We start from the raw sequence: 115,343 nt of genomic DNA on the forward strand, positions 1-115,343 counted from the left end.
TCCACAAGTAAACACATTGAATTTACGATATATATTTATGTAACGAAAACAGTATTGAACCCGTATATGTAAGTGGCCCCAAACGATAGGGGGCAACGCAACTGGATTTCATACCTCTAAAGGAGAAATTATGACCGACACCAGCATCGTACAGACCCAAGTGATTAATGCTTCACTTCCCGGTGCCGGCCAAACCTCGTCGTATCAACTTACGGCGAACTCATTGGTACGGTTCGACTTCGACCTCGCGGAAGCCGAGTTCATCGGAAACGGCAACAACCTGGAAATCACCGTTGAAGGCGGCGGCAGGGTGGTCCTCATGGATTATCTGCCGTTGGCCGTGGCAGGCGCGCTACCCATGATGGAAATGCTCGACGGCCAGCAAGTGGAAAGCGGAATGTATCTTTTCGCTTTCGAAAGCGATCGGCCCTTGACGGAAGCCGACATGGAAACCGCCGCAGGCGATGCCGCTTCAAGTTCGGGCGCGGGCGAATACAACGACGATCCCGGCAGCCTGTTCGCCGGACTGGACGCCCTCGGCCCCCAAGGCGACGCATATGGCTCGCACCTCTTCCCGTCCATCGATCCGCCGAACATGGACCTGCCGGAAGCGGGCCTGATTTCCCCGGTCGCCGTTTCCGACGTCAACGAGGTTGTGGAAAGCGGCACGAACCGTGACAGAAACAACGAAGAGCCGGGACGGCCCGAAACGGCTTCCGGAAATCTGCTCCTCAACGACTACGACGATGACGACATAGATTACCCGGAGACCAATGGCGCCCAGACCGATCTGTCGGTCGGCACCATCGATTTCCCCGGCACGGACTTCACCGGCAACAATCCCGGCCCGGCCGAGGTTACCGACGCCGGAACCCAGGTTCACGGCCTGTACGGCACGTTGACCGTCTTCAGCGACGGCTCTTATGATTATGTATTGGACGAGACCCTGGCCGATCCTCTGCGACAGGGGCAGGAAGTCCAGGAGCAATTCAGCTACACCGCCGTTGATCCCGACGGCAACCAGAGCAACACCGCCACCCTGACCATCACCATCACCGGGACCAACGACGCCCCGGACGCCTTTGACGACACCTCCGACAACGTCGTCGAACAGGGCGGCGCGGTCGCGGGCATCGCCTCGGTTTCCGGAAATGTCCTGCACAACGACTCCGATGTGGACAACGTGGGCTACGAGGATCTCGATCCGTCCTACGCGGACCTTATCCCGACCGACCCGGACGGTCTCATCGAGCTGAGCGTGACCAGCATCTACAGCTACGGCACCCATCAGTATGAGGACACTCCGAGCGGCGGCGGCAACTTCACGGTCGAGGGAGCCTACGGCACCCTGACCATCAACGCCGACGGCTCCTACGAGTACACCCTGGACCAGACCAAGGCCGATCCGCTTAACATCGGCGACAACCCGGTGGAATACTTCGGCTACTCCATGTGGGACGGTGAAAAGTACGGATATGCCTACCTGCACATCCCGGTGATCGGCTCAAACGACAGCCCGGTGGCGACAGCAGACTCCGGCGCCTTTACCGAGGCCGTTGACGATGCGCTTCCGGCCGATTTGACCGGCAACGTGCTGGACAACGACACGGACGTGGACAACGCTGACCACGGCGACGCGGGCGCGCCCGAGCTGACCGTGGCCTCGGTCGCCTATTCCGGCGAAGGCACCCCGCCCGATCGGGCCAGCGACCTGTACGAGGCGGACCACGTCATCGAGGGCGAGTACGGAACCCTGTACCTGAACAATGACGGCTCCTACCACTACGTGGAGGACAAGAGCGCGACCGACCCGATGAACAGCGGCGATCCGGACGTGACCGACGTGTTCACCTACGTGGTCTCCGACAACCAGCCCGGCGGCGCGCTGACCGGCTCGGCAACCCTGACCATCACCATCTCAGGGGCCAACGACTCGCCCGTGGCCATCGTGGACCACAACGCCTTTACCGAGGCCGTTGACGATGCGGCCCCGGCAGACGTGACCGGCAACGTGCTGGCCAACGACACGGACGTGGACAACGCGGACCACGGCGACGCGGGCGCGCCCGAGCTGACCGTGGCCTCGATCGCCTATTCCGGCGAAGGCACCCCGCCCGATCGGACCAGCGACCTGTACGAGGCGGACCACGTCATCGAGGGCGAGTACGGAACCCTGTACCTGAACAACGACGGCTCCTACCACTACGTGGAGGACAAGAGCGCGACCGACCCGATGAACAGCGGCGACCCGGACGTGACCGACGTGTTCACCTACGTGGTCTCCGACAACCAGCCCGGCGGCGCGCTGACCGGCTCGGCAACCCTGACCATCACCATCTCAGGGGCCAACGACTCGCCCGTGGCCACCGTGGACCACAACACGTTCACCGAGGCCGTTGACGATGCGCTTCCGGCCGATTTGACCGGCAACGTGCTGGACAACGACACGGACGTGGACAACGCTGACCACGGCGACGCGGGCGCGCCCGAGCTGACCGTGGCCTCGGTCGCCTATTCCGGCGAAGGCACCCCGCCCGATCGGGCCAGCGACCTGTACGAGGCGGACCACGTCATCGAGGGCGAGTACGGAACCCTGTACCTGAACAATGACGGCTCCTACCACTACGTGGAGGACAAGAGCGCGACCGACCCGATGAACAGCGGCGATCCGGACGTGACCGACGTGTTCACCTACGTGGTCTCCGACAACCAGCCCGGCGGCGCGCTGACCGGCTCGGCAACCCTGACCATCACCATCTCAGGGGCCAACGACTCGCCCGTGGCCATCGTGGACCACAACGCCTTTACCGAGGCCGTTGACGATGCGGCCCCGGCAGACGTGACCGGCAACGTGCTGGCCAACGACACGGACGTGGACAACGCGGACCACGGCGACGCGGGCGCGCCCGAGCTGACCGTGGCCTCGGTCGCCTATTCCGGCGAAGGCACCCCGCCCGATCGGGCCAGCGACCTGTACGAGGCGGACCACGTCATCGAGGGCGAGTACGGCACCCTGTACCTGAACGATGACGGCTCCTACCACTACGTGGAGGACAAGAGCGCGACCGACCCGATGAACAGCGGCGACCCGGACGTGACCGACGTGTTCACCTACGTGGTCTCCGACAACCAGCCCGGCGGCGCGCTGACCGACTCGGCAACCCTGACCATCACCATCTCAGGGGCCAACGACTCGCCCGTGGCCATCCATGACGGCTCGCACGAAATATTCATCACGAATACCGTGGAAACCGTCATCGACGACTGGAGCGGCGTATCCGGATCGGTCTATTACGGCCCCGGCTACATCATGACCGCGGAGGCATTCGATACCGAGGGCAACCCGATCGACGACGTCCAGTTCAACACCTGGGGCAACAACCAGCACCTGGGCATCTACACCAACGGCACGAGCGACGACCGCAGGGTCGACGATCAGGACGGCACCGAGCAGATCACCTTCGAGTTCGACGAGCCCAAGGAGTCGTTCAGCATCGAGTTCATCGCCCAGGGCAACAACCAGGTCAACGCCTGGGTCTACCCCTTGGGCGGCGGCGAGCCGGTACTGTTCACCAACGTGGGCAACGCGGTGTACATCACCCCCGGCTTCGATTTCGACACCATTGTCTTTATCCCGAACGGTTCGTTCGGCATGGAGAGCCTGACCACCGTGACCGGCGGCGAGAACACCATCACCGGCACCGCGGAAGGCAACGTGCTCGCCAACGACCACGACGTGGACAATGTGGACTTCGACGACGCGGCGGCAGGCGGCGATATGCACCTCATGGAGCTCTCCGTATCCGCCATCGACTCCAGCAACATGCCGGACAACTCGTCGAGCACGGGCTCAGATCTGAACGGCAACTACCACCTCATCGACGGCGAGTTCGGCTCGCTGAAGATCTACGAGACCGGCCAATGGTCGTACGCCCCGCACGAAGAAGTGGATGGCGATGGCGGCTGGCAGAACCTTGACCACAGCGCGATCGACATCTTCCAGTACACCGTGTCCGACGTCCATGGCGGCACCAATACCGCCTACATCGAGGTCTCCCTGAACGTGAACACCACCGTAGTCATGGGCGGGGGCGGCATCCTGCCCGGCTTTCTAGGCGGGACGCACGGCAACGACGTGCTCTTCCCGGCGGACGGCGACACCGTTACCTCCGGGTCCGGCAACGACGCCATCGTCATCGACCCGCTCTATCTGGGCGACGACCACGCCGTGGTGAACATCACGGACTTCAGCGACAACGACCGCCTGATGCTCGGCAACATGGAAGGCACGACCGTCGATATCCTCTCGAACACCGAAGATGTCAGCCTGATATTCTCTGACGTCGACGGAAACGAGTACATCACGGTCAACCTGGTCGGGGTCTCCCCGGTGCATGACGCGGTGAACGAAGTGGTGGACATCACGACGAGCGACGACCTGAACGCGCTCATCCAGACCATCATCGACTCCGGCAACGACAGCATGATCTAGCCGTACCGGGCCGGATGGTCCGACGGAAAACGCAAAAAAGAGAGGCTTGGAGGGAACCCCTTCCAAGCCTCTCCCCTTTTCGAGGGTGTCGAAACCGCTCCAGCTACGCGGATAAATCCGCGCTCAGGAAATTGGACTTGTGATTGCTGGCGATATCCGAAAGCAGGGACTTGTTGCGCGGGGTATCCTTGGCCGCCACCAGGGTGCGGATGGAAAAGCTGTTCAAGGCGTCATCCACGGACAGGGTGCCCTCGGCCGAGTCCTTGCGCCCGGAGAAGGGAAATATGTCCGGTCCGCGCTGGCACAGGCTATTGACGTTCACCCGGCAGACCTGGTTGACCATGGGGTCCACCAACGAGGCAACCTCGGCCGCATCGTCGCTGAAAATGGACATCTGTTGGCCGTAGCTGGACTCGACGATGTAGCGGACCGGGGTTTCCACGTCGCGAAACGGCACGATGGGCACAACCGGGCCGAACTGCTCCTCGTGATAGACGCGCATATCGCTGTTCACGGGATACAGCACGGTCGGGTGGAACAGGGAGCGGTCCGCCTCTCCGCCGCCGGGGTTGACGACCTTTGCGCCGTGAGCCACGGCGTCCCCGACCAGTTCGGACAGATACTCGATCTTGCCCGGTTCGGGCAGCGGCGTGATGCGAACGCCCTCCTCCCACGGCATCCCCACAGGCATCTTCGCGACCCCTTTGTTGAACCGCCGGATGAACTCGTCGACCACGTTCTCGTGAACAAAGAGAATCTTGAGAGCCGTGCACCGCTGGCCGCTGAAGGCGAGACTTCCGGACACGGCCTCGGACACGGCCAGATCCATGTCCGCCGACTCCATGACCACGGCGGCGTTCTTGGCTCCCAGGCCGAGAATGCAGCGCAGCCGGTTGGGACTGGGATGGATCATGCGCAAGGCTTTGGCCGCCTTGCTCGAACCGATGAATGCCAGAACGTTTATCGCCCCGGATTCAAGAATCGGCCTGACGAGATGGCGGCCGCCGAAGACCAGATTGATTACGCCTGCGGGAAAACAATCGCGAAATGCCTTCAAGAGCGGAATGAAAAAGAGCCTGCCGCGGCGCGGAGCCTTGATGATCGCCGGATTACCCATGAGCAGGGCCGGAATAAGCGTGGCGAAGGTCTCGTTCAGGGGATAGTTGTACGGCCCCATGCACAGGGTCGGCCCGAGCGGCGCGCGGCGAATCTGAGCGTAAATACCGGACTCCTCGACGAATCGCGACGAGGCCCGGTCCAGCTCTCTGAGCGCGTCGATGGTGTCGTGGATGTACTCCACGGTCCGGTCGAACTCCACGAGGCATTCCCTGTACGGCTTGCCGATCTCCCAGAGCATGAGGCGGGCGATCTCGTCGCGCGCCTCGATCATGCGGCGGGTAAGCTCCTCCACGTGCCCTATGCGATCGGCCACGCCCATGGTCGGCCACAGCCCCATGCCGTTGTCCCATGCAGCCAGGGTCGAGGCCACGGCGGCGGCTCCGGCCGCCTCGTCCATCACGGGGCAGGAACCCAGATGTTTGGGGGTGTACACTCCGTCGACGGCGGTTTCGATGACGGAATCGACGCGCTCCATCTCGCCGTCCCATTGCATGATCCGACCGTCGAGAAGGTATGGGGCCGTCTCCAGTGGGACGTCGAAGCGAAACGGTTCGGGGATGTCCGATTCTTCGGGAAATAACGTGCTGGATGTGCTCATGGCGTCTCTGGTTCCAGGTTTGCCGGAACACCATATCATGTCCGGGCGGACACAATAGAAAAGGAGGCCCGGGAAGACAACCGCTTTTTGCCCGGAGAACCGGGCCGGCCCGACATGGGCCTAGCGGGCGATGGGAGCGAAGGCCCCGCCGGTAAGACCGGCCAGGTCTGCGGGGGAAAGCTCGATGTCGAGGCCCCTTCTACCGCCGCTGACGAAGATGGTTTCACACGCCTCGGCCGAGGCGTCGATGACCGTGGCCAGGCGCTTCTTCTGGCCGAGCGGACTGACGCCGCCGACCACATAGCCCGTGGTCCGCTCCACCACCTTGACCTCGGCCATGGCCGCCTTCTTGGCGTGCAGGGCCTTGGCGGCGGCCTTGAGATCAAGCTTAAGCAGAACCGGGACCACGGCCACGGCGAGCCGCCCGCCGGCGTCCACCACCAGGGTCTTGAAAACCCGCTCGGAGGCCACGCCCAATTTTTCCGCGGCCTCCTCGCCGAAAGACGGCGCGGCCGGGTCGTGTTCGTATTCGTGGACCGTGTACTGTATCTTGGCCTTCTTGGCCGCGTTGATTGCCGGTGTCATGAGGGGTTACCTATCGAAAGCGCCCGGCTCATGCAAGGGCTGAGACGCGCGAAAAGCCGTCTACCGTCCGCCGCCCGTGAGCGTCCGAATGGCCGTCCGGCCGGGCAGGAAAAAGACCATGGGCACCAGCACGAAGAATAGGCAGCCGAAGACGAACGAGATGTCGTTGTAGGCCAGCATGGTGGCCTGGCGCAGGACCTGCTTTTCAAGCAATGCGAGGGCCAGTTGCGTGGCCTGGACCGCCCCGACGCCCTTGGCAACCAGGGCATGGACCGACTGGGCCAGATAATCCTGGGTGGTGCGGCTCAACTCGCTAATGTGATCGGCCAGATGAACGCGGTGGACGGCCACGCCCCGGTCCAGGAGCACGGCGGCCAGGCTGTAGCCGATATTGCCGCCCACCCGGCGGGTCAAAGTGTAGATGCTCGACGCATCCGTCATCATGCTCCGGTCAACGGAAATCAGGGACACGGTGGAAAGCGGCACGAACATGAACGGCATACCAATGCCCATGACGACCAAAGGCGGAATGATATCCAGAAACCCGGCCGTGGTGCTGAGCTGCATCAACTCGTAATAGGAAAATACGATCACGGCGAGCCCTCCCATCACCAGAGGCTTGGCCCCGACCCGCTGGAAGGCCCACCCGGCCAAAGGCATGCACAAAAGCAGACACACGGCGCGCGGGGCCAGGACCAAGCCGGACTCGAAGGCCGGATAGCCGAGGATATTCTGGGTGAATTGGGGGAGCACGAAGGTGGTGCCGAACAACGAGATGCCGAAGACCAGCCCCATGACCGAGCCCAACACCAGATTGCGGTCCTTGAGCACCCGGAAGTTGACCACAGGCTCCGGGCTGCGCAGTTCCCAGACGACCAGCAAGGCCAGAGTGACCAGCGTGGCGGCGGTCCACCAGACAATCAGCGGGGACTGGAACCATTGCTCGTCATTGCCCCGCTCCAGAACCACCTGCATTCCGGTCAGACAGACCGTCAGCAACCCGATGCCGAGCCAGTCGACCGACTGGATGCCGCGCCGCAGGTACGGCGGATCGTGAATGAAACGCGCTGTCAGGAACATGCCCAGAACGCAGACCGGCACGTTGATGTAGAATATCCACGGCCAGCCCCAGGCATCGGTCAGCCAACCGCCGAAGATCGGCCCCAACGCCGGGGCCAGAACCACGCCCATGCCGTACAGGGCCATGGCCATGCCCTGCTGGGACGGCGGGAAGGTCTCGCGCAGGATAGCCTGTGACACCGGGATAAGCGCCCCGCCGCCAATGCCCTGAATGATTCGGTAGACGATCATCTGGGAGAAGGTCGTGGCCGTGCCGCACAGGATGGAGCCCGCTGTAAACAGGGCGAAGGAGGCCAGATAGTAGGTTTTGCGGCCGATGAGCGCGCTCCACCAGCCGGACATGGTGACCATGATGATCTCGGCGATGGAATAGCTGGTCGCCACCCAGGTGATAGCCGAAATATCCGAGCCGAAGCTGCCCATCATGTGCGGCATGGACACGTTGACCACGCTGGTGTCCATAACCGCCATAAACGCGCCGAACACGGCCGTGAACGCGATGGTCCACCGCTCGGCCGGAGACATTTCCTCCGGATTCTTGAACATGCTCATGGCTACTGCATCGCGGTTTCGCGGGCCCGTTCAGCACCGTCAGACCCGTGAACGCCGTCCCAATGGGCCACGTTCACGCTGGGAACCACGGACATGCCCGGGACGAGCAGCCGTCCGGCCTCCCCGTTGGGCCTGTCCAGGACGATCTTCACCGGCACCCGCTGGACCACCTTGATGAAGTTGCCGCTGGCGTTCTCGGGCGGCAGCAGGGTGAAACGCGACCCCGTACCCCGCTGGATGGATTCCACATGTCCCTCGAAGGCCACACCGGGATAGGCGTCCACCTCGATGTCCACGGCCTGGCCGGGACGCATCGACGCAATCTGGGTTTCCTTGAAATTGGCCACCACCCAGACGTCCCGCCCGACCAGCGACAAAAGCTTTTGGCCCACCTGCACGTAAGCTCCCGGCTCCACCGCCTTCTTGGTGACGTGACCGGCGCACGGGGCGGTGATCCGGGTATAGGAGAGATTCAGCCGGGCCTGACAGACCTCGGCCTCGGCTTCCCGGGCGTCGGCCGTGTGTTTCTCGACCACAGCCAACGCCTGGCGAAGCCCGTCCTCGGCGGCCTGGGCCGCAGCCTCGGCCTGACGAATCCGGGCCGACCGGGTATCGATATTCTTTTCGGCGGACAGAAGCTTGGCCCGTGACACGGCGGCCTGGGCGCGGGCGTGGTCGTATTCCTGGCGGCTGATCGCGCCCGCCTCGACCATTTCGCCCATGCGCTTGAAATCGCTCTCGTCGCGGGTGTTGCCCGCGGCGTATTCCTCCACACCGGCCCGAGCCTGGGCCAGAGACGCCCTGTCCGAGGACAGGGCCGCGTTGCGCTGGTCCATCAGGGAGCGGGCGGCCGCGACCTCGGCCTCGGCCTCCTCCTTGGCCGCGTCTGCGGCTTGCTTCCGCGCCAGGGCGATGTCCAGGGCAACCCTGAAGGTGCGCGGATCCACCTCGACCAACAGGTCCCCCTTCTCCACCCACTGATTGTCGTGCACCGGCACCCGCGCCACATGCCCGGCCACGCGCGGACTCATGGAAACGACATGGGCCTCCACAAAAGCGTCATCCGTGGACTCGTGCGACATGATCCGCAAATACATGGGATAGCCCAAGACCATCCCCAACGCCACAACCGCAGGGACCAGAATAAACAGAACCTTTCGGGAAGCAGCTCCCCGAAACCGACAGATCAATTTCCTCGGCCCGGCAGGGGCCTTGCCGTTACTATTTTCGTGACTCATGGATTTCCCTCAAAATTCATGGCGTATTGCATTCTTGCGGTATCCCGGGCGACCGGGCGACATCCGCCGCTTATTCATTCCTTCACGCCGAGGCCGCGCAGGACGAACTGCTCGGCGTGAAGACACACTTCCTCCGGGTCCGCGCCCGTAGGAGCGAACAGGCAGACCGCCCGGACCAGTCCGGAAACATACCGGGCCGTCATGGCGGGGCCCTCGTCGCGAAACTGCCCACTCTCGACGCCGCACCGGACGACATCCTCCAGCAGCGTCCACAGCTCGGCCCGTTTGCGCTTCCACTGCTCGGTCACCGGGCAGGTAATCACGGGCCCCATGAGTTCCAAGTGCAGGGAACGGGCGAAACAGTGCTCGGCCAGGATGCGGATCACCCCGGCGAGCGCTCTGTCGGGCGGGAGGTCGCTCCCGTCCAGAAACCGCTTCATGGTCTCGACCAACGTGGAGAACTCTTTGAAAAGGACCGCGAAATATAGGTCGTCCTTGCTCTTGAAATACAGATACAGAGTCCCCTTGCCCACCGCAGCCACGCGCGCGACGTCGCTCAGGAGCACCTTGTGAAAGGGCTGCCTGGAAAACAGCTCGGCCGCCGTATCCAGAATGCGCTGTTCCTTATCGCTGTCTTTTTTCATGGGAAGACCTTCCGTTGTCTTGCGGGGTGCCGGGAAAAGTCCGGTCCCTGCGGCACCGCCGGGAAACCGCAGCAGAACTGACCGGTCAGTACCGCAACTTAGGGACTACGCGCCAATTAGTTGCACTGTCAACTACTGACCCTGAGTACTGCCTTTCCACATCGCCCGCCGTGCGCCTGTCCGTCCGGGGCCGCGCCCCGCTTGCCTTTTCGCGGCACGAAGCATATTCCTTATCCCATGCACACCATGCGGATGAAGGGACCTGGCATGGTCAGACCCAACCTCAGACAAACCATCATACTCGGCATCGCCATCTTCACTCTGGCATTCGGGACCATCGCCCTGCTTTCCCTGTCCACCTTGGACAGGCTCCAAGAGGCGGTCCTTCTGGTGGAGCGGGCCGACGACCTGCGCAATCTCATCCTGGAAATCCGGCGCGAGGAGAAAAACTTCTTTCTCTACCGGGACAACGACCTCTTTTCTGTGGGCCGCAAGAATCTCAACCTCGCCGGGACCATCCTCGACAAGCTGTCAGGCGGCATCGCCGCGCTCCACGGCGAACATCACGACGCCGAGCTGGAGCTGAATCTGGCGCGATACGGCGAGCTGCTCGTCGAACTCGACACAGCCCCGCCGGGAATCGGCGAAAACAGCCCGGAGGCACAGGCCCTGCGCGAAACCGGACAAAACCTGGTGAAGCATTCCAAGGCCATAGCCGAGCTGGAACGCGGCAACATCCTGGACATCAACCAGCGGCTGCGCATGACCCTGTTCATCTCCATGGCCGCCGTGGCCGTTGTGGTCCTGACCCTGGTTCTCTTCGTGTCCAAGGCCATCCTCGGGCCGCTTCGCCAGGTGCAGGAAGCCACGCGGCGCATCGCCAGGGGCAACTTCTCCCCTTTGGAGGTCCATGGGCATGGCGACGAGATTCAACAGGTCTTCGTGGCCCTCAACTCCATGGTGGAGGAACTCAAGAAACGCCAGACCCAACTGGTGCAGGCCCAGAAGCTCTCCTCCATCGGCACCCTCGCCTCGGGCATTGCCCACCAGCTCAACAATCCCCTGAATAACATCTCCACCTCGGTTCAGATTCTGGCCGAGGAGACCGGGGGCAAGGACCCCTTCGCGGACAAGATGATGCGCAACATCAGCCAGGAGACCCTGCGCGCCCGCGACATCGTCAAGGGGATGCTCGAATTTTCCCGGCACAAGGATTTCCACCCCGGCCCGTGCAATCTCAGCGACCTGCTCTGGAGCGCCGTGCGCCTGGTTTCAAGCCAGATCGGGGCGCACATCTCCGTGGACATCGACGTGCCGGACGACATGACGCTTTTCCTTGACCGACAGCGTTTCCAGGAAGCCCTGCTCAACCTCATCATCAACTCCGTACAGGCCATCGGCGACGCGGAAGGAACCATCCGCATCCGGGCCGCGCGAGAGCCGGGCCACAAGATCCTGACCATTTCCGATAACGGTCCGGGCATGGACCCGACGACCCTGCAACGTATCTTCGACCCGTTCTTCTCCACCAAGGAAGTGGGCCAGGGCACGGGCCTCGGCCTCTACATCGTCTACGGCATCATTGAAGAGCACCGAGGTTCCATCCGCGTGGACTCCGCACCGGGCAAGGGCACTTCGTTCATCATCACCCTGCCCCTTGAACCCGAGGAGACTGCATGACCGACGCGTCCATACTGGTGGTCGAGGACGAACGCATCGCGCGGGAAAACCTTACCCACGTCCTGACCGGAAGCGGCTATGACGTCACGGCCCTGGCTTCGGCCGAGGAAGCACTCCGAGAGATGGACAAAAAGGATTTCGACCTGGTCGTCACCGACCTGATGCTGCCGGGAATGGACGGCATCCGGCTGCTGGAGCTCATCCGCGCGCACCACTCCCCGACCACAGTCATCGTTGTCACGGGCCACGCCACCGTGGCCAACGCGGTCAAGGCCATGCAGAAGGGCGCCCACTCCTACATCGCCAAGCCCCTCAAGCTCGACGAGCTGCGATTGCAGGTGGAACGCGCTCTGAAACAGCATGCCCTGTCCCAGGAAGTCCTGCGGCTCAGGGAGATCGTCGCCGAGGGCAAACGCGACCTGCCCCTGGTGGGGCAAAGCGACATTTTCGTCCAGCTCAAGAAGGATGTCCGGCAGTTGGCCCAGATGAACTGCAACGTGCTCATCCAAGGCGAGACCGGCACCGGCAAGGAGCTGGTGGCGAGGGGCATCCACATGCTCTCCCCCCGCTCCCACGAACGGTTCATGGCCATCAACTGCGGCACCTTCACCGCCGAGCTTATGGACAAGGAACTATTCGGTCACGAGAAGGGAGCGTTCACAGGGGCCAACCGAAGCCAGAAGGGCATCCTCGAAGCAGCGGACGGCGGAACGGTATTTTTTGACGAGATAGGCGAGCTGCCCCTGAACATGCAGGTCAAGCTGCTCAGGGTGCTCCAGGAGCGCAACTTCCTGCGCGTGGGCGGCACCAGGGAAATTCCCGTGGACATCCGGGTCATCGCGGCCACCAACTGCGACCTGCACGAACTGGTGGAAAAGGGGGAGTTCCGGCAGGACCTCTACTACCGGCTGAACGTGGTCACCCTGTATGCCCCGCCGCTCAGGGAGCATCGCGAGGACATCCCGCTCCTGGTCGGCCATTTCCTGGAAAAGCACCGTCAACCGGGGCAGACCGTCAAGGCCATCGCCCAGGAAACCCTGGACATCCTCACGTCCTACCCATTCCCCGGCAACGTGCGCGAGCTGGAAAACGTCGTCCAGCGGGCACTGGCTCTCGGCCAGGGCGCGGTCTTCACCCCGGAGCTTTTGCCCGACGAAATCGCCGAAACCGAGGTCAAGGCGCCGCTTCCCACCCTGGAGGACATGGAAAAGGCCTGCATCAAAAAAGCGTTGGCCGCGTCGGCCGGAAACAAGACGCAGGCCGCGCGCGTCCTGGGCATCGACCGCGTTTCGCTGTGGCGCAAGATCAAGCGTTTCCGGCTGGAATAGCCGCTTCGCACAGGGCGATGGCCGCGGCCTCCTCCATGGTCGTCACGAACCGGATATCCAGCCCCTCGACCACCTCTTCCTCGACCGATCCCACCCTGGCCTCGCACCCCTGCGGCAGGATGACCACGGACATGCCCGCGCCGCGCGCGGCCATGAGCTTTTCGCGGATGCCGCCCACGGGCAGGACCTCGCCCAGCAGCGACAGCTCGCCGGTCGAGGCCACGTCCCGGCGCACGGCCCGCCCGGTGAGCAGGGAAATGAGCGCGAGGGTGATGGCCACGCCCGCCGACGGGCCTTCCTTGGAAATCGCGCCCGCCGGGATGTGCACGTGAATGTCCGAGGCCGCATAAAACTCCGGGTCGATGCCGAAGGTCTCGGCACGGCTGCGGCAAAAACTCAACGCGGTCCTGGCCGACTCGCGCAGGACCTCGCCCAGTGAGCCGGTCAGAATGAGCTGCTTGCTGCCCCGCATACGGGCCGCCTCCACGAAGATTATCTCGCCGCCGTCCTCGGTCCAGGCCAGGCTGGCGGCCAGTCCCACGCGGGGCGTGGTTCTGGCCGACGCGAAGGAGTGAGTCGGCGCGCCAAGAAGATCCTGAAGCATGGCTTCATCCACCGTGACCGCGTCCTCGCCCTCGATCAGAACGCGCTTGGCCAGCTTACGGCAGAGGGAGGCGATCTGCTGGCGCAAACCGCGCAGGCCGGATTCGCGGGCGTAGCCGGAAATCAGCCGGGCCGCTGTCGCGGCGGGAACGGTCACCAGCCTGTCATCCAGGCCGTGCTGATTCAGGAGTTCGGGAATGAGATGACGGGTTGCGATCTGCAACTTCTCGCCCGGCGTGTAGCTGGGGAACTCGATGATCTCCAGCCGGTCGCGCAACGGAGCCGGAAGCCGGTCCACACCGTTGGCCGTGCAAATGAAAAGGACATTGGAAAGATCGAAAGGCAGACCAAGGTAATGGTCCACAAAGGCCGTGTTCTGCTCTGCGTCGAGCATTTCGAGCAGGACGGAAACGGCATCGCCCTGAAAATCCCGAACCGCCTTGTCCACCTCATCGAGCAGGATCACCGGATTGCGGGTGCCCGCCTTGCGCAGCCCCTGAATGATCCGGCCCGGCATGGCTCCCACATAGGTCCGCCGGTGTCCGCGCAACTCGGCCTCGTCGCGCAGTCCGGCCAGGGAAAGATGAATGAACTTGCGGCCCAGGGCCTCGGCCACGGCCTTGCCGATGGAGGTCTTGCCCATGCCCGGAGGCCCCGTAAAGCAGAGCACGAAGCCGCGCAGATGCCTGGCCCGAAGGCTCTGCTCCCACAGTTCGGCCACGTACCGGCGCAGCGTGGTCAGATTGACCGGCTTGCCGAGATACTGGTCCGCGCCCTGGCGCATGGCGTCCACCGCGGTCTTCACCGTGGCGTAGCCCGTAATCATGACGACCTTGGTGTCCGGCCACCGCTTGCGCAGGACCTGGAGCAGTTCCATGCCGTCCATGCCGTCCATCTTGAGGTCCGAGACCACGATGTTGGCCGGTTCGCGCTCCATGGCGGCCACGGCCTCAAGCCCGTTGCCCACGGCCTCGACCTCGTAGCCGTCCGCCTTGAACACTATGGTCAGGTTTTCGCGGGCGATGACCTCGTCGTCCACGAGCAGAATGCGCGGATTGCGTCGGGCGCACAGGCTCTTGACCGCGAGGAATTCCAGGACGCGGTCCTTGACGCGATGCAATCCGTAATGGCGGGCATTGAGGATTTCTTCCGCCCGGACGATGTCCAGGTTGTCGCTGGTCGCCGTGTTCCACGGGAGCGACAGAATGACTTCAAGAAAATTCAGGCTGATGGAGTATTCGGGCGAAGCCGGGTCCAGACCGTCCATACGGTCGCACTCGGCCGTGGCGGCATCCAGAATCTCGGGTGGAAGCCCTGCGCCCTCCACCTGCTCGCGCAGGGGCTTATGCTCCGCTGGCGACGCGGAACGCGCCTCAAGGGGTTCCACCCTAACGGGCGTCTCCTCTGCGGGAGTGGAAGACCTTCGTTTGCCGAACCAGCCCATGACCGTTGCCTCCTGCTGAGGAGTTGAAAGGAAAGACGGTGCCCGCTCAGGCGTCGACGCCTTATGGTCTTATAATATTTACCTAACATGGTGAATCCGACTTGTTAAGGTTGCAATTTGCAACGCACCCTCAAATCTCGAAGACAAGCCCGGAAAGAATCTCTGCCCCCATCCGGCCAGGCCCTCCATGCGGCTGTCCGCCACGTCCGCCCCGTAATACACCCGCATAAAAAGGCGGAACAACGGGCTCGTCGCCCAGCATTTCCCCCTGACTTCGCCCCAAACCGGCGACCTGGGCACAGATACCGTTGCAAACTGCATCACCACCATGAAAACGGCTGTACCGCGCCATTTTGCTCCATCCGAAAGCCAATTCAAGAGACAACTGTTGCTTTTTGCATCACCAGAAAAAGGCGAGCAAGCGGCATCATATTTTTAATCCTTATTTTTCAGCGTATTAACCGACAAAAATCCCTTGGCATATCTTTTGATATTGCCTGTCCAGGTAGGTACGCACAAACAATTCTCAACCCAAAAATCAGCAAGGAACGATAAATGTCTCTCTTCAGTGCGGTCAAACAGATGGTGGACAAGCATTATGCGGCCCAGGCGGCGGCAAACTGCAACACGTGCAGCGTGGGTACGTGGGTCGTCTGCCATGAGCTTCATCTTCAGGAGGAATCGGCGGGCTCTCCGCTGGTGACGTTCCTGAAAGGCCTCAGAAAAAGCCGCCGCGCTCACGAAGCAACCAGGACCGTCACGACCACGGCCACCGCCCCAACCGCCCCAACCGCCTGCGGGGAAAAAACGCAATACAAGATTCTCGTGGTCTGCAAGGATCGGAAATTCTCGCACAGCATCGCCGACTATGCCGTGAACATGGCGCGCAAGACCCACAGCTCCCTGGTCGCCGTGAACATCGACGAGTCCGGCTGGGACTTCGAGGGATTCCGCAGTCAGGCCGAACGCGACATCGAGTATTTCAGCCATAAGGCTTCCGACGCGGGCCTCTGCTTCCGCCATGAAGTCCGCCAGGGAGACGAGAGCGCCGTCGTCGCCCACATGCATGAACAGGACCCCGGCTTCCGTTACGTGATGGACGACTCCGCAGCCGTCTGCAAGAACAGAAGCCGCATCCCAGTCTACACCAGGGCCGTGCTGCGGACGAAATAGGCCCGTCCGGGACGGCAACCGTCCAGCTACTACCCCCAAGGACGCACATGACCCCAGAGATCATTACGGTTTTGGCCGTACTGCTGCTTGCCATACTGCTTTTCATATTCGAATGGGTCCGAGTCGACGTGGTCGGCATCATCATGATGGTGCTGTTGCCGCTGCTCGGACTGGTCACCCCGCAACAGGCCATCAGCGGCCTGAGCAGCAACGCCGTGGTGTCCATCATCGCGGTCATCATCATCGGCGCCGGGCTCGACAAGACCGGCGTGATGAACACCATGGCCCGGGTCATCCTGCGCTTCGCGGGCAAAAGCGAATCGCGCATCATGACCCTGATCGCCGGAACCGTGGCCGTCATCTCCGGCTTCATGCAGAACATCGGGGCGGCGGCCCTCTTCCTGCCCGCCGCCAAGCGCATCGGCAACCAAACCGGCGTCCCGGTGGGACGGCTGCTCATGCCCATGGGGTTCTGCGCCATCATCGGCGGCTGCCTGACCCTGGTTGGCTCCAGCCCGCTCATCCTGCTCAACGACCTGATGATCGTGGGCGGTCACAAATACGAAGCGTTCCACCTGTTCGGCGTCACCCCGCTCGGATTGCTCCTGGTGGCCGCGGCCCTGCTCTACTTCATCCTGTTCGGCCGCTTCATCCTGCCAGCCCGCTCGTCCGAAGAAAGCTCCGGTCCCATGTCCTCCGTCCTCACGGGCACCTATAACAACATCGGCTCCCTGTACGAACTGGCCGTGCCCGCCGACTGGACAAACGACGCCCCGCTCAAGTCCCTCGACATCCGGCCCATCTACTTTTGCACGCTGGTGGCCATCTGCCGGGGAAACGGCAAACAGCACATCTTCGCGCCTTCGCCCGACGAGACCATCCGGCCCGGCGACGAAATCGTGGTCGTGGGGCCAAGCGAATTCGTGGAGATCATGGCCCGAGACCTCGGCTGGGAACTGCGCCCGGAACTGACCACCTTCGCCGAGGAACTCTCCCCCAACAATGCGGGCATCATGGAGGGCATCGTCACACCCCGCTCCGAGTTCATGGGCAACACCCTCGCCGAGCTGCGCATCCGCGAACGGTTCCAGGTCTCGCCCCTGGCCATCTTCCGGGGCGACAAGATCTTCGTCAGCGGCCTGTCCGAAATCATCATCGAATCTGGTGACGCCCTACTCCTGCACGGCCGATGGGAGATGTTCCACCTGCTCAAGGGGCTGCCCGACCTGGTCTTTACCGAAACCGTGAAGGGAGAACTGCTGCGCACGGACAAGGCGTGGCTGGCCGTGCTCTGGCTGGCCGTGGCCCTGGCCATGATCCTCGGCTTCCACGTCCAACTCTCCATCGCGCTCCTGACCGGCGCGCTGGGCATGGTCCTGACCAAGGTCCTGACCATCGACGAGGCGTATCAATCCGTGGACTGGATGACCGTCTTCCTGCTCGGCGGACTCATTCCGCTGGGCATGGCCTTCGAAAACACGGGCGCGGCCAAATTCATCGCGGACACCATCATGGCGGCCCTCGGCACGCCGACCGCTCTGGTCCTGCTCACGGTCATCGGCGTCCTGACATCCTTCTTCACCCTGGTGGCCTCCAATGTGGGCGCGACCGTGCTCCTCGTCCCGCTGTCCATGAACATGGCCCTCAACGCGGGCGTGGACCCGAGGGTGGCGGCATTGACCGTGGCCGTGGCCGCGTCCAACACCTTCATCCTGCCGACCCACCAGGTCAACGCGCTCATCATGCGCCCGGGCGGATACCGCACCATCGACTACGTCAAGAGCGGGGCCGGAATGACCTTGCTCTACATGGTTGTCATGGTATCCGGCTTAATGCTATTCTATTAATCGCCGACGGGGCGCCGGTAATCGTTACCGGCGCCTTTTTCCGGTCAAATGAGGAATTACTCACACAACCCCCTAGCCACAAAAGATTTTTTTCATCGACGCTACGCCTCGGCCCAAACGGATTTCCATCCGTAAAAATGGCCATCAGGGGCGTTTTCGCCGTATTGAAGGAGAGAATCGCATGAAGACACCGTTGTCAAAAACCTTTGTCGAAACCTTCCTCGGAAACGCCCCTGGATGGTACAAACTTACCATCATCGGATTCCTCGTACTCAACCCCGTGCTCATGCTGACAGTCGGCCCGTTCGTCGCAGGCTGGGCACTCATCGCCGAATTCATCTTCACCCTGGCCATGGCCCTGAAATGCTACCCGCTCCCGGCAGGCGGCCTGCTCGCCCTGGAAGCAGTGATAATGGGCCTGACCACGCCTGAAACGGTATACCACGAAGCCCTGAAGAACTTCGAAGTCATCCTTCTGCTGATCTTCATGGTCGCCGGCATCTACTTCATGAAGGACTTCTTGCAGTTCACCTTCACCCGCATTCTGGTGCGGGTGCGCTCCAAGAAGGCCATCGCACTCCTGTTCTGCCTGGCGGGCGCATTCCTGTCCGCCTTCCTGGACGCCCTGACCGTCACCGCCGTCATCATGGCCGTGGCCTACGGGTTCTACAACGTCTATCACAGGTTCGTGTCCGGCCAGGACAACGCTCCCTCCCATGACCTGATCTCCGACGACAGCATCAAGGACACCAACCGCGAGGAGCTGCTCCAGTTCAGGGGCTTCCTGCGCAACCTGATGATGCACGGCGCGGTGGGCACCGCCCTTGGCGGCGTGTGCACCCTGGTCGGCGAGCCGCAGAACCTGCTGGTCGGCGCGGAAATGGGCTGGCACTTCATCCCGTTCTTCCTGCACGCCATGCCCGTGACCATCCCGGTCCTGTTTGTGGGCCTGCTGACCTGCCTCGCCGTTGAGCAGTTCCACCTCTTCGGCTACGGGTACCAACTGCCCGGCAACATCCGCTCCTTCCTGCTGGAGACCGCCATCCAAATGGAGCAGAAACAGGGCGACAAGGGCAAGGTCAAGCTGGTCCTCCAGGCCCTCACCGGCCTGTGGCTCATCTGCGCCCTGGCCTTCCACCTCGCTGCGGTCGGCCTCATCGGCCTGTCGGTCATCATCCTCCTGACCGCCTTCACCGGCATCACCGAGGAGCATCAGCTCGGCCACGCCTTCGAGGAGGCCCTGCCGTTCACCGCTCTGCTGGTGGTCTTCTTCTCCGTGGTCGCGGTCATCCACAGCCAGGGACTCTTCGCGCCGATCATCGGATACGTGCTGAGCATGAAGGGACAAAACCAGTTGGTGGCCTACTTCATCGCCAACGGCCTGCTCTCCTCCATCTCGGACAACGTCTTCGTCGCCACGGTGTACATCTCCGAAACCAAGCTGCACTTCATCCACGTCCTGGACGCCATCCCGAACATCGGCATGACCGGCCAAGCCCTCATGGCCAAGCTGACGGATCCCCACGTGGCGCGGGCCGACGTCATCGCCACGCTGCCGCAGGGCACCGCGGAACTCGTCCGCTCGACCATGGAGCACTTCGACAAGCTGGCCGTCGCCATCAACACCGGAACCAACATCCCGTCCGTGGCCACCCCGAACGGCCAGGCCGCGTTCCTGTTCCTGCTGACCAGCGCACTGGCCCCGGTTATCCGCCTCTCTTACGGACGGATGGTCCTGCTGGCCCTGCCCTACACCATCACCATGTCCATTGCCGGACTGACGGCGGTGTATCTCTTCCTCTAATCGCTCCGCGCACCCAAGAAACGAAAGGGCTCCCGAGATTATCTCGGGAGCCCTTTTTTTGGAGACCTATATCATTAAACTCCCCGCTTTCGCGACAGAACGCCACGAAGCGAAAAAAACCGCGCCGAAAGCGCTTACAGGGGATGTAAGGGTGCGAGCCCTTGCCCGCCGGAGGCGAAATCACCCGACGATTGCCGCAAAGCGGCTTTCAACGCCTGATTTTACACTTCAGAAAGTTAAATGGGTAGTTTCCTTTTTTGCATGAAGCGGTCCGGCCGTTCAGGCCTATTTCAAATGCCTGTCGGCATACTCGAAGAAACGGCCCGGTTTGATGCTGAACTCATGATCGAAAAAGGCCGACGAAATCAGGAATTCGGCCGAGGAGCGGTTGCTGGCGGTGGGAATGTTGTAGAGCACGGCGAGGCGAAGCAGCGCCTTGACGTCCACGTCGTGGGGCTGCGGCTCCATGGGGTCCCAAAAGAAAATGAGGATGTCCACCTTGCCGTCGCTTATCATGGCTCCGAGCTGCTGGTCGCCGCCCAACGGGCCGGACTTGAGCCGCTGGACGCGCTTGTGCTCTCCCGCGCCGGCTCCGCCCTCGGACAGCAGCGACTCCACCAGCCGTCCCGTGGTCCCCGTGGCGATCAGGTTGTGCCTGACGATGGCCTCGCGGTTGCAGTCTATGAAATCGAGCAATTCGTCCTTGCAGTTGTCGTGAGCGACCACCGCGATATTCTTGATCCTGTCCATATCATCTCCGGACTGTTTGCGGGTCCGGCCGCGCCTGTCGGCGGCCACATAGCAATTTCTAGCACCAGCCAATACCGGCGACAAGCGGCGGCCTCGGCATGAGGGTGCAGGGAATCGCCCGCGCCGCCTTGACTGAAACCGTGCCGGTAGTTATTTTTTCGCCTATGAGTGTATGCCGTCCGTGACAACATTTGCAACAATGTGACAACGCGGGCAACCGGCCGTCAGGCCCGTCCGAATCGCGCTTGAAAAACCAAAGGAGAAAAAGACATGTCCACCAAGGAAGAACGGCGTCAAAAAGTCATCGAAGTCCTGAACAAAGCACGTTCAATGGAGTTGCAGGCCATTCACCAATACATGAACCAGCACTACAACCTGGACGACATGGATTACGGCGAGCTGGCCGCCAAGATGAAGCTCATCGCCATCGACGAGATGCGCCACGCCGAAGCCTTCGCCGAACGGGTCAAGGAGCTGGGCGGCGAGCCCACGGACCACCTCTCCAAACCCGTGGCCAAGGGACAGAAAATCGACGTCATCTACCGCTACGACGCGGGCGAGGAAGACGACACCATCGACGTCTACAACCAGTTCCTCCTGGTCTGCCGCGAAAACGGCGACTCCATCAGCGTGAAGCTGCTCGAAACGATCATCGACGAGGAGCAGGCCCATTTCAACTACTTCGACGCCGTCAAGGACCACATCGGCAACCTGGGCGACACCTACCTCTCCCGCATCGCGGGCACTTCCTCCTCCACCGGGTTGGCCCCGCAGGGATTCGTCATCACCGGACAGGATTAGCCTCACCCGAATCAAACACAAAGGCCCGGCCAGTCATCACTGGCCGGGTCTTTTCATTTCGTTTCCGCGCCAAACTAATCGCGGATGATCGACTTGATGTTCACGAATTCACGGATGCCGAAGGAGGAAAGCTCGCGGCCGAAGCCGGACCGCCTGATGCCGCCGAACGGCATGAGCGGGTCGCTGCGCACCAGCCCGTTGACCACCACGGCCCCGGCCTCGATGCGACGGGCCAGCTCCAGCCCCCGCGCCTCGTCCCGGGTCCACACAGAGCCGCCCAGTCCGAACGGGGTGTCGTTGGCCATGGCTATGGCGCTCTCCTCGTCCGTTGCCCGGAAAACCAGGGCCACAGGACCGAACAACTCCTCGCGGCAGACCGGCGCGTCAAAAGGCGCATCCACAATGATAGTCGGGGGGTAGAAGGCCCCGCCGTCCTCGGACGGATTCCCGCCCTTCACGACTCTTCCGCCCGCAGCCGCGCACCGCTCCACCTGGCTTTGCAGGTCGGCACGCAGGCCGAACGAGGACATGGGGCCGATCACGGTGTCCTCCGCCATGGGATCGCCCATCTTGAGCGCGTCCATCTCCGCGCCAAGGGCCTCGACGAACTCGTCGTACACCGCGTCGTGCACGATGAACCGCTTCGCCGCGATGCAGGTCTGGCCCGCGTTGGCGCAACGGGACAACGCGCCTACACCGGCGGCCTTTCGGACGTCCGCATCGGCCAAAACCACGAAGGGGTCGCTGCCGCCCAGCTCCATGACGCATTTCTTGAGACGCGCGCCCGCAGCGGCCGCGACCTTGCTCCCGGCCCCTTCGCTGCCGGTGAGGCTCACGCCGACGATGGAATCGAAGTCCAGAACGGACTCCACCTGGCCCGCGCCGATGAGCAGGGTGCCGAACACGTTGTCGGGAAAGGCCGATTCACGGAAAGCGGACTCAATGGCCAGTGCGCACCGGGGCACGTTGGAGGCGTGCTTCAACACCAGGGTGTTGCCTGCCATGAGCGTGGGCGCGGCCACGCGCAGGACCTGCCAGAAGGGAAAATTCCAAGGCATGACCGCGAGGACGGTGCCCATGGGCGCGAAGTCCACGAAAGCTTCCCGGCCGCAGCCGGAAACAGGCTCGGGCGCGAGCATGGCCCCGCCGCGCTCCGCGTAATGCTCGCACACGGCCGCGCACTTGAGGACCTCGGCCCGACCGAAACTCACGGGCTTGCCCATCTCCTCAGCCATGACCGAGGCGAACTCGTCGGCCCTGCTCCGCAGCACGCCCGCCAGGCTGACCAGGCATTCTGCGCGCCGGGCAAAATCGGTGTTCTTCCAGGTCTCGTAGCCCACGGCCACGGACCGCACAACGGCGGCCGTCCGTTCGGGCGTCCATTCCTCAAAAGTCTCGATGACCTCGCCGGTCATTGGGTTCGTGCTCTGCAAAGGCATATTTCTTCTCCGGACAGATGGTTGGACAACGGGCCGCCGGTGACGGGCCGCAATCGACAATTGCAGGACATGCAGGGTCCTTGGCACGCGGCCTGCCCCCGGCACTGACTTCGGGGTAAGACGGATCGCCGAGGTTGTCCAGCCGGGGCCGCCCGCTCCCGCCAGCGGTGTCCAAAGCGTGACGAAACAGCCCAAACGCCCTTTTGACTGGACAAAAGCCGCCTATTCGCTGAATGTATACCCGCTGGAATTTTAGGCCCAGGCGGGCCGGAAAGACAAATGCATCCGGCCGCAGGACCGGATAAGGAACGCGAGGATTCCCCATGAAGATTAAGAAGGTTCTGGTCTCGGGAGGCGCAGGGTACATCGGCACCCATACTTGCATCGAACTGCTGGCCGCCGGATATGAAGTGATCTGCGCGGATAATTTCAGCAACAGTTCGCCGATGGCCATGGAGCGGGTGGAGGCCATCACGGGCCGGTCCATTCCGGTGCACCGCATGGACTTCTGCCGCCTGGACGAGGTGGAGGCCCTGTTCCGGGAGGAATCCATCGAAGCGGCCATCCACTTCGCCGGGCACAAGGCCGTGGGCGAATCCGTGGAAAAGCCGCTCATGTACTACGAAAACAACCTGCTCAGCCTCATCAACCTGTGCAAGGTCATGGGCGCGGCAGGCAGGGCGAAGAATATCGTCTTCAGCTCCTCGGCCACGGTTTACGGCCTTTCCGACAAGCTTCCCCTGACCGAAGAGACCCCGACCTGCGCCTACAACCCCTACGGCCGCACCAAGCTGTACATCGAGGAAATCCTCAAGGACCTCCACGCGGCCGAGCCGGACTGGAACGTGTCCATCCTGCGCTATTTCAACCCGGTGGGGGCGCACCCCTCGGGACTCATCGGCGAAGACCCGTCGGACACCCCCAACAACCTCATGCCGTACATCTCCCAGGTGGCCGTTGGACGGCTCGAAAAGCTCCACGTCTTCGGCGACGACTACGACACCCCGGACGGCACCGGCGTGCGCGACTTCATCCACGTTGTGGACCTGGCGCGCGGTCACGTGGCCGCCCTGCGCAAACTCGAAGAGGACCCCGGCTACATGGTCCACAACCTGGGCACGGGCAAGGGATGCAGCGTGCTGGAGCTGGTCAGCGCCTTCGAACGGGTCAACAACGTGCCCATCCCCTACGAGATCGTGGCCCGGCGTCCGGGCGACGTGGCCGCCAACTACGCCTCCACGGACAAGGCCAGACGCGAACTCGGCTGGAAAGCGACGCACGGCATAAAGGACATGGTCCGCGACACCTGGAACTGGCAGTCGAAAAACCCCAGGGGATACGCTGACGAGTAAACAAAACGGAAAACATGAACGAAGCCGAATACCGGGTTCGATCTCGGCCATGAAACGCGAGAACGGCCCGCAAGGCGACGAAGACGGAAAGAACATTGTCATGCCGATTTGCTCAAGCCACAGGTTGCCGGGAATGACCTCCGGCATCCGTTCCTTTTGACAATCCACCCACAGGACGGGATACGCGATGAAAACCATGCCTGCGAATCTGCTCAACACCGGCGGCTGGGACTCGACCTTCAGACTGCTCCAATTGCTGCTTATCGAAAAGCGTCCGGTTCAGCCCATATACATTCTCGATCCGGAAAGATGGTCCCTGCCTCAGGAACTCCAGGCCATGGCCAAGATAAAGAACGCGGTCCTGGCCAGATTTCCCGAAGCCGAGGAATACCTGTTGCCGACCATCATGTACGACCGCACCGACGTCAAACCCGACCCCGAACTCGCAGACCATGCGGAAAAGCTGGTGAAAAAAATTCATTTCGGCGGCCAATACGAATGGCTCGCAAGGGCCACCAAGCAGTTCGGCATCGAGAATGCCGAGATATGCATTGAAAACGACTTCGGGCAGCCGGTCGGATGCTACGCGACCGTCCACACGTTGCTTGAGGAGGGGCAGGACGGAATGCGGCGCGTGGCCGAACGCGAAGGCCATGAGCACGAATTCGCGGTATTCGGCATGTTCACCTTCCCCATCGTCACCCTGACCAAGGTGGACATGAAGGAAATAGCGCAACAACACGACTTCCTGGATATCCTGGAGATGTCCTGGTTCTGCCACAGGCCGAATTTCCTGGGGGAAGCCTGCGGCACCTGCAACCCGTGCCGGATAGCCATGTCCCACGGGATGGCCCACCGCGTACCGCCGCTGGGACGTTTCTGCTACAGGGTGGCGACCATCCTGGACATACGCCCCCTGGTGCGCAAATGGCCCGCCCTCTTCAACCTGTTGAAAAGGATCAAGGGCGGACGGGCCTCGTAAGGGACGTCACGCCGCGAAATGCGGCATCCGCTTTTCAACCAGATCAAGCGCCAGGGACGCGGTAAGCAGCTTGCCGGTCCAGTGCATGGTCATGGGATCGTTCATGTCCCCTTCGAGGATGAGTTCGGCCTTTTCCGGATTGATGTAACGGGCCAGAGGTGAATCGGCCATGGTCCCGCGAAGGTTCGGCAGAAAAGCCTTCCGCACCCAGGCACCCCAATCCTCCAAGGGCACGCGGCCGCCGGTTTTCGGGAACAGTTTGCGGGCGAGCTTCTCCGGCCCCTGGTGAATGGCCTTGCCGACGTAATACCCCAGCTTCGTTCCGGCCGCCCAGTATTTCGGCGGCATACCATCCACGTTCAGATGCTTCAGCCTGCCATGGGCAAGGATGTAACCCAGCATGGCCTTGGACTCCCAGGGGGTCGAGCCCCGGCCCAGGAAGAGGGAGTTGTAGAGCGTGCTGAGCGGTATCTCGTGGGAAAGCTCGCGGATGCGGGCATCCCAGAAAGGAGAGCGCATATGGCCGAAACTCTCGGCAAAAACCAATTCGCCCCCGAAATACTTGGGGGCCTGCTCGTAGTGCATGAAGCTCATGTGCCGCTCTTCCACGGGCATATGTGCCCAGCCGAGTCCCTCCAGCAGATGGCGACGCTTCGCTTCGAAGGAATCAAGCAGAGCGTCCCCGTCGCGGAAAAGCTCGGCATAGAACGGGGTCGGCGTGTACCCCGGGTCCCGGATGAGCTGGACGGTGGCGTCCGAAAGCACCTGTGGCGTGGAAAATACGCCGCGAAAAAAATGCCCGCTGGACACGCCGGTCAGGATAATGCCGAGCCCGGCCCCGGTCAGGTGGCGGTAGACCTTGGCCAGGGTGGCCCGCAAGGCGTTGAGGGTCCCGCCAGAATAGTAGACGGTGTCGGCCGCCAGATCCCGCAATTCCTGTTCGCCCATGGAGCCGAACGCGAAGGCGTGGTGCCTGAGCCCGAGCCTCCCCGCCACTTTCTTTCCGTTCACCATGTCCGAGCATCCCTCGATGCCGTAGGTGTAGAGATGAGCGGAAACGTCCTCGGGCATGTAGGACGCCACGATGCGCGCGTCGAAGCCTCCCGTCACGCCCACGCCGCACCCGCCGGGCAGGATGTTGTCGTAGTAATGCGGAAACCGCTCGCTGAAGGTCTCGAACGCGCGGGCCTGGGCCTCGCGCATGGTCATGGCCGACCGTTTCCGCTCAAGCTGCGGGGCGTATCGCCGTCCCTCGCGCCTGCCGGTCGCAAGATCGATGCGCACCACGCGGCCGGGCCCCACGCGCTCCACGCCCTTAAGCTGGGCCGTGGTCCCCAGCGGATAGTTGAAAAAAAAGAAATCGTGCAGCCAGGCCGGATCGAGCTCCGGCGCGTCCAGCACATGCAGGAAAGTGAGGATGGACGTGGACGCGATGAAACGGCCTTCGAGGACGCCCATGAACAGGGAATGCTGGCCGAACTTGTCCGACACGAGGTACACGGCGTGCTCTTCCTTGCTGTACACCATCACGGCATGGTTGGCCTGGAGCGTTTCGAACACCCCGTCGCGGCCCGTTTCGAGGCCGTCCAGAATTTCGCGCCACGGGATGACGGTCCGATCGATCAACGCCCCGGCGTAACAGGCGGCATACCGATCGTCTTCGTATATCCGGGTTTCGCCGAGCGCGCATTTATCGCTGCACCCGGAGTGAACCGCCCAATGGGGACCAGAGGCCGAGGACACCGTCAGCCGCCCCGAAGGATCGGCCCCTTTGGACGCCCTGCCATCGAGACCGGTTTGAAGCCGACCTTTATCCAACCCAACAATAAGCGATGCGGGCATGTGTCTACTCTCCAAAGCCCATCAAGGGCGGTGACTGCCTGTTGCGTTGTTCTCGCGCCGCCTTTCCGGTCCGACGCGTGCCCTTCCGATTCCGTCCTGCCTATTCCATGCCGTTGGGACCGCCGATGCGGCCGGTCGCGGCTGCCGTAAATTTTTTATTATTTTTTTCCCCAAGTGGTTGTGCTAGCCTCACGCCAGTAAAGGCTGACCGCGAAAAAGGAGACGGAGTGTCCGACAAAACATTGTCCGAAAGAGATGCCGGTATTGACCTGCTGCGCTGTGTCTGCATGGGCGGCGTCGTCCTCCTTCACAGTATTCAGACCGTTGTTTTCGCCTGCGGCAATGCCCCGGCGGCCTATTGGAATACCCACCTCGCGGTCTTTTCCGCCCTTCGCTGGCCCGTGCTCATATTCTTTCTGCTGAGCGGGGTCCTGATCCCGAAGACGTTCACCGTCAGGGACCTCCCGGCCTATTACCGTCACCGCGCCTGGAAAATCCTGCCGCCGTTTCTGGCGTGGTCCGCCATATTCTGTTTCATCCGGGGCACGTCGAACGTGTCCTGGGAAACGAATTGGGCCACGGTTGCCGCTACCTTCTCCCAGATTCCGTACAAAATGTCCTACTACCACCTGTGGTTCATGTACGACTTCATACTGATAATCCTTGCGGCTCCTCTCGTCGTACTCCTGAAAAACCGCTTCCGCATCTTCGACAGCCGCACCTTCCTGCTGCTGTCCGGCATCCTGCTGTTTGCGAGCCAGATGTTCATGAATCTCGGCCATATCGGCAGGATACCCGTATATGTCTTCTATTTTTATCTCGGCACCTTCATGTATTCCTTCGGAGGGAGATACAAATATCCTCTCCTGGCGCTCGGGGTTTGCGGTTTCGCCTACAACTTCATCTCCGCCCGGGACATCGTCGCCGCCACGGGGAGTTGCGGCATGGTGACGTCCACCATGCGGTACAGCTTCATCCAGCAGCTTCCGATGGTTCTCGCCGCTTACTTCATCGCCGGGAAAATCCGCATCACGAACACCGCGCTTCATAATGCGGTGACGAAAATCGCCCTGTGCGGTTTCGGCATCTACCTCTCACACCCCCTGTTCATCTGGCTCTTCCGATTCGACAAGCTGGAAAGCTACCTGCGGCTTCCCCCGCTTGTTTTCGGCCTCTTCGTGTTCATCGTCTGCTCTCTCGCCTCGCTGGCGCTCGCATGGCTGCTCCGGACGAACAGGTACACGCGCTGGCTGTCGCCCTAGCCCGTCAGGAACCGAACTTCTTCTTCATGTTCTCCCACTTGCGGCGCAGGTCGTAGAGGCGAGGTATCAACTTGAATTCCATAAGGGAAAAGCAGCGATACAGCAGACGGTTGAGCGGCAGGTCGTAATAGGGCGGGAACGCCACCACATCGGGGCGATACGCCATCTTGTAACCGTCCAGAGCCGAATCGGGATTGAAGGCGCGCCCCTGGGTGGCCCCCATGTCGAAGAAGACGCACCCCTTTTCCTTGGCGTACTTGATGCCCTCCCAGAGTACGAACTTGTTCGGCATCAGCTTGCGGTAGTCGTAATCATTGGCCTGGTACACGGCCCAGCAACGGTCGCCCACCAGGTTGAGGATCAGCACGCCGATAACCTTGCCGTCGTACACGGCCTTCAGGATTTCCCCGCTGCCGTCGGCCAGCAATTCGGCGATCGTGCCTGAGTAATACTCGAAGCTGTGGTAAAGCGCGTGCTTGTTGGATTCCAACTGCTGCATCAGATCGAAGAATATGCGGTCATCGCCGTCCTTGTAGCCGATCTCCAGCGTCACGCCCTTTTTGCCCGCCGACGCGATATTCTGGCGGTGGGTCCTCCGGAATGAACGGAACAGATCGTCAATGGTCTCCTCCGGCTTCAGGGCCAGGCGAATCTCGTACCGCGTCCGGTTCCAGCCGGTATACGGCACGTCCAGCTCAATGAAGCCTACGTCGGCCAGTCGACGGGCCATCAGGGCTTCGTCCCCCGGTTCCGGGTCTATCCTGAGCATGACGGCCTTGTGGCTCCCGGCGTTTCGCCGCACCCATTCGAAAAGCGCCTGCACGGCCTCGACGTCGTCCCAGGCCAGCACGGGCCCCCGGCAGGCGTACAACAGCGAGAATCCCAGAGGCAGCCGCTTTTTCAGGATAAGCATCGCCGCCCGGACCTCTCCGCCCGCCTTCGCCATCAGGGGAATGGGCTCCCAACCGGCCTTGGCCTTGATCCGGCCCCAGGCAAATGTCTGCCGCAAATTGCCGTTGGGGCAGCGGGCGAGAAAGTCGTTCCAGTCGGCCCTGTCCTTCTCGGTAGCGATCACTATATCCATAACCCGTCCCTGTCTCCTTGCTCTATCAACGCGCTCTTGCCGGAATCACTTCATCACTGTCCGCCCCGAACGACCGCGATCAGTCGACGGCCTCTTCCCTTTTCTTGATGACGCGCGCCGGATTACCCACGGCCACGACAAGGTCGCCGATCTCCTTGGCGACCACGCTGCCCGCTCCGACAATGGTTTGCCTGCCGATGTCGGCCATGACCACGCTCCGATCTCCCACAAAACTCTTTTCCCCGATCCGCACCCGCTTGTAGATGCCCCCCGAGGACTCCAGGGCACCCTTGTTAGGATCGGAAAAATTGTGCATCCGCCCGCCGGAAAGGATGGAGCACCCGCCTGCGACGACGGCCTTGTCTTCCAGCTCGGCCAGCCCGATGGTCGTAAACGGGCCGATCCCGCACCAGTCGCCCACGCGCGTTTCCATCTTGGTGATGACGGCTCCCATGCAAACCTCGGAGTTCTTGCCGAACCGGGGAAGCGTCAGCCTGTAGTACGCGCTGCGAATATATCCGCCCACCGCTCCGGGCAACAAACTCAAGAACTGCGCACAGCCGAGGTACATACCCGACGACCCCGCCCGTTTGCCGACATGCGCCAGGAGCGCAAACGGCGAGGCCACCGCGAGCGCCGCTCCCCTGCAGGATTTTTTAATCAATGCCTTCATGTATTCCTCCGCCCATTCAACGGGCCATTTTCTTCTTCAGCAACAGCGCGGCCTTGTAGACCTGCCGGATGAAACGGGCCACGCCGTCGCCCTGATATTCCCTGAGAAACAGGCAGGTGTACCAACCGCCCGGATAAATGATGGAGCCGTCCTCGAAAAAAAGCGACTGCGCGCCGATGCGGGCGATCTTGAAGCTGCCGTGTTCATCCCAACCGCCCTGGTCACGCTTGGCGGACCCGACGGTGACGCCCTTGTACAGCGAAGCGGCGATGGCCTCGGCCTCGTCGGAATATCCGCCGCCCGGCCAGCAGAATACGTCCACGCTCTTGCCAAGCTCCCGCTCCAGGACCCGTTTGGACTCCGTAAGCTCCCACCGGACCCTTTCGAGGTACTCCGCATCGGTCTCCAGGCGGCCTTCTCCGGCCGTGGCCTGAAGCTCATCGGCCTTGCCCCCTAGCGCTTCACGCCAGTCGGCGCGGTCGAAAAAGCCCTCGCCCTGTTCCGCGGCAAAGGCGATCAGCCCCTCGCGGACGGACGGGTCCGGGGTGTACACCGGGCCGCTCAGGGACTTGCGGTGTGCATAGACAGGCGCTCCCCAATTGCCCCTGTAGGCGTCCGCGCCAAGATACCCATACTTCTTCTCCGGCCTGTCGTTCCAATCCATCCAGACGTAGTCGTCCCCCGGATGATGGAAATCCACGATCTCCGGGGAGGAGAAATACCAGGTGTGGGTCATGGCGTGCGACTGGATTTCCATGCACCCACGCCGCTCCATCTCCCGCATCTCGTCCCAGTTGAGGAAGCCGTAAAGCTCCAGTTCGTCCACGGGCCGTTCGTCGTAGCGCGGCCGCAGGCCCATGGAGGGATCGACGAAATCCGGGTTGACGAAGATCGTGCCGCAAAAGCCGTATTTCTCCAGGATGGGCGCGGCAAAGACCCAGTTGTCGAGGTACCCGTCGTCAAAGGTCAGGTAGACGGCCTTGTCCGGAAACTCGCCGGTCCTGTGGCATTCCAGGAACTCGGCGCTGGACAGGGTCCGGTAGCCGCACTTCTTGAGAACGCGCATTTCGTGGTCGAACGTCTCGAAGGGCATGGTCAGGAAACTCCACACCCAATCCGGCTTGGGGATGCCCACGGTGTGATACATGATGCACGGCACTTCTCTCGACATCAGCTTTCGACCTCGCAGACGATATAGCGGTGTTTGCCGCCCACGGTTTTCGGTATGTCGTCGACATACCGGACATCGAGGGAAAAGGCGGGGGACACGTCGCGCCTGATCCGTTCCTCCAGGCCGTTGACGGTTGCCGCGCTCTCCTCGGAAAATCCTTGCCCCCGAACAATATGCAGATCAATCCGGCTCCGCTCGGTCTGTCGGTACTGAAAGGCGGACACGCCCTTTACCACGGCCAGGAGCCGGACGAAATAGGTTCCGTGTATGGCGTTGCCTTCCGGGGTGATGAACCTGTCGTAGACGCGCCCGATGTCCATCTTCATCAACGGGAATCCCCGTCCGCAGGGGCAGACGCCTTCCATGGGCGCGCCGTAATCCCCTATGTCGTAACGCAGAAACGGCATCCCCGCGTTCGCCAGCGAAGTGGCTATGATTCTGAAGGTTCCCGTTTCCGGGTCCGGCAGGAACTCGGTGTACGCCGCATGAGTCAGCAGGTGCATGTTGCCGTGTTCGCATTCGGAGGCGATGCCGGGAATCTCGCGGCTGCCGTACTGGTCGAAAATCCGGCAGGAAAACGCCTTGGCGAAAAGCTCCCGCTGCCAGTCGTGCATTTTTTCGGCCGAGGTCATGACGCCCTTGACCCCGGGCAGACTGATATTCTCCTCGATCAGGTAGTTGGCCAGGTCCGTCAGCACCGAAGGGTAGCCGTAAATGAAGACCCGGGAGAAGCCGCCGATAATCCCGGCCCATTCGCCCAGCGTCGCCCGGTTGTACTCGTATGCGTTCAGGTTGATCGTGCCTGAAATCCGGGACTTCAGCTTGCTCAACCCGCTCGGCTTCCGGCGGAATTCCTGGGGATTGCCCCAGATGCGGACGGCCATGTCGCCGGGTTTCCAGCCCATGAAGGTCTGGGCCAGCATCATGGTCCCGTTCATTTTGTCCCACAACTCCGCGTTCTGATAAAAGGACACCGGCTCGCCGGTGGAGCCACCGCTGCTGTTGCGCCTGAGCGACGCCTTGTCGAAGGCGTAGGAGATGAGATCGTCCCCTCTCGTGCGGACGATGTCCTTGGTCAGAATCGGCAACCGGGCGTAGTCGTCGAACCCCCTGATATCCGCGGGGGTCAGGCCGACGCCTTCCATGATCTCCCGGTAATATCTCGTGGTCCTGTAGGCATGTCCGAACAGTTCCTTCAGACTCTCCCACTGGAGTGCGCGCAGCTCGCCGGTGCCTTTCCACTGCAATTCACTCGCCGCGTCGAAATACTCGTAGCGCCTGTCCTTGCGCAGCGTTTGCAAGAACTTGCAGATCACTCCTCTCATGACATCACCTTCTCATAAAGGTTCAAGTAACTGGAACACATTGCGTGATTGCTGTACCGCCCGGCGACGCTTTTCGGCCCCGCTTCGGCGAATCGCTCCCGGGCCTCGGGATTGTCCATCATCCAAAGCATGGCCCCGGCCAACGCCTCGTGGTCCTCCGGCTGCACCACCCGGCCGTTCTCGCCGTCCACGAGGATCTCCGAAACTCCGCCCACGTCCGTGGCCACCACGGGAACGCCGCAGGCCATGGCTTCAAGAACGGACACGGGCGCGCCCTCTCTCCGGGAGGGCAGCACAAACACGTCCATGGCGCGCAGCCAGGCGGGGATGTCATCGCGGCGGCCCAACATCAGCACGGAATCGCGCAGATCGAGTTCGTCGATCATCCTCTCGACCTCCTCCCGCGTCTCGCCGTCGCCGACCAGGGCCAGCAGGACGCCATCGCGCCCGTCCCTGACCCGGCGAAACGCCCGAAGCAGATTGCCGTGGTCCTTGGCCTCCGTCATCCGGGCCACGGAGCCGAATACCAGCCGTCCGTCATCCGGAATCCCGCTGCCGCGCACGGATCGCCCGGCCGCTGTGAACAACGCGGTGTCCACCCCGTTGGGAATGACTTCCAGCCGATGTTCGGGCTGGCCCAGGGAGTCCATGAAAAAGGCTTTCAGGTTGTTCGAAACAGTGGTGATGCGGCTCAGGAAGGGAGCGGCCAGCCTGATGACCCGCCGCACCCCCGGCTTGGTCTGAATGGAGTGCTTCGCGTGCTCCGTGTACACGACCTTGGCTCCGGCCAGACGGGCCGGGATGAAGGCGTAGAGCAGCAGATAACCGGCTTGAACGTGGACGATGTCGACCCGCTCCTGACGAAAGAGCCGGTACAGCTCCCGCCAGGTTCCGAGCTTGCCCCTGCGTAAGGCGTCGAGGCTGACATGGCGCAATCCCATCTCATCGAGCGCGGGCTCCAAGGGGCCGCCGTCGCCGAACACGCCGCAGACCATCCCCTCGACGCGGTCCCGCGTACCGTCAAGAATGGTCATGGCGAGCCGTTCGGCGCCGCCGTGGCTCAACGTGAATATGACTTCCATGACGCGAAGCATAGCTCCCCTCTCCATGTCCGATGCCGGATTCCCGGCCTAGATTTCCAGGTCCTCGTGGGCCTTGAGATAGCCCTGATACCGCTCTTCACCGACAATTTCGCTGATTTCCTCGGGGATGGGCAGCTTGCCGAGAATGCGCATGGGATTGCCGCCCACCAGGGTGAAGGGCGGAATGTTCCCCTTGAGATGCGTCCCGATCTGGGCCACGACCCCGTCCCCGATCACGGTTCCGGGATAAATAATCGTCTGGGTGCCAAGCAGGCAGAAGTCGCCGACCTTCACCGGCTTGATGCTCCCGGGCGACGGCAGGCCGCCTCCCGAGACCATGCGGCCCATGACATCGGAGATGGGGTGGCCGGAATTGTCCGCGATGAACTTGGCCGCCACGAGGCACCTGCACCCGATCTCCACCCGTTCGGCCACGATGATGCGGGTCATGGGCGAAAGGTAGCTGTCGTCCCCCACTTTCAGCACGGACCGCCCGCCGATCGGCACGCCCTGAATCCAGGTGTTGTCGAACATGCGGATGTTTTTCCCGAAATAGATGTCGACCTGGCCGCCCACGGTGGTCGACCCGTTTCCGGCATATTCCATGCGGAACCCCGGGCCGACTTCGACGCATTGGGATTTGAACATCGGCTCGTAGTACACCACGCGCCAGAAATTGTGCCACAGCCCCCTCCTGAACAACCATTCGTGATAGAGGAAATTGTGAAAGGGCTTGATGACCGGCACGGAAATCCGGCGCACCCTGACGGCTATCTTGTAAAGCAGCTTGTAAAACGGATTTTTCTGTTCCTTGACTGCTCGGCGAAACGTTGCATAACCCATAAAAAAGACTCCTCTTTACACAAGAGTTTTATATACCGACACTATTCGCTTTACGCGTTCATAAGGCGAAAAGGACTCGCGCACCCTGCGCGCGCCCGCCTCGCCGAAAGCTTTCATTCTGTCACGGTTCCCGCACATGCGCACAAGGCCGTCGGCCAACGCCCCGGCATCCCCGGACCGGACCAGGATGCCGGTTTTTCCGTCGAGAACGACTTCCGGCGTGCCGCCCACCCGGGTCGCCAGCACCGGCTTGCCGAACAACATGGCCTCAAGCGCCACGTTGGGCATCCCCTCGCTCAAGGACGGGAGGACAAGGCAGTCGATGGCACTGTACACGGAGGCGACGTCACGGGTGTACCCGGTGAACGTCACCGCATCCTCAAGGGACAGCTCCGCGACGAGACGCTCCAGATCGGCCCTGTCCTGGCCGTCGCCGACCAGAAGCGCCTTGACCTTGCCCAGGCTGTTCCGAGCCTGTTTCAGCCCTTTCAGAAAATACGTCTGCCCCTTTTCCGGGCTCATCCGCCCGATAACCCCGAGCAGTACCTCGTCCTCGGCCACGCCGTATTCCTTCCGCAGATCGCGGGCGATGTTGTCCAGGTCATAATCGTCGGGATCGACGGCATTGGGGATGACCGTGACCTTGCGGTGCGAACGCATCCCGAGCCGCTCCGCCAGTGACTCCGATACGGGAATGACGGAATCGGCGAAACGAACGATGATTTTTTCCAGGATGTTGTAGCATCGCATCCGCCAGTCCTCGGAGGTCCAACCGTGCACGAAGGCGACCCAGGGCCGTCCAGTCAACCATTTCAGGATCAGGCACAGCACGTGGGGCTTGTAGCCATGCGATTGCAGGATATCCGACTGCGTGTTCTCCACGATCTGCCGCGCCTGTCCGACCAGGCCCCAATCGAACCGCCGGGTCTGCCGGAGCAGCTCGAAGCGGACATCGGACTCGCGCATCCGGTCGTCGAACTCGCAACCGCCCGTCTTTCCCTCAATGTCGAATCCGACGACCGTGGGGCGGGAAAGCTCACTCCCGCCGCATCGAAAGAACTGGATCAACCCCTTTCCGGGACCGCCGAGAATGGAGGAAGCCATGAACATGGAAACGGCGGGACGCCTCTCTTGCTTCGTCACTTCCAAATTCCCTCCATCGCGTCGCCATGCCCCTTGCGCCGGAGCTTGTCCCATCCCCATCGGAAGAACGGGACCGGATCGTCGAACGAGAAGTCGTCGCAGTATGCGGACCGGGTAAACAGGAAATCCTTGACGAAGGCGAGCTTGTTCTCGGCCAGACGGTAACTGCCCGCAAAGGACATGATATCCCCGCCGAGCCAGCGCGACCGGGCGTCCACATCGAACCCGGCCACTGGCTCGCACGGCAATCCCAGGGCCAGGCGGTAATGCATGACGGGGATGTTGACCCCGGCGGCGATGCTGTGCCCGACGGACCCCCAATACCGGGGGTTGACGTCGATGAGATACGGAGTCCCATCTTCCCTGGAAATCAGGAAATCCGCCTGGCAGACGCCGTCCCACTCTAGGTGGTCGAGCAGCGTCCTGAGATGACGCTCGCTCTCGGGATGGTGGACGCTGGCCCGATAGGTCGGCTGGCCGAACGGCACCGGGTACGTGCGGACCTGGCGATAGCCTATGGAGGCCATGCAGGTCCCCTTGCCGTAGAGCATGGCCAGCCCGATTCCCGACCCCTTGATCTTTTCCTGCACGAAAAAGCGTTCCAGGGGCAGATCGAGATACTGCCGCCTTTCGAGGATTTCGAACACGGACGCCGGGGTCGCGAACTCGTTGACCGCCCACCCGCCGCCGCCCTGCCGGGGCTTGACCAGGACCGGGAACCGAAAAGCGTCCAGCAGGGAACGATCCGCCGCAATCTGCTCGAAGGACGCCAGCCTCGGCGTGGGCACGCCTATCTCTTCGGCCAGCAGGCCGAGCCGATACTTGTCGTGCACGTTCAACAGCGTTTCATAGCTGGGCATGGCGATGGCGAACCGCTCGCGCAGCCTCCCGGCCGCCTTGGCCACCAGAAAGGTCTCCTCCAGCATGGGCATCAGCACTTTCGCGGAGTACTTGTCGGCAGTTTCCAGAAGGCACTGCACGAAGCCGTCCTCGTCCTTGAACGGCGAGGGATGGACAAACGAGCCGCACACATGCCGGGACTGCATGGCCATGACGTTTTCCGAACCGGACCCGACGATCACGGGGATTCCGGCCTTGGCCAATTGCCGCGCCACGGTATATCCCACCCGGCTCTGGGCGGAGGTTACCAAAGCCGGCGGCAACCCATGTTCCTTACCCGAACAACGACTCATATTCACCCCGTTCAATCTTCCGAACCAACTCTCGGGAATCCGACTGACCGCCGCTTTCGCCGCGCGACGCTCCGCCCGCGATTCCCTTACGATAAACCATTGCCAAAACCTTGCCCGCCTAGCCCTGCTCCGCAGGGGCTTCGGGCTCGCGCAACTCCTTCCGCACGACGGCATAGAAAGTCACGCTGAACAGGACGATGCTGAGCGCGAACACGAACCCGAGTTCCGGTGAAAACACGTCGAAACGCGGGTAGACAAAATAGTGTACCAAAAACTGGGGCAGCATAAAAACCACCAGCGGTTTGGCGTAGACGTTATAAAAATACTTCCCGACCGGGATGCGCATTTTCCTGAACAGGAAATACATGAACACGCCCACCCGGAAGAACAGCATGGTGCTGCCCATGGCCCACAGGACACCCGCCATGCCGAACGGCTTCACCAGGAAGAACAGCAGAGCGAGATTGACGGCGAACGAAAGGACGTTCAACGGCACCATGAAGTTATGATTGGACGTCCCGTAGAGAAGCTCCCGGCTCGGGATGTGCGCCGTCCTGAGGACAAAGGGAATCACCAGTGCGCTGATAACCGCCGTCGAGGGAAGCAGCTCCGGCCCGATCCAATAATAGAGGAACGGCTTCGCATACGCCCACACCATGTATCCGCCGAATGCGGCCACGGAAAAGCAATGGGCGGAGATGGTCAGGTAATCCGAGATCATCCGCTGCGAATCCTGCTCATGGCGGCTGAAATAGGGAGCCAGGACATCAAAGGTGCTGCACATCAGCTCCTCGTAATACTTGAGCATCTGCAAGCCGATCGTATAGATCGTGACCGCCGGGAGGCTGATGTACAGGGCGATGAAGAACGCCTGCATCCGCCTGCCGAACATGTTGGAGACCTGAATCAGGAAAAAAGAGATGCTGTAGGAGGAAAGCGACTTCAACACGCGAAGGTCGAACCCCTTGGGACTCAACGAGAACTTGTAGGACCGCTTGGCGAAATAAAAATACGCCAGGTATTCGAGAATGACGAAGGCCGCGTTGGGGAAGATGACGGAATAGAGCCCGTAGTCGTTGAGCACCATGATAACGATGATGATATTCATGCACACCGACTTGGTCATGACGATCAGCGAAATGGTGTTCCACTTCAACTGCGAGCGCAAAACGCCATGGAATACGCGCAAGGGAATTATGGTCGAATAGCAGAGGAGCAGAAAGAGGACCGACACGATAAGCTCGGGCGGCATACCGGAAAAAAACCGCTCCTCCAGGAAAGTATAGCCCACGGCTATGAGCAGAAGCGAGACGCACAGAGCGCCGCACAAAGCGTAAAATGCCGTGGTGATGCACCGCTGCGCGCTCCCTTCCCCCCACTCCTCGTATTTGCGTGAAACGTAGCGGGCAACGCTGGAGGAGTAGCCGAAATCGAACGCCATGAAGTAAATGAGCAGCGTGTTTATCAGCACCCATTTGGCGTAGTCCTCGCTCCCCAACGAGCGCACCAGGATGGGCGTCACGATAAGGCCCGTGGCGATCGTCAGGAAATAGGAAGCGTTTCGCAAAAGGGAGCTTCCGAAAATATACTTGAGGACAGTCATTTATTCTCCATCCCGCTTGCCGGGTTCCGACACGGGCTTGCATACGGTTTCATCAGACATGACAGCCGACTTCTCCTCCAGACGTTGGGCCATCCAACCGGACAGGAGTTCCGCCTTATCCGCCCAGGACTCCCCGACGAGGGCCGCCGAAACGTCCCGCCCGCCGTCGGTCAACGCCGACGCCACGGCCTCGGTGAACGAAGCCGAGGTCGAAGCCGTACGGATAAAGCCGTCGAATTTGACGACCTCGGGCAGTGGCGTGGAAACGATCGGCACGCCGGAGGCCATATACTCCTTGAGCTTGAGCGGGTTGATATTATTTGACAATTCATTGACGAGATACGGAATGATCGCCACATCGAACCCCGCGATGTACCGGGGCAGGACCTCATAGGGCACCGGCGGAACGTGGTGAAAATTGTCGAATTGCTCCAAACGTCCCAACGAGACCTTGGTGTTGCCGATGAGCACCAGGGACGACTCCGGGAACCGCTCCATGAGCGCGACCAGCAGGTCCTGGTCGGTGCGTTCGTCGATCAGGCCGAAATAGCCGATCACCGGCCCGGGCAGGTCCCTGAACATCTCCGCGGGCTCTGCACTGGAGGCCTGCCCAAAATGTCCGATGTCCACGCCATGGGTCAGCAGGTGGGTCGGCCCGTTGGCGGCCTTCTTGTTCGCGGCCAGCCGGTCGGACACGGCGGCAACCATGTCCACCCCGGACAACATCGTCCTTTCGAGGTCTTTCACCAACTCGCCGTTGACCCCGGGCCATTCGCTGAACTCGTCCACGCAATAGTAGACGAACAGCCGCTCGCCGAGCCGGCCTATGTAGTCCGCCGCATTGGGCACGGTGGCCACCACGAGGGGCGAGTCGAACTCCAGCTCCTCCATGGCGCTCCGCACCGAGGACACAACCTGGCGTCTGTTGAAGGCTCTGAGAATGCCGAACTGATTCCAGGGAACCATGAAGGGCGAAATCACGGTCAGGTTTTCAGGCAGGACAAGATCGTCCCCACCATCGCCCCGGCCCAGCCAACCCATGGCCTTTTCCGCGATGCGTCTGGCGTCATAGATGGAAATGGTCGGGTTGCGCAGGCCTATGGTATTTACCCAAAGCATCCTGTTTCCCTTGAGGAAAACATTCATGAGATGCTGACAACTGAAGGGATGTCTCCCCCAGTCGTCTGAAAATACCACGAAATCCCGTCCGCTTATCATCATGTTCTCCCAAAGCCCTTAAGGACGGCTCGGGCCTTCCCATATCCCGCCGCCGAAGGTCGTGACGATCATCCTGTCGTGATCGTCCGGGTCCACGGTAACGGACTGGATGGTATTGAAGGGAAACGACTCGAAACTCTTCCAACTGCTCCCGCCGTCCCGGCTGTAAAGAAGGCCGTGGTGGGTGGTGCCCACGTAGAGCAGGTCGGGATCGTCGGGATGGACGGCGAAGCTCATGGTGTGGTCCCAGGAGTCTCCTCCGGCGGCCTTGCCGATCTGCTTGTCCGTGAGGATGTGCTCCCAGGACGAACCGCCGTTCCGCGTCCGGTAGAGCCCGCCCGTCATCCAGCGGCCCGCCGGGGATGTGGCCGTCACGTAAATCTCGTCCTCGTTCTCCGGATTCAGGTACAGGGACGTGGCGTGCCAGTTGAGATCGGATTCGGCGGAGATATACTGCCAGTTCTCGCCCTTGTCCGTGGACTTCCAGACTCCGCCGGGAATCTTGTACACGGCCCCTTTCTTCCTGAGGCCGGTGATGAGGCAGTATATGTTGCCGCTCTCGGGATGAATGGCCAGCCGCAACACGTGCATGTTGGGGACCACGCCCAATCCCCGGCTCTTTTTGGCCCAGGTCTTGCCGCCGTCGTCCGAACGGAACACGCCCGCCAACTCGTTTTCGCCGAACAAACCGGCGTACAGCGTCCGGCTGTCCTTGGGCGACTTGGGATCAAGGGCGATGGCGGTGCAGGCGAGCTTGGGCAGGCCGCCGCTCTTGCCCGGAGCGTAGGGAACGGTCCAGTTGCGGCCCCTGTCGTCACTGACGACCACTCCGCCCTGATGTGTGGATGCGCTCGGCCGGGTTATGGCCAGGGCCATGTCATGCGGGATGTCGTGACGTTTACTCGTGGCGGCGAAGATGCGGCCGGGAACGTCCGGGTCGAGGGCGATCTGGTAATAGGTGTTGCGCCAGGGGCACCCCTTCGCGGCCCAACTCCACGTCTTGCCCGCGTCGTCGGAACGCAGGAACCCGATATCCGAATAGGCTCCGTAATGGACGTTCTTGTCGAACGGATCGAAATAATACTGCCAGCAACTGGTGACTTCCAGGCCCGTGGAGGCATATCGCGGAGCGGTCTCGCCCTCTTCGGGAGGCAGAACCGTATTGATGATGGGTTGCCAGGTGTCGCCGCCGTCACGGGTCTCATACATGTCGCCCTGGGTCGTCAAAATGAGATGCCGGGAATCGAACGGGTCCATGCCCAGCCCGAAGTTGGTGATGTAGTAACCCCACATCAACTCTGTCTGCGCCCAGGACGGCTCCACGTTGTAATCCTTGAAACGATCCTTTTCCCAGACGACCTTCAGCCTGAATGTATTCTCCCATGTGTCGCCGCCGTCGACGGAGCGCAACACTTCCTTGTTCACGTTGGACCCGGTCTGAACCGCGTAGACCACACTGGCCTGCTTCGGGTCCATGAGAAGGAGCTTTTCTCCCTTGTACCTGCGCACATGCTCCCATGAAGCGCCCTCGTCTTTCGAACGAAAGACGCCCCGTTTCCGGATGGCGGCGAACAGAACCGGACCATCCGGCGACTGTCCTCCCGCCAGGCTGAACACGTCCTGCTTCTCCCCGTCTCCGATATTCATGGGCCGCGACGTCCAGGTCTTGCCCCGGTCCTTGCTCATCATGAGTTCCTTGTTCCCGGCCAAGGCGTAAACGACATCCCCAAGGGCAACGAACTCCGAAACCGGGACATCCAACACCTTGTCGAAGCTCTTTCCCATGTCGGTGGAACGCCAGACGGTTTTCTTCGTACCGACCAGCAGGACATTCGGATTCCCCGGCAATGCGCCGAGATGAAGCACTCTTTCCTTTTTCCAGGGCGCATTCTTCACGGTCTGCCAGTTGACGCCCTGGTCCCGGCTCACCCGTAGCCGCCTGAACTTGAATATCCAAAAGGTGGCGTCCTTGAAAAATGCGGCAGGAGGAGAGAACTGCATAAAATTCGGACCGAATTTCCGATGAATCATCTCCCAGGAAGCGCCGCCGTCGGTGGAGCGAAAAGCCGTTCCCATGTCGGAGCCGAGCAAAACCAGGCCCTTTTGATACGACGAAAAAGAGGGGCCATATACGCCGCCCGCCCCGCCAGGCCCGCGCGGGCTGAATCCCTGGCTCGCGGCATCGGCGGAAACCGAAGACACCGCCCATGCCACGATCAGGACGAAACAGCGGATCGTCCAGGCAAGGCGTGCACTCGCATGATTGTTAGCAGCGTCCATAACTTCCTCCTAATGCTTCTTGTCCACCAACGTGTATGTACGTTTTTTCTTGATTTTGTACTTCCGTTTCTTCCCCTCATCGGACTCATCGGATACCGCATCGGCAACGGGCTCAACCGTTTCCGCGACACTCTCCGCGTCATACGCCGCATCGATCAGGGCAAGGACGATATATACCGCCAACAGATAATAGAGGCTCTTGAAATATCCGGCGGAAATGAACTGGCTTCCGCAGAACTGGCCGACAAAGGAAATGTACAGCCCCTTGTAGAGCGAGTAGTGAGGCCGCGCCTTCATGGCCGGGTCCTTGATCCGCCTTTTCAAGGTCCGCAACGGATACAGGACCATGACGAGGTAGCAGACGAGGCCGATGAGCCCCAGCTCCGCCGCAATCTGGATGACGGAGTTGTGCGCCGTCATGAATACGGCTCCGCTCATGCCGCTGCCCGCCGAGAACTGACCTACGCCCACTCCGGTGAGGAGATTCGTGTAGAACATTTCGAGGCCGTGTTCCCATATGGCTATCCTTCCGAATTCACTTTGCATATTGTAATCGGAAGAAAGGTCCGTCAGCGTCGCCATCCGCTCCCAGAACGCCCCGGGCAGGAAGTAGAGAGCGATCAGCCCGATGAACGCCCCGGACAGAATCAGCTTGAAGCTCACTTTTTCAAAACGCAGAAACACGATGAAGACCGCCACGAAGGCGACGACGCCGCCTCGTGATTCGGTCAGCCCCAGCCCCAATACCCCCGCCAGGATAACGAGATAGCCGGCCCATTTGACGACCGGAATCCGCAAGGAATGCAGATAATAGAACAACAGCGGCATGAGCGAGAGCAACACGTAGGCCACGTCATTGGAATCATAGAGGGAGCCCTGGATCATGGCCCGTCCCTGACCGTGATTCAGCACCAGGCCGAACGCGAGCAGGGTGAAGACCAGCAGGCCGCTGTTGAGCAAAATGCGCAATCCGTTTTCACCCTTGGCGAGGATGACCAGCGGAAAGAAAAACGCGATGGTATAGAGATAGGTCTTGGCCATGCTGAGCGCCCCGCCCACCCAGACGCTCAACGGCACCGAAAGATAGACCATCGCCATCAGGCCCAGAATGAACTTGAACACGGGCACTTCCCTGAACATGTCGGCGAAGGATTGCCGCTGCGGGGATACGGCCACGGCGAGGAGACCCACGGCCGCGGCGATGAACCCTAGCCCTCGGAAGGCGAAAATCGAGCTGAAGGCGGGAAGATTCCCGACAAAGACGAGCATCAGCAGGTAAATGGCTATATTCGGCATGAGGCCGATGCGGGGGCTGTGGACGGCACTGAGCATCAGGACGCCCTCGGCTTCCAGGAAATGTATTTTTCGCCCTTGAAATACTGGATCAGGCCGATGACCGCGCTCAGATGGAGCAGGAGGAAGGAATACGGCAACTGCCTGATGCCGCCGTCAGTCCGGCGGTAGGCATAGGCCGCGGCGTAGAAGAGCATCTGCCCGGCAAGGGACAGGACATAGAAGGCCCCCCCGCCCAGAATGCACAGGTTCGCCGCCAGAAGCAGCGCCATGAGCGGCAGGGTCAGCCAGCGCAAAATCTTGTGGGAAAAGAGCTGCCACAGGAAACCGATGCAGCCCGCCTTCACGAGCTTGGGCAGTTGCGAAAAGACGATGATCCATGACTGGGTCATGATGCGGGTCTGCCGCTTCAGTTCTCCCGGACCGACCTCGTCCACGGGCTCGCGGCAGATGGCGCCCTGCTCCTGCACGGCCGCGTACCCATCCATGACGACCTGGATGGGATGGAGAAAATCGTTGATGTGTTCCGGACGCATCGGCCGGTACAGGGAACGGCGCATGGCGTATATGGCTCCATCCGCGCCCACCACGCCCCAAAGGGAGCCTTCCAGTTCCTTCAGGCGGTCCTCGTAGCGGCGGTACGCACCGCTGCCGGACTCGCCGTTCTTCCCGATGTACTCGGAATGTCCGCTGACCAGCCCGACCTCGGGGTCGGCAAATCGTCCGGCCAGTTTCATGACCGCGTCCCTGTCGAACATGGAGTTGGCGTCCGTGAAGACGAGGATATCGCTGCCGGTCTCGCCGACGGCCCGGTTGAGCGCGGCCGTCTTGCCCTGATTCGTTTCCTGGACCAGCAGACGCACCCGCTCGCCAACGAACCCGCCGACGATTTCCGCGGTCCTGTCCGAACTGCCGTCCGAAACGATGATGAAATCCATCTTCTCGGGAGGATACTCAAGGTCGAGGAAATTCCTGATCTTCTCGGCGACGACCCCCTCCTCATTGAAAGCGGACAGAATCATGGTCACGCTCGGCAGGCCGTCCCCGCCGACGACGGCGCGCCGGGAGCGCAGCCGGGCAAGTAGAAGCAACGCGAGGGGATACCCCGCGAAGGCATAGACCAGAGCCGCCAGGCACCACCAGAAAACGGATTCCATCACGCAGTCCCCCCGCCCAACACGCGGGCGACATGTTCGATGTCCTGTTCCGTGACGTATCCCTGGGTCGGCAGGGTTACCAACGACCGCGCAAGACGCTCCGCGCCGGGATACGATCCGCTTCCGGCCAGATGCGGCCGCAACGCCTCTATCTCGTGCAGCCCGCTTGGATAGGAAGGAACCACGCCGTACTCCTTCATGACCTCGCCCGCCCCGCTGTCCAGCAGCGGAAGCCGGAGCCATACTGAATCGCCGCCTTCCGGCAGGCTGGGGAATTTCCTCCCCTTCAGAGCGTTCATCCATTGGACGGCGACACGCCTGCGCCCGGCGTTAATGCGGTCCAGGCGGCGCAGCATCCGTATTCCCAACCCGGCCTGGAAAGGCGTCAATGCGGCCACCCCGAAATCGGGATCGAAATGGGACTCGCCCAGCTTCAGGAACGGCAGGCTGTTGGGAATCCAGTACAGGCGGGGATGCAGGAGAAAGCACAGGGCCAGGGCCGTCAGCCAAAGCTTGACCTTTTCCTTTGCGGACGGCGGCTCGGGGGCCAGGGCGTCCAACGCCTCGGCGAGCCAATCCTCGTTCGTGACCAGAATGCCCCCGTCCACGGCGGAAATATTCTTGCCCCGGCTCAGGCTGAACAAACCGATGTCGCCGAACGTTCCGGCCAGTCTGCCCTTCCAGGCCGCGCCCATGGCCTGGGCCGCATCGTCGAACAGCGGCACGCCATGTTCCCCGGCCATCGTCCGGGCCGTGTCCATGTCGGCGGGGCAGCCGAAAAGGTGGCAAACCATGAGGCACAACGACCTGTCGCTCAGGGCACGCTTCAAGCTCTGTGCATCAGGACCAAGCGTTTCCGGGTCCACGTCGTAGAGGCGGACCTTGAACCCGGCGTGGACCACGGCGGAAGCCACCGAAAAACTGGTGTAGGCCGGAATCACGACCTCGTCGCGAGCCGGAAACCGCGTGTGCAGCGCGTTGAGCGCCGCGCTGACCGCTCCCCGGCCCGAAGAAAAGAACCGGACGTGCCGCTTGCCGAAGCGGTCGGCCACCTGATCCCGGAAACGGGCCATGCTCCGCTCGCCGCCCATGGCCGCCAGCAGGCCATGAACGATATCGCTCAGGGAAAAGGGGACGCCGGAAGGAGCCAGGGCGCGCAACGTCATGGGATGTTCCTCACGATGGGCGGCCCGATGAGTTTGGTCAAAGGCACAGGCAGCTTTTGCCAGACGCGGATGGCAAGCTGGAATTTGGAGTTCTCCGGGTTCATCTCGGGCAGTTCGCCGCCGTTCGGCATGAGATATTGCCAGTTGAGCTGCACCGGCTGGGCGCCCCATTGCTTCTTGAACCGGAAGGTGCCCTTTTCCGGCGTGGAACGGCCGAAGTCGAAAGTCTCGCACCCTTCCCCGCAGGCGTGTTCGATAAGAGTCCAGTAAAGGAGATTATTGGGGCAAAGGGAATTGTAGTCCCGAATGGACGACGCCCACGGAATTTCGAAGACGGACCGATACCAGGTGCCGAGACCGGCGGCCACGCAGCCGTCCGCATGGTTGACCGTGAACAGCCGGGTGGATTCCGGGAACGCGTCCAGCACGTTCTCGAACAATTTTTTCGAGTACACCGGCGTTCCCAGATCGCGCATGTTGCGGGCGAAGACGGCATAAAAATCGTCCAGCAGCTCGTGCCGCCCGGTTGCGACGGTCAGCCCGGACTTCCTGGCCTTCCGGACCTGGTTGCGCACCTTGGCCTTGAAGCCCTCCCAAAGCGCTTCCGTCCCGGGGGAGAGATCCAGGCGCATGGTCACCTTGTGCGTCTTGGAAGGCAGCCCCTCCGCCACCGCGCCGATGTGGCGCAATTCGAGGAACTGCGCACCGCACTCGCGAACAAGTTCCCCGGCCCGCTCGATCAGCGCGCTCGACGCGGCCGGGTCATCCGCAAGAACACCTCCGAAATTAAAGAAGGGAAGCGAGGTGAGGAAGGTCCCGAAAAGACGGCTCCGCATGAGCACGATGGGCAGGATGCCGAGCACCGCACCGGCGTCGTCCCGCGCCCACAACGGCTGCGGGGCATGGCCGAAGGTCTTCTCGACAACGCCGAGCCAGCCTGACCGATGGTAGTTGGCGGCCCCGTCCGTCGCGTCGACAAACGCGTTCCAGGCAACCGCATCCGCCGGAGCGGAAAGATCGGCGAAGGAAACCCGTATGCCGTTAGACGCCATGGCCGCCTCCGTCCACGCCCAATACCGTGGCCATGGGGGCAAAACGGAACGAGCCGAGCAGAGTGCGCAGCTTGGACTCCGTCTTGTCCAGATTCACGTAATGCCGGAAGCGGGATTTCCATCCCGTATTCGCGATGCGGGGTTGGCCCGGATCGATCTCCCATGGGTGGAAATAGAGAACAACCGGGTTGCCGTCCGAGTTGATGGACTTGAAGGCCCGTCTGATGAGGCTCACCGGAAACAGGCGAAGGTAGCCTCCCCCGGCCACCGGGAAATTCATCTCCTTGCCGAAGGCGGAAAAGAATTTTGTGGTCAGCGGAAACTCCCGGATCGCGCCGTTCTCCCGCTCGATGTCATGCGGAAAGCGCGGGGCGTCGGGAATGCCGTAGCGGTCGTGGAAGATGGGGAAGATGGAGGAATCGTAGGCGAACCCCTCCTCAATGAGAATATCCAACGCCCACAGGGACCGATCGACGATGGAGTAGCTCGGCGCGCGGTAGCCCGTCACGGATTTGCCGGACTGGTCTTCCAGAATCGCCTTGGCGCGGCGGATATCCTCGCGAAACCGATCCGGCCCGATATCGTAGACAAGCTGGTGCCCGTAGCCGTGGCAGGCGATGTCATGCCCACGGTCGGCGATGCGCCGGACCAGACCGGGCGCGCGCTCCGCGATCCACCCCAGGGTAAAGAACGTCCCCTTGGCCCCGAATTCATCAAAGAGGTCCAGAATTCGGGCCACGTTGTTTTCCACGCGCAATTCCATGGAATCCCACGACGCACGGTCGATGCAGTGCTCAAAGGCACTGACCTGGAAATAGTCTTCCACGTCCACGGTAAGTGCGTTGGCGATCCGATTCTTCATGACCGTATCTCCCTGCCGAGGCCGCAAAGGCTCGGGCGCTTTCCGGCTCCCTGTCTCGATAAGACCACGCGATATCCCGCCTGAACAAACGACGCGAACGCGCCCTCCGCTGGGCGGCCGTCCGATCGATGTATGCTGTTGGTGCCGTGCAAGCCATTCATGGGTCTACCCCTGCGGCCTGGAGATGCCGACGGTGACGGTTTTTGCCTGGTGGCGGATGGTGTCGATGGGGCGGGTCATTTCCTCGATGGCCTTGTTGAGGACCGTAAGGATGTCGGCCAGGCGCGCTTCGGTGGCGCAGATGGCCTCGGACTGGTTGACCAGCCAGAGCATATAGTTTGCCAGGGACGAGGCCACGCGGGCGGGCAGGGCCGAATCCGTCGCCCCGGAGGCGATCCGCTCGTTGCATTTGTTCAGCGACACCAGGAGCTTGCCCCGGTCGAACCGGGCCGTGTCCTCAAGCATCTCCGCAATGAGGGCGCGGGCCTGGCGAAAGGGCTCGGCATGGGCGTCGATGGCCTTGGCCGCCGACACGCCCCACCAGTGGCCGGCCACGGTCTCCAGCACGAAATCCAGGCCGCCGCCCACGCGGGGCACCTTGATGGTCGCCTCGGCCACGGCGTCGAAACGGTCCTCGTCTTCGGCGCAGAACACGATGGGCGAGCCGTTGTGCGCCTTGAAGATCGTGGTCTCCTTGACCGTGTCCGTGACCACCATTTCGGGCAGGTCGGAGGCCATGACCAGGGTCAGCGGCTCGGTGGACAGGTCGATGTGCTTCTTGTCCTCGGTGACGTCGCACGGGATGGATTTATAGCACAATTCCGAGAGCTTGATGCGCACTTCCTGGGCGGCCACGCAGTTGGAGCCGTTGCCGACCAGCGCCCAATAGCGGTGCACGGGCGCGAATTTCCTCGCCACCTCGGCGATGGCCTCCTTGGTCTCCAGCACCCGGTCGATGCGGCCGGGCAAATTCTCCAGCGACTCGATCTCGCCGAGAATGGCGGGCCGGTCCAGGGTGCCGAGGATGTCGGCCAGCCACAGGGACAGCAGCTTGCCCGCCGCGATCTGGGAATAGAACGCCTTGGTCGAGGCAACTGCCATCTCCACGTCGCGGCCGTTGGAGGTGTAGATGTACGAGTCGGACTTCTGCACCAGCGGCGAGTTGCGCCGGTTGACGATGCAGTTGACCCACGCGCCCCGGTCGCGGCAAAGGTCCACCACCCGGTTGGTGTCCGTGGTGGTGCCCGACTGCGACACAGGGATCAGGAACGCGTCGTCCATGCGCTCTTCGCCCATGAATCCGATCAGCTCCGAGCCGGTGTACGGCTCGATGGATATGCCCGTGCCCGACAGGGTGCGCCGCAGGAGTTGGGCCACGGCCATGGCGGCCACGGCGGCCGTGCCCTGGCCCACGCAGATTATCCGGCGGATGGGATGCTCGGTGTCGCGAAACCGTTCTACCAGGGCCGGGCCGTGCCCGAATCCCTCGGGCAGGAATTCCACCCCGCCGTTCTTCTTGAGATATTTCCCGTGCAGGGTGTTGCGCACCGAGTCCGGGGCCTCGTGGATTTCCTTCTCGATGTAGTGGGTGAACTCGCCCCGGAAGATGTCCCGGGAGAAAATCTCGATCTTTTCCTCGGCCAGCTCGACGGGCTCGCCGTTGTCCAGGTACCGGGCCACGGGGATGGCGTTCTCGGGGTCGGTGTCTTTGAGGACCACGGATACGCCGCCCTGCCTGTGCACGGCCACGGGGAAGGAGGAGCGGGCGCGGGCGGCCATGCCGTAGGCCTCGCTCGCCACCAGCCAGCCGTCCCGGGTCCTGCCGATGTAGAAGGATTGGCCCGACCCCTTTTGGGCCAGGAACTGGGAGTCGAAATCATTGAGGTTCTGCATGACCACGGCCAGGGAGCCATCGCACCGCCTGAGCACGTTGCGGAACCGCTCCTCGGCGTCGCCCTTGTTCTCCACGCCCAAGTGAAAAAGCACGGGCAGGATCTTGGCGTCCGTGGAGATGGCGGGCGGAATGAGCGCGCCCTTGGCCAGGACCGACTCCTCGACCAGGGTGCGGTAGTTGTCCACGTCGCCGTTGAGCACGAACATGGTCTTTTCCAGCCCGGTGGACATGTCGCCCTCGACCAGCCCGTCCACGGGGTGGCAGTTGGGCACGGAAATGATGCCGTTGGACGCCCAGCGGGTGTGGGCGATGATATTCAGGGTCTGCAACCCCTCGGACATGGTCCAGAGCAGGTCGTCGCGCCGGATGAAGTCGCGCAGGGCCGCGCCGTTGTCCCCGAGCTGGCCCACGAGCTGGGCCACCTTGTAGAGGAAGCGGCAGGCGGTCCGGCCGTCGGCGAGCTTGCGCACCAGCACCTGCCGGGTGTCGGCGTTGCCGATGGAGCAGCGGTCCGCCAGCTCCTGCTTCTGCTCGGCGGTCAGGGCCAGCTCCGGGTCCGCGCCCTCGGGCAGGATAAAGGCCAGGGCCACGCCCGACGAGTCGCGGCCGCGCACTTCGAGCTTGTCGATGGACTGGAGGACCTGCTCGGCTCCCCAGGCCAGGAAATGCCGGTCGCGGGCGTCCGGTGCGTCGGCCAAGTCGCCGGGCATGAGCGACAGGGTGCGGTCCCTGTTGACCAGGACCTCCTGCTCGATCTGCCACAAATAGTCGTCCAGGGTCTCGCGCAACCCTTCGAGCTCGTCGGTGCGCGGTCCCTGCTCCAGCTTCACGGCAGCCGCGTTGCGCAGATTCCGGATGGTGTCCCGGATGGACGAAAGCGCCCGCAACGCCTCGGGATCGCTCACGAGCCGCATGTGCAGCCCAAAGGACATGAGGTCGTAGAACCGCTCCGCCAGCTCATCCAGCGGCTTGGCGGCGTCGAATAGATCGCCGCTTTCCCGGACCGCGCCAAAGGAGGCTTCAAGGTCGGCGAGCCAGGGCACGTCCGGCACGTGCAGCCACAGCCTGTTGCTCAAAAAACTCGCGATTCCGCACATAGTTCCTATCTCCTTCCCTTCAATCGACCTTGCGTCTGCTCTTGTCCTCAAGCGGATGGCATCGCACCCGCCCGGACGGCGGCCGTATGCGCGTCGCCGCCTAATCGCCCCTGAGGTTGTGCCGTTTCATCAAATCGTACAGGGTCGGACGGCTCACCCCGAGCGCGCCCGCGGCCTTTGCCACGTTGCCGGAATGTCGGTTCAAGGCGGATTCCACCATGTCCCGCTCCAGCAGGGAGCGCGCTTCCTTGAGGGAGATATCGTCCGACCGCTGCCTGACGCGTGCGGCCTCGTCCGGGCTCAAGCCCAGATCCTCGGGGGTAATCTCGGGGCCGTTGGCCATGATTACCGCCCGCTTGACCCGGTTTTCCAACTCTCGGATGTTGCCCGGCCAGTCGTAGCCGCGGATGCACTCCATGGCCTTGCGGCTGAAGCTCTTGAAATCCTTGCGGGGACCGATGTTGACGCTCTTGTTGAAATAGTTGGCCAGCAGCTCAATGTCGTCGCCGCGCTCCCGAAGTGGAGGCAGGGCGATGTTCATCACCCCTATGCGGTAGAAGAGGTCCTCGCGAAGGGTCCCGTTGGCCATGGCCTCGTTGATGTCGATGTTGGTGGCCGTGATGATGCGAACGTCCACGCCGATCTCCTTGCGGCCGCCCACCCGGGTAATGACCATCTCCTGCAGGAAGCGCAGCAGCTTGACCTGAAGCTGCATGGGCATTTCCCCCACCTCGTCAAGAAAGAGGGTGCCCTTGTCCGCGTATTCCACCTTGCCCTTGACCGTCTTGTTCGCCCCGGTGAAGGCCCCCTTCTCGTGGCCGAACAGCTCGGATTCGAGCAGGTTCTCCGGAATGGCTCCGCAGTTGATGCAGACCATTTCCTTTTCGGCACGCAAACTCTTCCTGTGAATGGCGCGGGCCACCAGTTCCTTGCCGGTGCCGGACTCCCCGGTGATGAGCACGGGCACGTCGGATGCGGCCACCCGCTCGATCTGGGTGAACACCTGGCGGATGCCGGAGCACTCGCCGACGATGCCCAGTTCGTTGACCGACTGCTGGCGGAGATTCAGGTTCTCGGTCTCCAGGGTCTTCAGGTACATGGCCCGCTCGACGATGACCTTGAGTTCGTTGAGGTCGATGGGCTTCTTGTAATAGTCGTAGGCCCCGAGCTGCACGGCCTTGAGCGCGGCGTCATGCTCCTCGTTGCCGGTGATGACGATGACCTTGACCAGGGGGTCGATACGCAGGATTTCGCCCAGAACCCGCAACCCTTCCTCCACGCCGTTCTCGTTGGGCGGCAACCCAAGGTCCAAAGTGACCACGGGCGGACGGTGCTTCTCGAACAGGGCCAGGCCCTCGACGCCGTCACAGCCGAAAAGCAGTTCGTAGTTGGAGCGCGACAGCCCCCACTTGAGCTGGCGGCGAACTTCCTCGTTGTCGTCTATGATGAGTAATTTCTGCATAATGTATTATGGCTGATCGCCGCTTAGACGTTGTCGCCGGACGGATCGGGCAGCACCACGCTGAATACCGCCCCGCCTGCATCGCCCGCCGTGGCGTAAAGACCGCCACCGTGGGCCTCGACGATTCGCTTGCTCTGGTACAAGCCGATCCCCATGCCCTTCTTCTTCGTGGTTTTGAAGGGCACGAAGAGGCCCTCCTTGAGGATGTCCTCGTTAATGCCGCGCCCGTTGTCGATGACCCGGAAAACAGGCCCGTTGTCGTACTCCGCCTGAACCGTGAACTTGTTGCTCTCCCCGGCTTCAAGAGCATTGAGAAAAAGATTGAGGGCGACCTTGCGCATCTGCTCCACGTCCACTTTCGCCTTGACCCCGTTGCCCTTGAATTCGATCTCCGCGTCGGGCACTTCCCTGGCGGCGTCCCTGGCCAGATCGAGAAGATCGATCACCTCAAGCCTGAGGGAGTCGTTCTTGGGGATGTTGGTCAGTTGCGCGATAAGCTCGTTCATCCGGGTGACGATGTTGCCCAGGGAATCGAGCATGTCCTCCTGGAACTCCTTGTCGTCGATGAATTCGCGGGCGTTCTCGGCCAGCAGGGAAAGGGGGTAGACCTGATTCTTGAGATCGTGGAGGACAAAGGCCGCCACCCGGCCGAACCCCTCCATATCGCGGGCTTCGGCCAACTCGTCGCCCAGGCGGATATTCACGACAAGGGCGGCCACCTGGCCCGCCAAGGTCTCCATCAACTCCCTATCCTCCACATCGTACCGCTCAAGCGGATTGATGGGGGATCCAAGCAGGATAAGACCGTGCAGGACGTCGTTGCTCATGATCGGCAGGATGAAACGGATCTTCCGATCCTTGAGGAAGGCGGCCACCTCCTCCTCCTCGCATTCGATCGGCCGCTCCTTGAGGTCCAGGAGACCGGCATTCTCGGCAAGCGTGGCCATCAGCAAGGACTTGTGCGACAGGGTCAGCCTGGTTTCGTCCATCTCGTGCAGCAGAACCGGCGAATAATCCCGGCTGTGGCGGCCCTGCAGGAACATGGCGCCGTTGCCGACACCGAAAATCTCGCAATAGAAAATCAAGATGTTGCGGTACAACTCTTCACGGGTACCGGCGTTGATGACGCGGTTGGTGAACTTCTTCCACTCGTCGCGGTAGTCGTACTTGTCGCCGTAGAAATGGCGCTGGATGAACAGCCGGACCTTCCGGCGAAGGCTCTCGGACAGCATACAGGCGATCAGGGCCAGGCCGCCGAGAAACGCCACGCCCATGAAGGCCACCGTGCTGAAATCGCTGCCGAAGAGCTTGATTCCCTCGCCAACAACGCCCACGCCCAGAAGAAAAAGGGCGAAAAACATGAACACGAAGGAACGGAAGGCGAGCTGACGCGATATGACGATATGCTCATCACTGCCCCGGCTCAGCTCGGAATACATAATCAGAAGCACACCGAGCCCCGCGCCCCAGGCGCGCTGGAGTTGGTAATCCATGTCCAGGGAGCGCAACGCCAGACTCTGGCTGAAGTAGAGCATGTAGGTGGCGATAATCGCCCCGGCTCCAAGGATGGCGAACTTGATCTTCCACTTGATGCCGTGGCGCGCGCTGGTAACCGTCACCTCCAGGTTGAAGAGGCTTACGGCCATCAGCAGGAGAATCTGGAGATAGAAGAAAAAGGCCACGGGTTCCAGGAACAGGACCCTGTCCATCTCGAAATCCGGGGAATAGAAGAACCGGGAGGCCGGAAAAATGACGGTCATGACGGCGGGAATGAAGGAAAGGATCATCAACGCCTTGTGAATGATCGGCACCCGCTTGAAGGAAAATTCCCGGTTGTAGGACTGGCTGAAGAACAGGAGCACGGGGCACAGGGCCGCCTCAACCCACAGGGCCGGGCGCTTGTAGACCATGTATTCGGTCGCGTGTTCAAGCGCGAGGTAGTCCAGGATGTTCAAGGCCGCAAACGACCACAAGGCAAGGGTCAGGGTCAACCGCGACAGGGAAACCCCGTTCCGCACCAGACCATATACCGGATAGAGGACCAGCAGGACCGCCACCAGCATCTGACTTACCATCATAACCGTCATGGCCTATCTCCCCCCTGTGGGCGCAGGCAGGAACGCCTCGATCACAGGGTAGAAGTCCTCGGCGAAACGTTGCAGCGTCCGCTCCGCCCCGCCGTTCTCGTCGGGAATCTCCGTGGACAGGCGAATAAACGCGCTGTCCCGCCTGCGGCTGGTTATGGACCCTATGATCTCCTCGATCTTGAGGGCGTATTCGTTGGTCACAATCTTGCCGCAAACCTGGAACCAATAGAGCATGGTCACGGTCGACTCGCTCTTGTCGTAGGCGGCCTGGACCGCCTTCATGCTCCGGCCGCCCAAATCGATCCCGACGATCTTTTCGAACCGTTGCAACCAGCCGCCGCCGGGCAGACAATTGCGGGGGGAGTGGATGGGACCGGCATCCGGCCCGCCGTCGTGATAGCCGAGATACAGCTCAACCACCCGGCCCTGTTCGTCCCTGTACTGCCTGGACACATAGCCCGTGGCCTGAAGGACTTCGAGGATGCCCTGGGCATACCGCCACTCATGGACCATGCGCCACTGGCCGACCTTGACCGGAAACTCGCCCAAGGGTCGACTCAAGGGCACGGCCACATCGCTATGCAGATTGACAAAGGCCCCGGCGCACAGAACCAGGAGGCAGATGATGAAAATTCTACGCTTCATGACGTTTCTCCCAGAGCCTGAGCAGGAAGCAAGTTCCGCCGAGGAAGAACATGGCCATGCAGAATACTGCCAGCCCGGCGAATTCATGGAAGAATCCCTCGGCTGCGGCTTGTCCGTAATGGTGCGCCAACTGACCGGTGGCGACCACGCGAATAATGTTGGTGAGGACCGCGAACGGAATGGCCGAGATCACGAGCAAAAGCCGTGTCCAAGGCGATTTGAGCGTCAGAAAGGCCAAGGTCACGGCCAATGCGATAAGGGAAACGAGCGAACGCAGCCCGCTGCACGCGTCGGCCACCTCAAGCACGATGTTCGGGAAGGCGATGATGTTGCCCTCCCGCCACACGGCGTAGCCCATCAGCTTGAGAACGCCCACGGACACCTTGGCCACGAACAGCTTGAGCGGAAATGCCAGTGCGTCGTAGAGAATATAGGGAAGCGGCACCATGAGGACCAGGTACCCGATGGGCAGGCGAAGCCGCTTGAAAACGCCTACGCCGAAAAGATAGAGCACACACCCGGCCAGGACCACGATCAGCGACAGGCGCATGTTGAACAGTTCCGTGGCGAGCCAGGCGAAAGCGAACTGAACCAATCCCAGCAGGATGACCAAAAGCCCCCAGCTGGACGGCTTGACTTCGACCGCCTTCAAATTGTCCCAATCCCGCCACACGAACCAACCGGCGATGATCGGGATGAGGAAGCCGTGCGAGTAGTTGTCGTCAAGGTACCAGTTGGCGACCAGCCGCTGGAGAACCGGCGCATAGGCCGCTCCCAAAACCAACGGCACGGCCAGGAGCCACCATCCGTACCTGCCCAATGTGTCCCGTAATGTCGTCATATTCCAATCACCTGATCCTCGGGATAGCCCGTTCATTTCGCACAAAAAAAGTGCTCGATCCTCTGCGTATTTCGAACGATCGGCACTTGCTCGCCACCGACCTCACCTTGTTGTCCGGGACTTCGGCTCCGGCCGAAGCCGGTCTGGCGGGCACATGCCCTGCCGCAAATCTTTGCAAACGTGTGGTCGTTCCTTGTCTCCGGAATACAGTGGCCGGGATCAGGCTGATTGCTATGTCTATGTCACCTTCGTTACCTCCCTCTCTTCTCAGTCATCAATACACCCAGGACACGGACAGGCCCACGGTGTTGGATATGTAGTCGTCCTCCGACCGTTCGGCGTCGTTGTCCTTGAATCGATAATTGAGACTACAGCTAAACTGTTCCGAGAGCTCGTAGCGAAGGCTGGTCAACGCGAACAAATACTTGTCGCTGTCCGGATTCGTGTCCAAATCCATGTAGACATTGTAGTTGAATCCCAACCGTTCCGTGAGCTGATGCCCTCCTTTTATGCTTGGCCGCCAGTAGGTCGTCCTGCTGGTCCTGTTTTCCGACTCATAATCCCTGTATTCCAGCGCGACGGCGAAGTGACCCCGCGCGTATTCGCGGTCAATCTCGACGCCGTGCCTGAACTCGTTCTTGGTTACGGACGACGTCGGATCCTCGGCAAAGTCCATTTCGGTGTACACGATGCCGGTCAACCGGTTGGAAAAGGCGTGGGTTATGCTCAGGGAATACGGCACATACTGCTTGTCCGTGGCCCGGGTCAGCACATAATCCGTGTATGTGGGCGAGATGCTCGCCTCCACGAAAGAGCCTTCCGCGTAGGAGTACATGGCCCCTAGAGTGGTGCTGTAGCGATTGAACCCGCCTTCCTCGAACCGGGGGTCCTGCTTGTCGTACCCGACGCCGAGCGTCATGGAGAACCTTTCGGTCAATTCGTGATTCACGTCGGCGAAGAGCGAATAGACCCGCTTGTCCACGTTGTCTTCTTCCGAATACCAAATGTCCTTGAATTGCGCGCCCGTCGTTAAGGTCGTCCGCTCCTGCAGGGGAAAACTGAAATACGGCTTGAACGAAAAGATGTTCTGATCCGTGGTGCCGTTGCTGGTATCGCCTTCCGGAACTTCGCCACGTTCCACATTCTGGTAGACCATCTGATAATTGTCGCTGATGTCGACGTAGAACAGGTCTTTGATGGCCTCCACGGCCAGACTCGACGTGAGGTAGTTGTTGTACTCGTCCGACAGGACCTGGTTGGCATACCGCTTGTGCTCGAAGTCGTAGGAAACGTCCAAAAGCACGCGGCTGTGTTCGTAAAGCAGGCTCAGACCGGGCTTGACGATTGCAACCCAATCGCCCGCACCGCCGTCGACCTCCTCCACATTGTCGTTGTACTCGCCGGTGACCGTCACGCGAGGCTGGAAGGTCAGTCCGGCAGCGGACGCCGCCGGACACAGACAAGCCGCAAGCAATACGGCCGCCAGCATTTTCGGGAGGAATGATGTCATCTTGGAGTCCGGGTAAAGTCCTGCAGGTTACGTCAAAACGAAGAAAACCCCATCCAGATATTCCCTGCTTTACTTTCAACATCAAATATTTGCAAGTGCTCGGAGACATAATTCACTCTCCTCCGAACAAGAATCTATAGGCCCAGCTCTTTTTCCGCGGCGGTTCCGGCTTCACGACAGGCTCGGCCGGGGGGACGATTCGACTCGCCATAGCCCCGGTCTGCTGCATAAGCCGCAAAGTCTCAAATTGCTGTTTCTGATAAACGACCTGCCTCTCCAACTCCTCGATGCGGTCAAGAAGACCGGCCATGGTCGACGGCAGATCGCGCGAACTCTGCCGCTCAAGATAGTCCAGACGGTCTTCCAGACCGCGAATGGCGCGCAACACTTTCTGCGCCTGGCCGGGCAAGGCCCGGGCGCGGCTCTGAACCGTGCCGCCCACAGATCTCTCCGTCTTTTTCTCCGGCCAGTACTGGCGCTCGAAGTCCAGCTCATCGACGATCTCGGCAACATCCTGCTCTCCGATCTCGCGGCGCTCGGCGGCGTAGGCGTCGATAAGCAGGTAGTCGCACAGAATGTTGATGAGCCTCGGAACACCCCGGGTCTGCTCACTGATGCGGGCGAAGGCTTCGTCGGAAAACTGCACCGCGTCCCGGTTGCCCGCGCACTCCATCCTGTAGAGGATATAGTCCCGGACCTCCTCCGTCTTCAACGGGGAAAGATGGCAGCCGATCTGGATGCGCTGACGCAACTGCAACAGGGTATGGCTGTTGAGGGTCTCCTTGAGTTCAGGCTGGCCGGCGAGGATGATCTGCAACAGCTTGCCGCCGTCAGTCTCCAGATTGGAGAGCATCCGCACCTCTTCGAGGAGTTCGGCGCACAGGTTCTGGGCCTCGTCGATTATCAAAACGCAACGCTGGCCCAACGCGTATTGATCAATGAGAAATTCGTTAAGCTCCCGCACCAGGGCAGCCTTGGACCGTCCCTCGGTCTCCAGCCCGAAGTCGTCGTTAATCATGGTCAGCAACTGATGGGAGTCCACCTTGGTGTTGGTGACCTTGGACAGTGTCACCTTGTCCATGTGGTCCTTCATCAGCAGCCGGATCAACGTGGTCTTTCCCGCCCCGACTTCGCCCGTGAGCAGGATGAACCCCGCGCGCTCCTCGATGCCGTACCGAAGATACGACAACGCCTTGCCATGGGTCCTGCTCATGAACAGCAGGTCCGGGTTCGGCAGGAGGTCGAACGGCTTGGAGCCGAATTTGAAGAACTTCTCGTACATTGTATTCCTGTCCAGGCCCGGGCTACCTGGCGTGGTGATAATATTTGTATTTCATGTACGCTTCCGCGCTAAGGCCCCGGGTCGCCCGGCTGGCCTGGGTGTAGACCGCGCCGAGGATATTGGAGCCCTGAAGCGCCTCAATGGTGTCCCGCAGGTCGGCCTGGGACGCCTGCCCTTCCTTGATGACCAGCACCACGCCGTCGGCCATGCGGCTCAGGTTGCGCGATTCGGCAAAAGGAAGCACCGGCGGCGAGTCGATGATGATGTAGCGGTCGGCATAACGGTTCTTCATCTCGGACAGGGTCTCATGCATCCGCTTGGAGGCCAGCAACTCGCCCACATTGGGCACGGGCGATCCGGCGGACAGGAACGAAAGCTTGCCGATGCCGGTCTTGACCATCCCCTTACTGATGGGAGCGCCCTCGATAAGGCAGTCGGACAGGCCGTAGCCGTTCTCCATGCAGAGCAGCTCGTGGCAGCTCGGGGAGCGGATGTCGGCATCCACCAACAGCACGGTGTGATCAAATTCCTGGGCAAGGCTGATGGCCAGATTCACGGCGGTCACACTCTTTCCCTCGCCGACCGTTCCGCTGGTCACGAGCAGGGTGTTCTGGAATCCGCTGCGCTTGGTCTTGCGGACCAGACTCTGCTTGAGCTTGCGGAACTCCTCGGCAGCCAGCGAAACAGGTTCGTTCATGGAGACCAGCATACGCTGTCCCCTGGCCCGCTCGAAGGCTTCCGTCTGCATGGCGGCCGTCTCAAGAAAAGAGGCCTGCGCAGAATCGACACCCGGGATTTTCGTTTCGGCGGGAGCAGCGGTCCCGGCCGACTCGGGCCGCAACTTCTCGCTCCTCTTTGCCGAGGCTTTTTTCAATGCATCCTCTATTCTACTCATAACTTATATCCTCCATTGGTGCACGGCGGCCATGGCCTTCTCGATAACCTTGTCGACAAGGCCGACACCCATAAACTCCATGCCGAGAAACATCAGGACTATCAGAAGACCCAGCGCCCCGATCAGGTAGACCCGGAGGCCGCGCCTGGAGGCCTTGCGTTCCTCTTCGACGTTCTTGAGCTTGGGAATGACCGCAAGCACGGGAATGCCGAACTCGCGCAAGTCATCCACGTTCTTGATGGACGGGTCGATGATATCCAACAGGAAGACCACTCCGAAAGCGGCGCCGAACCCGATGGCGATGCCCGCGAGCATAATCAGGGGGCGATTGGGGCTGGACGGGATGGTCGGCACCACCGCCGGGTCCAGAACCCGGAAGGAAACCGCCTTGTCCTGCAATTCCATTTCCTTGGAAACCTCGGACTGCCCGTAGCGGGAGACCAGCTTCTCGTAGATGATGACCTCGTTCTGTTCCTTGCGCTTGAGCTCCTGCAACTGCGCCTGGGCCCGGGGAATCTGGTCCAGAATCGCCCTGTTCTGGGCGATGTCTTCCTCAAGATTCTTTTTCTGGGTTTCAAGGGACTGGATATGCACCTTGACGTTCTGATATTCCGGCGAGCTGTAAATGATGGACAACTCATCGCTGCCCTCTTCCCTGATCTGCCGCCGAGTTTCGGCAATGGCGCTCTCCAACTGCTTCACCCTCGGGTGATTTTTAGTATAGCGGGCCAGCATCTGACTCCTGACCTGCTCCTGCTCCCTAAGCCGGGCCCGGGACGGCGAATTGCTGAGAAGAACCTTGCGCGAGGCTTCCAGGGCGTTGATCTGAATCTGGATTTCCTTGATCTGCTCCTGGGCCTTTTCGATCTGATTTCTGACAACGTATTCGTTGGAGGCCAGGACCTTGCCCGAGGCAATGTTGAAGTCCTCAATGTCCTTTCTGGCCTCGTCGATACGCTTCTTGAAGACCTCGATCTGATCGGCCAGGAACCGGGTCGCCTCGAAGGACTCCTTGCGCTTGGTGGAAACGCTCTCCTCGATGTAAACGCGGGTCAGGGTGTTCACCACATCCCTGGCGAGCACGGGGTCGCTGTCCGCGAACCGGATATCGAACACGCCGCGCTTTTCGTCGAGCCCGATGGCGATCCGGCCGCGCAAGCTCTTGATCAACTCGTCCAGGGAAACGCTGTTCCTGAGACTGACATCGAGATCCAGGGCCTTGATGACCTGGGACAACATGTTCCGGCTGAGCATTGTCACCTTGATGGCTTTGATCTTGGTGTCCATGGACGGCGTGACCGCGATGCCCTTGACGAGGTCGCTGATGACGTTCTGCTCAATGAAGACGATGCTCCTGGCCTCGTACTTCCGGGGCAGCACGTAACTTATCACCACGGCCGCGAACATGACCAACAGCGCGATGGAAACGAACAGGCCCTTGCGCTCCCCCACCAGGCGGAGGTAGCGCCTGGCGTCAAATGAGGCGTCTTGACCCGCGATATCGTATTTGTTGTCCGCCATCGGCTCCGCCTAGAAGAAGCTTTCGCTGGCGACGATGTAATCCCCCGCCTGCAACAGCACGTTCTGGGTAAGGTCGCCCTTTTTGATAAGGTCCTTGGTCTTGACCGGAATGGAGACCTGCTTGTCGCCTTCCTTACGGATGATGACGATTTCGTTCTCGTCGGCGTACTTGCTGAAGCTGCCCGCCTGAAGCAGGGCGTCCAGGACAGTGAAGCCTTCGTGGAAGAAGATCGCCTTGGGCTCGTTCACAGCGCCGATGACAAAGACGTTGCGGTCGTATTTCACGGGCAGGAAAATCATGTCGCCGGGCTCAAGCTGGATATCCTTGTCGAACTCGCCCTTGCTGAACAGTCCGGAAAAATCGGACATGATTTTTTTGCCGTTGCGGTAGACGTACCCCTTGGACAAATCCGCTCCGTCCAGGGAACCCACCGAGGCGAGCACATGCAGCAGGGTCGTGCGCTGCATCATGTCGTAGACCTGGGGCTGAACGCCGCCGCCGACCACGTAAACGCGGCTGTTGACGCTTTTGAGCAGGGAGACGTTGACGATGGGATCCTTGACCAGTTGAGAGAGCAGCTTGGTAAGTTCCGTTTTCAGTTGAGGGAGGGTCTTCCCGGCGGCCACGACATCGTCGATGCCGGGCATGGACATCTTTCCGTCGGGGCGGACGATAACGGTGGTCCTCAGTTCCTCCTCGCCCCAGACGTGCACGGCCAGGGTATCTCCCTCGCCCACGACGTAATCTTCCGCCTGGGCCAGAACGGGCACGCACAACACGAACAGCATAACCAACAACAGCTTTTTCACGATGATCTCCTCGTTCCTTCCTTGATGGATATTCCCTAACGCCCCATTTTGTTCAGCATGACCGAGATGGTCTTGAACATGATCTTGAAATCAAACCACAGGGAATAATTCTTGATGTAGTACATGTCATAGCGCAGTTTTTCGAACGCGTCTTGCACCGAGGCTCCATACGGGTAACAAACCTGCGCCCAACCGGTGATGCCCGGCTTCACGAAGTGCCGCTCCGCGTAATAGGGCACGATCTTCTTGAGCTCGTGCACGAACTCGGGACGTTCCGGGCGGGGACCCACCAGACTCATGCTGCCCATGAGCACATTGAAGAGCTGCGGAATCTCGTCGATGCGGGACTTCCTCAGGAAGCGGCCGAACCGGGTCACGCGATTGTCATTCTCCATGGCCCAGACAGCACCGGACCCCTTCTCGGCGTCCTGGCGCATACTGCGGAACTTGTAGATGATGAAATCCTTGTCGCCCTTGCCCACGCGAATCTGCTTGAACAGCACAGGGCCGGGGGAATCCAGCTTGATGCCGATCATGACCAGGGGCAGGATGGGGGACACGATGATGATGCCCGTCAGGGACAGGAGAATATCCAGGGCCCGCTTGATGAAACGGCGGATGCCGATGATCTTGAACCCCTTGGCGAAAATGAACCAGCTCGGGGTGATTTTCTCAAGCATCAGCTTCCGGTTGACCCGCTCGTAGAATTCCGGGGCCTCAAGGACCTCGATGCCGCTCAGCTTGCAGTTGAGAATTTCCTGCAACGGGAAGGCTTCCCGACGTTCGGTCAGGGAAACCACGATTTTGCTCGCCTTGGCCCGCTGGGCGGCCTCCAGAATCCTGTTGGTGGGGTTCTCCACCTGCGCCACGGGGTCCGCGAACTCGCCGGAAAGGCATTCCACGTAGTCCTTGAACTCATAACGCCCGCCCGACTGGACGGCCAGCAGCTTCATGTCCTCGGCCAGTTGGCCGTTGCCCACGATGACGACCCTGTGCACCAGCCCCGGAATTTTCCGCCAATTGGCGATAAACAGGAGCCACAGGGTGTGGTTGAGGCCGAAGAGGCACAACAGGACCGGAATCATCTCCTCCAGGCGCACGAACAAATCGGTCTGCCAGTAGATGAAGAAGGTCATGTTCGAAGCCACTATCAGGCTGATGACCAGCCCCAGGACCCCGGCGTTCCGTGAAGGCGCCAGATAATGGACTATAATATGGACAACCAGGAACGAGGCCAGGATAATTCCCATCAACACGAATACGTCGGCGGGACGGCCTTCGAACAGGGCAAGCATTTCAGACGGCTCGTTGAACAGTACCACCGAGCACAGAAACATCGCCAACACCAGCAGCAGAAGGTCCTTGAAGACTCTGACGGATGCAATGGCTACCATGTCTCTCTCCTCTCTCGTCCCCGGCTATTCGCCCATGATGGCGGCCAGGAGCTTCTTGGCCTCGGCCGCATTGGCGCAGTCGGGGCAATTGGCTACTTTTTCCAACAAGGGCAGTGCCTTGTCATTTTTCCCGGCCGCCTTGTAGGCGTAACCGAGATGGTATTCGATGTCCGGATTCGATCCGGCGACCTCCAGGGCCTTTTCCAAAACCTGCACGGCCTCGTCGAGCCGTCCGTTGACGGCCAGGGAGTACCCGAAGGTATCGAGGACTGCGGGATCGCCCGGACGCTGCATGTAGGCGGTGTAACCCAGACGCAGGGCTTCAAGCCGGGTCTTGGGGTTTTTCAGGTAGAGCATGGCCAGATTGTTCAGGGCCGGGACGTAGCGCTGGGACAGGCGCAACGCGTTGTTGTAGCTCACGGCCGCGTCCTTGTCCCTGCCCAGCAGGACACAGATGTCGCCCCTGACGGTCCGGGCCACGTAGTTGTTCTCGTCGCGCTTGATGGCCGCGTCGATGTAGGTCAGCGCCTTCTTGGTCTCCCCGGCGGCGAGGTAGTAGTTGCCTATGGCCACCATGAGGCTCGAATTCGCTTCGCAACGGGACCGTCCCTCTTCCAGGACAGCCAGTTGGTTGGTCTTGTCGCCCTTGGTGGCGTAGATGTCGGCCAGAGTTATGTATCCCATCGGTTCACCAGGATATATTTCAATAATATCTCTGGCCGAGCCCACGGCCTTGTCGTAGTCGCCTTTGAGCATGTAAGTGCGGGTGCGAAGGCCGAGAGCCGCGCTCTTGTTCTGCTTCTCCAACTGGTCGCAGAGGAGCAGGACTTCGTCATACCGCTTCATGGACAGGAGTATCTGCGCCTTTGCCCGTTCGATATTGATATTGAACGGCAGCTTTTCGCTTCCCTGCTTGAGAATGGCCAGACCTTCTTCCGCCCTGCCCTTGCGGGTCAGACTCTCGGCGTAACCGAGGTACGCCTCGGGGGCGTCGGTCTTGAGCGCCTCCTTGAAGGTCGCTTCGGCCTCGTCCTGGCGGTTGAGCAGTTGCAGCACGAGGGCCTTGCCCAACCAGGCGCGGACGAAATCGGGATGACGGTCCACGAAAGTCGAATATTCGTTGAGCGCTCCCTCGGGCTTCTTCTGGGCCAGATCAAGTGCCGCGAGCGTCAGATACGGGTCCGGATTGTCCGGGTTGCTTTCCTTGGATTTGCCGAGATATTCCCGGGCCTTTTCCACATCGTTGTCGGAAAGGGCCACCCGCGCGAGCAGGAAATAGAGCACGGAGTCGTTCTTGTTGCCGCTCAGGCCGCTCTCAAGCGTGCTGCGCGCCAGCCCCTTCTCGCCGTTTTTCATGTAGAATGCGGAAAGAATAATCATGGGCCGGATGGAATCCGGGGAAGCGGCCACGGCACGGGTCAGATCGGTCTCGGCCTCTTCCACGTTGCCGAGGGAATAGTTGAGCGCTCCCATCTTGAGGAGGGTGCCGCTGTCGCTCGGACGGCTCTTGGCCACGGCCTCGTATTGCTCGATGGCCTTTTCTCTTTCGCCCTTCATGGTCAGGGCGTCGCCCAGGGTCATCCGGGCTACGACGTTGTCCGCGTCCTTCTCAAGCACCTTGCGGGCCTCGGCCATGGATTCGTCGACCCTGTGCTGCTGGAGCAGGATCATGGAGATCATCTCCCGCGCCTTGAGGAAATTGCCAGGGCCGTCCGCGGCCACCCGCAAATGGCTGATCGCCGTTTCCAGATCGCCCACTGCGTAATAGCTCAACCCCAGGAAGAAATGGGACTCGGGGTCGGAAGCGAGGGTCACGGCCTTGTGAAAAGCGTTGATGGCCTCCTGGTACTGCTTCTGAAGATACATGGACATCCCGGTGACTTTCTGTCCGTAGGGCAGATTCGGGGCCATGGCGTTGAGCTGCTTGGCCAGCTCCGCGGCCTTGCCGTACTCCTGCTGCTCAAGCAGGGATTGGGCCTTGATGTATTTCGCATAAACGTCGGAAGGATGGGAGTCGCTGATATAAGTGAATGTCGCGCGATAGGCCTCCTTGTCACCCCGCTCCAATTCGCTGGAAGCCCGCAGATAAAGGGCTTCGCGGTTGGTCGGGTCCTTGGCCAGCACATCGGCGATGGCCTTGTCGGCGGCGGCGATGCGTCCTTGCGCCCTGTAAACCCTGGCCAGCCCGATGTGGGCCTCGCTGTTGTCAGGGGAAAGCTCGACGGCCTTGTTGAACCACTTCTCGGCCCCCTCGGTATCGGAATCCTCAAGCAGCAGCCTGCCGTAAAGCAAAGCGCCGTCCACGGATTTGGGGTTGGCCGAACAATAGGCCTCAACAAGCTCCAAAGCCTTGGAGCGGTTCTTGGACAACCTTTCGAGGCGGGCCAGATCGTAGTTCAATTCCTTGTCATAAGGATTCTGGAGCTTATACTTGTCGAAATTCTTGCGGGCCTGATCCAGCTTGCCGGTGGCCAGGTAGGACTGCGCCAGCCCAAGACGGGCTTGCAACTGATTGGGATCCTTTTCAAGGATGGTTTTGTAAATGACAATGGCGCCGGAATAATTGCCGCTGTCACGATATTGCTCGCCCTCGCCCAACATTTTGTCGATGTCGTTGTTACCGCAGCCAGCGAGAAGGACTATAATCAAAGTCAGATACAGGAATCTTGTGAGTTTCACGGCATCCTCCCAGAATGATGCTTCGTTTCCGTATTCAGCAGCCCTACAAATAGCCAGAATCATGCCAGCGTTATTTCAGACAAATAGTTCCCATAAAATCAACAAGTTGTAATGTTCACCCCTCAAGCGTACCCCCCTTCGGACAGCAATTTGTCTGGTTTAATCGGACTTTTTTATCCTGGTGAAATTAGGTCGACGGGAGCTTAATATTCGGAAGACGCAACCGGCGTTTATCTCTAGAAAAACCCTAAAAAGTTTTCCACAGGCCTCCATCCTGATTTGCTCCACCAAACTTGCTGTTCCAGCGTATTGATGATTCCGTCTATTAGATTTGCAGTTTTCGATAGACCGTTTCTATCCACCGTTGCGGATATCATTAAATCCACAATAAATATCCACGATTCCAACATGATACACTTTGTAAAATTAAAATGTCCGGTTTTGCCGGACTATTTGACGTTCCAAGGGCCTTTTTTCCGCTCCTTTCTTCGGAGACCACGCATCAAGACGTCCGTTGCGCATATCTTTCACGAAATCGATTCATGAGGCGCTCGCGGAACGGATAAGGAACATCTTTCCGGTTGGCACCCCGGCCCGAAATTTGCTAACGGATTTACTTATCGGAGAACGAACAAATTGCCATGATCGCCACCATTGCCTGCCAAAACCTTTTCCACGACAAGCTTCGCCTGGTCGTCACCCTGACCGGCATCGTCTTTTCCGTGGTCCTCATCACCATCCAGGTGGGGCTGTTTCTCGGCTTTACCATCACCATCTCCTCGGTCATCGACCACTCAGGGGCCGATGTCTGGGTCACGTCTCCAGGGGTAAAAAACTTCGACATCGCCTTGCCCCTCAAGGAGAGCAAGTACTACGACACGCTGTCGGTTCCCGGCGTGGCCTCGGCCTCGAAGTTCATCACCCAGTTCGCGAACTGGAAACGGCCGGACGGCGGCCAGGAGTCCATCCAGATCGTCGGCTTCGAACCGGCCAAGGGCATGGGCGGGCCATGGGGAATGGTGGTAGGCTCCACCGATCTTCTGGACCTGCGGGACGGAATCATCCCGGACCAGCTCTATGTGGATAAACTCGGCGTTCCGAGACAGGGGGAGGTCGTTGAGATCAACGACAAACGGGCGCGCGTGGTCGGATTCACCCAGGGCATCCGATCCTTCACCACATCGCCCTTTGTGTTCGCGTCCCTGGACACGGCCTGGCGTGTTTCGAACCTGAAACCCGGTGAATTCACTTACATTCTGGTAAAAGCGGACAAGGGAGTCTCCCCGGAGGCGCTGCGCGACGCCATCCGCGCCAACGTGCAGGACGTGGACGCCTACACCACCCCGGAATTCAGTTGGAAGACCCAAGAATACTGGATGTTCAACACCGGCGCGGGCGCGGGCATCCTTATCGCCGCGTTCCTCGGCATGGTGGTCGGCACGGTCATCGTCGCCCAGACCCTCTACGCCACCACCCTGGACCACATCTCTGAATTCGCCACCCTCAAGGCCATGGGCGCGCCCAATTCATATATATATAGCATCCTGCTCGCCCAGGCATCCCTGAGCGCCGTGCTGGGCTACGGCTTCGGCATCGCCATTTCAATCATGGTTTCCCGGTTCAGCGACTTTTCCGCCACGGCCATCGTTATCCCGCCACTGCTGGCCGGCGGCATGTTCTTTCTCACGTTGTTCATGTGCATCGGCTCCGCGCTGATCTCCATCCGCAAGGTCATGACCCTCGACCCGATCCTGGTCTTCAAGGGGAGATAGAATGACAGCGAAAACAGCCATAGAACTGCGCGACATCTCCAAGGCTTACGGCCCCGAAGGCAATCAGGAATATGCCCTGCGCAACGCCACTCTCAACGTAGTCCAGGGCGAGGTGCTCATGCTCATGGGCCCCTCGGGCAGCGGCAAGACCACCCTGCTGTCCATCATGGGCTGCATCCTCAAGCCCACCTCCGGCTCCCTGAGCGTTGCGGGCCGGGACATCTCCGGCCTCTCGCAGCAGGACCTGAGCAAAATCCGGCTCGACAACATCGGATACATCTTTCAGGAATACAATTTATTCCCCACCCTCAACGTCCTGGAAAACGTCATGGTCGCCCTGGACCTGCGGGGCTACTCCCGCAGCCAGGCAAGGGAAATGGCCATGGCGACCCTGACCGACGTGGGGCTGGATGACAAGGCCGCGGTCAAGCCCGCCACCATGAGCGGCGGACAGAAACAGCGACTGGCCATCGCCCGCGCCCTGGCCGGATCGCCCAAAGTCATTCTTGCGGACGAGCCCACGGCCGCGTTGGACTCCGTCAACGGCCAGCAGGTCATGGACCTTATGCATTCCCTGGCGAAACGGGGAGACCGCGCGGTGGTCGTCGTAACGCACGACCCGAGGACCGTGGACTTCGCCGACCGCATCGTGACCATCGAGGACGGCCGACTGTACCCACAGCCCCATAACGGGGCAAAGGCTCCCGAGAGGAAATCATGAGAATAGTATTGCTGCTTCTGGCTGTAACCATCGCCGCCTCGGTCTTCGTGGTCCACGAGTCGCCGCAGTGGCTCTCGGACTACCTGCCCGACATCAGCGACTCCACCTCGAATATGGCCGCGACCCCGCCCCTTAACGACAGCGCCCCCTGGGTTGCGGCCTATGGCCGCGTCGAACCGGCCAGCGAGGAACGCGAATTGTCGTTCGAAATTGGCGGAGTGATCGAATCAGTGCCTGTCGAGGAGGACGAACGCATCTCCAAGGGACAGCCCCTTGCCTTTCTGCGCGACGACCAGTACGTGGCCAGACTTGCCACGGCCAAGGCTTCCGCCCAGGCCAAGAAGGCATACTACGACAAGCTGGTGGCCGGTGCGCGCAAGGAAGAAAAAAGCGAGGCTCAGTCCGTGGTCCAGCGGACCAAATCGGTCATGGTCAACGCCCGAAACGAGATGAACCGGCGAAAGGAGCTGCTCTCCAAAAAGCTCATCGCCAAGGAAGAAGTCGACCGGGCGGCCAAGGACTTCCTGGTGGCGGAAAAGCAATACGAGGAAGCCGTCCAGCGGATGCTCATCACCCGGAACCAATCGCGCAAGGAAGACATCCTCATGGCCTGGGCCGAATACCAGGCCGCCGTCCAGAGCTCCCTTGAAGCGGAAGCTCAGCTCGATCAGACCGTGCTCCGCTCGCCCATAGACGGCATCGTCCTGAAACGGCACCGGCTCCCGGGTGAGCATGTGTCGATATTCCTGGACACGCCGGTCATGACCGTGGCCGACGTCAGCCGCTTCAACGTCCGGGCCGAACTGGACAAGAAGTTCGTAACCTATGTCCACGCCGGACAGGAGGCGTTCTTCACCAGCGAGGCGTTCGGGGACGAACGGATCAAGGGGCGAGTGCTGCGCAAGGCGGGCACCATGCAGTTGACCGACATCCCGCCGCGGACGCCCGGCGAAAAAGTCGACAAAATCGTGCTCGAAGTCATCATCGCGCTGGAGCCCAGAGAGGGTATGGTGACGGGACTGACCGGCGACGTTTTCATCCTGACGGACAAGGCCGCCGGGTCCGAATTCTCCTCCATCGTCAGCGACTAACCCGGATTCGCCATGACGCCGCTTCTCGCTCGCATCCTGCCGTTCTGTCTGTATATGGCCTTCATCGCCGTTCCGGAAATCGGTTCGCGTTCGGGCCTGTTCGAAATTTCCGCCCAGACCGGGGCCGCCCTCTACCCGCTCAAGATCGGTCTTGTCGCCCTGGCCCTGCTCCTGCTTCGCAAATGGTACGACGAGATGCGTCTCGCGGACCTGGGCAACATCGGCCACACGGCCTTGAGCATCGGGCTGGGCGCCGTCGTGTTCATCCTGTGGATCAACCTCGATCACCCCTTCGCCACAACGGGCGATCCGCAGGGATTCGACCCCAACACGTTCGGCAACATGCGTCTGCCCATGATCGCCGCCCGAATCTTCGGAGCCGCCGTGATCGTTCCGATCATGGAGGAACTCTTCTGGCGCTCCTTCCTGGCCCGTTACCTTGTGGACAAGAATTTCACGGCCGTCCGGCATGGCACCTTCACCGTCTTCACCTTTGTATCCACGGCCATACTGTTCGGGCTGGAGCACCACCTGTGGCTGGCCGGAATCATGGCGGGCGTCGCCTACAACTTCCTGTACATGCGCACCCGCAGCATCATGCAGTGCACCCTGTCGCATGGAGTCACCAATCTTCTGCTCGGCATCTACGTCCTCTCCACGGGGCAATGGCTTTTCTGGTAAGAATCAAATATCCCTGACGGTTTTATCTTCCCTCGCCCCTCGCAAACGGCAAAAGAAAAGGGGCCACGTCAACCGTGACCCCTTTCAAACATTTCGCGAGGGATTTGATCCAGCCGCGCAGGGCCGCCTCAGTCCGTCTTGAAGGACGACAACGGCTTGCGGTAGGTCCCGTATTTGATGTGCGGGCCGAAGCCAACCCGAAAGAAAAGCACCGGGTAGCCGCCCAGGAAGCCGGGGAAACATTCCTCGACCGCGGTCCATGAGCGGCCCAGCAGTTTCCGATGCGCCGGGGAAAAAGACTCCTCCCCTTCCAATAGCCAGCGCAGCCGAAAGAGCGCGGGAGCCGCCGCAGGCTGGAACCGTATGCCATAATGGGTGAAGGTCAGCCAGGCCCGCTCCAGCGCCCTGCCCGCCATGAAAAGCGACTCGATGTCCGACGATTGCGCGCTGACAAGCCCAACGCCTCCCGAACAGCGAATGCCCTTGGCCGAATGCGCGGCCACGCCGCGCGCCGCGCCCAGGGCGTTGAGAGTGTTCATGACCGGCCACGGCCTGGTTCCCTTGAGGAACAGGTTACCCATCCGTCCGGCCTCAAGGTTATCGAGCGGCAACCCGTCCCGGGTCTCCTCGGCGTCCTTTCGGGTAAAGCGGATCATGGCGTTCAGATGCTCATGGAGCCCGCGATGCTCGGTGCGGATGCGGTCGGCGAGGCACACGGACCCGGCGAACGTTTTCAGGCTGTCGGCCCCGGAAATCCATTGCAGCCTGACGCCGGGGAACCGCTCCACGGCCTCCTGGACATGCTCCCACACACCGTCGGAAACCGGCGTTTTGCGGTAGAATTTCCGATTGGTGCATCGCTGCCAGATGGCGTCGTGCAGCACGGGTTCGCGGACGTCCCGCCCTTCCTTCAGGGAAAGCGTGGCAAGACGCGTCACGCCCGGGCCGTCCTCGGGGGCCATCTCCACCTCCGGAACGAGTCCGCAGGCCTGCGCCGCCAGGGTCATGTTCTCCATGGCCGCGCCGCAGGCCACAATGGAAGCGGCCTGTCGGACGTTGAAAAAACTCTCGTCCACGCCCTTGTCGAGCAGGAGGGATATCCGCCCGTCTTCGTCCGAGAACCGCCACGGCTGGCAATTATCGCCGGAGGGAGCCTGCATCCCCGCCCGAATCACGTACTCGCGCACGGCGGCCGGGCCGTCGGCGGCGAGGTCGGGCTGAGGAGGCGTGACCGGCCCGATGATCTTGTTCCGGTCCAACAGATAATTCCTGGATATCCACAGCTTCAACCGTTGAATGGGATTGCGGTTGCCCATGCGCAACCGTCCCCGGACAAGCTTGCGGACGTAGGGATCGAACTGGAGGTAATGCGGGACCGGCTTCACGCCCTTGCGGCCCAGCAGCAGACGCAACGCCTCGGTCACGGCCAACGAGGCACAGAGCTGGCAAGCGCAGCCCAGGGACGGCCCGCGCTTTTCCAGGAGATTCACGAAGTCCATGTCAACGTAACGGAAGTGGGTGGCCCGGGGAGACAGGCCCATGGCGAACTTGAGAATCCGCTCGATGTAGGTGTCCTCCTCCCGGATGTCGAAATATTCATCGAAGCCCATGCCGTCCGGGGTGAAGACCAGCAAGGCCGAGCTGAACCCCATGGGACCAGCGGTTATGACCGGGATGCCCTTTTCCAGAGCCTTCTTGAAGACCATCCGCCGCACTTCGAAAACGAAAAAGTCCAAGCCGTCCAGAACCAGGTCCGCACCGTCCAGGAAGGCGTCCACGTTGGCCTCGGTCACGCCTTCCTCGAAGATCTCCAGCGACAGGTGCGGATTCACCTCAAGGGCGTTTTCCTTCATGACACGCAGTTTTTCCCGCCCAAAAGCGGAAACCGTCGCCCCGTACTGGCGGTTGACGTTGACCGTGTCGAAGCGGTCGAAATCGGCCAGCCTGAAACCACCCACGCCGCTTCGGGCCAGGGTAATCAAATGCCCTCCGCCCACGCCGCCCAGACCGGCAACGGCAACAACGGAGCGTTGCAGCCGGTTCTGTTCGTTGGCGTCGAGCAGACCGAGATTTCGACAAAAGGCGGCCTCTTGGTAGGTATTGTGCGAAGCGACGTGAAACACATCGAGCTTATGTCGCAATTCGGAAGTATCCACAAAAAAATCCTTTTCGGAGGGGAGGGAATCGGTCGGCATCAGGCCCTATGCGTAAAATGCCTCATGGTACAGGAGCTTGAACTGATCGAGCTGCTCGGCCGTCAAGCCGTCCAGTATTTCCGGACGCAACGACAGGAAGTAGCGCAGGTTTTCCGGACTCAGGGGCTTGTTCCTTTCCACCGGCTGAAGGAGATGCGGCGCGAGAATCGAATTATTGACCCGCGTGAAGAAACCATAGAGGTTCGTATCGAAATCGGACTGGCCGTAAGCCTCGAACATGGCTTCGTTGTAATCGCGGAAAGAGATGCGCAACGCCACGGCAGGGGCGTTCACGCCCTTGTACCAACGCTCTTCTCCAAAATCTTCGAACAGAAAAATATCCTTGTAAAAACGCACGTGCTTGGGATTGACCATGATGCACATGTCGTCCACGCCCGTCAAATGCGCGTAATTGAAAAGGGCCTTCGACAGATAGACGACCAGATTGGACCAACGCCGACGCCGCGGCGTCGCCAAAGCGCCGATTTCGGCGACCTTCCGTCCTTGGGCGCGCAGAGCGTCTATCTCATCCTTATACAGCTCGTCCATTGGCAGACCGAACACGTCGCTGTCGATATAAAAAGACATGGTCGAGATAACAGTCAGGTATTCCTTGAAGATGAAGGCGCAGGTGCTGGGAAGAAGGCTGAACACGTTGAAAGACATCTCCGAGGGATGGTCCTCGGCGATATAATTCGTCCCACGATAAACGGAGTAAACCGTTCTGAAAGCCTGCTCCAACTCTTCCTTGGTTTCAGCAATCTTGATACTGGGTTTCTCCAGTCCATCCAATTTGCTGTCGATCAGAGAAGACCTTCGGATACGCAGGGTTCTGCGGCGTTCTACACCGTTCTGCAAATTGTTTTCGCCTTTTTCTTTTTGTGGCATTGTTCCCCATATAGCACAGGCAAAGAAAAGTTGTCTACGCAATATAGCTTTGCAGCATGGCGTCAACCATTGAAGCCATTTCCGAGTTGTTCCCTTCGAATACGCCGACCATCGTCATGTCCCGATCAACCTTGTAACGTAGCCGTTTACAGTAGAACGATACCGTCTGGGACAACTCCGGAACGGTGAAAAAAACCTCGAAATACAAAGAATCAGCCAACTTCTCGCCTATTTCCGGGGAAACATCCCGGAAAGAAATCCGCAAGCCGCCCCGGGAAATGTCATCCACCACGACGGGGTAGCTGCGCATTTCCCTGTCGGAAAACTTTACGCAAGATATCGCCGGAATTGACACATCCACCCGGGGATGCCTCCGTCGATCCTTACCGTTCAGAGTCCAATCCCGACTCACGAAATCCTTCAAGCACCCTTCAACCATTTGTGAAACATACTGGGAACAATCAACGCCTTCCTCACGAGCCATGCGCTTGAGTGCCTGAAAACTCTCCCGATTCATGTCGAAACACACTTTTACCAAATCAGACATCATTTCAACTACCTTGACCTAACTTGCAGTGTGCGGGGCGGTCCCACCCCGGAGCCCCCTTCCAATGTCGCAACAATTTTAGATTTTTTTGCAATAAACATACCGTAAAAAACCCGTTTGAAGCCCGTGTTTTTCTTTTGGTCCGGACAATAAAAATGCCGGTGGAATGCCTAACTCAATCCGCTCGGAATTAGTTGCATCATACTAGTGAACTACGAAAACAACCCGGACCACACTGCCCCAAAAAGGAAAATGCCTCCGCCGTTTTCCGCGGCATGAACAAGCGTCATGCTGGCTCGAAGGCCGGACGGAAGTGTCCCGAAATCCGACAAAGGGTGACACAAGGGCTACGGTGGATGGCATTTCGCCGCTTTCGGAAAGGCAAGGAAATTGAGCGCGGGGAACGCGAAACATAGACGCGGGCGTACCTGACGCCTGCAAAGCGGGCGGGAAACAAAAAAGGCGGACGAACGCCCTTACATGAGAAAGCGCTGGATGTCCGGGGAGTTCTCGCCATCGCCGGAGACCTCCACGCCGACCTCAACCGGGTCGTCCAGAACGATACGCCGCGGAAGACACTCCAAGGTCACCACGGACGCCTCGATCATGAAGGTCACGCTCAATCCTTCGATCTGTTTGAGCATACCGGCAAAGACATGTCCCTTGTCCGCAAATTCCAGAAGCATTCCCTTCAAGGAGATGTTCCTGATCTCGACCGGGAAGGCCATGATCTCACCGCTGGCCTTCTGTACCTGAACGAGACCGGGGGCCATGAACGGCTTTCGCGGAACACTGCGTCTTTCCTGGAAATCCGCAGTCTCCACAAATGCGTCGCCTTCGAGGGCGAGCGCAAGCCGATCAATGATCTCCCTGAGGGCCGCTCCGTCCTTCACGGCCACATGCATACGCTTGCTGGTCCTGTAACTGTACATGCCAATTCAAAAGCAAAATCCGCGCCACAAAAGCACGGCGAGCGATAATAAATAAAGGAGGGCCAAGGGAATCCCGTCAGCTTTTTTTGAGGGAGAGATTGTGCTTGCTCAACAATTCGTAGAGCCGGGCCCTGGACAGGCCGGAAAGCTTGCACGCCATGGCGACGGAAGCGTCGCTCAACTGGACCAGCCGATGAAGATACGCCTGTTCCATGGCGTCCACGGCTTCCTGCCGAGCCGCCTTCATGGCCGGAAACTCTTCCGGAGCCGAGGGCAGATAATACGGCGACGGCGCGACCGGACATTCCTGAACCGATTCCTCATTTTCTCCCATATCCTCAAACACCCGTCGCATACGCAGTTGTTGGGGGAGATGATAGATATTCAAATAATTGGAGAAACGGGCCTTCTGGAGCGAGACATGAAGGACATTGACCAGCTCGCGAACATTGCCGGGCCAGTCGTAGAGTTGCAGGGTATCGATGAACTGGGGGTCCACTTCCTTCTCTTCCATATCGTTCTCGTTGCAGAGAATCGGAAGATAATGGCGGGTCAACAGCTCAACATCGCCGTCGCGTTCTCGCAGGGGCGGCAATTCGATGATATTCGTCTGAAGCCGGTAATAGAGGTCGCTGCGAAACTCGCCGCGCTCCACCATTTCCTCAAGGTTCCGATTAGTTGCCGCCACCAGCCGGAAGTCGCTGTAGACCTCCTTGCTGGAGCTGAGCGGACGGAACGTCTTTTCCTGCAGGACCCGAAGCAGGGACTTCTGGATGCCCAGGTCGAGGTCGCCGATTTCGTCCAGGAAAAGCGTACCGCCATGGGCTAGGTGAAACAGCCCCTTACGGTCCTGATCGGCCCCGGTGAAGGACCCCTTGGCGTGCCCGAAGAGCAGACTTTCCGCCAGGGTCGAGGGCAGATTGGTGCAATCCACCACGATATACCGATTGTCCTTGCGGTCGCTGTTGATGTGCAGCGCGCGGGCAAAAAGCTCCTTTCCCGTCCCGGTCTCTCCGGTGATGAGCACGTTTCCGCTGGCTTTTGCGGCGATGGCCAGCCGTTCGAGGCACTCATTTAGAGCCGTGCTGTCACCGATGATTTCCTCGCGGACGAGGGAGCCGGCCTCATTCTTCTGGTGGGCCTTGTGCCGAAGCAGGTTCTGGATGACCGTCCGGAAACGCTCCTCCTTGATGGGCTTGACCAGATAGTCCTTGACCCCGGCGGCAAACGCCTCGGAAATACAGTCGGAATCCGACTCCCCGGTAAGCATGACTATGTCCACTTCCGGGTTCAGCTCGGTCAGACGCGGGATATGCATTAGCCCGCTTCCTTCATGCAGATTGAGATCGAGGAAAATAATATCGAAATGGCTGGTTTTGAGCAGAGTGAATCCTTCTATTCCGGAATACACACAGTGGCAATCGTAACCCATCTTCTTAATGATGGACTCGATGGCGGCGCACTGAAACGGATCGTCGTCGATCAGCAGTATTTTCCCTACGGAAGGCTCCACTCTGGCACTCCCTGTCCGGCCTGTTGGCGAATCAAACGACCGGCCGAAAACCTGAACAAAAGTATTGTATTCTATACATAAGCGTATTTTACCTGTCCACAGAAAATTTATCAGACTCCATTTTTCGAGATAAGCCCCGCCCCGGAGTCAAAAAAACACACGAACTCACCTTAAAGATACCCCCCTCAGACTTTTTTTCAAGACTTTCCGAAAAAAAAAACGGTACCGATAACCTACAGCCGGATCACACGAAATCAACCGGGCGATCCGCCGATTGCGCTAATTGCAATCCATGAAGCCACCGGCACGATCAACTTCACCAGAAAACAAAATCCCCACTACCATGACCCGCGATGCCGAAAGCAAAAGAAAAGCCAAAAGCACCATTGGGATGTGCGATTCATTATTATTTCCACTTAGGACCCGCCACAGCTTAACAAAGGTCCTTGCCAACAGTGCAGGGACTGTGTTTTGTGCTCAATTCCAGCGCTAAAAATGTCATTTTTCCCGACATGTTGTCGGCCCCCCTTACACTCCGGGACGCCACACCATACCGGACGGCCAACCACCTGTTCTCACCTGAGAAAAACAGAAAGGAGTCCCCTCAACCCGTTCCTTTGCGGGCAAGCCGACATCCCCGTGCGTCCCGGCCGCGCCTTCTGAAGTCCGATAGTAATTATCGGTTGATCCTTTACAGCCGATCGTGAATACTTAGTTTACTCAAAACGCCTAACCCACATTAGTGAAAGGAGCCATATCATGGTTGAACGAACCGGAATCATAACCATTGAAGGAAACCCGCTGACCCTGGTGGGGCCTGAAATCAAAGTCGGCGACACCGCCCCCGACTTTACCGTGGCCGCCAACGACCTTACCCCCGCCACCCTGGCCGACTTCTCCGGCAAGGTGCTCGTCATCGCCTCGGTGCCCTCCCTGGACACCCCGGTCTGCGACGTGGAGACCCGCCGCTTCAACAATGAAGCCTCGGGCCTGGGCGATGACGTGAAGATACTGACCATCAGCATGGACCTGCCCTTTGCCCAGGCCCGCTGGTGCGGCGCGGCCGGAATCGAGGCCGTGCAGACCCTGTCCGACCACGCCCAGGCGTCCTTCGGCGAGAACTGGGGCACGCTCATCAAGGAGCTCCGTCTTCTGGCCCGCGCCGTCTTCGTTGTGGGCAAAGACGGCAAGATCGCCTACGTCCAATACGTCAGCGAAGTCACCGAGGAACCCGATTACGAGGCCGCCCTCAAGGCGGTCCGCGAGCTGATCGGGTAACCCCGCCCGACACGACCGTATCCGACAACGGCCTAGGGGTTGGCCTCCCGGGCCGTTTTTTTCCCGGCGCGGACGGACGTTCCCGCAACAAGGTTCCTGTCCGACAGGCATATTTCGTTTCGTGCGCCGCCCGGCGCGCGGCAGGTGAATTTCGGCAACCACGCAAAGGAGGATCGACCATGTCTCTGCAATCAGTACTCGACGGCACCGCCGCCTTCCTGGACCACCTCGGCCTGAACGAAGAACCGTTCGGAATCCACTACACCGACGCCAAACCGGAAAACGCCTTCGGTCCAAAAACGGGCGCGCCCATATCGCGCGAACTGGAGGACCGCCGCGAACTGGACTTCCAGGCGGTCTTGAAGACCTTTTCCTGCGTCATGGGCAATATCTGGCTGGCCAGGAAGAAACACGGGGCGGCATTCATCTCCCCGGAGGAATACGGCTGCATGGGCGGCGCGTACTACTGTTCGATGATGAAACCTCACCTCAGGTTCATCGAGCATTACGTGTCCACCGGCTACGAGGGCTCTCCCGTACACGGCGAGCGGTACATGCCCAACCCCGACGCCATGCGGGAGTTCATGCTCAGGGTGGACCCGCGCGAGGCTCCGGCCAAATACTGCGTGTTCAAGCCGCTGTCGCAATTCACCGAGGACGACAAGCCGGAATTCGTCATCTTCTTCGCCCGGCCCGAGGTCCTTACCGGCCTCTTCACCCACACGGTCTTCACCACGGGCGACATGGAATGCGTGGTCTCCCCCTTCGGGGCGGGCTGCACCAGCATGGTCGGCTGGCCTCTCTACTACAAGGAGCGGGGCCAGGAAAAAGCCGTCCTCGGCGGCCTGGACCCGTCGGCCAGAAAATTCATGAAGACCGACGAGATGACCTTTACGGTTTCCCTGGAACTGTACGAGAAGATGCTGGCCGCCCTGCCCGAGTCCATGTTCTCCGTGGACGGAGCCTGGCGGCAGGTCCGCAAAAAGGTGGAGCGAAGCGCAAAGACCTGGGGCGAAACCGAGTAGCCCAACCCCGTAGACAACATGAAGGGGCCGGGACGGATCGTCCCGGCCCCTTCTTTTTTTGCGCCGAGCCCTTGGAACCAAGCGCGCGGACGCTTCATTCTGGCGGTTCCCGAGGGAGGAAAGGACGGCCCCGGCGAGGAAGGTGAAAGCCGGGACCGTCGGGCCTGGCCCGAGCCTACAGCTTCGCCAGGATGGTTTCGGCCCAGGCCGCGGCTTCGTTCAAATCGGGATCGCCATCGATTTTCAGAGTATCGCCGATAATGTCGGCGCCGAGTTCCCCGGCCCTTTCCTCAAGGGCGTCGACCGCACCGCAAAAATGCTCATAGGAAGAGTCACCGCAGCCGAACACCGCGACCTTTCTGCCGCCCAGTCCGGCCTTGTCGAGGTTGTCGTAGACCTGAACGAAATCGTCCTGAAGCTCGATTTCGTCGTCCCCCCAGGTCGAGGAACCGAGGAGAACGGCGTCGAACCCATCGGCCATATTCTCCACCGCCACATCGGCCGCATTCCGAATTTCCACGTTCAACCCGTTATTTTCAAAGAATTTCGCGATGGCGTCGGAGACGCTCTCGGTGTTGCCGGTGGTGGAGCCGTAAACGATCAGAACCTTGCTCATGATGATTTCCTTACTGTGTTGAGGTTGCCGAAAAGCGGGCGCACCGCGTTGCGGCCTCGGCAAAGGCCCGCATACAGTTCGCGGAAAGGAAATGAATCATGCGCGTTGACAGGTGTACCTTGATATACGGCAAACCAACCGAAACGGAAATGAACAGGGCCGGGAAGAATGACCGGAGATTGAACGCTCTCATCTTTTTCCACCTATTGGTCGAGGGAACGCCGGGCATCATTCCCGCAGGAGGAACCGGCGTCCCTCTTGGCCGCGCAGTCACCGGGGCAGCCGCAGCCGCACCCGCCCTTGGCCTTGATTTGCTTGCGCACCTTGACGAGAACGAAAAGAACGGCGGCGGCTATGATGACGACGGCAATGACGGTATCCATGATTTCCTCCAGATCGATTTCGAAACGCGCGGGGATGCTACTTCATCGGGTCGCGTCCCCCAAATTCGACGCAAACCGGCGCGACCCGGCTTTCGGTCACTTGGGGCGCGGCGGCGGACTCCGCCGCCGCGCCCGTGGAAGGACTCATCCGGGATCAAGTGAGAGCGGGACCTATTTCATATCCTCGGCCTTGACCCAGATCACGGCGTCCTGGCTGAGCTCCTTGCCCTTGTATTCCTTGTCCGGGCCGACGCCCAGGGCGGCAAAGCCCCACCAGCCCGCCTTGGGAATGCCGAAGGTGATGTAGCCGTTGGCATCCGTGAAGATGGTCTGGGTGACGAAGCTGTCGTGCGGATATTTCACGGAGGATTCAGCGGGCATGGCATTGGCCTTCAGGTCGGGCATGTGGCTCATGTACTCGACTTCCACTTCCGCGTTGGCCACGGGCTTCCCGTCGGACAGGACCTGCGCCTTGAAGACGTTGCCGGTCCACACCGCATAGGGCTTGATAAGGGGGACGATCTCGCAGGGCAGGCCCACGGGCTCGGCCCAATTGCCGGGAATGCCGCCCACGTTGAGGATCAGCTTGGTGATCTGCTGCATGTAGACACCCTCTTCTTCCTCCATGTAGTAGCCCGGCTTCATGATGAAGACGTAGTCGCCCATGGAACGCATTTCCTTTTTGGGAATGAGCGCGGAAAAGGCCTTGTTGGCGGACTCGGGATTCTTCCAGTCGATCTCCTTGACGTACTGCATGAGGTCAACCTTCTTTGCGGCCGCATCACCGCGCTGCTTCATGACGTAGAATTCCTCCACGCCGCCCATGTCCATGGTGTGTCCGGCCTCGGCCGGGTGGGTGAAGACGATGCGCATGTCCACATCCTGTCCGGCGTCGAGAGCTATCTCGGGGGTGTACACGACCATGAAATGGGCCAGGGCGGTGCCGGAAATCATCAGCACGCTCAGGGCTGCCAGCAGGGGAAGGAAACGTTTTTTCATCAAATGCTCCTCACTTTGAAATTGACTCTTATTATCGATGTTGCGTTTTTTAAAAGGCGCGGACCGGCCCGACGCCGACCTGCGCCCGATTTCCCTATTCTACGATGTCCGCGCCGTCGATCTTGACCTGATGGCCCTCCCCGGCGTCGAACATCACCGAGTACGCGGCCTCGGGCTTGTCGAAAGTGCACTCGCTATCCTCGTTCATTTTCGTCTCCAGCACGCTTTTGCCGTCGCCGTCGGTGACGTGGATGCTCACGCCGGAAGCGGACGAGCCGTCGGAGAATCCGCCCTCGCAAGTGATGGTTCCGTCTCCGTTGTCAAAGCAGCTCATAAGCGGGCTGTGCGCGAAGGCCTGTCCGGCGAATGCCGTCATGGCGGCCAAGGTCAATACGATCATTAGTTTTTTCATTATATACTCCTCCTTAAGAGCAATGTTCCTTGCACGATGCGTTGATGAGAGGGGCCACTTCCGTTTCTTCCGGCGTGGGGATCAGGGCCATGACCAGGGTTGCGGCCACGCACAGGCCATAGAAGGCCCACATGGTCTGGAACCCGCTCAACCCCAGAATCTTCCCGCCGGTAAAGACCAGGCTGGCCACGAACAGGCCAAGCAAGGTCTGGTAGGCTATGGAGAAAAGCATCCACTTGGTCGAGTTCGACTGGTGACGGACCATGATCGAGGTCGGCACGCAGGGTGGATACAAGGCCATGAAGAGCATCAGGGCCAGGGCGTGCAGGGCCGTGAATCCGGCCTCGCCCGCCTTCATGGACTCCTGCACGGACTGGCCGCCGTCGATGCCGTAGATGGAGCCGAGGGTGGCCGCGGAATTTTCCTTGGCCGCGAAGGCGGAAAGCAGGGCGATATTGATGCGCCAGTTGAATCCGGCCCACTGGGTGACGGGTTCAAGCGCCCTGCCCATGATGCCGAGGAAGCTGGTTTCGAACCGCTCGGCCCGGGCCTCGCGGCGCACTTTCTTGCGTACCCGATCGACCTTCTTGAGCGCCCGGTTCAGGGCCTTTCCGTCCTTGCCCACGCGTTTGACCACGGCGTAGTAAACCGGATTGTCGGCCTCGAAACGGGCGTTGATGACGTTGGACTCGGCCTGGTCCGTGACGCCCTGCTTGGCGCGCTTGAGGGATTCATTGAAGAGAATGATGGATAACACGTCGTCACGGCTGATCCGCCCCTGGTACCCGGTCTTGTCCACCGCCGACATGAAGGCGTCCAGGGACTTGTCCTGCATCGCCTGATAATGCGCCCGGCGATTCTCGGTCAGGCCCGGATAATTGATGAGCACGAAGACCACCACGGCCACTGCCGCGACCACGGTGACGATCTTCTTGAGGAAGAGCCAGACGCGCTCGAAGGCCCGGCGCATCACGCCGGTGACGGTGGGCAGATGGTACGGGGGCATCTCCATGATGAACGGCGCGCTCGGCTGCTTCCTGAGCACGGTCAAAGTCAGCAGCTTGGCCACGGGCAGGGCCATGAACAGCGTCACCGTGGCGATGAAGAACATGGCGAACCCGCCGGTATCCGCGAAATACGCGCCGATGAGGATAAGGTACAAGGGCACCTTGGCCAGGCAGTTCATCATGGGCACGATCATAATCGTTGCCAGGCGCGCCCGCTCGTCCGGGATGGCCTTGGTGGCCATGACTCCGGGGATGGCGCAGCCGCCCACGTACACGCCGCCGAGAATCATAGGCAGCGTGGACTGGCCATGCAGCCCGAAGCGGCGGAACAGCCGGTCGAGGATGAAGGCCATACGCGGCATGTACCCGCTGTCCTCCAAAACGGCGATAAGGGCGAACAGCAACAGGAAGATCGGCAGATAATTGAGGATGGCCGTGGTGGATTTGACCACCCACAGCCCCAGCGCGCGCAAAAGCGGATCATCGATGAACCCCGCCGCAGGCAGGACGTCCGCCGCAAAATTTTCCAAAGCGCCCCACAAGGGCCAGACCTGGAGCGCCAGCCAGTTCCCGAACACGATGGCCACCTGATAGAGAACCATGAGAATGGCCACCAAAATTACCGGCCCGAGAAATCGGTTGCAGACATACCTGTCGGCGAGGTCGGACAGGGACCGCCTGTTATCGGTTGGGATGGTTACGGTCCGACCGGCCATGCGGGCGCACAGGCCGTGCCGGGTAAAGGCGATGTGCCGTTCCGCGGCGTTGCCCGCTTCCTCCCGGAACCGCTCCCGGCAGGACTCGGCCAGCGTCATGACCAGGTCGGCTTCGGGATGCGAAGCGGCGAGCAGTTCCGCCGCCCCCTCGTCATTCTCCAACAGCTTGATGGCAAACCAGCGGACCGGATACCGTATGCTGAGAACGGGGTCTTCGCGCAACTTCTCTTCCAACTCGGCGATATACCGCTCCATGGGGCCGTAATCGAGGCGAAAAGTGTGTTCGCGCGACGGCGCGTCGGCCAGGGACCGGATCGCCTCTCGCAATGCCTCCCGGCCCTCGCCCTTCTTGGCCTTGGTAGGAACCACCGGAACACCGAGAATTTCCCGCAACCCGGCGATGTCGATCGTCTGCCCCCGCCGTTCGGCCACGTCCATCATATTCAGGTTGAGGATGACGGGAGCCTCCATCTCCAACAACTGAACCAGAAGATACAGGTTCCGCTTGAGATTCGAGGCATCGGCCACGTCGATAACCACGTCGGGATTGTCCCCGAGCAGAAAATCGCGGGCCACGCGCTCCTCCAGGGAGTACGACGTCAGGCTGTAAGTGCCGGGAAGGTCGACCAACTCCACGCGGCGGCCTTCGTCGGCATAGGCGCCGGTCTTCTTTTCAACGGTCACGCCGGGATAGTTGGCGACGTGCTGCCGCGCCCCGGTGAGCAGGTTGAAGACCGTCGACTTACCGCAGTTCGGCTGCCCCGCCAGGGCGACCAACAAATTCCGTGATCCCATTACAGCTCCACCTCGATGTGCTTGGCCTCGCTGTGCCGGATGGAGACATGGTAGCCGTCGAGCCTGAGCTCCACGGGGTCCACCAGGGGCGCGTTGCGCACGATCTCTATCCGCGCTCCGGGATAAAAACCGAGATCCATCAGCCGCTGCCCGAGCGGGCCGTCGGCGGTCAGGTCGGCCATGGAACAGGCCGTCCCGGGCGTAAGTTCATTCAATGTCATGATTTCCCCTCCGTTATCGATGGTTGCGGCGGCGCGCCCTCAGGCGACGACCACCTTCTCGGCGATGCCCCGTTCCACCATGACGCGGCTTTCCCCCACGCTTACGAGCATGGGGCCGAACCCGTTACTGAGCACGTCGACCTCCACGCCGGGTATGATCCCCAGCGACTCCAGCCTGGTCCTCGCCCTGACACCGGCGTCCACGGCGACGATCAAGCCGTTTTCCCCTTCCGCCAAAGACTTGAGCCTTCTGCCTGCTGCCATTTCTCCACCTTTTTTCTGCAACCAATGGTTGCAATTGATAATGAATTTCGGTATCAGTGATATGCCTTGAGGGGATCATGGTCAACAAAAACAATGTGTTGAAACACTGTCTCAACAACCGGCAGTTAAATGGCTCTTTAGGCGGGTCAATTGAGACTGAAAGTCAATTGCACAACAGACACCCCTTCCACAGGGGGATAGCGAACCGGGAAAAATGCAGGAAGCACTCAAGTCGTTCAAAAAATACCTGTCCCTCAACAACCTCAAGCTGACCCGGCAGAGGCTGTTGATTTTCAAATATTTCATGAGTGACGTTGGACAGTTGAACCCCGAAGGATTGCTCAGGGGAGTGCAGGAACTGGACAAAACCATCAGCCGGTCGACCGTGTACCGGACAGTCAAGCACCTTCACAACGCGGGCATTGCCCGATGCATCCACCGCAGTGACGGCGGCACCTGTTACGAACCCATGGGGGATCAATCCTGCCGGATGATCTGCGAACAGTGCGGCAAGACCGTCCCGGTCAGGAATCCCTATCTCGAATGCCTGCAACAGGAGACTGCGCGGCAACAGGGCTTCACGCTCTTCCGCTACCAGAACACCCTCTACGGCCTGTGCCCGGACTGCGCCGAACGCATGGGCCGACCGGCCTCGCCGGAATCGAAGAACGACAAACGGAGGTTTTAGAAATGACGTACAGACGAGGAATCAACAGCAAGTACGGTGCAAAGAATTTTCTGCAACGCGGCCTGCGCTCCATGTTCCCCAACTACGAGGGGGACGACGGGGAAAATTCCGGGACGGTCCCGGTGGATACGGAGAAGGATAGGGAACGGCGAAAGGAATAAACCGAAAGAAAGGCCCCGGAGACATCTCGCTCCGGGGCCTTTCTTCATCCGGGCCGGACTGGCCTAGTCGTCGGATGCGCAATCCGGGCACAGGCCGTAGAGATACATCCTGTGCCGGGTGAGGGTGAAGCCGTGTTCCCGGGCTATCTGCTCCTGCCGCTCCTCTATGACCGGATCGAATATCTCGACCTTCCGCTTGCACTTGAGGCACATGAGATGATCGTGATGCGCCCTGCCGTAGGCGCGCTCGTACAGCCCCCCCCCGTCCGGGCCGTCGATGGTGTCCGCGAGGCCGGACTCGATGAGCAGCTTCAGCGTGCGGTAGACGGTGGCCTGACCGATCTCGGGAGCCTTTTCCCGGACAAGCTCGCACAGGCGATCTGCGGAAAAATGTCCCTCCGCTTCCAGGAATGTCTGGACGATGGACATGCGCTGCGGGGTCATGTTCAACCCCGTCTCTTCAAGATAGTTCAGAAAAAACTGCTCAGCGGATATCGACATAGACAATAACGAAACTCATTTTCATTTTCAAATCAAGCCCTAAATTTCACTCAAGACCAAAAAAGATGCGGCCGCCCCATCGGCCCAACCACTCCGGTACAGCATTCGCGGGCTCGCTCTTCCCGTTGCGATGAGCTTATCCCTCTGCCCCTCTCCCAATCGGAATCAAAATGCAAACAGGGGCTTGCCAAGCTGCACGCCTTTGTATATCAATGAATCTTGATATATTGATATTGAGGCAACCACAAACGACAAAATCCCGCCGCGCAGGAGCTGCCGGAATACGCAGAGTACACCAAACCCCAAACGGGCCGGAGCCGCGCCTCCCCCATGGAACAAGGATACGCAATGAAGATCATCGACCGCATACGGAACACGGACCGATTTCTCTCCCTTGAATTCTTTCCTCCCAAGGAACGGGAGCAATGGCCCCGCTTCTTCAGCCAGGTGGACAGGCTGGCCGGGCTTGATCCCCTGTTCGTCTCCGTCACCTACGGGGCCGGAGGCACATTCCAGGACAACACGCTGGAAATCGCCGCGGACGTGCACCGCCGTTTCGGCCTTGAGACCATGGCTCACCTTACCTGCGTCGGAGCCGAAAAAAAGGGCATCGCCGACTACCTCGACCGCCTGAGGGACGCGGGCATCAACAATGTCCTGGCCCTGCGCGGCGACATGCCCGGCAACGGCGGAGACGACGTCTGGAAGGAGTTCCGCCACGCCTCGGACCTGGTCGAATTCGTCAAGGAGGGATGGCCGGAAATCGGCGTGGCCACGGCCTGCTACCCCGACGCCCACCCCGAATCCCCGTCCATCGACGACGATCTCCGGTGGACCTGCCACAAATTCAACGCAGGCTCGGACTTTGCCGTGACCCAATTATTCTTCGACGTGCGCCGGTACCGCGACCTGGTCCGCAGGCTGGAGACCAGAGGCATCCGCAATCCCATCGTCCCGGGCGTGCTCCCGGTCCTGAACATGCAGTCCCTCAACCGCATCCTCGCCCTGTGCGGAGCGAACATTCCGCTCAAGCTCTACCTCGAATTGCAGGAGGCCAACGAGAGCGGGGGCGATGCGGCCGTGCGCCGTAAGGGAATCGAAATCGCCCGGCGCCAAATCAGGGAATTACTGGAACTCGGCGCACCGGGCATCCATCTGTATTCACTCAACAATGCCGACGTCTGCCTGGACATCCTGACCGATCTTCCTGAGCTCTGCGGCTGATTCTGGGACAAAGCCCCGGCGAATCCGCTCTTGCGCTTCGCCGGGGCTTCGGCTAGTCTCCGAGCCTTCAGATGTCCTTCAGGTGGCCATTGCGCCATAACAGGGAATCCGGTGAAAAACCGGAGCGGTCCCGCCGCTGTGATCCCCGTAAGAAGGTCCGGTCCAACGAGCCACTGCCGAGAGGCGGGAAGGCGGGCCGGGCGGGGAGAGCCAGAAGACCTGCCTGAAGCGTTTCCTGCCGGTTGCGGTTCGCGGAAACCGTATGCGGACAAGAAAGTTTACACCCGACAACCGTCGCCGGGTCCAGCGGTGCTGCCGCGAGACCGTTCATCGGCGGCCAATGCAGGCGGTTTTTACCGCAGCGCAGCCGTGCCGCGCGTTTTTCCGCGTCGCCTGCAAGAGACATACATGCCCAGCAAAATCCTCAAACGAGACGGATGCATCGAGACCTGGTCCACAAAACGGATCGGCGGTGCCATTTTCAAGGCCCTTCAGGGAAGCGGCATCAAGGACCCGCTGCTTGCCGACAGACTGGCCGGAAAAGTGGAAAAGAAACTCAAGGACGTGGACATGCCTGAACAGGAACAGGTTCAGGACATGGTTCAGGAAGTCCTCATGGAGGCCCGCCTCTACAAGGTGGCCGAGCGGTATATCATCTACCGCGAAAAAAGACGCGAACTGCGCTCCCAGAACGAAGCGTTCCTGGACATCGCCGGAGTGACCGACAGCTACCTGGAGAACCTCGACTGGCGGGTCAATGAAAATTCCAACATGACCCACTCCTTCCAGGGACTGATTCTGCACATGGCCGGTTCCGTCCAGGCCCGCTACATGCTTGAGAAGTACCCCGAAGAAGTGCGCCTGGCGCATACCCACGGCTACTTCCATATCCATGACCTCTCCTTCGGCCTGGCCGGATACTGCTCCGGCTGGTCCCTGCGCGACCTGCTGCTCGAAGGATTCAACCTGCGCGACCGATGCTCGTCCACCCCGGCCAAGCACTTCGACGCGGCCTGCGGCCAGATGGTCAACTTCCTCGGCACGCTCCAAAACGAATGGGCCGGCGCACAGGCGTTCAACAACGTGGACACCTACCTGGCCCCGTTCATCCGCAACGACGGCCTGAGCTACCACGACGTCAAGCAGCAGATCCAGAAGATGCTCCACAACCTCAACGCCACCTCCCGCTGGGGCGGGCAGTCGCCGTTCACCAACTTCACCTTCGACTTCGTGCCGCCCTCGCACATCGCCAAGGAAGCGGTCATCATCGGCGGCAAGCTGCAGGACTCCACCTACGGCGAATACGCCGAGGAAATGGCCATGATTAACCGGGCGTTCCTGGAGGTCATGCTCGAAGGCGACGCGGACGGCCGCATCTTCTCCTTCCCCATCCCCACGTACAACGTGACCAAGGATTTCCCCTGGGACTCCAAGGAAGGCGAACTGCTGCTCAAGATGACCGCCAAGTACGGCGCGCCCTACTTCCAGAACTTCATCAACTCGGACCTCAACCCCGAGGACGTGCGTTCCATGTGCTGCCGACTGCAGATGGACCTGCGCGAAATCCGCAAGAAGACCGGCGGGCTCTTCGGCGCGGGCGATCTGACCGGCTCCGTGGGCGTGGTCACCCTGAACCTGCCCAAGCTGGCCTACCTGGCCCACAACGAGGAAGACTTCATGGACCTTGTCACCGAGTACGCCCGGCTGGCCTCGGAGTCCCTGGAGTTCAAGCGCAAGGTGGTCCAGAAGAACCTGGACGCGGGCATGTTCCCGTTCTCCCGCCGCTATCTCAAGAACGGCTTCAAGGGCCACTTCTCGACCATCGGGCTCATCGGCGGCCATGAAGCGTGCATGAACCTGCTCGGCAAGGGGTTGGACACCCGGTCCGGTTCCCAGCTCATGCAGCGGACGCTCCAGCTTCTGCGCGGACTGGTGGTCGAATTCCAGGAAGAGACCGGCAACCTCTACAATCTGGAAGCCACTCCCGGCGAGGGCACCTGCTACCGCCTGGCCAAGATCGACCGCGACCTCTACGCCGACATCTACACCTCCGGCGACGAGACCCCGTACTACACCAACTCCACCCTGCTGCCCGTGGGCATCAGCTCCGACGTCTTCTTCGCCCTGGAGCACCAGAACGAGTTGCAGACCCTGTACAACGGCGGCACGGTCTTCCACACCTTCCTGGGCGAAGCTGCCCCGAACGAGGAAAGCGTGAAGAACTTCCTGCTCAAGGCCATGAGCAAGACCAAGATTCCATACATCTCGGTCACGCCGACCTTCTCCGTCTGCGAAGACCACGGCTACCTTTACGGCGAGCATTTCCACTGCCCGACCTGCGACAAGGAAACCGAGGTCTACACCCGCGTGGTAGGCTACTACCGTCCCGTGGGCCGCTGGAACAAGGGCAAGCAGGAAGAGTACAAGGACCGCATCGAATACTCCCAGCAAACCTTCTGCCAGCCCGCTTAAGGGTCTTACGGGCCATCGATGATACTCGACGCGAACCAGCTCGCCTCCATCAGGCAGCACAACGACGAGCAATTGCGGTTGGGCAACCGTGCCGCGCACGGCTACCCCGCCCGAACCGTGCAGGACCTCCTGCACACCATCGAAGCCCTCAAGAAGGAAAAGAAAAAGTGGAAGAAGCTGGCCCAGGACCGGGGCAAGGCGCTCCAGACCATCAGCGACATCGCGTCCCGATAGCGCGCGGGGCCGCCAGCCCCTCCACCACAGGCCACCGCCTCTTCACCGCACGAAAACAAGGCCCGGAAGGATATCCTTCCGGGCCTTTTCCTTTTCCCTCGCCTCTTCCAATCCCTCGCCCAAGACGCGTCCACCTTGTCTGTTTGCGATTTGTGCTTGCTACGTTTTTTAAAAAGTTATACACGTGCCGCATACTAACCTTTTAAAAGTATGGTTGTTAGAGGTATGAAAAAAATCTATCTATTCTTCACGACATCGCTCATTCTACTTCTGCTGACATCCTCCCCAGCCATGGCCGCCGATTTCGGCACGGCATGGACCCCGCGCATGGAAGCGGCGGACACGGCCCTCAAAAACGCCATGCAAACCCTTGCCGTCACACCCGGCACGCCGGGATTCATGGTGCTGACCAATGCGGGATACGGCCAGGCGGACGGAGCCTCCACCGAACCGTTCCTGGATGTGATCGCGATGGCGACCGGCCGGACGCCCGGGACCCGGACCCTGCTCCTGGTAAACACCTCATGCGCCGAGCCGCTCTGGTTCTCGGTTTTCCGCAAGGACAACATGGCGGCCGTCTTCGTCAAGCTGGACCGTGACGGATTCGAGAGCCAGCGGCTCAACCTGGCCCCGGAATCCCTGTTCCAACCCGAAGGATGGACCGAAGCGGGCAAAGGCCTCATCGGCAACCGGCTGTTCTCGGTCGCCTCCATCTCCCTGGCGTGGGCCGAGGACGCGCCGTGGCCCATGCTCAAGGGCGCGGAACTGCACGACCATTTCTGTCCCGGCCTGAACGCCGGATTCATCGCCAAGGCGTATCTCGACCGAAACCTGCCGCTCGGCCCCGGCGACGCCTACGTGTTTGTCGGCGCCCCACCGATCTGCGCCATGGACGCCCTGCAATCCGCCTTTGGAGCGACCATGGGCAAGCACGGCGCATACTCCATGCTCGTGCCCGACAAGGCCGCGAAATTGGCCGACGGCGGCGCGGCTCCGGTGCTCATCGCCATGCGTGTGAACAAACAGAAAGACGTCTGCGACGGCGTGTTTCTCGGTTTCGACTGGGCCAAATCCGAGTCCTTTACCGGCGTGACAAGCGCGGACCGCTCCCCTTCCGGCGGCAAGAGCAACCCGCTCTTCTACATCTCCCGCGTCAAAATGTCCTGGAAGCTCGCCCAGATGGACATGAACGACAAATTGATTTGCATCAAGGACCTCGGCCGCTTTGACGGTCCCTCCGCCCTGGCCGCCAAGGTGGCCTCCGCCGGGGCCGATCCCTACGCGGCAGCCTTGACGAAATAACCCCTCGCACCCCTGCGCCGCCTCACCGGACCTCGGCGGCCGCCCCCGGGATCGGGCCACCACCTCAACCCGACCCCACAAGAAAAGGCTTGGAAGGATATCCTTCCAAGCCTTTCGCGTTCGCCGGGAACGGCGCCACCTTTGCCGGTCCCGTGAAAAACGCGGAAACGCCCGGTTAAGGGGACCGGGCGCTTCCTGTACCTCGGGAGGAGGTCTGGTTCGCTAGTTGTTGTATTCGTCGACCAGCTTCTTGAGCCGGGCAAAGACCGCGGGATCAAGAACGAGATCGGTGGGCAACGGATACTCGCGGCCCGTATTTTCGTATTTGGGCTGGCCCATCCGGTGATATTCGAGAATTTCGTACTCGACCTTGTCCCCGGGAAGGGTCTTGAGAAACGCTATGACCGCGGCGATGTCTTCCTCGGTGTCGTTGAAGCCGGGAATGACCGGGGTCCGCACGCGGATATTCAGGGTCGGATAGTCCTCGCGGATCTGCCGGAGATTCCGCAAGATGCGCTCATTGGGCTGGGAGGTGAACTCCTTGTGCTTTTCGGAGTTCATCGACTTGACGTCGAACATCAGCGTATTGACGTACTGGAGCGCTTCCTTGAAATTCTCGTAACGCGCCGCGCCGCAGGACTCGACAGCGGTATTGAGATGGCGGTTGCGCGCCTCGCGCAGCAAGGCGGTGGCGAATTCGTGCTGCTGGAACGGCTCACCGCCGGACAAGGTCAGCCCGCCGCCGGAACGCGCATAGAACATCTCGTCCTCTTCCACGCGCTTGAGGGCCGTGTCCACGGTCGTCTCTTCGCCGTAGGTAATAAGTGCGCCCGCCGGGCAGGCCTCGGTGCAGTGCAGGCAGCCGGTGCAGATGTCGCGTTCGATGTCGATCTTGCCGTCCTCGCCTTCCGTGATGGCGCACGCACCGCAGACCTCGCTGCAACGAACGCACTTTTCGAGGCCCAGACACTTGTTCCGGTTGTAGGCGAGCTCGGGTTGCGGCATCTGTGATTCGGGATTGCTGCACCATTTGCAGCGGAGGGGACACCCCTTGAGGAAGACGATGGTGCGGATACCGGGACCATCGTGAACCGAATACTTCTGGATGGAGAAAACGGTACCCGCAACTTTCTTGTCGAGAAGGGAGCTCATTTTTTATCCTTTTTGGCTTTGGCGGCTGGAAAGGTGACGAGGGCGGCCCAATGGGCCGCCCTCTTCGTTTTTATCAAGGTAGGAGGCCTTGTTATGCTCGCTAGAGGGTCTCGTGAGCGGTCCGGCGAATCAGGTCGTCCTGCAGGTCCTTGGACAGGTCGCAGAAGTATGCGGAGTAACCGGCGATACGGACGATCAGGTTACGATACTTCTCCGGTTCCCGCTGTGCGGCCTTCAGGGTCTCGGCGTTGATTACGTTGAACTGGATGTGCCACAGGCGCAGGTCGCAGAAGGTGCGGATGAAGTCCACGAGCTTCTTGGTGCCCTCGGGGCCCTCGACGCACTTCGGAGTGAACTTGATGTTCACCAGGCGCGCGGCGCGCTCACGGTAGTTGAAGTTCTTGGTGGTGTAGTTGGACAACATGACAGCGGTCGGGCCGTTCTTGTCCGCACCGTGGGAGGCGGAGGAGCCGTCGGACAGCGGAGTCCAGGCCTGACGTCCATTCGGGGTCGCGGAAACGACTCTGCCGAAGGGAACGTGGGAAGTGAACGGCACGTAGCGGACGTCCAGATGCACGCCCAGCTCCTGCTGGTACTTGTTGGCGAAGTCCACGCAGATGTGGTCCAGCTCCCTGGCGATGGAATCGGCGTAGGGGTCGTTGTTGCCGAAGCAAGGTACGTTCTGCAGCATGGCGCGGACGTCTTCCTTGCCCTCGAAGTTGTTGCGGCAGGCCTCCAGCACTTCTTCCATGGTCAGCTTCTTGTCCTCGAAGACCAGCTTCTTGATGGCGGACAGGGAGTCGACAACGGTACCGATGCCCATGAACTCGAAATAGCCGAGGTCGATGCCTTCCGGCACGTGCGGCTGGTGAAGGTCCACGGCGTGCTTCATGCACAGGTCGTGCATGGCGGAACCGAACGGAGTCGCGAAGTGGTTTTTGCGGTTGTTGATGACATGGTACTGCTGGGTGAAGGCGGTCTTCAGGAAGTAGACCTGCTGCGCCTTGTAGGCGTCGAAGAACTCATCCCAGGTCTTGAAGGAGGTCGGATCGCCGCTTTCGAAGGTCAGCAGCTCATCGCCGTGCTTCTGCATCCGGCCATTGTACATGGTCATTTCCAGAGCGGCAGCGAAGTTGATGTAGGCGTTGCCCGAGGTGTAGGTGTCGCGGTTCGGCATACGGATCTCGGCGCAGCCGGACACGGCGTAGTCAAAGATCTCCTCGAACTTGGCGCCCTTGGACAGGTGCAGCGGGATGACCTCTTCATCGTTGATGAGCTTCGGGAAACCGGAGCCTTCCTTGATGGTCTCGGCGATTTCGGCGAGGAAACGCTCGGGGGACCGGGCATGAATACGGGCGGCGAGGTCCGGGTAGTGATGCGGGAACTCGCGCTTGGACCGCAGGAACAGGTACGACAGCTCGTTGGTGGCGTCGACGCCTTCCCTGGTCTGGCCGCCGACGGTGACGGCTTCCCAGTGGGCGTAACCTTCGTTGAAAGCGCCGCCTTGGGGGGAGATGTAGAGGTCGATGAACTGGGCCATGCCGACGTACATGCACTCGATCAGCTCAATGGCCTTTTCGTCGCTCAGGATGCCGGCTTCGACGTCCTGCTGGTAGTAGGGGTAGAAGTACTGGTCCATGCGGCCGTTGGAGATGATGGTGCCGGTCTTCTGCTCGATGCGGGAGAACATCTGGGTGATCCACTGGGACTGAACTGCCTCGTGGAAGTTGCGGGCCGGGAATTCGGGCACGCGGCGGCAGTTGGCGGCCATGGTCTCCAGCTCGGCCTTGCGGGTCGGGTCGGACTCTTCGGCAGCCATCTTCTCGGCCAGATCGGCGTGACGGTTGGCCCACAGGATGACGGCGTTGCAGACGCGGACAATGGCTTCGTAGAAGGGCTTCTTCTCGGCGTTGTCAACGGGGGACAGCGGATCCAAGGCATCCAGGTGCTCCTGGGCCTCGTCGCGGATGCCGCCGAAACCGCGCTTCAGGATCTTCTCGTAGTCGTGCACCCACTGCAGGGAGGAACGGAAGGAAGAGGTCTCGTTGACGATGAAGCGGGACTGCAGGCCATCGGGATCATCGTAGGTCAACTTGTGAATTTCTTCGGGCAGCGCGATGTTCAAGGCTTCGTGGTAGGTCTTGCCCTTCCAGTAGGGAGCGATCTGCTCGACGACGATGCGGGCGTCCTTCTCGGTGATGGAGAACGGGGAGCCCTTGCGCTTGGGCAGCTCTTCGACGGCCATGTCGAGGAAGTCGCCGTCCAGCTCGGGGTACAGGATGCCGTAGCGGCCCTGGTAACCGGCGCGGCCTGCCAGCAACTGATCGTCATCGATGTAGACGGTGATATTCGCGGCGACATGCTCCATGGCCTTGGCCCAGCGGAGAATCAGCGGTTCGCCTTCGGTCTTCTCCATGGACTGGGTGAAGTACAGGGCACGCTCGACGTCGATCTGCGGCTTCTGGTTTTCAATGCGGTCAAGAATCTTGAAGACACGGGCGTGAGTCTTGCGATACTTGTCCTCTTTGCCCTCAATACGATCCTGCAGGCGCCGTTCTTGCGGGGTCATGACCTCGCAGCAGTTCACATTCAACATTGATCATACTCCTTAACATGTGTGTTCTATGTGGGTGCCTTCGCAACGGGAAAGCTCTGGTGCAACCCTTCGCCCTCAGGCGATGACTTCCTAATGGCAAACGGTGTGCCATTTTTCCCAAAACAACGAAAAATCTCATAACTATCCGGAATACAACCTTTAATTAGAAAAAGCCCTCTTTATCCTCCTAGCCCCATGCGGTTTGCTCCATCGCTGCACGATGCACTTTTGCATCGTACGACCAGACAAAGCAAAAATTCCTTTTGTTTCAGCATGATATAAATACGATGCAGATTTGCATCGCGATGCAAATCTGCACAACAACTCGTCATCCCACATAAAAAAAGAGCCATCCCGACTACGGGACGACTCTCGAAATGGCATCTTCAGGCTTTTGGAAACACTAACTGGGCATACCGTCGCTATCGATTCCAGCCTTCTTGAGCTTGCGGAAGATGGTGGTCCTGTTGACCTTGAGCTTTTCGGCGGCCCGGGTGGTGGAACCATACCGCTCGATGGCGTGCTGGAGGTACTTGGCCTCGATCTCGGCCATGATCGTCTTGAGGTCCTTGCCTTCGGCGTGCTCGAAATCGAAACCGATCCGGCCCGTCTCGCATTGCAGCGAGGACCCGTTGAGCATCCTGACCGGGAGATGGCGCAACTCCACCCGCTCGTCGTGCGTGGTCACGGCGAGACTGTGCATGAGGTTTTCCATTTCGCGGATGTTGCCGTCCCAGCGATAGTTCAGCATGGCCTCTTCGGCCTTGGCGGACAGCTTCAGGTTCCGCTTGTACTTGGCATTGAACTGCTTCCGGAAAAAGTGAAGCATGGCGTGGATATCCTCGCCCCGCTCCCGCAACGGGGGAATCCGCAGGACCGCGACGTGCAGCCGGTAAAACAGATCGCTACGAAAACGGCCCTGCCGGACCTCTTCCTCCAGGTCCCTGTTGGTGGCGGCGATGATACGCACGTCGATGTTGCGCGCCTTGGTCGCGCCAACGCGCTGTATTTCACTGTTCTGAAGCACGCGAAGCAGCTTGCTCTGCATGGACAGCGGCAGTTCCCCAATTTCGTCGAGAAACAGGGTGCCCTTGTCGGCCACCTCGAACATGCCGGGCTTGCCCCGGGAATCCGCCCCGGAGAACGCGCCAGGCGCGTAGCCGAACAATTCGGATTCAATGAGATTTTCCGGTATGGACGTGCAATCGACCTTGAGAAACGGCTGGCCCTTGCGGCTGCTCTGGTCGTGCACCTCGTGCGCCATGACGCCCTTGCCCACGCCCGTCTCGCCGAGAAACAGGATGCTGGCGTCGGTCCTGGCCACCCGCTGAATCTGGTCGTACAGATCGACCATGGCGGGACTCGTCGGCTGGTACAGGCTGTCGTTGTGCTGCTTGATTTCCTGCTTGTACTTGTCGATGAGCTGCTTCTGGGCGACCACCTGCTCCTTGAGCTGGGAAATAAGCGCGATGTCGCGGACAAAGGTGACCACAAGCTCCACATCCTCGTCATAGTCGAAGATGGGATGGGCCATGAGCACGACCTTTCGTCCCTTGCTGGTCATCTGCACGGCCGTGGCCGACTTTTTCGTCTTCACCACCTTGGAGTTCAGGGCAAGGTCGAAGACCCCGCTCTGAACCAGGTCCTTCACATACCTGCCGACGATATCCTCCGCCTTCAGCCCGGTCAGGTTCTCGTACATCTCGTTGACGGTCAGGGTCTCGCCCTTGCTGTCCGTGATGTAGAGCCCGTCCCGCATGGTGTCGAACACCTGGCAGAGATAGCTGGAGATAAGATATTTATTCTTGGGTGCGATGCGTCTCGAACGCTTCACCGGTTCGTTGCTCATTCCATGTCCTTTGTTATCCAACATCCGGCGATCCCGTCAGATGCTGGAGTAGACCACCGACAGCCCGGCAGCCATTATCACCGCCAGCATAATACCGCGGTACACCGCCTGGGAAGCGAAACGTGACGCCAAAATCCCCAGGCCGCCGCCCGCCAGGACGGCGGGCGCTCCCAATGCGGAATAACGCAGGGTCTCCCAGGTCTCAAGTCCCGCCGCTATCTGCCCGCCCAGAATGGTGACGCCGGAAAGGATGAAGCAGACCCCCAACAGCCCCTTGGCCGTCTTCTGCTCCCAATCGCCCATGGAGACATACACCGCCAGCGGCGGGCCGTTGAAGCTGAACAGCGCGCCGAGCATGGTCGAGAAGAAGCCCGCCACGGCTCCCCAGCGGTCATACGCCCGCCCCCGGGCGATCACGCGGCGGCGAAACAGCGAGTCCAGACCGTAGATCACGAGAAACACGCCCATGGCCAGCCGAAGCCACTCGTCGGGCATGGCCCGCATGAGGGCGAGCCCGGCCGCAACCCCGGCGACGCCGCCCGCCAGCACGTAAGGCATGGCGGGCCAGGGGATATGCCGCCGATACGCCCACGCCATCTGTATGTTGAGCATGACGATGATCGGCATCGCGCTGACCACCGCTGTTTCCATGGGCAAAAAGATGGTAACGAGAGGGATCGCCACCATGGCCGCGCCGAATCCGGCGAGGTTGTTGACCGCGCCTGCGACGAACCAGGCCGCGCAAAAATAAGCTATTTCAGACATTGGATCTCACAAAGCAAATTGCCTGCCATTTTTCGACTGAACAGGCAACGCCGAAGTCTTCGGCCATCGCACGCGATGGTATGGACCTTGCTTATCGGGTGTCTGCGCAACGGCGCACCCAACCATAAGGAGTTTTTGAAATGAAGGTTATCGATTTCAGGTTCAGGCCCAATACCCCCGAAGTAATCAACGGCATCGCCAACAGCGCTATGTTCAAGGATCTGTGCGAAGCCATCGACTTCCACGAGCAGAAGCCCGAGCCGTTCGACAAGATCATCGAAGGGCTGAACAAGAATAACGTCGTCAAGGCCGTCATCACGGGACGCGACTGCGAGACCACATACGCCTCCATGGCCAACGGCAACGGCTCCCTCCTGGATTTTTGCACCAAGGCGCCCGAAAAGTACTTGGGATTCTGGGGCATTGACCCGCACAAGGGCATGGCCGCCATCCGCGACCTTCAGCAGGCCGTGACCGAAAACGAGACCATCTGCGGCGCGGCGATCGACCCGTACCTGGCCAAGATCTACGCCAACGACGCCAAATACTACCCCGTCTATGCCAAGTGCTGCGAGCTGGACATCCCCATCATCATGACCACCGGCACCGCCAGCTTCGTTCCCGGCGCGGTCATCGACCACGTAGCCCCGCGCTACATCGACTTCGTCGCCCGCGACTTCCCCGAGCTGAAGATCATCATGAGCCACGGCGGCTACCCCTGGGTCAACGAATCCCTCATCGTGGCCCAGCGCAACAAGAACGTGTATCTTGAATTTTCCGAGTACGAGCTGTGGCCCATGGCTTCCGCCTACGTCGAGGCCGCCAACAACCTCATCAGCGACAAGATCATGTTCGCCAGCGCCCACCCCTTCATCGACTACCGCGAACAGTTGGAAAAGTACGCCGCCCTGCCCTTTGAGGACGATGTCCGCGAAAAGGTCATGTACGGCAACGCCGCCAGACTCCTTGGCCTGTAATCGGCCGGAACAACGGTCTTTACGAGGCTGTACGAACAGCTTCACCCAATGCCTTGGCCGGTCATCGGCCAAGGCATTTTTTACTGCACCGCTCCCCGCACTGAAATTCATCCCCACAAGCCCCTTTTATCTCCCTCGATACGAATAATCGGGCCCAATTCAAGAAAAAAACTCATGGACGATCTCAATTTCGCCCCTCTGGACGATGCATAATTGCATCGCGTTGCCGTTTTGCATCGTTTTTAGTTTATCAATTAATTTCAGCATAATAGCATGGCAAATTCTTGAGTTCGCAGCCCTGAAATGCAGGTTTGCAACGTTCCGTGGATGTTGGTAGTTCTGCTCCGTTACAAGTCGACCTTGTTCTTTCTTTCACGTTTGGATTTGGCTCATTCCCGCGTCCTTCCGAGGTTTAGTCCGTATTTTTGTGGTATTCCGATTCAAAGGTTTCTGCCCGGTCAGGACAAATTTCACATTCGGGATTGCCCCAAAAAAGGTGGCACATCATTTGCTGAATTAGAGACAGGCAGTGGCTTTTAATAGTCCTTTCAGCATCTTATAATATTGGGGGAATAGTGTTTAACACTAACACAATCAAACGGGGAATCATCTTCGCCTGTCTCCTGCTCCTCGTAACCGGGTGTAAGCTGGGCAGACACAGCGACAGCGACGTCATCAAAATCCGTCTGGCCCACCCCATGGCCCCGGGGAACAACGTCACGCTCGGCTACGAGAAATTTGCGGAATTGGTTAACAAAAAATCCGGCGGCAAGATCGTTGTCGAAGTTTACGGCAGCAGCATGTTGGGCAGCGACCGCGTGGCCATGGAGTCCGTGCAGCGCGGCTCGCTGGAGATGGCTTCCAGCTCCTCGCCGAACATGGCCAACTTCTCGCCCTATTTCATGATCTTCGACCTGCCCTACATCACGGACATCAAGTACCAGCAGAAGATTTACGACGCCCTGGACAACGGTTCCCTGGGCTCCTTCTTCGACAGGCTCGCCGAAGAAATCAACCTCAAGCCGATCATGTTCAGCGAATACGGCTACCGCAACTTCGTGACCACCGGCCAGCCTATTTCCTCGGTCGACACCCTCAAGAAACTCAAGGTCCGCGTCACGGCTTCTCCGGTTGAAATCGAAGTCGCCAAGGCGCTCGGCATGAGCCCGACCCCCATCGCCTGGGGCGAAACATACACCGCCATGCAGCAGGGCACCGTCGACGCCGAGGGCAACACCTTCTCGCTCCTGAGCGACTCCAAGCATGACGAGGTCATCCGTTATGCCGTCGACTCCCGCCACAACTATTCCATGCATATTCTCATGGTGAACAAGGACTATTGGAAAGCGCTTCCCGTCGAGGCCAAGAAAATCATCAAGGAAGCCGCCGACGAGGCTCTCATCTACCAGCGCTCCATCACGGCCGCGCTCGAAAAGAAGGCGGAACAGAAGTTCCTCGACGAAGGGATCAAGATCCACAAGCTCACTCCCGAGGAGCTGGCCGAATACAAGGCCAGAACCCGTCCTGTCTGGGATCTGTTTACCGCGAAGATTCCCGCCGAACTTTTCACCATGGTCCAGGAAATCCAGCAGTAGGCTGAATCCTCGACAGACATAAGGAATATCTCATGGAAAACGTAATGCCGACATCTCAAGCCACCGTGGAAGCGAGCAAGGGCGGACTTCTCGGATGGCTCAACGAAAATATCGAGAAGCCCTTTCTGTTCGCCGGGCTTCTGGCCATCATTCTGATAATCACGTTCCAGACCTTCTACCGCTACGTCATCACCCAGTTCACCGACGGTGCCGGCTCCGCCGTCTGGACCGAGGAGCTCGCCCGGTTCATATTCATCTGGATATCCTACCTGGCGGCGTCCATCGCCATCAAGAACCGTGAAAATATTCGCGTGGACTTCGTCTACGACAGGCTGCCCGCCAAATGGCAACCTACGTTCTGGATCGTCAACGATCTCTGTTATTTGGTCCTGGGCGTTGTGGTCCTCGTCATGGGCACCGACCTCGTCCGGTTCCAGATCCGCTTCCCGCAGATCGCCCCGGCGCTCCAGATTCCATATTATCTCCCCTATTTGATCCTGCCCATCGGCTTCGGTCTGATGAGCCTCAGGCTGGTGCAGGACATCTGGAAGGAAATCAAATCGGCGGGCATCAAGTCCGGCATCTTCGCCGTTGCAATTACCGCAGCCATCTTCGCCCCGGTCCTGTTCGGCATCGACCTGGCCTCCACCACCATTCTCTTCGGCTACTTCGCCATCTTCCTGGTGGTCGGCGTGCCCATCGGCATCAGCCTCGGCCTGGCCTCGCTCGTTACCCTGGTCGGATCCGGCACCCTGCCCGTGGACTACATCGCGCAGGTCTCCTTCACCTCCATCGATTCCTTCCCCATCATGGCGATCCCGTTCTTCATCGCGGCGGGCATCTTCATGGGATCGGGCGGCCTGTCCACCAGGCTGCTGACGCTGGCCGACGAAATGCTCGGCTCACTGCCCGGCGGCATGGCCCTGGCCACCATCGCGACCTGCATGTTCTTCGCGGCCATCTCCGGCTCCGGCCCCGCAACCGTTGCCGCCATCGGCTCCCTGACCATTCCGGCCATGATCGAACGCGGCTACGACAAGTTCTTCGCCTGCGCCATCGTCGCCGCCGCAGGAGCCATCGGCGTGATGATCCCGCCCTCCAACCCGTTCGTCATCTACGGCGTCGCCTCCCAGAGCTCCATCGGCAAGCTCTTCATCGCGGGCGTCATCCCCGGCCTCCTGACGGGCCTGGTCCTGATGTCCTTCAGCTACTGGTATTCCAAAAAGAAGGGCTGGATGGGCGAAGCCAAGGAACGTTCCCCCAAGTCCATCGCCAAGGCCTTCTGGGATGCGAAACTCGCTCTGATGGTTCCGGTCATCGTCCTCGGCGGCATTTACGGCGGCCTGATGACTCCCACCGAAGCCGCGGCCGTGGCTGCCTTCTACGGTCTCTTTGTCGGCCTGTTCGTGTACAAGGGATTGAACATGAGCAACATCGTCGGCGCCTTCATGGAAGTCTGCTCGACTTCGGCGATCGTCATCATCCTCATGGCCATGGCCACCGTGTTCGGCTACGTCATGACCGTCGAGCAGGTGCCCGCCAAAATCGCGGCCTTCATCCTGGGCGTCACCGAGAACAAGATTCTCATCCTGCTGCTCATCAACGTCCTGCTGCTCATCATCGGCACCTTCATGGAGGCTCTGGCCGCCATCGTCATCCTGGTCCCGATCCTGCTGCCCATCGTCACCAAGGTCGGCGTCGATCCGGTGCACTTCGGCATCATCATGGTCGTCAACCTCGCCATCGGCTTTGCGACACCGCCCGTCGGCGTCAACCTGTTCGTGGCCTCCAGCGTCGCCAAGGTGAAACTGGCGGAGGTATCCAAGCAGATTCTCCCGATCCTCGGCCTGATGATCCTCGTCCTGCTCGCCGTGACCTACATCCCCGAACTCTCGTTGATGTTCATCGGCGACTGATCCCACCGTCCATAACAACAAAAGCCCCTGAGCAGATGATGTTCAGGGGCTTTCTTTCGCAAACAAGACCGTTCGTCCAGGCTTTCGGCAAGCGGCTTCCTGCCGAGCCGAGGAACAGGGGAAAGCGTCACCCCAAGGAAACCCCCTTCAACAGACCTTTCTCTGTTGACTAACCAGTCGTTTTATCGAGTTTTTCTTCTCTCTTAAGAATCACACGTGCCCATGACTTTTTCGAAACATCAAGTCATGCACAGATGAAATCCCAAGCAGTGAATGCGATTGACGCATTCCAATAGAAAATCCTTGAATCTGATTTTAAACCAGACCTGGTCGTTAGCATGACTTGAAAATGCTTTCCTTTATCTGAAACAATGGCGCGGCGTTGCAACTCGCTAGGTAAAGAACACAGCATCGTTTCTCGCCGCAGTTCACATCAGATGCGTCTTTTTGTGGGCTTCAATCTCGTGACGACACTGTCTAGCGTCTTGATCTTGTTGTTCGCCCCTTCGATTGGGCCTGATGAGATGGGGTGATCGTAGTAAGCGAGGATGCCGAAACGATATGTGGCAAGCGTCCTCGCCATGACCCGCAAAGGGCGTATCTCCGAGGCTTCGGCCCTGGCGATCCAGTCGTTGATGACCTTCTCTGCCGTCGCCTTGTTCGGCTGGGACCAGAGTTGTCGCAAATCCTCTTTCAGATAGTAGGCTGTCGCCAAAGGTTTGTTCAGCCGCAACGCTTCATCCAAGCGCTCCTTTTCATCGCGGCTTTCATCCAAATTTTCCGGGTTTTTCAGCAGAATCCACCGAGTCCCTTTGACCGCCTTTCTTTCAAGTGGAGAGGTGAGTTCCCGAAAGATCTGGCGGCGTATCTGTGTGATCTTTTCATTCATCAGCTTGACCACATGAAACCGGTCAAACACGATCGCCGCATTTGGCAGGTTCTCCATGACAGCGCGGATGTAGCCGGCATTCATATCCGTCGCCACAGCCGCAATCTTGGCTTTTGTCTTCTTGAGACGTCCCCAAAACGGGATCAGCGTTTCTCGGCTTCGTCCTTCGCCAACAAAGACGACAGCGCCACTTTCGAGGTCCATGACCAGCGTGAGGTACTTTTGCCCTTTGCGGACGCTGATTTCGTCGATGGCGATATACTTGATCTTTCCCAGGCTGGGTCTTGAAAAACGGCGAAACAGATAACGCTTGAAGATCGATTTGATGGTGTCCCAACCAACGCCCAGCAGGTCGGCAACATCCTGAATCGTCATCTTTTTTGCCAGGGCGAGAGCATATCGTTCAAACGCTTTCGTATACCAGCGCCTGGGCTCGGCGATCTGAATGTCGATCAAGCGAATGACGCCGCAATTGCGACATCCTACCCGTTGGACGGGAATGACCAGCCAGACGGGCTTGAAACCGATGGGCACAGTCTGAACCCATCTTTCGGCAAAGCCGTGGCGAATGATGTTTCTGGAATGGCAGCAAGGGCAACGAATCAACTCATCCTGGGGCTGCACTTTCAGGATGATGTTGCCTGCGATGAAATCCTGCCGAACGTAGTCGTAGCCTCGCAGGCCGAACGTGTGGTAGATGAAACTCGTGGACATGGCGATTACTCCCTCCGCTGGTTGGTGATGCTTCCAACGGTTGGACGCCATGTCCTTTCATTTTGTCAAAAGTACGCTTGAACCGGATGAACCCTTTTTTCTTAAGAAAATATGGTGGTGGAGGGAACGCCGACCTACCGCAAAACAGTCTCAAAGCCCGCGCTCCTCGTAACGCCTTGATAATATGCGCCGAAGTCATCTCACACAACCATTTTCCGCCAACCAGACCAGAGAAACGATTTTCTACCCTGATTTCCCGGCACCGGACGAGGGTGACGGGTTTGCAGTAAAAACGGATACCTGGCGTCGAGCCGCAACAACTTCGAATCCGGTTTTCGGACGCCGGTTCGGTTCCCATAACCGAATCGAATTGACCTACCTGCCCGGCAGTTCCGTGCCGCGACTCATGATCTCGATATAGCCCGCATAGCTGAACAGGCGGTTGCGTTTCTGGGCGGTCAACTCCTTGACGATGCCGAGCTGCTCCAGATGACCGAGCGCCTTGTTGACGGTCGTTGGGGTGATGCCGGTTTTCTCCACCAGCGAGCCTGAGGTGGCGATGGGATGCTCCATCAGCGCCCGGTGAATCTGCAGCGTGGATGCAGCCGCCCGGCCGAGACCGCTGATCTTGTCGCGGTCCTGGTTCGAAAGGTCGAGAAGTTGCTGCGCCGTTTCCACCGCCTGGGTGGCGGTGACGATCACCGCCTCGGAGAAGAAGTCGAGCCAGGCTTCCCAGTCACCTGTCATACGCACGTTGTTGAGCAGCTCGTAGTAGTACTGGCGATGTGTTTTGAAATAGAGGCTGAGGTAGAGCATCGGCTCCCGCAGCACCTTCTGCTCGCACAAAAGCAGCGCAATCAGCAGACGACCGAGACGGCCGTTACCGTCCAGAAACGGGTGGATCGTCTCGAACTGCACATGGGCCAGCGCCGCCTTGAGCAGCACCGGGGTCGGCTCCGGCTGGTCATGGAGGAAGAGCTCCAGCTTGCTCATGCACTCCAGTACCTCTTCGGCCGGAGGCGGAACGAAAGCCGCATTGCCCGGCCGGGTGCCGCCGATCCAGTTCTGGCTGCGACGAAACTCCCCCGGGGTCTGATTGCTGCCACGCCCCTTGGTCAGCAGCACACCATGAATCTCGCGGAACAGCCGCAGCGACAGTGGCAGCCCCTCCTCCAGCAGGCGCAGACCATGGTCAAGGGCCGCAACATAGTTGCTGACCTCCCGCACGTCATCCAGCGGCACGCCGGGTTCCTGATCCAGCTCGAACAGCAGCAGGTCGGACAGCGACGACTGGGTTCCCTCAATCATGGAAGAAAGCACCGCTTCCTTGCGAACATACATGTAGAGGAACAGCGAGGTGTCCGGCAGCGGGGTCGAAACGCTATCCAGCCGCCCGAGCGCGAGCAACGCCTGGTCGAACTTGCTGCGCAGCTCCGGCGTCCAGTCGATGGGTGGACGTGGCGGCAGCGGCGCGGGCACGAAGGCCTGGGCCTTCTCACCCACCGTCGATATGGTCACGTATCTGCCTTGGAGTTCTCGCTTCATCCTGCCTGCCTCGAACCTAAAATAAGATTCGTCTTTATTTTATTTTAACCGAACATCCTAAAATAAAGGGCCGGTAAGGAAAAATCAAGCGGATTTCCTGAACGGCCACTTCGATTTCCTCAGACGAGCGTTCGACGTCGCAACGCATTTGCTAAAGGGCAATTTCGTTCCGTTCGGCATAGACGACAGCCTTGGCCTGGTCGCTGTGGCCATGCCGCTCAAGGAACGCATCAAAACGGCCCTGCATGGGGCGATAGTAATTCTCAAGCCAGCAATGCACTGGCAGTACAAAGTAGGTCTCGGGGCTGTAGCTATCCCTCTCGAAGAGCCAGATTTTCGCTGAAGCGATATCGATCTCCGGGTACTCCGTCTGCCAATGGGACTGGAGCTCCGCCGCTCGTGTGGAGCAAAGCCAGGTGATCTCGGAAAAGATGAGCTTTCCACGTTCTGGATCTTTCCATCCTTGCCGTGGATGTAGAACTCGGTGCCTTGATTCTGGCTGATCTTGCGCCCGGCATCGACGGCATCCTGCTTCTCGTTTGACGAGCGGAGGGTTATGCCCTCTGCCTTCTGACCGTCAAATTCAGCAATGCTGCAGGTTACATGCCGACCCAGCGCTTCATCTGCCGCGTCTTCTCCCACAGTCCCAGGTTGGACGCCCAGGCCCTCCATTTTTCGACCTCCAAAGACGTGTAGGCGTTGAAAGAATCCAGTTCGCGCGGCCATGCATCGGGAATGGCAAATCTTCGAGCGGTCTTCTGCGCCGGCTGTGTTCCCACCTCGCGGTCCACCTCTTCCCGTGCGGCTGTCACCATAAAATGGAGGCGGTTCATCATGTTGACCTCGCTTGCCCCTGCATCCATGTCCAGTGAAAGTAGGTTCAGATGAGGAAACATCTCCCTGAGTTTGTTTTCCATGCCCCGCCCGGTGATGTGGTTGGCAATGCAGCCGAAGGGCTGGAGACAGACGATGTTGTCGATTCCTTCATTGAGCATGGCGATCATTTCAGCCGTAAGAAGCCATCCTTCGCCAAACTGATTGGCCAAACTGACTACCTCGCCGGTTATCGCCGCCAGTTTTCTTAAGTCATGAGCCTTTCTGTAAAAACGAAATCCCTGCATAATCCGCTCGATTTGGCCGACATGGTAATTTGAGTATATCTCCAGCAGCCTGTACTTGATACGATCCGCCAAAGAACGTTTAAAAAAGGCCTTTTGGTCGTAGGTCTCATTGATAAAGCGCTGGGCGAAAAAATTCTGTATAGGAGGAAGAACCACTTCCACCCCCTGGCCGGACAGCCAGTCGATGATATTTCCGTTGGAGAAGAAGTTATATTTAACGAAGATTTCTCCAACGATCCCGACTCTTGGGACAGTCTTGTCGTTGATCTCAACCCGGTTGAAGTCCGCCACGGCCCTTTTCAGAAGATTGAGAAGATAATAATAATCTGCATTCTCGATACCTGTTTCCATTTCAAAGAGATATTTTTCATGCAGGTTCTTGGATGTCCCGGGCACCTTTTCCCTGACCATTGTTGATAAATACATCCTGGCCAGGGGATCGGCGAAAATAATTCCCAAGCCCATCCGTTTTATCAGCCCCATTTTATCTATTTTAAACCACGGTTGTGCATTGATTTCCTCATTGGATATAGCGATTATCGGAACCTCATCCAGGCCGGCGGCGGCCAGTGCTTTTTTGATAAGCGACACGTAAGAGGATGCCCGGCATTGACCGCCGGTTTGGGTCATGACGACAGCGGTTTTTTCAGGATCGTACCTGCCTGATTGAAATGCCTTGATAATGTCGCCGGCTACCAGGACAGAGGGGTAGCACATATCGTTGTTGATGGTTTTAAGTCCCCATTCAACCGACTCCCTGTCCTGGGGCGGAAGGACTTCAACCCGGTGACCGAAGGGCCTGAAAGCCGACGGGACCAGCGGTGAATAGAAGGGTGAAAAATAGGGGGCGATCAGGGTTCTCTTTCCGGACTTGCCCACAACCGCCCGGCCCGTTTGCATTGTGCCGCCCCCTACGGCTCTCGTTTTGCCGTTCTTTTCCTTCACCGCTTCCAGCATGGAGCGCAGTCTGATCCTGACGGCGCCCACGTTGACGATTTCATCCATTTTGATCAAGGTATGAATCTTCCCGCCATGGCGCAGAATTTCTTTGACCTCATCGGCCGAAATCGCATCCGGCCCACAGCCGAAAGAGGTCAACTGAACCATTTGGGCATTCGCCGTGTTTGTTACCCACCTTGCCGCTGCGTACAGCCTGTTGGCATAGCTCCACTGGGTCAGGACATTGACATCTTCCAGAGCGACGGTATCTGCATTCAGGGGAAGCGCGGTTTCACTGACGACGTCCACGCCGAGTTCCGTCAATACATCCGGAACACCGTGGTTGACAAGCGGGTCTGCATGGTAGGGTCGGCCGCAGAGGACAACGGTTGTCCGTCTCTCGGCCTCCGACCTGACCAGCAGCGTTTTCGCCATGGACCTGAGTTCCGTCTTGTAATTCGATTGCGCCTTGACGCCCTTTTCAACCCCTTCCGATATCGTGCGGTAATTGATTCCAAACCGCCTGAAGAACAGATAAAGCTGATCTTTCAGCAAACCGAAATCCTTAAAGCTGACAGATGGATTGTCCAGGGGGATTTTGAATTTTTTCTCTGGATTGACAGCACTCTTCAATAGATCGGGATATCCGGTAACCACCGGGCAATTATAACTGTTTAAGGCATCTGCGTATTCTTCTTCCTCATAGACGACGGTCGGATAGAACAGCCTGTCGATGTCTTTCCCGGCAAGATCGAAAATATGCCCATGGGCAAGTTTGGCGGGGAAACAGATGTTTTCCGACATGACAGTGGAAGACCCCTTTTCATATAATTGGAAATTGGACTCGGACGAGAGAACCACCCTGAAGCCGCATGTGGTCAAAAAGGCGCACCAAAAGGGAAAGTTTTCATACATGTTCAGGCAGCGGGGGATACCGTAGGTGAAAATCGGTTCGCCTTCGGGTTCCGTGTTTCGCTCAAACAGGAGCCTTATCTGATCATCAATCAGGTTCCTTCCTTTGCGTTGAGCATCCGGATTGTTGCTGAAGCGCCGCTCGCATCGGTTCCCTGTATAAAAATGGTTTCCGTTGCTGAAAGTCAGCTTCAAAACCCTGCACTGGTTTTCACATCCCCGGCAGCGGATTTCCTTTTTTGAAAAACCACTTCCCATCACCAATTTCTCAAAAACCAGGTCGTCGGTCTCCCGTCCCGGCCGATCCGGACCTTTCAGCGCTTCTTGCTGCGGAGCAACGGCCGCCACAACATGCGCACGATGATTGGCAAGGGCTGTCAGGGCCGCACCGTAGGCTCCCATCAGCTCGGAAATATCCGGTCTCATAACCTCCTTGTTCAGAAGCACCTCCAAGGCGCGTAATACGGCTGGATTTCGAAATGTTCCGCCCTGAACTACGATTTTGTCCCCCAGGACATCGACGTCCTTCAGCTTCAGCACTTTGTACAGAGCATTTTTGATAACCGAATACGCCAAACCTGCCGAAATGTCGCCGACCGTCGCCCCTTCCCGAAGGGCCTGCTTCACTTTGGAGTTCATGAAGATGGTGCAGCGGGTTCCCAGATCAAAAGGTGATTTGCTATCGCATGCAATCTCTGCGAATTCCTGGACACTATACCCTAGCGAACGGGCAAACGTCTCAATAAAGGAACCACATCCCGATGAGCAGGCCTCATTGATCTGAATTTCAGCCACGGCGTTGTCATGAATATAGATCGCCTTCATGTCCTGCCCGCCGATATCCAGAATAAAGGATACATCCGGCTCAAAGCGCCGCGCCGCCCGGTAATGCGCCATGGTCTCAACCAGGCCGTCGTCCAACCCGAAGGCGGTTCTTATGAGACTTTCACCATAGCCGGTGGCCGCCGTTCTGGTGATCCGCGGGGCAAAGCCGGCAGAAACAAACTTTTTTCTGAATTCAGCCAGTCCCTTTTTTACCGCCTGGATGGGATCGCCGTTGTTGGGGCCGTAATAGCTCAGAACCAGTTTGCCTTTCTCATCGACAAGGACGATCTTGGTGGTGGTTGACCCCGAATCCACACCTAAAAAAAGATCTTTTCCTTTTGCCTCAGGCAGGTCAATCCTGGGAACCAAATTTCGCTCATGCCTTTTTTGCCATATTTCAAATTCGTAATTGCTTGCAAACAGGGGGGGCAGCCTTTTGGTGCCGCTGTTGGTTGCACGGCTGACACCTCTCTCGGACATGGATAAAAAATTGCTGATCCGGCCCCGACATGGTTTGCCATTGCGCACCATGGCCGCTCCCATGGCGGGAAGCAGTTCCGGATGATCCGGAAGTACCAGGTCATCCGGATGCTCAATGCCGAGCAGATTTGCAAAGGCTTTCCGCAGGATTGGATAAAATGTCAGCGGCCCGCCTCCGATCAGTATTTTTCTTTCCATCTCCCGTCCACGGGACAAGGCGGTTATCACCTGAAGGGCGACCGAATGAAATATGGAAGCCGCCACATCTTCCCTGGATACATGGCGGCTCAGCAGGGCCTGGATGTCGGTTTTGGCGAAAACGCCGCACCGCGACGCAATCGGATAAATATTCGTGGCTTTTCCGGCCAGAACGTTCAGTTCCGCTACATCAACACCCAGGAGAACCGCCATTTGATCGATAAAAGCACCGGTCCCGCCGGCGCAACTTCCGTTCATCCGGATATCGGGGCGGCCACTGCCGTCAAAGAATATTATTTTGGAGTCTTCTCCGCCGATTTCGATAAATGTCCTGGCTTCGGGGAAAAACTTTTCGATGACGTGCGCGGAGGCCACCACTTCCTGCACGAACGGCAGGCCGAAGAATTCGGCCGCACCCATCCCCGCCGATCCGGTAACCGCCAAATCAAGCTCCACGTCGCCAAGTTTCTCAAGGGCGTCATTGAAAATACGCCGTGTTGTTTCCACTGTTTTGCCCTGATGACGACAGTAGCGGAAAAATACCATGCCACCCTCTTTATCCAGGATAACCGCCTTGGCTGTAGTTGAACCGATATCGATCCCGGCAAAATAGAGACTTTCTGCATGGTTCTTCATCTTTTTTCATCTCCCGGTTCCGGATGAACGCAACGGGAGGCCGCCTCTGTGGGTTTGTCTTGTTTCTTCATGCTCAGATAGTCCCTTGCAGAGCAAAAGGTATCCACCAGAGAAACCACCAGCGATTCCATATGGCGCGGCGGTATAACAGTAAGCGGCCACATGTGTTTTTTAATAATATCCGCTTCTTTTTCGGTAAGACCGGTGATGCTGCGGGCGTTCTCAAGAGCGATAGTATGGTGCCGGAAACCGTGCAGCCTGGGTCCGTCATGCAGCCAGTCATAGTAGAAAAGATCGTGCAGCAACGCACCCCGGATAATCGCCCGGGTGTCAAGGGAAAGTCTTTTTCCCCAGCGAAAGCTCAGGCAGGCCACCTCCTCCACATGATCCAATCGGGTTTTCCCCCTGTGATGGTTATACTGCGCCAGTTTTGCAACCTCCGGCAGATCGAGAAGCGGCCTTGCCGTGTTGACGAATTCCGCCTCCATCAGAGTTTTCTCTTCCGGCGTCAGGCGGAGGAAACGCCCGGCTGCAACCGCCAGGAAATCCATCGACATGATTGAGATCGTTGCTCCGGCCACTATCCACTTGAAGACCGGTGAAAGCAGGACGAGCATGCTTTGATAGGGGGGCAAAACGGCATATTCAAAAGCGAAGGCCAGCAGTATCCAGTACAGGGAGAATTTTAGACAGATGTGCCCCCTGTAATTAAATCTTTGGTCCGAATAGTCCCACAGACGGATCTGGAAAAAGTATTGAGCAACCAATCCGGAGCCGAATTCGAGTCCGGTTGTGATTATGAAATAAGCGAAGGCCTTGGTTCCCCAATTGGATTCCTGCAGCAATGAAACCGCTGCCATAAGCATCACTGCGCCGGCACCGTAAAGGATGAGATACGGCCCCTTCAGGAGGCCGGGATTGACGAACCGCTTGTCACGCACGGAACGATAGGAGACCTCCAGCATCCATCCAAGAATGGAAAAAAAGGAGAAAGAAAAGAAGAAGTTTACAACATCGGCCGTCATTTTGCTTTACCCCGGTGAACCAGCGAATACATTAGCGGCACCAGAATCAATGTCACAAGGCCGCTGACCGACAGTCCCCCAATGACCGTGATGCCCAGTGCATTCCATATTTCAGAGCCTTCCCCTCTGGAAAGGGCTAATGGGACCATGCCGAATATGGTGGTCAAACTCGTCATGAGCACCGGCCTCAGGCGTGTTTTTCCGCCCGTGACCACCGCTTCGTTTAGCGTCATCCCACCTGCTCTCAGTTGCTTGGTATAATCCACGAGCACAATGGCGTTCTTTACAACAATGCCCATGAGCATGATTACCCCGATGAAGCTCATCAGGTTGAGCGGAGTGGCCGTGGCAACGAAGGCCCATATCACTCCGGCGAAGGCGAAAGGAACCGAAAACATGATGATGAATGGATCAACGAAATCCTCGAACTCCCCTGCCATGACCATGTAGACAAGGACTATTCCCAGAATCAAAAGGAGGGTCAGGTCGCGGAACGCTTTTCGCTGTTCCTCCACCTCCCCGCCCCATTCGATGGAAACGCCGGGAGGCAGGTCAAGAGAGGCCATCTTTTCTCGAACATCCCGTACCACATCCCCCAGAACCCTGCCCTGGACGCCCGCCTGAACCTTTGTGACGCGGGTCCTGTTTTTCCGGTCGATCTCCACGGGCCCAAAGGTTTCCCGAACAGACGCGACGTTCCGGAGCTTAATGGTCTGACCGGTCAGGGTGGTGATGGGGGTTTCCCCGATTTCACGAATCGTTTCCCGCTGGTCTTTTTTCAGTCGCAACTCGATGTCGAAGTCGTCACCCGCCTCCCGGAACTTCGTATCATCGAATCCATAGTAGTTGGTCCTCAATGCGTCGGCGACAAGCGCCACATTCAATCCCAGGGATGCCGCCTTATCCCGGTCAAGACAAATCCGCACTTCCGGCCGTGGTCTCTTTCTGCTGACAGAGACATCCACTGCGCCGGGTGTGGTTTCCACGATGCGCTGGATCTTTGCGGCGGCTTTGTCGGTCGTCTCGATATCATGGCCCAGAATATCGATGCTGATAGGCCGGCCGCCTCCCAGGAACGCCTTTTGGATGACGCTTACGGCGCTGGCGGAAAAATTCTCAACGCCCGGCAGTTTTATGACCTGCTCACGAAGCTCCGAAGCGACCTCCTTGGCATGGCGACTCCGTTCTTTTTTATCAATGAGACGCCCTCCGATGCGACCGATGCCGGTTCCCTCTTCAAAACCGAGGGCTGTTAAAAATCCTTTCTTGGTCTGACCTGCCAGGGCATAGGAGGCTTCCATTTCCGGAATGGCGTTCACCGCGTTGAGCATTTCTTCCGTGGTTCCGGCCGTGACCTCCACTCGGGTGCCCTGCGCCATCTCCAGGACCACCTCCACTTCCCCCGAATCCACTTCGGGGAAAAATTCCGTACCGACCAAAGGAATCAGTGCCAGACTGCCGATAAATACAATAACTATAAGTGAAAGCAAAATGTTACGGTGCCTTAGTCCCCATCCCAGGACGTGAGAATAACCGGCTTCGATTCCATTCAGCAAACGCTCGCTCCATACAAATACCGGATTGAGCTTTCTTTGATCCCGTGAACGGAGCAAACGGGAAGCAGCCATGGGGGTCAACGTCAATGAAATGAAAAGCGAGGCCAGAATCGTAATCAAGATCATGAACGCCAACTGACCAAAGATGATGCCGGCGATCCCTTTCACTAAGAGAAGAGGGGCGAAGACAGCTACAATGGTCAATGTTGACGCGGCTACCGCCATACCCACTTCGGATGTTCCCTCCACGGCGGCCAACTGCGGAGGCTTGCCATCGTCCACATGCCGCACGATGTTTTCAAGTACGACGATGGCATCGTCCACCACCATTCCCACAGCAATGGCAAGACTCATCATGGAAATGACGTTGATGGTATAATCCATGACGAAGAGGCCGATAAAGGCGACGATAATCGAAAAAGGAATTGCCATTGAGACGACCAGGCTGGTGCGAAACCGCCGGAGAAACAGGAAACAGACGACAATGACCAAAAGGCCTCCGACGACGGCGGCTTCGGTCAAACTATTGATCATCGCATAAATGTGATCTGAGTTATCCAGAATCCCGTGGATTTCGATATCCGCCGGCACTTCGGTCTTCAGTGTCTTGAGGCGATCTTTTATGGCTTCGATCACGTTGACGGTGTTGGTCCCGGACTGCTTCTGAATAATCAAGGCAATCGCAGGAAGCTTGCCGGAACGCGCCCACTCCTGCGGCTCCTCAAAGGCATCGGTGACCGTGGCCACGTCTCTGAGCCGCACAAGCGCGTCGCCGTTGCTTCCGATCACCGTATTTGCGATTTCCGCTGCATCCCGATAGCGCCCCGCCACTCTGATCTGGAGTTCATTCCTCCCGATCTTGACGGTGCCCACCGGAAGGTTCAGGTTTTCAGCGGCGAGAACATTTCTGATCTGCTGGACGGAAATGTGATAAGCATCTATTGCTTCGCGGTCGAAATGCACATTGATCTGTCTTTCCTGACCGCCGATATAGACGACAGCGCCCACGCCGGGCACACGCTTCAACGGATCGGCGATCTGCTTGTCCACAATTCTGTAAAGATCGGGACTGCTTTCTTCCGCCGTCACCGTCATGATGAGCACCGGCACCATGGAACTGCTGAACTTGAAGATAAAGGGGTCTTCCGCTCCATCGGCAAGGTCCGGCTTGGCAAGATCGATCTTCTCCCGGATATCGTTGACCGCAACATCCAGGTCGGTGCCCCAGTTGAATATGCAATTGACGATGGCGATGTTGTCTTTGGACTTTGACTCCAGCCGGTCGAGATTCGGTGTGGTGGAAAGCTGGTCTTCCAGGTACTTGGTCACCTCCGACTCAACATCCGTGGCGGAAGCCCCCGGATAGGGTGTGATGACACTCACGGCCGGAGGTTCAATATCCGGCAACAAGTCGAGGTTGAGCCTGAAAAAAGCCACGCAACCCAGCAATGTAATGGCAGCGAAAACCATAACGGTCGTGACCGGCCTGCGGACGGATATCTCCGGTAATTTCATTTCTGTTCCCCTTGCTTGTCGTCACCGTCAGCTTCAAAAAAGTCGACTTCCGTCTTAAGGTCCCGAAGGCATTTGCTTTGCTCGTGCGAACATATCCTGGCCCAGGCAATAACGCTGATCCAACCTGCTGCGACAAGAGAAAGGATAGCGGCGGTTTTTCCAGGAAAATGGGTTGTGATGGCCCAGATTGCCAGTGCCCCAGATGTGATTCCAACAATCAGCCAGACGAATAGATGGCAAGTGCACGGATCACGATCAGGGACCGGAGGAGAGAACCAAATCCGTTCCCCGATCTCAGTCCGTTCGAATTCTGCGTCATCAAGGTTTGTTTCAATTATCCTGTTCTTGAACTTGACAACGACAATCTTCCTTTCGGGCCGTCCACTGAATGATTCCATTCTTTTTTTCTCGATCACTTCTCCTTTGACCCTCAGAGAACGCAGACGATCAACGAGGCGTTTTTCTTGTAACTGACAAATATTAATTCCCATCTTCCGTCCTCCCCGGTAAAAAACCTCCTGGCAAATCTCTTTTGGCGGCACACTTCCATCTTTCTTTGAGCTGCACCATGGCTTCTCGGTACCCCTCGGCAATGGCCTCCTCGGCCCGATGGAATTCGAGAAAACGAACATCCCCCAGCTTCGGCCGAATCAGCAGATCGGGCGGATCGGTTGCCAATCTTGTTGCGGTGATCTGCACTTCCATAATATTGATTGCAGTCGTCAACACATCAAAGATATTTGGCACGGGGTCCCTTTGCAGCCACTGGCGCACTTGCGATAACGCGGGCGAACCGAATTCGCTGAGCCTGTTGGTCAGATCCTGCGCGATTCTCCATTCTGCGGGCTGGGGCTGAACAACCATACCTGCCACCGATGAATCAACCGGAGCGATGCCGGCGGTACTCCTTTTGTCGATAATGTCATGGTTCAAATCAACAGCGATGACGTAATCCGCTCCCATTTTCCTGACAGCGCTCACCGGCACGGGGTTGACCAGCCCTCCATCCACCAGAAAGCCGCCGTTTTTCCTGACCGGCGTGAAAATGCCCGGAACCGAGATGCTCGCGCGGATTGCCTCTATGAGGTCCCCTTTGTTCAACACGACCTCACGACCCGTGGCCAGGTCGGTGGCAACCGCGCAATAGCGGAGAGGTAATTCTTCAATGTTCATTTCTCGAACATGAGAACGAAAGAAATCGCTGATCTTCTTTCCATCAATGAGTCCCGACCTCGGAAAAGTTACATCCAGGAAGGAAACAATCTGTTTCCAGTCGAGCTGACGGGCAAAATTTTCCAGCACATCCATTTTGCCAAGGGCACATGCGGCCCCTACCAACGAACCAATGCTGGTGCCGGCGACGTACCTGATTTCTATTCCTGCCTCAGCTAGTGCCTGCAATACACCGATATGAGACCATCCCCGTGCGGAGCCGCTACCCAGAGCCAGGCCGATATTTTTCGGAAAACCTGAGCTATCGTCCGACATGTTCACCGCCGTTCTTCTTGAAAAGTTGTCCCCCAGAGTTATCCGTCCCATTCTTGTTCAAAATATCTTGCACGCTTACCTCCATGCCTGACTGTAAACGTCCCGCTCCGCTGGTGACCACTTTGTCATTCTCAA

Annotated in this window: 88 protein-coding genes, 1 pseudogene and 1 riboswitch (1 of these 90 cut by a window edge); of the genes and pseudogenes, 26 read left to right on the plus strand and 63 right to left on the minus strand. The window is 59.6% G+C overall.

All coding sequences use genetic code 11. The annotated features are described in order from the left end of the window. The first annotated feature begins 130 nt into the window (after nt 1–130). Nucleotides 131–4,492, plus strand: a complete 4,362-nt coding sequence (locus LF599_RS12915) for a VCBS domain-containing protein (protein ID WP_279521070.1) — start codon at nt 131–133, stop codon at nt 4,490–4,492. A 103-nt stretch (nt 4,493–4,595) separates the two neighbouring features. Here the strand turns inward: LF599_RS12915 and LF599_RS12920 are convergent, their stop codons facing one another. The 5 genes from LF599_RS12920 to LF599_RS12940 form a co-directional block, all read right to left on the minus strand. Continuing rightward, nucleotides 4,596–6,209, minus strand: coding sequence for an aldehyde dehydrogenase family protein (locus LF599_RS12920; protein ID WP_279521071.1), 1,614 nt, complete (start codon nt 6,207–6,209; stop codon nt 4,596–4,598). A gap of 120 nt (nt 6,210–6,329) precedes the next feature. Next, nucleotides 6,330–6,794: a Cys-tRNA(Pro) deacylase gene (gene ybaK / locus LF599_RS12925; RefSeq protein ID WP_279521072.1), complete on the minus strand. Its 465-nt coding sequence runs from the start codon at nt 6,792–6,794 to the stop codon at nt 6,330–6,332. A 60-nt stretch (nt 6,795–6,854) separates the two neighbouring features. Next, the gene (locus tag LF599_RS12930) at nt 6,855–8,426 is read right to left on the minus strand and encodes an MDR family MFS transporter (RefSeq protein WP_269942102.1); all 1,572 of its coding nucleotides are present in this window, start codon (nt 8,424–8,426) and stop codon (nt 6,855–6,857) included. Between the two features lie 2 nt (nt 8,427–8,428). Beyond that, a complete protein-coding gene (locus LF599_RS12935; protein WP_279521073.1) occupies nt 8,429–9,664 on the minus strand; it encodes an HlyD family secretion protein in 1,236 nt (411 codons plus the stop codon). A gap of 74 nt (nt 9,665–9,738) precedes the next feature. Beyond that, nucleotides 9,739–10,308: a TetR/AcrR family transcriptional regulator gene (locus LF599_RS12940; protein WP_279521074.1), complete on the minus strand. Its 570-nt coding sequence runs from the start codon at nt 10,306–10,308 to the stop codon at nt 9,739–9,741. A gap of 267 nt (nt 10,309–10,575) precedes the next feature. Between LF599_RS12940 and LF599_RS12945 the strand changes: the two genes are divergently transcribed. Beyond that, a complete protein-coding gene (locus tag LF599_RS12945) occupies nt 10,576–11,988 on the plus strand; it encodes a sensor histidine kinase (RefSeq protein WP_279521075.1) in 1,413 nt (470 codons plus the stop codon). Next, nucleotides 11,985–13,316, plus strand: coding sequence for a sigma-54-dependent transcriptional regulator (locus LF599_RS12950; protein WP_279521076.1), 1,332 nt, complete (start codon nt 11,985–11,987; stop codon nt 13,314–13,316). The genes LF599_RS12945 and LF599_RS12950 overlap by 4 nt, the downstream gene beginning before the upstream one ends. On the opposite strand, the gene LF599_RS12955 is transcribed toward LF599_RS12950, so the two are convergent. Next, nucleotides 13,294–15,363 (minus strand): S16 family serine protease, encoded by a 2,070-nt coding sequence (locus LF599_RS12955; RefSeq protein ID WP_279521077.1) that lies wholly within the window; start codon nt 15,361–15,363, stop codon nt 13,294–13,296. The genes LF599_RS12950 and LF599_RS12955 overlap by 23 nt on opposite strands. Before the next feature lie 555 nt (nt 15,364–15,918). Here LF599_RS12955 and LF599_RS12960 point away from each other — a divergent pair. The 3 genes from LF599_RS12960 to nhaB all read left to right on the plus strand — a co-directional run bounded on the left by LF599_RS12960 (nt 15,919) and on the right by nhaB (nt 20,187). Beyond that, a complete protein-coding gene (locus LF599_RS12960; protein WP_279521078.1) occupies nt 15,919–16,536 on the plus strand; it encodes a universal stress protein in 618 nt (205 codons plus the stop codon). A gap of 47 nt (nt 16,537–16,583) precedes the next feature. After that, nucleotides 16,584–18,383, plus strand: a complete 1,800-nt coding sequence (locus LF599_RS12965; RefSeq protein WP_279521079.1) for an SLC13 family permease — start codon at nt 16,584–16,586, stop codon at nt 18,381–18,383. 181 nt (nt 18,384–18,564) lie between these two features. Further along, nucleotides 18,565–20,187 (plus strand): sodium/proton antiporter NhaB, encoded by a 1,623-nt coding sequence (gene nhaB / locus LF599_RS12970; protein WP_269942090.1) that lies wholly within the window; start codon nt 18,565–18,567, stop codon nt 20,185–20,187. Nucleotides 20,188–20,472: 285 nt separating this feature from the next. Here nhaB and LF599_RS12975 read toward each other — a convergent pair whose 3' ends face one another. Beyond that, nucleotides 20,473–20,937 (minus strand): methylglyoxal synthase, encoded by a 465-nt coding sequence (locus LF599_RS12975; protein ID WP_269942089.1) that lies wholly within the window; start codon nt 20,935–20,937, stop codon nt 20,473–20,475. 270 nt (nt 20,938–21,207) lie between these two features. Here LF599_RS12975 and LF599_RS12980 point away from each other — a divergent pair, with 270 nt between their 5' ends. After that, entirely contained in the window at nt 21,208–21,738 is a 531-nt protein-coding gene (locus tag LF599_RS12980) for a ferritin-like domain-containing protein (protein ID WP_269942088.1), read from the plus strand. Between the two features lie 74 nt (nt 21,739–21,812). On the opposite strand, the gene LF599_RS12985 is transcribed toward LF599_RS12980, so the two are convergent. After that, complete coding sequence (locus tag LF599_RS12985) at nt 21,813–23,177, minus strand: NAD-dependent succinate-semialdehyde dehydrogenase (RefSeq protein WP_279521080.1); 1,365 nt, start codon at nt 23,175–23,177, stop codon at nt 21,813–21,815. A gap of 323 nt (nt 23,178–23,500) precedes the next feature. On the opposite strand from LF599_RS12985, the gene galE reads away from it, so the two are divergent. Together galE and LF599_RS12995 are read left to right on the plus strand one after the other, a co-directional pair. Next, complete coding sequence (gene galE, locus LF599_RS12990; protein WP_279521081.1) at nt 23,501–24,529, plus strand: UDP-glucose 4-epimerase GalE; 1,029 nt, start codon at nt 23,501–23,503, stop codon at nt 24,527–24,529. Nucleotides 24,530–24,716: 187 nt separating this feature from the next. Beyond that, complete coding sequence (locus LF599_RS12995; protein WP_279521082.1) at nt 24,717–25,511, plus strand: hypothetical protein; 795 nt, start codon at nt 24,717–24,719, stop codon at nt 25,509–25,511. Nucleotides 25,512–25,517: 6 nt separating this feature from the next. Here the strand turns inward: LF599_RS12995 and LF599_RS13000 are convergent, their stop codons facing one another. Next, complete coding sequence (locus tag LF599_RS13000) at nt 25,518–27,353, minus strand: asparagine synthase-related protein (protein ID WP_279521083.1); 1,836 nt, start codon at nt 27,351–27,353, stop codon at nt 25,518–25,520. Nucleotides 27,354–27,580: 227 nt separating this feature from the next. Here LF599_RS13000 and LF599_RS13005 point away from each other — a divergent pair, with 227 nt between their 5' ends. Continuing rightward, nucleotides 27,581–28,615, plus strand: a complete 1,035-nt coding sequence (locus LF599_RS13005) for an acyltransferase (protein ID WP_279521084.1) — start codon at nt 27,581–27,583, stop codon at nt 28,613–28,615. A 4-nt stretch (nt 28,616–28,619) separates the two neighbouring features. On the opposite strand, the gene LF599_RS13010 is transcribed toward LF599_RS13005, so the two are convergent. The 28 genes from LF599_RS13010 to prsT form a co-directional block, all read right to left on the minus strand. Then, on the minus strand, nt 28,620–29,699 hold the full coding sequence (locus LF599_RS13010) for a lipid II:glycine glycyltransferase FemX (protein ID WP_279521085.1): 1,080 nt from the start codon (nt 29,697–29,699) through the stop codon (nt 28,620–28,622). 79 nt (nt 29,700–29,778) lie between these two features. Continuing rightward, nucleotides 29,779–30,372 (minus strand): acyltransferase, encoded by a 594-nt coding sequence (locus LF599_RS13015; RefSeq protein ID WP_279521086.1) that lies wholly within the window; start codon nt 30,370–30,372, stop codon nt 29,779–29,781. 16 nt (nt 30,373–30,388) lie between these two features. After that, nucleotides 30,389–31,543: a polysaccharide deacetylase family protein gene (locus tag LF599_RS13020; RefSeq protein WP_279521087.1), complete on the minus strand. Its 1,155-nt coding sequence runs from the start codon at nt 31,541–31,543 to the stop codon at nt 30,389–30,391. Next, on the minus strand, nt 31,543–32,868 hold the full coding sequence (locus LF599_RS13025; protein WP_279521088.1) for a phenylacetate--CoA ligase family protein: 1,326 nt from the start codon (nt 32,866–32,868) through the stop codon (nt 31,543–31,545). Before LF599_RS13025 ends, LF599_RS13020 begins: the two co-directional genes overlap by 1 nt. Further along, complete coding sequence (locus LF599_RS13030) at nt 32,865–33,962, minus strand: glycosyltransferase (RefSeq protein WP_279521089.1); 1,098 nt, start codon at nt 33,960–33,962, stop codon at nt 32,865–32,867. Before LF599_RS13030 ends, LF599_RS13025 begins: the two co-directional genes overlap by 4 nt. 36 nt (nt 33,963–33,998) lie before the next feature. After that, entirely contained in the window at nt 33,999–34,793 is a 795-nt protein-coding gene (locus tag LF599_RS13035; protein WP_279521090.1) for an acyltransferase, read from the minus strand. A 15-nt stretch (nt 34,794–34,808) separates the two neighbouring features. Continuing rightward, nucleotides 34,809–35,936 (minus strand): glycosyltransferase family 4 protein, encoded by a 1,128-nt coding sequence (locus LF599_RS13040; protein WP_279521091.1) that lies wholly within the window; start codon nt 35,934–35,936, stop codon nt 34,809–34,811. Next, nucleotides 35,933–37,051: a carboxylate--amine ligase gene (locus LF599_RS13045; RefSeq protein ID WP_279521092.1), complete on the minus strand. Its 1,119-nt coding sequence runs from the start codon at nt 37,049–37,051 to the stop codon at nt 35,933–35,935. Before LF599_RS13045 ends, LF599_RS13040 begins: the two co-directional genes overlap by 4 nt. Nucleotides 37,052–37,247: 196 nt before the next feature. Then, on the minus strand, nt 37,248–38,732 hold the full coding sequence (locus tag LF599_RS13050; RefSeq protein ID WP_279521093.1) for a lipopolysaccharide biosynthesis protein: 1,485 nt from the start codon (nt 38,730–38,732) through the stop codon (nt 37,248–37,250). Beyond that, entirely contained in the window at nt 38,733–39,851 is a 1,119-nt protein-coding gene (locus LF599_RS13055) for a glycosyltransferase (protein ID WP_269942061.1), read from the minus strand. A 117-nt stretch (nt 39,852–39,968) separates the two neighbouring features. Continuing rightward, nucleotides 39,969–42,230 carry a WD40/YVTN/BNR-like repeat-containing protein gene (locus LF599_RS13060; protein WP_279521094.1) on the minus strand — a complete coding sequence of 754 codons (2,262 nt, stop codon included), beginning with the start codon at nt 42,228–42,230 and terminating at the stop codon, nt 39,969–39,971. A 9-nt stretch (nt 42,231–42,239) separates the two neighbouring features. Continuing rightward, entirely contained in the window at nt 42,240–43,562 is a 1,323-nt protein-coding gene (locus LF599_RS13065) for an O-antigen ligase family protein (RefSeq protein ID WP_279521095.1), read from the minus strand. Then, nucleotides 43,562–44,680 (minus strand): glycosyltransferase family 2 protein, encoded by a 1,119-nt coding sequence (locus LF599_RS13070; protein WP_279523101.1) that lies wholly within the window; start codon nt 44,678–44,680, stop codon nt 43,562–43,564. Before LF599_RS13070 ends, LF599_RS13065 begins: the two co-directional genes overlap by 1 nt. Beyond that, on the minus strand, nt 44,680–45,846 hold the full coding sequence (locus LF599_RS13075) for a DegT/DnrJ/EryC1/StrS family aminotransferase (RefSeq protein ID WP_279521096.1): 1,167 nt from the start codon (nt 45,844–45,846) through the stop codon (nt 44,680–44,682). The genes LF599_RS13070 and LF599_RS13075 overlap by 1 nt, the downstream gene beginning before the upstream one ends. Then, nucleotides 45,843–46,898, minus strand: coding sequence for a FemAB family XrtA/PEP-CTERM system-associated protein (locus LF599_RS13080; protein ID WP_279521097.1), 1,056 nt, complete (start codon nt 46,896–46,898; stop codon nt 45,843–45,845). The genes LF599_RS13075 and LF599_RS13080 overlap by 4 nt, the downstream gene beginning before the upstream one ends. Further along, on the minus strand, nt 46,888–47,760 hold the full coding sequence (locus LF599_RS13085) for an XrtA system polysaccharide deacetylase (RefSeq protein WP_279521098.1): 873 nt from the start codon (nt 47,758–47,760) through the stop codon (nt 46,888–46,890). Before LF599_RS13085 ends, LF599_RS13080 begins: the two co-directional genes overlap by 11 nt. A 165-nt stretch (nt 47,761–47,925) precedes the next feature. Beyond that, nucleotides 47,926–50,751 carry an SIS domain-containing protein gene (locus LF599_RS13090; protein WP_279521099.1) on the minus strand — a complete coding sequence of 942 codons (2,826 nt, stop codon included), beginning with the start codon at nt 50,749–50,751 and terminating at the stop codon, nt 47,926–47,928. Between the two features lie 100 nt (nt 50,752–50,851). After that, a complete protein-coding gene (gene prsR / locus LF599_RS13095; RefSeq protein ID WP_279521100.1) occupies nt 50,852–52,213 on the minus strand; it encodes a PEP-CTERM-box response regulator transcription factor in 1,362 nt (453 codons plus the stop codon). A gap of 23 nt (nt 52,214–52,236) precedes the next feature. Next, nucleotides 52,237–54,300 carry an XrtA/PEP-CTERM system histidine kinase PrsK gene (gene prsK / locus LF599_RS13100; RefSeq protein WP_279521101.1) on the minus strand — a complete coding sequence of 688 codons (2,064 nt, stop codon included), beginning with the start codon at nt 54,298–54,300 and terminating at the stop codon, nt 52,237–52,239. Between the two features lie 3 nt (nt 54,301–54,303). Next, nucleotides 54,304–54,945 carry an exosortase C-terminal domain/associated protein EpsI gene (locus tag LF599_RS13105; protein WP_279521102.1) on the minus strand — a complete coding sequence of 214 codons (642 nt, stop codon included), beginning with the start codon at nt 54,943–54,945 and terminating at the stop codon, nt 54,304–54,306. Further along, complete coding sequence (gene xrtA / locus LF599_RS13110) at nt 54,935–55,786, minus strand: exosortase A (protein ID WP_279521103.1); 852 nt, start codon at nt 55,784–55,786, stop codon at nt 54,935–54,937. Before xrtA ends, LF599_RS13105 begins: the two co-directional genes overlap by 11 nt. A 274-nt stretch (nt 55,787–56,060) precedes the next feature. Then, entirely contained in the window at nt 56,061–57,296 is a 1,236-nt protein-coding gene (locus tag LF599_RS13115) for a TIGR03016 family PEP-CTERM system-associated outer membrane protein (protein ID WP_279521104.1), read from the minus strand. Nucleotides 57,297–57,408: 112 nt separating this feature from the next. After that, the gene (locus LF599_RS13120) at nt 57,409–58,578 is read right to left on the minus strand and encodes an XrtA/PEP-CTERM system-associated ATPase (RefSeq protein WP_279521105.1); all 1,170 of its coding nucleotides are present in this window, start codon (nt 58,576–58,578) and stop codon (nt 57,409–57,411) included. Between the two features lie 22 nt (nt 58,579–58,600). Next, nucleotides 58,601–59,473 carry an XrtA-associated tyrosine autokinase gene (locus LF599_RS13125; protein WP_279521106.1) on the minus strand — a complete coding sequence of 291 codons (873 nt, stop codon included), beginning with the start codon at nt 59,471–59,473 and terminating at the stop codon, nt 58,601–58,603. A gap of 3 nt (nt 59,474–59,476) precedes the next feature. Next, a complete protein-coding gene (locus LF599_RS13130) occupies nt 59,477–60,994 on the minus strand; it encodes an XrtA system polysaccharide chain length determinant (RefSeq protein ID WP_279521107.1) in 1,518 nt (505 codons plus the stop codon). 9 nt (nt 60,995–61,003) lie between these two features. Continuing rightward, nucleotides 61,004–61,804 carry a polysaccharide biosynthesis/export family protein gene (locus tag LF599_RS13135; protein WP_279521108.1) on the minus strand — a complete coding sequence of 267 codons (801 nt, stop codon included), beginning with the start codon at nt 61,802–61,804 and terminating at the stop codon, nt 61,004–61,006. A 35-nt stretch (nt 61,805–61,839) separates the two neighbouring features. After that, a complete protein-coding gene (locus LF599_RS13140) occupies nt 61,840–63,198 on the minus strand; it encodes a TIGR03013 family XrtA/PEP-CTERM system glycosyltransferase (protein ID WP_279521109.1) in 1,359 nt (452 codons plus the stop codon). A 24-nt stretch (nt 63,199–63,222) separates the two neighbouring features. Then, nucleotides 63,223–65,877, minus strand: a complete 2,655-nt coding sequence (gene prsT, locus LF599_RS13145; RefSeq protein WP_279521110.1) for an XrtA/PEP-CTERM system TPR-repeat protein PrsT — start codon at nt 65,875–65,877, stop codon at nt 63,223–63,225. 641 nt (nt 65,878–66,518) lie between these two features. Here prsT and LF599_RS13150 point away from each other — a divergent pair. Genes LF599_RS13150 through LF599_RS13165 form a run of 4 tightly spaced genes read left to right on the plus strand, consistent with a single transcriptional unit; the run spans nt 66,519 to nt 70,142 of the window. Then, nucleotides 66,519–67,649, plus strand: coding sequence for an ABC transporter permease (locus tag LF599_RS13150; RefSeq protein WP_279521111.1), 1,131 nt, complete (start codon nt 66,519–66,521; stop codon nt 67,647–67,649). A gap of 1 nt (nt 67,650) precedes the next feature. Further along, a complete protein-coding gene (locus LF599_RS13155; protein ID WP_279521112.1) occupies nt 67,651–68,370 on the plus strand; it encodes an ABC transporter ATP-binding protein in 720 nt (239 codons plus the stop codon). Beyond that, a complete protein-coding gene (locus tag LF599_RS13160) occupies nt 68,367–69,461 on the plus strand; it encodes an HlyD family secretion protein (RefSeq protein WP_279521113.1) in 1,095 nt (364 codons plus the stop codon). The genes LF599_RS13155 and LF599_RS13160 overlap by 4 nt, the downstream gene beginning before the upstream one ends. Before the next feature lie 12 nt (nt 69,462–69,473). After that, a complete protein-coding gene (locus LF599_RS13165; RefSeq protein WP_269942022.1) occupies nt 69,474–70,142 on the plus strand; it encodes a CAAX prenyl protease-related protein in 669 nt (222 codons plus the stop codon). 128 nt (nt 70,143–70,270) lie between these two features. Here LF599_RS13165 and LF599_RS13170 read toward each other — a convergent pair whose 3' ends face one another. The 5 genes from LF599_RS13170 to LF599_RS13190 form a co-directional block, all read right to left on the minus strand. Then, nucleotides 70,271–72,298, minus strand: a complete 2,028-nt coding sequence (locus LF599_RS13170; protein WP_279521114.1) for a ThiF family adenylyltransferase — start codon at nt 72,296–72,298, stop codon at nt 70,271–70,273. A 45-nt stretch (nt 72,299–72,343) separates the two neighbouring features. After that, nucleotides 72,344–73,225 carry an N-acyl amino acid synthase FeeM domain-containing protein gene (locus LF599_RS13175; RefSeq protein WP_279521115.1) on the minus strand — a complete coding sequence of 294 codons (882 nt, stop codon included), beginning with the start codon at nt 73,223–73,225 and terminating at the stop codon, nt 72,344–72,346. A 34-nt stretch (nt 73,226–73,259) separates the two neighbouring features. Beyond that, entirely contained in the window at nt 73,260–73,775 is a 516-nt protein-coding gene (locus LF599_RS13180; RefSeq protein ID WP_279521116.1) for a PilZ domain-containing protein, read from the minus strand. A 473-nt stretch (nt 73,776–74,248) separates the two neighbouring features. After that, the gene (locus tag LF599_RS13185; protein ID WP_269942018.1) at nt 74,249–74,704 is read right to left on the minus strand and encodes a hypothetical protein; all 456 of its coding nucleotides are present in this window, start codon (nt 74,702–74,704) and stop codon (nt 74,249–74,251) included. Nucleotides 74,705–74,780: 76 nt separating this feature from the next. After that, a complete protein-coding gene (locus LF599_RS13190; protein WP_279521117.1) occupies nt 74,781–76,217 on the minus strand; it encodes a sigma-54-dependent transcriptional regulator in 1,437 nt (478 codons plus the stop codon). Nucleotides 76,218–76,976: 759 nt separating this feature from the next. Between LF599_RS13190 and tpx the strand changes: the two genes are divergently transcribed. Then, entirely contained in the window at nt 76,977–77,495 is a 519-nt protein-coding gene (gene tpx / locus LF599_RS13195) for a thiol peroxidase (RefSeq protein ID WP_279521118.1), read from the plus strand. A gap of 179 nt (nt 77,496–77,674) precedes the next feature. Then, nucleotides 77,675–78,520: a DUF169 domain-containing protein gene (locus LF599_RS13200; RefSeq protein ID WP_279521119.1), complete on the plus strand. Its 846-nt coding sequence runs from the start codon at nt 77,675–77,677 to the stop codon at nt 78,518–78,520. A gap of 175 nt (nt 78,521–78,695) precedes the next feature. Here the strand turns inward: LF599_RS13200 and LF599_RS13205 are convergent, their stop codons facing one another. The 7 genes from LF599_RS13205 to LF599_RS13235 all read right to left on the minus strand — a co-directional run bounded on the left by LF599_RS13205 (nt 78,696) and on the right by LF599_RS13235 (nt 83,933). After that, entirely contained in the window at nt 78,696–79,136 is a 441-nt protein-coding gene (locus tag LF599_RS13205) for a flavodoxin (RefSeq protein WP_279521120.1), read from the minus strand. 203 nt (nt 79,137–79,339) lie between these two features. Next, entirely contained in the window at nt 79,340–79,519 is a 180-nt protein-coding gene (locus LF599_RS13210) for a FeoB-associated Cys-rich membrane protein (protein WP_269942014.1), read from the minus strand. A 171-nt stretch (nt 79,520–79,690) separates the two neighbouring features. Further along, nucleotides 79,691–80,518 carry a DUF4198 domain-containing protein gene (locus LF599_RS13215; protein WP_279521121.1) on the minus strand — a complete coding sequence of 276 codons (828 nt, stop codon included), beginning with the start codon at nt 80,516–80,518 and terminating at the stop codon, nt 79,691–79,693. A gap of 94 nt (nt 80,519–80,612) precedes the next feature. Continuing rightward, on the minus strand, nt 80,613–80,930 hold the full coding sequence (locus LF599_RS13220) for a hypothetical protein (RefSeq protein ID WP_269942013.1): 318 nt from the start codon (nt 80,928–80,930) through the stop codon (nt 80,613–80,615). A 13-nt stretch (nt 80,931–80,943) separates the two neighbouring features. Then, nucleotides 80,944–83,448 carry a ferrous iron transport protein B gene (gene feoB / locus LF599_RS13225; protein WP_279521122.1) on the minus strand — a complete coding sequence of 835 codons (2,505 nt, stop codon included), beginning with the start codon at nt 83,446–83,448 and terminating at the stop codon, nt 80,944–80,946. Further along, entirely contained in the window at nt 83,448–83,669 is a 222-nt protein-coding gene (locus LF599_RS13230) for a FeoA family protein (protein ID WP_269942011.1), read from the minus strand. The genes feoB and LF599_RS13230 overlap by 1 nt, the downstream gene beginning before the upstream one ends. Nucleotides 83,670–83,708: 39 nt before the next feature. Further along, a complete protein-coding gene (locus LF599_RS13235) occupies nt 83,709–83,933 on the minus strand; it encodes a FeoA family protein (protein ID WP_279521123.1) in 225 nt (74 codons plus the stop codon). Nucleotides 83,934–84,147: 214 nt separating this feature from the next. Here LF599_RS13235 and LF599_RS13240 point away from each other — a divergent pair, with 214 nt between their 5' ends. Both LF599_RS13240 and LF599_RS13245 read left to right on the plus strand, forming a co-directional pair. Further along, nucleotides 84,148–84,621, plus strand: coding sequence for a Fur family transcriptional regulator (locus LF599_RS13240; protein WP_279521124.1), 474 nt, complete (start codon nt 84,148–84,150; stop codon nt 84,619–84,621). Between the two features lie 2 nt (nt 84,622–84,623). Beyond that, nucleotides 84,624–84,782: a hypothetical protein gene (locus tag LF599_RS13245; RefSeq protein WP_269942007.1), complete on the plus strand. Its 159-nt coding sequence runs from the start codon at nt 84,624–84,626 to the stop codon at nt 84,780–84,782. 63 nt (nt 84,783–84,845) lie between these two features. Here the strand turns inward: LF599_RS13245 and LF599_RS13250 are convergent, their stop codons facing one another. After that, the gene (locus LF599_RS13250) at nt 84,846–85,283 is read right to left on the minus strand and encodes a Fur family transcriptional regulator (RefSeq protein WP_279521125.1); all 438 of its coding nucleotides are present in this window, start codon (nt 85,281–85,283) and stop codon (nt 84,846–84,848) included. A 348-nt stretch (nt 85,284–85,631) separates the two neighbouring features. Here LF599_RS13250 and LF599_RS13255 point away from each other — a divergent pair, with 348 nt between their 5' ends. The 4 genes from LF599_RS13255 (at nt 85,632) to LF599_RS13270 (ending at nt 90,515) form a co-directional block, all read left to right on the plus strand. Further along, a complete protein-coding gene (locus LF599_RS13255) occupies nt 85,632–86,507 on the plus strand; it encodes a methylenetetrahydrofolate reductase (protein ID WP_279521126.1) in 876 nt (291 codons plus the stop codon). A 63-nt stretch (nt 86,508–86,570) separates the two neighbouring features. Then, a riboswitch (cobalamin riboswitch) is annotated at nt 86,571–86,748 on the plus strand. 167 nt (nt 86,749–86,915) lie between these two features. Beyond that, complete coding sequence (locus LF599_RS13260) at nt 86,916–88,979, plus strand: ribonucleoside triphosphate reductase (protein WP_279521127.1); 2,064 nt, start codon at nt 86,916–86,918, stop codon at nt 88,977–88,979. A gap of 18 nt (nt 88,980–88,997) precedes the next feature. Beyond that, a complete protein-coding gene (locus LF599_RS13265) occupies nt 88,998–89,213 on the plus strand; it encodes a hypothetical protein (RefSeq protein WP_279521128.1) in 216 nt (71 codons plus the stop codon). A gap of 225 nt (nt 89,214–89,438) precedes the next feature. After that, nucleotides 89,439–90,515, plus strand: a complete 1,077-nt coding sequence (locus LF599_RS13270) for an FmdE family protein (protein ID WP_279521129.1) — start codon at nt 89,439–89,441, stop codon at nt 90,513–90,515. 222 nt (nt 90,516–90,737) lie between these two features. Here LF599_RS13270 and hpsH read toward each other — a convergent pair whose 3' ends face one another. The 4 genes from hpsH to LF599_RS13290 all read right to left on the minus strand — a co-directional run bounded on the left by hpsH (nt 90,738) and on the right by LF599_RS13290 (nt 96,877). Further along, entirely contained in the window at nt 90,738–91,667 is a 930-nt protein-coding gene (gene hpsH, locus LF599_RS13275) for a (2S)-3-sulfopropanediol dehydratase activating enzyme (RefSeq protein WP_269942005.1), read from the minus strand. A 100-nt stretch (nt 91,668–91,767) separates the two neighbouring features. Continuing rightward, nucleotides 91,768–94,263, minus strand: a complete 2,496-nt coding sequence (gene hpsG, locus LF599_RS13280) for a (2S)-3-sulfopropanediol dehydratase (protein ID WP_279521130.1) — start codon at nt 94,261–94,263, stop codon at nt 91,768–91,770. A gap of 403 nt (nt 94,264–94,666) precedes the next feature. Continuing rightward, a complete protein-coding gene (locus LF599_RS13285) occupies nt 94,667–96,112 on the minus strand; it encodes a sigma-54 interaction domain-containing protein (protein ID WP_279521131.1) in 1,446 nt (481 codons plus the stop codon). Nucleotides 96,113–96,148: 36 nt separating this feature from the next. Beyond that, the gene (locus LF599_RS13290) at nt 96,149–96,877 is read right to left on the minus strand and encodes a sulfite exporter TauE/SafE family protein (protein WP_279521132.1); all 729 of its coding nucleotides are present in this window, start codon (nt 96,875–96,877) and stop codon (nt 96,149–96,151) included. A gap of 140 nt (nt 96,878–97,017) precedes the next feature. Between LF599_RS13290 and LF599_RS13295 the strand changes: the two genes are divergently transcribed. The 4 genes and pseudogenes from LF599_RS13295 to LF599_RS13310 form a co-directional block, all read left to right on the plus strand. Next, nucleotides 97,018–97,854, plus strand: a complete 837-nt coding sequence (locus LF599_RS13295) for an amidohydrolase family protein (RefSeq protein WP_279521133.1) — start codon at nt 97,018–97,020, stop codon at nt 97,852–97,854. 575 nt (nt 97,855–98,429) lie between these two features. Then, the gene (locus LF599_RS13300; RefSeq protein ID WP_269942003.1) at nt 98,430–99,449 is read left to right on the plus strand and encodes a TRAP transporter substrate-binding protein; all 1,020 of its coding nucleotides are present in this window, start codon (nt 98,430–98,432) and stop codon (nt 99,447–99,449) included. A gap of 44 nt (nt 99,450–99,493) precedes the next feature. Then, the gene (locus LF599_RS13305; RefSeq protein ID WP_279521134.1) at nt 99,494–101,365 is read left to right on the plus strand and encodes a TRAP transporter large permease; all 1,872 of its coding nucleotides are present in this window, start codon (nt 99,494–99,496) and stop codon (nt 101,363–101,365) included. A 342-nt stretch (nt 101,366–101,707) separates the two neighbouring features. Then, nucleotides 101,708–101,833 (plus strand): annotated as a pseudogene (locus LF599_RS13310) (IS5/IS1182 family transposase); the annotation flags it as partial. Here LF599_RS13310 and LF599_RS13315 read toward each other — a convergent pair. From LF599_RS13315 to LF599_RS13355, 9 genes are all read right to left on the minus strand, one after another. Then, nucleotides 101,799–102,968, minus strand: a complete 1,170-nt coding sequence (locus LF599_RS13315; protein ID WP_279521135.1) for an ISL3 family transposase — start codon at nt 102,966–102,968, stop codon at nt 101,799–101,801. The pseudogene LF599_RS13310 and the gene LF599_RS13315 sit on opposite strands and share 35 nt — an antisense overlap. A 375-nt stretch (nt 102,969–103,343) precedes the next feature. After that, nucleotides 103,344–104,513: a Fic family protein gene (locus tag LF599_RS13320; RefSeq protein ID WP_011367014.1), complete on the minus strand. Its 1,170-nt coding sequence runs from the start codon at nt 104,511–104,513 to the stop codon at nt 103,344–103,346. Nucleotides 104,514–104,597: 84 nt separating this feature from the next. Continuing rightward, complete coding sequence (locus tag LF599_RS13325) at nt 104,598–105,185, minus strand: DUF2188 domain-containing protein (RefSeq protein WP_081428179.1); 588 nt, start codon at nt 105,183–105,185, stop codon at nt 104,598–104,600. Further along, the gene (locus LF599_RS13330) at nt 105,113–109,624 is read right to left on the minus strand and encodes an acyl-CoA dehydratase activase (RefSeq protein WP_011367013.1); all 4,512 of its coding nucleotides are present in this window, start codon (nt 109,622–109,624) and stop codon (nt 105,113–105,115) included. Before LF599_RS13330 ends, LF599_RS13325 begins: the two co-directional genes overlap by 73 nt. Next, on the minus strand, nt 109,621–110,649 hold the full coding sequence (locus LF599_RS13335; protein ID WP_011367012.1) for a putative ABC transporter permease: 1,029 nt from the start codon (nt 110,647–110,649) through the stop codon (nt 109,621–109,623). Before LF599_RS13335 ends, LF599_RS13330 begins: the two co-directional genes overlap by 4 nt. Further along, nucleotides 110,646–113,720, minus strand: a complete 3,075-nt coding sequence (locus tag LF599_RS13340) for an efflux RND transporter permease subunit (protein ID WP_011367011.1) — start codon at nt 113,718–113,720, stop codon at nt 110,646–110,648. The genes LF599_RS13335 and LF599_RS13340 overlap by 4 nt, the downstream gene beginning before the upstream one ends. Further along, complete coding sequence (locus LF599_RS13345) at nt 113,717–114,211, minus strand: hypothetical protein (protein WP_011367010.1); 495 nt, start codon at nt 114,209–114,211, stop codon at nt 113,717–113,719. Before LF599_RS13345 ends, LF599_RS13340 begins: the two co-directional genes overlap by 4 nt. Further along, nucleotides 114,201–115,208 (minus strand): patatin-like phospholipase family protein, encoded by a 1,008-nt coding sequence (locus LF599_RS13350; RefSeq protein WP_011367009.1) that lies wholly within the window; start codon nt 115,206–115,208, stop codon nt 114,201–114,203. The genes LF599_RS13345 and LF599_RS13350 overlap by 11 nt, the downstream gene beginning before the upstream one ends. Further along, on the minus strand, nt 115,195–115,343 hold the 3' portion of the coding sequence (locus LF599_RS13355) for an efflux RND transporter periplasmic adaptor subunit (protein WP_011367008.1). Its footprint extends 1,069 nt past the window's final position; the window shows 149 of its 1,218 coding nt (coding positions 1,070–1,218); the start codon falls outside the window, past its right edge — the gene reads right to left on this strand; its stop codon occupies nt 115,195–115,197. Before LF599_RS13355 ends, LF599_RS13350 begins: the two co-directional genes overlap by 14 nt.

The sequence above is a fragment of the Pseudodesulfovibrio thermohalotolerans genome, assembly GCF_021353295.2.
In the GTDB taxonomy this organism is placed as follows: Bacteria; Desulfobacterota; Desulfovibrionia; order Desulfovibrionales; family Desulfovibrionaceae; genus Pseudodesulfovibrio; species Pseudodesulfovibrio thermohalotolerans.

Bases quoted from the DNA above. Each gene is read 5' to 3' on its own strand.
- LF599_RS13240 (WP_279521124.1), top strand. From the start codon at position 84,148: ATGCAGGAAGCACTCAAGTCGTTCAAAAAATACCTGTCCCTCAACAAC.
- LF599_RS13015 (WP_279521086.1), bottom strand. From the start codon at position 30,372: ATGAAGGCATTGATTAAAAAATCCTGCAGGGGAGCGGCGCTCGCGGTG.
- LF599_RS12945 (WP_279521075.1), top strand. From the start codon at position 10,576: ATGGTCAGACCCAACCTCAGACAAACCATCATACTCGGCATCGCCATC.
- LF599_RS12930 (WP_269942102.1), bottom strand. From the start codon at position 8,426: ATGAGCATGTTCAAGAATCCGGAGGAAATGTCTCCGGCCGAGCGGTGG.
- LF599_RS13235 (WP_279521123.1), bottom strand. From the start codon at position 83,933: ATGGCAGCAGGCAGAAGGCTCAAGTCTTTGGCGGAAGGGGAAAACGGC.
- LF599_RS13330 (WP_011367013.1), bottom strand. From the start codon at position 109,624: ATGAAGAACCATGCAGAAAGTCTCTATTTTGCCGGGATCGATATCGGT.
- LF599_RS13125 (WP_279521106.1), bottom strand. From the start codon at position 59,473: ATGAGTAGAATAGAGGATGCATTGAAAAAAGCCTCGGCAAAGAGGAGC.
- LF599_RS13185 (WP_269942018.1), bottom strand. From the start codon at position 74,704: ATGTACAGTTACAGGACCAGCAAGCGTATGCATGTGGCCGTGAAGGAC.
- LF599_RS13305 (WP_279521134.1), top strand. From the start codon at position 99,494: ATGCCGACATCTCAAGCCACCGTGGAAGCGAGCAAGGGCGGACTTCTC.
- LF599_RS12965 (WP_279521079.1), top strand. From the start codon at position 16,584: ATGACCCCAGAGATCATTACGGTTTTGGCCGTACTGCTGCTTGCCATA.
- LF599_RS13035 (WP_279521090.1), bottom strand. From the start codon at position 34,793: ATGGGTTATGCAACGTTTCGCCGAGCAGTCAAGGAACAGAAAAATCCG.
- LF599_RS13215 (WP_279521121.1), bottom strand. From the start codon at position 80,518: ATGAAAAAACGTTTCCTTCCCCTGCTGGCAGCCCTGAGCGTGCTGATG.
- tpx (WP_279521118.1), top strand. From the start codon at position 76,977: ATGGTTGAACGAACCGGAATCATAACCATTGAAGGAAACCCGCTGACC.
- LF599_RS13230 (WP_269942011.1), bottom strand. From the start codon at position 83,669: ATGACATTGAATGAACTTACGCCCGGGACGGCCTGTTCCATGGCCGAC.
- LF599_RS12985 (WP_279521080.1), bottom strand. From the start codon at position 23,177: ATGCCTTTGCAGAGCACGAACCCAATGACCGGCGAGGTCATCGAGACT.
- LF599_RS12980 (WP_269942088.1), top strand. From the start codon at position 21,208: ATGTCCACCAAGGAAGAACGGCGTCAAAAAGTCATCGAAGTCCTGAAC.
- LF599_RS13085 (WP_279521098.1), bottom strand. From the start codon at position 47,760: ATGAAGAATCGGATCGCCAACGCACTTACCGTGGACGTGGAAGACTAT.
- prsR (WP_279521100.1), bottom strand. From the start codon at position 52,213: ATGCAGAAATTACTCATCATAGACGACAACGAGGAAGTTCGCCGCCAG.
- LF599_RS13120 (WP_279521105.1), bottom strand. From the start codon at position 58,578: ATGTACGAGAAGTTCTTCAAATTCGGCTCCAAGCCGTTCGACCTCCTG.
- LF599_RS13295 (WP_279521133.1), top strand. From the start codon at position 97,018: ATGAAGGTTATCGATTTCAGGTTCAGGCCCAATACCCCCGAAGTAATC.
- LF599_RS13010 (WP_279521085.1), bottom strand. From the start codon at position 29,699: ATGGATATAGTGATCGCTACCGAGAAGGACAGGGCCGACTGGAACGAC.
- LF599_RS13180 (WP_279521116.1), bottom strand. From the start codon at position 73,775: ATGATGTCTGATTTGGTAAAAGTGTGTTTCGACATGAATCGGGAGAGT.
- nhaB (WP_269942090.1), top strand. From the start codon at position 18,565: ATGAAGACACCGTTGTCAAAAACCTTTGTCGAAACCTTCCTCGGAAAC.
- LF599_RS12940 (WP_279521074.1), bottom strand. From the start codon at position 10,308: ATGAAAAAAGACAGCGATAAGGAACAGCGCATTCTGGATACGGCGGCC.
- LF599_RS13070 (WP_279523101.1), bottom strand. From the start codon at position 44,680: ATGGAATCCGTTTTCTGGTGGTGCCTGGCGGCTCTGGTCTATGCCTTC.
- LF599_RS13200 (WP_279521119.1), top strand. From the start codon at position 77,675: ATGTCTCTGCAATCAGTACTCGACGGCACCGCCGCCTTCCTGGACCAC.
- LF599_RS13205 (WP_279521120.1), bottom strand. From the start codon at position 79,136: ATGAGCAAGGTTCTGATCGTTTACGGCTCCACCACCGGCAACACCGAG.
- LF599_RS13350 (WP_011367009.1), bottom strand. From the start codon at position 115,208: ATGTCGGACGATAGCTCAGGTTTTCCGAAAAATATCGGCCTGGCTCTG.
- ybaK (WP_279521072.1), bottom strand. From the start codon at position 6,794: ATGACACCGGCAATCAACGCGGCCAAGAAGGCCAAGATACAGTACACG.
- LF599_RS13105 (WP_279521102.1), bottom strand. From the start codon at position 54,945: ATGAAGCGTAGAATTTTCATCATCTGCCTCCTGGTTCTGTGCGCCGGG.
- LF599_RS13155 (WP_279521112.1), top strand. From the start codon at position 67,651: ATGACAGCGAAAACAGCCATAGAACTGCGCGACATCTCCAAGGCTTAC.
- LF599_RS13080 (WP_279521097.1), bottom strand. From the start codon at position 46,898: ATGGCGTCTAACGGCATACGGGTTTCCTTCGCCGATCTTTCCGCTCCG.
- LF599_RS12950 (WP_279521076.1), top strand. From the start codon at position 11,985: ATGACCGACGCGTCCATACTGGTGGTCGAGGACGAACGCATCGCGCGG.
- LF599_RS13160 (WP_279521113.1), top strand. From the start codon at position 68,367: ATGAGAATAGTATTGCTGCTTCTGGCTGTAACCATCGCCGCCTCGGTC.
- LF599_RS13250 (WP_279521125.1), bottom strand. From the start codon at position 85,283: ATGTCGATATCCGCTGAGCAGTTTTTTCTGAACTATCTTGAAGAGACG.
- LF599_RS13030 (WP_279521089.1), bottom strand. From the start codon at position 33,962: ATGCTTCGCGTCATGGAAGTCATATTCACGTTGAGCCACGGCGGCGCC.
- LF599_RS13290 (WP_279521132.1), bottom strand. From the start codon at position 96,877: ATGTCTGAAATAGCTTATTTTTGCGCGGCCTGGTTCGTCGCAGGCGCG.
- xrtA (WP_279521103.1), bottom strand. From the start codon at position 55,786: ATGACGACATTACGGGACACATTGGGCAGGTACGGATGGTGGCTCCTG.
- LF599_RS13000 (WP_279521083.1), bottom strand. From the start codon at position 27,353: ATGCCCGCATCGCTTATTGTTGGGTTGGATAAAGGTCGGCTTCAAACC.
- LF599_RS13060 (WP_279521094.1), bottom strand. From the start codon at position 42,230: ATGGACGCTGCTAACAATCATGCGAGTGCACGCCTTGCCTGGACGATC.
- LF599_RS12955 (WP_279521077.1), bottom strand. From the start codon at position 15,363: ATGGGCTGGTTCGGCAAACGAAGGTCTTCCACTCCCGCAGAGGAGACG.
- galE (WP_279521081.1), top strand. From the start codon at position 23,501: ATGAAGATTAAGAAGGTTCTGGTCTCGGGAGGCGCAGGGTACATCGGC.
- prsK (WP_279521101.1), bottom strand. From the start codon at position 54,300: ATGACGGTTATGATGGTAAGTCAGATGCTGGTGGCGGTCCTGCTGGTC.
- feoB (WP_279521122.1), bottom strand. From the start codon at position 83,448: ATGGGATCACGGAATTTGTTGGTCGCCCTGGCGGGGCAGCCGAACTGC.
- LF599_RS13130 (WP_279521107.1), bottom strand. From the start codon at position 60,994: ATGGCGGACAACAAATACGATATCGCGGGTCAAGACGCCTCATTTGAC.
- LF599_RS13270 (WP_279521129.1), top strand. From the start codon at position 89,439: ATGAAAAAAATCTATCTATTCTTCACGACATCGCTCATTCTACTTCTG.
- LF599_RS13150 (WP_279521111.1), top strand. From the start codon at position 66,519: ATGATCGCCACCATTGCCTGCCAAAACCTTTTCCACGACAAGCTTCGC.
- hpsH (WP_269942005.1), bottom strand. From the start codon at position 91,667: ATGAGCTCCCTTCTCGACAAGAAAGTTGCGGGTACCGTTTTCTCCATC.
- LF599_RS13315 (WP_279521135.1), bottom strand. From the start codon at position 102,968: ATGTCCACGAGTTTCATCTACCACACGTTCGGCCTGCGAGGCTACGAC.
- LF599_RS13175 (WP_279521115.1), bottom strand. From the start codon at position 73,225: ATGCCACAAAAAGAAAAAGGCGAAAACAATTTGCAGAACGGTGTAGAA.
- LF599_RS13285 (WP_279521131.1), bottom strand. From the start codon at position 96,112: ATGAGCAACGAACCGGTGAAGCGTTCGAGACGCATCGCACCCAAGAAT.
- LF599_RS12995 (WP_279521082.1), top strand. From the start codon at position 24,717: ATGAAAACCATGCCTGCGAATCTGCTCAACACCGGCGGCTGGGACTCG.
- LF599_RS13090 (WP_279521099.1), bottom strand. From the start codon at position 50,751: ATGTGCGGAATCGCGAGTTTTTTGAGCAACAGGCTGTGGCTGCACGTG.
- LF599_RS13325 (WP_081428179.1), bottom strand. From the start codon at position 105,185: ATGGAGGGCCTGGGCGTCCAACCTGGGACTGTGGGAGAAGACGCGGCA.
- LF599_RS13260 (WP_279521127.1), top strand. From the start codon at position 86,916: ATGCCCAGCAAAATCCTCAAACGAGACGGATGCATCGAGACCTGGTCC.
- LF599_RS13335 (WP_011367012.1), bottom strand. From the start codon at position 110,649: ATGACGGCCGATGTTGTAAACTTCTTCTTTTCTTTCTCCTTTTTTTCC.
- LF599_RS13345 (WP_011367010.1), bottom strand. From the start codon at position 114,211: ATGGGAATTAATATTTGTCAGTTACAAGAAAAACGCCTCGTTGATCGT.
- LF599_RS13220 (WP_269942013.1), bottom strand. From the start codon at position 80,930: ATGAAAAAACTAATGATCGTATTGACCTTGGCCGCCATGACGGCATTC.
- LF599_RS13025 (WP_279521088.1), bottom strand. From the start codon at position 32,868: ATGAGAGGAGTGATCTGCAAGTTCTTGCAAACGCTGCGCAAGGACAGG.
- LF599_RS13075 (WP_279521096.1), bottom strand. From the start codon at position 45,846: ATGACGTTGCGCGCCCTGGCTCCTTCCGGCGTCCCCTTTTCCCTGAGC.
- LF599_RS13245 (WP_269942007.1), top strand. From the start codon at position 84,624: ATGACGTACAGACGAGGAATCAACAGCAAGTACGGTGCAAAGAATTTT.
- LF599_RS13050 (WP_279521093.1), bottom strand. From the start codon at position 38,732: ATGACTGTCCTCAAGTATATTTTCGGAAGCTCCCTTTTGCGAAACGCT.
- LF599_RS13210 (WP_269942014.1), bottom strand. From the start codon at position 79,519: ATGGATACCGTCATTGCCGTCGTCATCATAGCCGCCGCCGTTCTTTTC.
- LF599_RS12975 (WP_269942089.1), bottom strand. From the start codon at position 20,937: ATGGACAGGATCAAGAATATCGCGGTGGTCGCTCACGACAACTGCAAG.
- LF599_RS12920 (WP_279521071.1), bottom strand. From the start codon at position 6,209: ATGAGCACATCCAGCACGTTATTTCCCGAAGAATCGGACATCCCCGAA.
- hpsG (WP_279521130.1), bottom strand. From the start codon at position 94,263: ATGTTGAATGTGAACTGCTGCGAGGTCATGACCCCGCAAGAACGGCGC.
- LF599_RS13265 (WP_279521128.1), top strand. From the start codon at position 88,998: ATGATACTCGACGCGAACCAGCTCGCCTCCATCAGGCAGCACAACGAC.
- LF599_RS12935 (WP_279521073.1), bottom strand. From the start codon at position 9,664: ATGAGTCACGAAAATAGTAACGGCAAGGCCCCTGCCGGGCCGAGGAAA.
- LF599_RS13055 (WP_269942061.1), bottom strand. From the start codon at position 39,851: ATGCTTTGGGTAAATACCATAGGCCTGCGCAACCCGACCATTTCCATC.
- LF599_RS12960 (WP_279521078.1), top strand. From the start codon at position 15,919: ATGTCTCTCTTCAGTGCGGTCAAACAGATGGTGGACAAGCATTATGCG.
- LF599_RS13165 (WP_269942022.1), top strand. From the start codon at position 69,474: ATGACGCCGCTTCTCGCTCGCATCCTGCCGTTCTGTCTGTATATGGCC.
- LF599_RS13140 (WP_279521109.1), bottom strand. From the start codon at position 63,198: ATGGTAGCCATTGCATCCGTCAGAGTCTTCAAGGACCTTCTGCTGCTG.
- LF599_RS13255 (WP_279521126.1), top strand. From the start codon at position 85,632: ATGAAGATCATCGACCGCATACGGAACACGGACCGATTTCTCTCCCTT.
- LF599_RS13020 (WP_279521087.1), bottom strand. From the start codon at position 31,543: ATGTCGAGAGAAGTGCCGTGCATCATGTATCACACCGTGGGCATCCCC.
- LF599_RS12915 (WP_279521070.1), top strand. From the start codon at position 131: ATGACCGACACCAGCATCGTACAGACCCAAGTGATTAATGCTTCACTT.
- LF599_RS13115 (WP_279521104.1), bottom strand. From the start codon at position 57,296: ATGACATCATTCCTCCCGAAAATGCTGGCGGCCGTATTGCTTGCGGCT.
- LF599_RS13320 (WP_011367014.1), bottom strand. From the start codon at position 104,513: ATGAAGCGAGAACTCCAAGGCAGATACGTGACCATATCGACGGTGGGT.
- LF599_RS13065 (WP_279521095.1), bottom strand. From the start codon at position 43,562: ATGCTCAGTGCCGTCCACAGCCCCCGCATCGGCCTCATGCCGAATATA.
- LF599_RS13340 (WP_011367011.1), bottom strand. From the start codon at position 113,720: ATGAAATTACCGGAGATATCCGTCCGCAGGCCGGTCACGACCGTTATG.